We start from the raw sequence: 110,143 nt of genomic DNA, 5'->3' as shown, positions 1-110,143 counted from the left end.
GCCACGTTGACCAATGTATGGTTCTGGACCGGCATTGCGCTCGTGCTGGCATTCTTCCTCGCGTCACGAGCCATCGAGAAGTCGAGCGCCGGCGAGACGATCCTGCTGGCCATGGATCGCATTACCGACCCTCTCTGGATGCGCCTCGACGACTTCGTGCGCGTCGTCATTGCCGCCTTCTTCGTGGCGATCTTCGCCGTCGGCGGCGTCTACCTGACGCCAGATCTTAAAACGCCCGCTGAATGGGTGTCCTGGACCCAGCTCCTGATCGCCGGGTTGATCTTCTCTCGCAAGACGCAGCCACTTGCGGCTCTCGGCATCATCGCCTTGTGGCTACTCGCGCTGCGCGACTATGATGTCTTCCATTTGCTGGACTACCTCGCGCTTGGAGTCGGCGTCGCCGCCTATCTGGTATTGGAGGCTTCATCCAATCCGGAATGGCGCAACCATCGCTTCGAGGCGCTGCGCTGGGGCGTTGCCATCGCGCTGATGTGGTCGAGCCTCGAAAAGTTTGCCTATCCGGACTGGTTCTACCCGCTCGTGCAGGAAAAGCCCTTCTTGACCTTCGGCATGCCGCGCGACGTATTTATCCCGATGGCGGGCGTCGCCGAATTCACGATGGGATTTGGCTTGATCTGGACGCCGCTTATCCGCCGGCTGTCTGCCATCGCTCTTTTCATCATCTTCAACGCAGCCGTCTATCCGTTCGGGCGAACCGACCTGATCGGACACGCGCTCATCATGGCGGTCGTCGTTGCCATTGCTGCCGATCATAGTCGTGAGGTTCATTTCCTGCCCGCACTCAAGCGAAGGCTTGCCGGCGTCCCGGCCGGACTTGCGGCGGCGCTAGTCATTTTCACAACGGGTTACTGGGGACTGCACATTGCGATTTATGGCATCGAAGGAGACATCGGAACGCTGGCTGGAGAGCGGCTGACCCATACGCCGAACCCCGAACATCCGCATGGCATGCACGGCGCTGCGGCGATAGGGTTGACGGCTCCGGATGCCTACCGCGCCGCCATGGACCGCATGCACGGCCCGATGATGCGAGGCATCACCAATGCTGATCCCGATACTCGCCTTTGTGCTCGGCATGATCCCTCACCATCAAGGCGCAGTCGACATGGCCGAGATCGTCCTGAAATTTGGCAAGGATCCTCGAAACCAGCACTTTGCTCGCGAGATCATCGACACCCAAAGGCGGGAGATCGGCGAGATGCGCGCATGGCTCAGTCAGAAGAACATTCCGCAACCGTGAGGAACGGCGATGAGCGCGACGGACTTGATTGCCGCCTACAAGGTTTGGTGCTTGCCGCTGGCGACAATCGCCTGAGGAACAGCGGGGCCTCATGCTTTTTCTGCCTGCGCACGAAGCGCTGGTTGCAGGCAGCCTCGCCCGAAATCTGCGTGTCCACCAGCAAATTGATACTGTTACAGCTGAGAGAAATCGTTTCGTTCCGGACCGCAATGAGGTGGATTTGGCGGGCCCTTACACGGTCGGCGTCACCCCAAGCCGACCGAGGCCAGGTAGCTTGAGCGCCGGGCGCCGGATGTCGATGCCGAGAACGGCGCCGAAGAAATTGATCTCCAGACCTTCGACCCAGCCGAGCGAGAAGCCGATGTATCCGGCAAGCGAGGCGTAGATGCCCGTGCCGGATGCCGTGACGCCGAACCATTTGCCGGTGTACGGGAAGTCCTTGCCGATCGCGGTCGGCGGCAGGACGGCCCGGAGCTCGGGGACGGAATCGAGTGCGGCCTGCACGAAGGTGTTCGAATTGGGCCCAGGCCAGACGCTGTAATCTCCATAGGATCGAAACCTGTAGTTTTCGACCACATGCCTGATCTTCGGGATCAGCGCCTCCGCACGCTCGCCATCGACGGCCACGACGATTTCAGGCACAGCGCCGAACCATCGCCCGTCCGGAGCGAAGCCGTTGGTGCGGATCGGCTCGCCCCAGGCCGTGTAGTCGTACCTTGTGTACGTCGGCGCATCTTTCTCTTTGACGACGATCCAGGTGTGAATCGCGAAGATGCCGCGCCATCTCACCGTTCTTGCTCCGAACACCCGTATGACGGCCTCACGGTGATCGGCCGCGGCGGTCAATAGACCCGCGCTGGAGCGGTCGGCCGTTTGCCAGTTCTGGCCATCGCCCAGCCAAAAATATCTCGCCGCCGATGCGGCAAGCGGTGCGAAGACGAGGAACAGAAAGATGAGCAACGGCTTTTTCAAGGGAGCGGTGACGGCGGGGATCTTCGACAAGCATATAGTTCGCATCGATGTCGACGCCATAGCCGCCGCCCCGGTCGTCGGACGGGCCTGTCACCTCGGTCGGACGGGCACGAGATCGATCGAGTTGTTCCGCAACCGTCATCGGATGGAGCTTGCGCATGGACATGAAGGAAGCCGCGGCAATGACCGAAGCCTCCGGGCTGACGGACGATCAGGGCGGCATAGAGCGGACTTCAGGCCCGCGGCCGGGTTCCGGAGAGCAAGGAGGAGCTTTTGCTCCGCAGGCCCGCACGCCGTCGCCAGAGCCGGCGAAGCGATGGGCTGATCAGTTGCGCGAGGTGACGGTGAGGGCGCCGTTACGGTCCTTGCTCGTCGCTTTCCTGGCCGGAGCATGGATCGCTCGCCGCCGCTAGGAACTGTGACAAGGAAGCAAGCGGCTTCAGGCGCTGGCATAGGAAAGGGTGGAAGATGAGGGTTCTGGTTTTGACGGCGACTGTCCTTCTGGGCACCATCTCGTTTTCCATGGCGCAAAGCTCAGGAGGCGGTTCAGGCGGTGCTTCATCCGCTGGAGGGGCGGGCGCAACCGGGTCGGGCGGCACGGCTGGCTCGACGCTCTCGAACGGAACGACGCTGAGCGGAACCGGCGGTTCGCCGGGGCCCAACACGCTTAATGCAAAGGGCCAGGGAACGACGGGCCAGAGACTCGGCGTGACCCCGCCCGGTCAGGAGGGCGGCGGATCTCGACCGACTTACAACACGCCAGCCGCCGACGCCGCCATCCAGCAGCTTGGAAACACCAACACGGGTATCCTTAAGAAGTAGCGGTGATCAAGGCGGTCCGGAATCCCCCGCACAAAGGCGGTTGGTATTCATCGTTCAGCGACGCCAATGAGTGCGGTCGAGCTTATCGGCAGCACCGGACGACCATCGGCTCTGGCCCGCACCTCGGCAATCACCGCCGCCTTTTCGATGTCGTCCAGGCTGGTCCAGTCGGGCGACATGCCGAAGAGCGTGTCAGGCGCATCGAGCGCCGCGACGTCGAGCAGAAAATCGTGGGTCACCACGTCGATCCGGGGATTGCGATAGCCGCCAGTGACGAGCGCCTGGGCGAAATCGTCCGGATCGCTCAGGGCCTGAACGGCTTCAGGCGTTGCCATGCCCGGCCGATCAGGGAACAGCTTTTGCCGCACTTCGCCCAACAGGAGGAAGGTCGCCGCGCCCCGTTTCCGCCAGGTCGCGACCACGCCATGCCCCCCGGGTCGTGTCACCCGTCGCATCTCGGCCAAACCCTTGCGCCAATCGGGGAACATGATGACACCGAAGATCGAAAAGACGGCATCGAAATGCGCGTCGGGCAGATCGAGTGCCTGTCCGTCCATGACCCGCGCCTCCTGAGGTATCGGACGTGCGACAGTTTGAGCATCCAGACCACTGGGACAGCGCAGCCAGGCATTATCGAGAGACCGCGCACCCTTTCACCGCCCTGTTTGCGGAGGCGGCGTTGGCGCGCGTAACCCTGCCCCCTCAGAGTCATGCATGCGAAAGATCAGCCGATGCGAAACGACAGCCGCCTTTCCCGAATGCTGCATGTGCTGCTCCACATGGCGCGACATGACGGCCCCATGACGTCGGAGGCGATCGGCGCGATGCTGGGGACCAATCCGGTCGTCGTTCGCCGCACATTGGCGGGGCTGCGCGATGCGGGCTATGTCCGGTCGGACAAAGGGCATGGCGGCGGCTGGGTCATCGCGTGCGACCTCGAGCGCGTGTCGCTTCTCGATGTCTATCGTGCGGTCGGTGGTCCCCGGCTATTTGCGATCGGGAACGAGCATTCCAACCCGGACTGCGCAGTCGAGCAACTCGTCAACGCAGCGGTGGACGATGTCCTTCGCGATGCCGAAGCATTGCTGGTCGAGAGGCTGGGCGCGGTGAGCCTCGCAGACCTGAGCAAAGGTCTCGACGCGCGCTGCGCAGGCGATCCCAAGTGGCAGCTCGAACGGGTTGGCCGCTAAAGCTCTCTTCTTGTCGCAATTCCGGCTGCTCCGGCCAATGCCGAGAAGTGAAGCATCTTCTTGCCATGGGGCATTCAACGAGGCGCGCCGTTCGTCCGCAGGGATCGAACGAAATCGATCACTGCCAGCACCACGACGCAGACAACGATGACGATGAGCGGAATGGCCTTGATCCAGACCAGCAGGATTCCAAGAAATGCGATCATGAGCGCGAGGCCGATGAGTCCGGTGATCAGATTGGTCATCGCACTTTCCTTTTCTCGGCGCCGGGAGCGGAGTTCGATCCGGCGCTCGGGGCGTTGCGCCGACCGCTACCACGCGTGCGCCCGATGGTCTTGATCAGCCAGTGCGCCGTGCGCAAGAGGCGGGCGTCGTTGCCGCGGCGGCCGACGAGCTGGACGCCCAGCGGAAGGCCCGTTTCCGAGCGCATCAATGGCAGGCTGATGGCGGGTACGCCGAGATAGGTCCAGAGCGAGCAGAAAGCCGGGTTGCCGGTCGTTTCGATTCCGGGTGCCGCGCCCGGCGCTGCGGGCGTCAGGATGGCGTCGTATTCATCGAAAAGGTGGTCCAGGGCCTGGTTGAGCGGCGCAATTCCGGCCAGAGCGTTGCAATAATCCATCGCAAGATGCGCGCGGCCGCGCGCGATCGCCTCACGCAGGCGCGTGCTCAGCCTGTCGCCGCCGCGCTGGTCATCGCGCCGCAGATTGTGGGCCATATCAACTTCCATGATGATGCGGTGCATGTCGACGGCCCCGTCGAAGCTCGGCCCAAGCTCGACCTCGCTGCACGCTTCGCCCAAAGCGTCGACGAGCTCGGCAAAGGCTTCACGCATCTCCGGCTCGGCCTGATCCCAGACCGGAGAGCGCACGAAGGCAAATCGCGGCGGCAACGGCGGCTCGCTCGCCGCGATCGCAGAGAATGGCGGGCGCGCAACTGGCCGGGTGTCCGGATCCTCCGGGTCGAAGTCGACCATGACCTCCGCCAGCAGGGCCGCGTCCTCGACGCTGCGCCCGAACACGCCGACATGGTCGAGCGTGCGCGACAGCTGGAGCGCGCCGCTGCGTGGAATGAGGCCATGCGTGGGCTTGAAGCCGACCACGCCGCAGAAGGCGGCAGGACGGATCACCGAACCGTTGGTCTGCGAGCCGATGGCACCCGGCACCATCAGCGCCGCGACGGCCGCGGCGGAGCCCGAGGACGATCCGCCGGGGGTGTGATTTGGGTTGTGCGGATTTCGGGTCTTGCCTGGATTGTAGTACGCGTACTCGGTGGTCACCGTCTTGCCGAGGATCACCGCGCCTGCGGCCCGCAGACGCGCCACGGCCGCCGCATCGCGCCGCGGCGTGCGTCCGGCCCACAGCTCCGATCCGAATTCCGTCGGCATGTCGCCGGTGTCGAAGATATCCTTGATGCCCACGGGCACGCCATGCAGCGGGCCTGTGGCCTTGCCGTGCTTGCGATGATCGTCGGCCGCCTCGGCCTGCCGCATCGCGTGGTCGCGATCGAGAAACGCCCACGCCTGGATATCGCGATCGACCTCATCGATGCGCCTGAGGCAGTCGCCGACGAGCTCCACCGAGCTGAGCCGGCCGTCGCGGATGCCGGCCGCAGCCTCCGCGAGACCGAGCGCGTTGAGACTCATGCGCAGCCTCTCGTCGGTTTGCCGGGTCCGCTCATCGCGCCCCATAGAGATAGCTCGGCAGCCACAATGCGATCCCCGGGAAGATGTAGACCAGTGCCATGGTGAGGAAGACCAGGCCGACGAACGGAAGCGCGCCGGAGAAGATGTCGGTCAGCTTCACCTCAGGCGGCGCCACGCCCTTCAGATAGAAGGCCGCCATCGCGACCGGCGGCGTGTTGAAGGCCGTCTGCGTGTTCAGTGCCACCAGAATGCCGAAGAAGATCGGATCGATGCCGTACTGGGGAAGCAGCGGCAGGAAGATCGGCACGAAGATGATGATGATCTCGGTCCATTCCAGCGGCCAGCCGAGCAGAAAGATGATGAGCTGGGTCAGCAGCAGGAACTGGATCGGCGAAAGGTTCATCGACGTGAAGAACTGCTCCACCACCGATTGTCCGCCAAGTACGGCAAATACCGCCGAAAACGTCCAGGAGCCGATGAACAGGTAGCAGACCATCGCCGTGGCGCGCACGGTCAGATACACGGATTCGCGTATCATCTCGTAATTCAGCGAACGATAGGCGGCCGCCAGCACGATGCTCATGAGGGCTCCAATCGCGGCCGCCTCGGATGGCGTCGCCAGGCCGAACAGGATCGCGCCGAGCACCGAAACGATCAGCAACGCAAGCGGCAGGAACGACGTGGCGAGCGCCCAGATGACCTTCGAGGTCGGCACGTCGGTCTGCTCGCGCGGCAGCTTCGGCGCGAGCGCGGGATTGATGATCGCGCGCGTCATGGCATAGAGGACATACAAGCCGGCCAGCATGAACCCGGGAAAGAACGCGGCCGCGTAAAGCTTGACCGCCGAGACGCCGGCGGTCGCGGCATAGACGATCAGGAGAATGCTCGGCGGAATCAGGATGCCGAGGCAGCCACCGGCGCAGACGACGCCCGCCGACAGCTTGGCGTCATAGCCGGCTCGCAGCATCGCCGGCAATGCCAGCAGCCCCATCAGCGTGACGACGGCGCCGACGATGCCGGTGGCGGTGGCGAACATCGCGCATGTGATGAGGGTGGCCACGGCAAGCGCGCCCGGCACGTTCTTCATCGACAGCTGCAGCGAGTAGAACAGGCGGTCGAGGATGTTTGCGCGCTCGATCAAATAACCCATGAACAGGAATAGCGGAACCGCCACCAGCACGTCGCTGGATGTGACCTCGAACGTCTTCTGCACCAGAAGCGTGAAGATGCGGTTCTGGAAGAAGTCCTGACCGGGGGTGTAGTAGGCATAGTAGCCGAAGGAGACGCCCATCGCCATCAGCGTGAAGGCGATCGGGAAGCCGAGCATGATGATGAAGATGAAGAGGCCCAGCATCAGCATGCCGAGTTGAGGATCGGTCATGCGCCTGGTCCCTTTTCGCTCTGCGGCTCAGCCGCGTGCTGCTGATGTTCGCGGATGACGAGGCTCTCGGTCTCCTCCACGTCGTGCAGGCGTTGCGGCCATCGGCCGGTGCGGATGCACAGCACGCAGCGGATGATTTCGGCGACCCCTTGCAGGAACAGAAGGAAACCGGTGAGCGGGATCAGCGCCTTCAGTGGAAACACCGGCACGCCGGCCGGACTGAAGATGCTGACTTCGCGGAAGCGCACCGACATCTGGGCGTAGTTCCAGCCCGAATACATCAAGGCCGCGATCGCCGGCAGGAAGAACAGGATATAGAGGACGAGGTCCATCGTCGCCTGGGTGCGCGGCGACCAGAGGCGGTAGACCACGTCGGCGCGAACATGGCCGTTTCGCGAGAGCGTGTACGCGCCGGCCATCAGGAACATCGCCCCATAGGTGATGTAGCTGATGTCGAAAGCCCAGGTGGTCGGCGCACGCAGCACGTAGCGCACGAATACCTCGTAGCTGACACCCAGGGTGAGGACGAGGATCAGCCAGGCGAACGCCTTGCCCACCCACGTGCTGAGCTCATCGATGAAGAACAGGAATTTCGTCATGCGAGCTGAACTCGCTGCGAGCAGTCCATCCGGATGTCCCCCTCCAAATCGTGGGCGGCGCTTCAATTGCGCCGCCCTCGCGATAAGACCTGACGCGATCCCCCGCGACAGCCGTCAGACCTTGAGCACGCCCGGGAAGTGATGCTCGAAGGCGCCGCGGTAATCCGTCGCGTTGTTCATGTTGTAGTAAACCACGCGGCGCACCCATTCCTTCTGCGAATCCATCACCTTCTTCATGAACGGGTCCGAGCCGAGCTGGGCGATCAGACCGTCCCAGGCCTTGATCTGCGCGTCGAACACCGACTTCGGTGTCCGCTGGACGTTGACCTTGTCCTTGTTGATCAGCTCCTGGAGGTCCTTCGAATAATAATCCATGGCCTTCCATTCGTTGGCGGAGGACACGGCTTCGGCGGCGTATTGCAGGATCGCCTGCTGTTCCTTCGGCAGCGCGTTGAATTTCGTCCGGTTGAACATGATCTCGAAATATTCCGTCGCCTGATGATGGCTGCCCATCATGTAGTTCTTGGCGACGTCCTGCGCGCCGAAGCGGCGGTCCGAGGTCGGATTGTTGAACTCGAACCCGTCGATCACGCCGCGCTCCATCGCGGGCACGATCTCGCCGCCGGGCAGCTGCGCGACGGATGCACCCATCGCCTGGAAGAGATCGGCGGCCAGACCCACCGTGCGATATTTCAAGCCCTTGAGATCGGCGTCGCTAGTGATCGGCTTCTTGAACCAGCCGAGCGGCTGGGTCGGCATCGGCATCGCGAAGAAGCTCTTGATGTTGACGTTCATGATCTTGGTCTGGAGCTCCTCGAACAGCTCCTTGCCGCCGCCGTTGTGGATCCAGCCGAGGCCTTCGTTGGCGTTGAAGCCGAACACCGGGCCGGTGCCGAACAGCGAGGCGGCCTTGTGCTTGCCGTACCAGTAGACCGTCACCGTGTGTGCCGCGTCGATCTGGCCGCCATGAACGCCGTCGAACACCTGGAACGGATGCACGACCGAGCCGCCGACCAGATAGTCGATGCGCAGCCGGCCTCCGGCCATCTCGTTGACGCGCTTCACATAATCTTCGGCCATCTCGTTGAAGACATCGGCCTTGCCCCACGAGCCCTGCATCTTCAGGGTCGCTGTCTGCGCCCGGCTGATTTGCGGCATGGCGATGGTGGCAGCGCCGGCCGCGCCGGCGGTCAGCAGGAATTTCCGACGAGTTGTTCTGGTCTTTTCAGACTTTGCAGTCATTGACGTCCTCCCTGGCGGCCTGGTTTTTCGAACGCGCTTCAGTGCGCTTGCCGTTGTCAACCGCTGGAGGTATGCCGCATTCCAGCGACTTTGATCACAGTTTGGACGCATTGCCGGCATCCGACAAGCCCTGGTGTCGCATTATTGGTCTTAGACGTTCGACTCCAGGCAGTCCGACATTCACGCGCCTGTCGCGGCGCAGCATAGGATTGGATCATCCGGGCTTCATTTCCAATCCCGTTCGTTGTGAACTCGACTGTGGCGGCGGAAGCGGATCTGGTCATCCAGCCCGGCCGTCGCCATCAACAAGAGCACAGAGGGGGATCATCATGCCTGCATTGTCACGCCGCGATTTCCTGGCACTCTCGACGTCGGCGGCAGCCGTCGGCCTCGCCGCGCCCGCGCGCGGGGCGATGGGGCCGAACGACAAGTACGATCTGGTGATCCGGGGCGGCGAGGTGCTCGATCCCAGCCAGTCGCTGCGCGCCAGGCGCGATATCGGCATCCGCTGGGGCACGATCGAGGCGGTCCAGGAGACGATCCCGGCCGAGCGCGCGCAAAAGAGCATCGACGCCGCGGGCAAGCTGGTGATGCCCGGCCTGATCGATCTGCATTGTCACGTCTATCCCTACGGCTCGGCCATCGGCATTCCCGCCGACGAGCTGGTGCAGTTCCAGGGCACGACGACCGTCGTGTCGGCGGGCGATGCCGGCGTTAACAATCTGGCGGCGTTGCGCCGCTTCATCGTGGCCCAGACGCGGGCGCGGATGTACGCCTTCGTCCACATCGCCAATAACGGCCTGTCGGCGTTCCCGGTCGCCGAGCTCCACAACATCGACACCGCGCAGACCGAAGCCTGCGCCATGGCACTGGCCGAGAATTCGGACTTCCTGCTCGGGGTCAAGGTACGCATGTCGGAAAACGTCATCTTCAAGCACGGGCTCGAGCCGCTCAAGCGCGGCATCCAGGCGTGCGAGATGTGCGGATGGCCGGCGAAGATGATGGTGCATATCGGCGGGGTCGAATCCAAGGAGCTGATGTCTGAGATCCTCGACCTGATGCGCCCCGGCGACGTGCTGACGCATGCCTATTCGGGCGCCCCGAACATGTCGAGCGTCTTCACGAATATCGTTCAGGACGGCAAGCTGCTGCCTGCGGCTCTCGCGGCCAAGCAGCGCGGCGTCATGTTCGACGTCGGGCATGGCGGCGGCAGCTTCGATTTCACCGTGGCGGACGTGGCGATCCCCGGCGGATGCGCTCCTGATACCATCTCTTCCGACATCCACGTCTTCTCCGGCAATTCGCCGGGCATACCCTTCCTGCCCAACGTGATGAGCAAGTTCATGACGCTCGGTTTCACGCTGGAGCAGGTGGTCGCAATGGCAACGACCGCGCCGGCCAAAATCATCAACCGTGCGCCGAAGATCGGCACGCTTCAGGTCGGTGCGCCCGCCGACGTCGCGATCATGGAGCTGGTCGAGGGACCCGTCAGCTTCGTTGATACGCGCAACAACAAAAGGGAAGGGAAAGCCCACCTCAAGCCGGTCCAGACCGTCATCAACGGCGTGCCGTTCGGGCGGCCCTATCAGGCTCCTTTCTCAGTGAGATAGAGAGCCGATCTCAAGCCTTTTTGAGATTTCGGCGAAAAGTTCTTACAGGCCGGGCGTGACCCCGAAGCGGCCGAGGCCGGGCAGCTTGAGCGCCGGGCGTCGGACGTCGCCTGTGCCGGACGCAATTGGCCCGACCCATTTGTCCGTAGGCCCCAAAGCCGAACGGTCATGGGCCGAATGGGCCGGATCCCGGCCTGTCCCGGGCTTCCCCTTGCAGCCCGCATGCCGTATGACGCTGCAACGCAAAAATCCCCCAAAAATGACCTCATGATCCGCCTCGACAACGTCAGCAAGCAAGCCGGCCACCAGATCCTGTTCATCGAAGCCTCCGCGGCCCTCAACAAGGGGGAGAAGATCGGTCTCGTCGGGCCGAACGGCGCCGGAAAGAGCACGCTGTTCCGGATGATCGCCGGTGAGGAACTGCCCGACGAGGGTCAGGTCTCGATCGATCGCGGCATCACCATCGGCTATTTCAACCAGGACGTTGGCGAGATGAGTGGCCGCAGCGCGGTGGCCGAGGTGATGGATGGCGCCGGTCCCGTCAGCGAGGTCGCTGCCGAATTGCGCGAGCTCGAGGCCGCCATGGCCGACCCCGACAAGGCCGACCAGATGGACGAGATCATCGCCCGCTACGGCGAGGTGCAGCACCGGTTCGAGGAGCTCGACGGCTATGCGCTCGACGGCCGCGCGCGCGAGGCGCTCTCCGGCCTCGGCTTCAGCCAGGAGATGATGGACGGCGACGTCGGCAAGCTCTCCGGCGGCTGGAAGATGCGCGTGGCGCTGGCGCGTATTCTTTTGATGCGGCCCGACGTGATGCTGCTCGACGAGCCGAGCAACCATCTCGATCTCGAAAGCCTGATCTGGCTGGAAAAATTCCTGCACGATTACGAAGGCACGTTGCTGATGACCTCGCACGACCGCGAGTTCATCAACCGCGTGATCTCCAAGGTGATCGAGATCGATTCCGGCTCGCTCACCACCTACACCGGCGATTACGAATTCTACGAGCAGCAGCGGGCGCAGAACGAGAAGCAGCAGCAGGCGCAGTTCGAGCGCCAGCAGGCCATGCTCGCCAAGGAGATCAAGTTCATCGAGCGCTTCAAGGCGCGCGCATCGCATGCGGCGCAGGTGCAGAGCCGGGTCAAGAAGCTCGACAAGATCGAGCGCGTCGAGCCGCCGCGGCGCCGGCAGAGCGTGGCGTTCGACTTCCTGCCGGCGCCGCGCTCGGGCGAGGACGTCGTCGCACTCAAGAACGTGCACAAGGGCTATGGCTCAAAGCGCATCTATGACGGGCTGGATTTCATGATCCGCCGTCGGGAGCGCTGGTGCGTGATGGGCGTCAACGGCGCCGGCAAATCGACGCTGCTCAAGCTGGTTGCCGGTGCGAGCGAGCCGGACGAGGGCACCGTGGCGCTCGGAGGCAGCGTCAAGATGGGCTATTTCGCCCAGCACGCAATGGATCTGCTCGACGGCGAGCGCACCGTGTTCCAGTCGCTGGAGGACGCGTTTCCGACCGCGGGCCAGGGCTCCTTGCGCGCGCTCGCCGGCTGCTTCGGCTTCTCCGGCGACGACGTCGAGAAGCGCTGCCGCGTGCTCTCGGGCGGCGAGAAGGCGCGCCTCGTGATGGCCAAGATGCTGTTCGACCCGCCGAACTTCCTGGTGCTGGACGAGCCCACCAACCATCTCGACCTCGCCACCAAGGAAATGCTGATCAATGCGCTGTCGGATTTCGAGGGCACCATGCTGTTCGTCTCGCACGACCGGCATTTCTTGGCGACGCTGTCGAACCGCGTGCTGGAGCTGACGCCTGATGGCATCCACCAATATGGCGGCGGCTACACCGAATATGTCGCGCGCACCGGACAGGAGGCGCCGGGGCTGCGGAGCTAATCTCTGCTGTTGCCGGTGAGCCTGGCGATCGCCTCGATCTCGTTGGTCCAGATGCCGCCGGAATAGCTTTGCGGCAGCCGCGCAAGCAATTCCGGCGTATCGATGCCGGTGGAGAACTCGCCGCCGCTGTAGGGGCCGAGCGCGAACACAGCGCTGTTGACGGCGTTCATGCGCGCGAGAAAGCGATCGGGCCAGCCCCATAGCCAGGGGGCGACGTTGATTGGCACCAGCACCATCGCGTTGCGGCAGGCCGCTGGGACGAGACCGGTCCAGCCGTATCCGATATAGCGTGCCAGGCAGCTTTTGATAGACTTCCGCGAGATCGTGCGGACATCCGGGGCGAGGCGACGGATCACGTCGATGGGCTCGTCGCCGCCATAGACCATGATGGTGCTACGCCGCCCGGCCGACAACGTGGTCAGCACGCCGGCAAGTTTCTCGCCTTCGTCCGGGTCCCGGCTCTTCACGTTGATGAGCAACTGCTTGTCGGGGAAGGCGGCGAACACCTCCGACAAGGTCGGCATCATGCCGACACCTTTGCCGCGGAACGGGAAGGTCTTGCCGGCGTCGGCGGTGTAGCCGTAGCCGATATCGAGCGTCTTCAGCTTTGCCATGCTCTGCGCGCGGGTGACGCCGACGCCGTCGGTCCGGCAGTCGAGCGTCCAGTCATGGAAGACGGCGAACTCGCCGTCACTGGTCGGGTGCACGTCGAGCTCGACGACGTCGGCACCGGCCGCGAAGCTCGCGCGCATCGAGCGCAGCGTGTTTTCGAGATAGTCGTGCGCCGGCGGCAGCATCCGCGCGGCGGTGCAGGTGTCGTTCTTCAGCTCGCGCTCGTCAAATCGTTGCGCCATGCCGCGATGGGCGAGCAGCACGGGCTTGCCGTCCCGATGTGGCGCCAGATGGCTTGTGTTGTTGACGTAGATTGCAGCTGCGACGGCGATCACGATCGCCGCGGTCACTCTCAGTTTCCTGCCCACCGGACATTCCTCATTCCGCGATCATCTTCTCCGGGGTTTGAGGTTGATTTGCGGCACGGGGCGCATGGGAGGCTCCCGGGTTCGGCGCCTTGAATGCCCTGATTCCGTTCGCTACGCTTTCGTCAAAAAGGGAGCGAACACCCATGAAGCCAGTCCGGATCGGCGACATCACCATCGATGCGGTGATCGAGCGGGAGGGGCCGTGGCGCCGGCCGCAGGATTTCTTCCCGGCCTATGACGAAGACGTGTTCAAGCGCCATCTGCCGACAATGGAGCCGGAGGTGTTCGACGCCGCGCGCGGCATGATGGTGATCACCTATCAGACCTTCGTGGTCCGCACGCCGCGTTACACCATCCTTGTCGACACCTGCACCGGCGAGGGCAAGGGCCATCCGCCGCCGTTCGATTTTCCCGGCAAGGCGCGCTGGCGCAACGAATTGTTCGCGCTCGGCATCGGCTTCGAGCAGATCGATTACGTGTTCTGCACGCATCTGCACATCGACCATACCGGCTGGAACACGACCTTGCGCGACGGACGCTGGGTGCCGACGTTTCCCAACGCGAAATATGTCTTCCACAAGGGCGAGTATGCGGCCTGGGAGGCCGAGCATGCCAAGGGCAACAATCCGCCCGGCACCGTCTTTCGCGACAATTGCCTGCCTATCGTCGAGGCCGGGCAGGCGCTGCTGGTCGACGACGACTACGCGCTCGACGATACCGTGACGCTGACCCCGACGCCGGGGCATTCGCCTTGTCATTGCTGCGTGAACATTTCTTCGAACGGCCAGCGCGCCGTGGTCGCGGGCGACCTCATGCATCACCAGATCCAGTGCCGCGAGCCGGGCTGGTCGGCGAAGCCGGATTGGGATGCGAAGCAGTCGGCGATGTCGCGACTAAAGTTCTTCGCCTCTGTTGCCGACACGGACACGCTGATCCTGCCGATCCATTTTCCGGCGCCGACGGCCGGGCTGATCAAGCCGTTCGGCGCCGCTTTCGATTACCGTTTCAAGCGCAAGTAGCCTCTAATAGGCGTAGAACATCCGCTGAATGTCCTTGGTGTCGGTCGTCTTGGTCAACGCCAGCATCAGCAAGATGCGCGCCTTCTGGGGATTGAGCGTATCCGAGACGACGAAGTCGTGCTCATCGTCCTTGGCCTCGCCATTGCGCGCGACGATGCCGTTGCCGACACGGCTGCTGCGAACGATCAGCACGCCTTTCTTGCGGGCATCGTCGAGCGCCGGCTCGACCGCCGGGCGGGCCAGGCTGCCGTCGCCTACGCCGGCATGCACGATTCCCTTGGCGCCGGCGGCGACAAAGGCGTCGATCGCGACCCGGTTCATGTTGGCGTAGCCGTAGACGATGTCGACCTGCGGCAGGACATCGAGCTTGGACACGTCGAATTCGGAATCCGCCGTGTGCCGGCGGGTCGTTTGGCGATAAAAATACGGCTTGTTGCCCTGCATGTAGCCGAGAAAGCCGAGCTCAGGCGTGCGAAAGGTGTCTGCCGTGGACGTGTTGTTCTTGGTGACGTCGCGCGCGGCGTTGATCTGATCGTTGAGGGCGACGAGCACGCCCTTGCCGACGGCTTCTTCACTGCCTGCGAGGATCACCGCATTGAAGAGGTTGATCGGGCCGTCCGCGCTGATCGCGGTCGATGGACGCATCGCACCGACGACGACCACAGGCTTCTTGCTCTTGACGACCAGATTCAGGAAATAGCTGGTTTCCTCGATCGTATCGGTCCCGTGCGTGATCACGATCCCGTCCACGTCGTCCTGCGCGAGGAGCGTATTGACGCGCTTGGCGAGCTTCAGCCAATAATCATTGTTCATATTCTCGCTGGCGATCTGGAAGACCTGCTCGCCCTTGACGTTGGCCACGGTTTTCAACTCGGGGACGGCGTTCAAGAGGGTCTCGATGCCCACCGTGGCCGCGGTATACCCGATGACGGTGGTGCTGCTCGCCCCGCTGCCGGCGATCGTGCCGCCGGTTGCGAGAACCATGACGTTGGGCAGGCCGGGGCCTCTCGCGTTGGCAACGTCAACGATCATAAGCAGCGTAAAGAGCACGCTCATTATCGCCACCAAGTGATCACGCACGCGGAACTGCAACATCTCGTCCATCCTTTGCTGGAAGCCTCGTTGATGCGCCCCGGTTCGCTCAGCGCCGCATCATCTGTCAGCCGCTGCGTTCTGTCTAGGGTCGCGGCGCGTTTGCTTTACGCGCTCGGCGCGTGTCGGAAACTGGCGGCGGGGAGGCACAAAAAGCAAATGGCCGGGACATTCTCGCGCGAAGACGCGCTTCTGCCCGGCCATGACGGCATTTCGCTTGTGATGGCTTTGCTGAAGAAGCCGGGAACGGACTGCGTTTACGCGCTGGTCTCGCACTTCTTCATGAAGCTGCTCTTGGCGGCGCCGGCGAGCGGCTTGCCGTCGGCGCTGACGGCCTTGGGCGCGCAGGCGTCTTCCTTGCACTTCTTCAGGAACGAGGTCTTGGCAGCGCCGGCGAGCGGCTTGCCGTCCTTGCCGACGGCCTTGCTCTCGCAGGTTTCTTGCGCAAGGGCCGAGCCCGCTGCGAAGGTGGCAACGATCGCAGCGAGGAAAATCCGTTTCATCATGGGGGTCTCCTGAACCAGAAATGGCCGGGAGATTGGAGCCGGGAATCGTGGCGCAATCAAGCAGGATGAGCACTGGGCCGCCCGGTCGCCCGCTGATTTTTGCGCGCCAGCTCGGAGGATGTCGCCTCTGTTGCAGTGCTCGCTGACCGCATCGGGCGATCCTGCTAGCGTCGGTCCCTTGAGAATGGAGAGGAAGCATCGTGATGGACGCCGCGATCCCGCACGACCAGGCAGCCGATCGGCATTCCCACCTGGTTCGACCCCAAGACATGGATTGGCAGAAGACGCGCTTTCCGGGCTGCGAGGCCAAGACGCTACTGTTCGATCGCCGTACGGGGCTGATGACCGCCTTGATGCGTTTTGCGCCAGGATCGGTGCTGCCCGATCACGAGCATGTCGGCATCGAGCAGAGCTGGGTCATCGAAGGCGCGCTCGTCGACAAGGAGGGTCCGGCCAAGGGCATTGCCTGCAAGGCCGGCGAATTCATCTGGCGCGAGGCGGGCAGCCGGCACGCCGCCTGGTGCCCGGACGGCGCGTTGATCCTGGCGATCTTCCAGGTGCCGAACAAGTTTTTCGAGGCCGACGGCCGCGTGGTCGATGCCGCTGGCCAGGATTGGGACGAGACCTGGGGGCACACAGCGGCGCAGCGGGCGCAGAGCGCCTGATCGCCTTCACGCGCCGCGCATCAGCAGCGCCTTGAAGTCGGCCCGCGCGCGCTGCGCTTCGGCGCGTGCGACGTCGGAGGCGTCGCCCATGCCGAAATAGCCATGGATCAGGCCGGGACCCTCATGGTGCTTGACGCGGACGCCGGCGGCCTCCAGCGCCCGCGCATAGGCGGCGCCTTCGTCGCGCAGGGGATCAAACCAGGCGGTGGTTACGACCGCGGGCGCGACGCCGGCCAAGGAGGCAGCCCGCAGCGGCGAGACGCGCCAGTCGCCGGCGTGCGCGGGATCGGCGAGATAATGGCCGCAGAACCATTCCATCGTCGCCCGCGTGAGGAAGTAGCCCTCGGCGTTCTCGCTGCGCGAGGGATAGCGCGCGTTCTCGCGCGCATCGGCATAAGCGCCGACGACGTCGGTGACCGGATAGACCAGCAGTTGCGCGGCGAGCTTGATGCCGGCCTCTCGACAGGCGATCGCGCTCGTCGCTGCGAGATTGCCGCCGGCGCTGTCGCCGGCAACACCGAAGCGCTTTGCGTCACCGCCAAATTCCGCGACGCGGCCAAACACGTCGCTGACCGCGGCGAAAGCATCCTCGAAGGCGCCGGGAAAGCGCGTCTCGGGTGGGCGGCGATAGTCGACGGAGACGACGACCGCGCCGGTCTCGATCGCAAGGTTGCGCGCCTGCCGGTCGTGGGTTTCGAGATCGCCCGCAACCCAGCCGCCGCCGTGGAAGAACACCACCGTCGGTGCCGGCGCGGCGCCGACCCGATAGACCCGTGCGGGAAGCAGACTGGCGCCGCCTTTCACCCTGATATCCTCGACGCTATCGACCGGCGGCGGCGGAATGGCGGCACGCGAGGCAGCCAGTGCGCGCAAGGAATCGCGGGCGCTCTGTGGCGTCATGACCGTGGGATCGCGCATAGGCATGAGCGGAATGATCTGGGCGATGACGGGATCGAGCGGTGCGGCCATGGGCTTTCCTCACAGGGTTCTTGGTCTTGCTTGGTCATTAGCATAGGTTTTGCGGGCAGCATCGGCAACCGGCGTGCGTCGCAAGGCCGGACGACGGGCAGGGAGGTTCACGAGGTGGAATTCGAGACGCTGGTCCAGTCGCGCCGCAGCGTGCGTGGCTTCAAGAACGAGCCGGTGCCGCGCGCGGTGATCGAGGCGATCATCGAGAGCGCCAAGCGCGCGCCCTCGTCGATGAACACCCAGCCCTGGCATGTCCATGTGCTCACGGGTCATCCGCTGGAGGAGGTGCGTCGCCGCAACATGTCGGAGATGGCCGGCGGCGCCAAGGTCAAGCGCGACATCGTCAGCCATGGCGAATACCAGGGCGTGCATCGCACCCGGCAGGTCGACATCGCCAAGAAGCTGTTCGGCGCGATGGGAATCGCGCGCGACGACAAGCCGATGCGGCAGGACTGGGTGCTGCGCGGCTTCCGCCAGTTCGACGCGCCGGTCTCGCTGGTGCTGACCTATGACCGCGTGCTCGATCCCGGCGCGGTCTGCCACTTCGATCTCGGCGCGCTCTGCTACGGCATCGTGCTCGCGGCGTGGGACCGCGGGCTCGGCTCGGTCATCAACGGGCAGGGCATCATGCGCTCCGACATCGTGCGCGAGGTCGCCGAGATTCCGGAAGACGAGGTCATCATGACCTGTGTCGCGATGGGCTATCCCGACGACGGCTTTGCCGCGAACGCCGTGCGCTCGGACCGCGAGCACAACCACCAGTTCGTGCGTTACGTGGGTTTTGCCGATTAGCACGAGCAAGAGGAGATTATTCTCTAGCGAAAATATTTGGTGCGGTGTCGCGAGTGGCCTCTTGCAATCTCGAAGTCGCGGGAGGAACAATATGCGGACTGAGAGGTTTGTTGCTGGCGCGAGGGAATTGATATGCGGCGGCTGGCTAGCCTGGTTCGGCGGTTCTTCGGTCCGCGACTGCGGCCTAAGATCGATGATGATCCAAGTCTTCCTTTCACACCCGAAGAGTTCGGCCGGCTGATTCGCAGCGGCCGGCACGAGGACATGAAGCTGCTGGCCGACGGGCTGGCCTGCCGCTCCATCCCGCGCCGCGCCAGCCATCGTGCGACGCATTAGGCTGCGCTCGAGACGGGTCACAGCGCTCACCGCGTGAGCGCGACCTGCTTGAACGCGCGGACCAGCGCCTTCTCCAGCTTGCCCGTCATCTCGCACAGAACGTCGTAGGCCTCCGCGCGCGGCATGGTCGGCTTGTAGTGCCGGTGCTCGATCAGGGCTGCGAAGATGTCCGAGATCGTTAGAATCCTGACGATATCGCCAATGCTCTCGGCGCAGAGCGCATCGGGATAGCCGCTCCCGTCGAGGTACTCGTGATGATGGCGGACGGCATCGAGAATCTCCGGCGAGATCCCGTCATGGTCCTTGAGAAACGTATGGCCGGCGGCGGGATGCGTTTCGATCAGCGCGCGCTCGGCGGCATCGAGGCGGCCCGGCTTGTCGAGGATGGCGAGTGGAATCTGCGCCTTGCCGATGTCATGGAACATGGCCGCCGAGTAGAGACGTTCCAGGTCGGCCCTGCCGACGCCGAGGCTCAGTCCGAAGTCGATGGCGACACCGGTCACCAGCAGGCAATGCTGATAGGTTCCTTCGTGGTGCCGCCGCACCGTCATGAGCCACTCCGTCAGGCCATGCCGGGTGATGCGATCGGCGATCTGGCGACCGGCTTCCTTGGTGGCGTTTACGTCGAGCGGCTGGCCCAGGGTGACGGAGGTGAACATGGATGCGATCGCGGTCGCGGCGGTCTCGACGGCAGTGTCGGCCTGCGCGCTCGCGCGCGACGCAGCCGAGAGCGGATCAGGCGGATCAGACAGCGCCGCCAGCAGCTTCGCCCGGTTGATCGCGCCCGGCAGGACCAGGGTCGCTCCAAGCGCATAGGCCTGCGAAACGGAGACATGCGAGGTGTGCTCCAGCAGGAAAATCCGTTTCTTCGCTTTTGCGAGCTTGCCCGCCCGTTTCTTGATCGCCGCGATGTTGTCGACATCGCGAAGCTCGGCGCGAATGACGATGGCGGACGGCACCTCTGACAGCTTGGCCTCAGCGTCCAGCCGCTCGCCCGCGACGGCAAAGCGTTGCTCGAGGATCGAGCACACACCGGCCAGCTTGTCGGACGTGTCGGCCAGCACATGCACGAACGGGCGCGGCGCTCCACTGACTGCGATGCCGCCAAGGCTGGTGGGTTTGAGTGTGGTTTGCGCGTTCTGCACGGATATGCCCCGGAATAGCGCGGGCTCCAATCGATGGGTCGAATTCTCGGTCTATTTGGCCTGATCGGAGCTCTGTGCTGCGGCAGCCGGCGTAATCGCCTGCTTCTTCTTGCTTTGTGCGGTGACGAAGTGGATGCCAGCGGTGGTGCCGTCGATCCAGACCAGCTCGCAGCGTCGGTAGGCCAGGCCCGTCGACGACAGCAGCATGAAGAATTCCTTGGCCTGGAGCACGTCCAGCGTGCCCTCGACCTCGACCTTCGCGCCCGTCTGCGAGACGTCGAGCAGGACGCAGCTGCGCCGCCAGGTGCCGTCGGATCCCATGAGATTGACCGGCTGCCTGTGGTCCATTTTCACGCGAAAGGCTTTGCGACCGTCGAACTTCATCGGCTAACCCCCATCTTTTTTGCGTCGCGATGTCCCCGACCGTACTCCTTGGCGTTTGCGGCAATTTCGCCCCACCGCACCGTCCACTGGCTGGTCGACAGAAGCAGCGTCTCGAAAATGTGCTGCGCGCGTGCGCGCTCGGCGAAAGAAAGCCGCGTGCCGCAGCGGTTGCTCAGGATGGCGAGCGTGGTCTGCCAGTTCAGCCGCGAGGCGCGGCAGGCCATGACGAGACCCTCGCAATCCTGGTCGGTCATGACATGCTCGACGATCTCGATGGGAGCGCCTGAAAGCACCGACAGCGCGGAGATGAGGTTGGCGGTCTCGCCGCGGATGGCGAAGCGGTTCACCGTGGAATCGTTCAGCTTGCCGATGCGGCTGAGTGCAACGATCTCCGGCCGTGCGCTTGCATAGGCGGCCGCGGAGGGTAGCTTGGTGACGATGGGTGCGGCCGTTGCGGCTTGAAGCGAGACGGTGGCGTTCGGTCCGATGCCGGATTTCGGCGCTGGCGAGGCCGACAGCAACTTCCGCATGACTGTGTCGGGCGTGTCGGGCCTGAGCGCCAGTGCCTTGGTGAGTTCGTCATCCGCCAGGCACTTCTCAACCAGCGCAACGTAAGCGGCCTCGGAGAACCTTGCCTCCCTGTTGCCGATCAGCGCAAGACAAACGCTGGGGCTGCCACCCGTGATCAGCGTCTCCATCACCGGTGGATCGATCGGCGCGCGGCCGGCAATGGCACATTGCTGCCTTATGCCGCCCGCAGCTGCGATCGATGTGAGATCGGCCGTGGACAGTGACTGCGATCGGAGCAAGACAGGGCAGGCGACTTCCGGATCGTGGTGCGAGGCGAGCCGTCGCACGGTGTTCGGCGGAGCCACTTGGAGCTGTGCGAGCACCGCGCTGACATCGATCAGCGTGCTGGGCTCAACCCGCTCGATCAGTCGCAGCAGGATGCCGTCGACCACATCGGCGAGCAATTCCTGGGAGCGGCCGCGGCTGCTTGTGAGCAGTTGCAAGAGGCCGTAGAGGATGCGAGCGCACCGGTCCAGCGGACACGTTGCAACCGCGTTCTCCAGATCCACCAGACTATCAGCAGGCGAATTTGCCGTCATGGCAGGAGCCTGAAATTAAATAAATTGAACGATCAAACGACGGTCATTCCGCCGCAAAGGTGTTAATTTGAATTTTAATTGTCGAAGGCTGGGGTATTTCGGCACCGCCGGCCCTGTGGGAAACGCTATCGAAATTCGGCGAGGCAGGGTTGTCCCGGATTGTTCTTTCAACCGGCTCCTCTCCATTTAATCAGGACACGACAGAATCGATTCTAGCGAAATAATCGAGGGAGGAAGCGAACCGGCATTCCGCGGCCGGACGCACATCCAGAGCGGCGCGGCATTCTCTTATTTCCATGAACAGCATTGACGATGTGCCGAGCTCGGCACTCAAAACATTTCGTTTTTCAGATGTTGACGAATTTCGAAGCGCCATACGCGGGCTGAATTTCGAATTCACCCCTTTTGTGCGGAAGATTTCGGCTGAGCAGACGATCCTCGCCTTACCCGGCTGCGACGTGAATTTTACGCGCGCATTTCCGAGGGTGGTTGACGCACAACTCGTGGAGAATTGCACTGCGATCGGCTTCACGATGGACGATCTCAACGTGCCAATTCGCTTCAACGGCTCGCAACGTGCGCGGCCCGTTGTGGTCATTGGCAACGGCGGGGCGGCCTACACCACCGTCGAGGAGGTGCAGCGGCAAATCGCCTCGGTGGTTTTCCGCCCGGAGGTGAGGGATCGTGGCTGGCCGTCGACGCTCTCGAGCTTCAAGATTTTTGAAGTCACCACGGCCGGCTTGCAGCGGTTGCGCGGCGTGGTTCGCGAGGTGCTGGCCGAGGCGTCCGGGCCAATTCCGGCCGCGGAGCTTTTGCTGAAGGGAGCGGCGATGAAGGAGTCCCTGCTCGGAGCCGTCGACGAGGCCTTTGCAGCGATCGTTTCGGCCCGCTGGACGCTCGGACCCAACGACGGACGGAATTTCAGGACATTCCAGGACATCCGCGCGCTGCTGTCTGACGACCTGTCGGAGCCGATTTACAGCGATGAGATCGCGCGCAGGCTCGGGCTGTCCGTTCGCACCATGCACGACGTCGTGCGCCGCTATCGCGGCATGAGCCTGCACCGCTATTTGCGTCTGCATCGGCTGTGGCTGGTGCGTCGGCGCCTTCTTGCCGGGGCCGATAGCGTCAAGGCGGTCGCGCTGGCGTATGGCTTCTGGCATCTCAGCGATTTCTCAAGAAGTTACCGTGACCAGTTCGGCGAGACGCCGTCGCAAACACTGGACCGTGGTCGCGGAAAGTAGTGCGACAAATCGGGTAGGGCTGGACGCCGGTTTCGTGCTACCGTTCGGCCATGAGCAATCGCATTCTCGTTCTCTACGGTTCTTACCGTTCCGACCGCATGGGCATCCGCCTTGCGAATTTCGTCATCAACCGGCTGCGCGGCCGCGGCGAGGACGTCGAATTCATCGACGCCAAGGCGATCGGGCTGCCGATGCTGGACCGCATGTACAAGGAATATCCCAAGGGCTCGGCGCCGGAGGCGCTGGAGAAGCTGGCCGGGCAGATCCGCGGGGCCGACGGATTCGTCTTCGTCACCGGCGAGTACAATTGGGCCATGCAGCCCGGGCTGAAGAACCTCACCGACCATTTCCTGGAGGAATGGTTCTGGCGCCCGGCCGCGATCGTGAGCTATTCGGCCGGCCGGCTGTCCGGCGCGCGCGCGGCGACCGCTTGGCACGGCACGCTCTCGGAGATGGGCATGGTGGTGGTGTCGAGCACCATCGGTGTCGGCCCGATCGCGCAGACGCTGTCGGAAGTCGGCGAGCCGATCGGCGATGGCGGCAAGGCCCTGGAGCGCTCGTTTCCGCGCTTCGCCGACGATCTGACGTGGTGGATCGAGGCGGCGAAAGCGCAGCGCGCGCGCAAGGCGCCACCTTACTAGGCCGCCCGGACTTCGCCGAGGAAGCGCTCGAACTGGCCGGCGAGATCGCGCGACTGGGTCGAGAGCTGCTCGGCCGCGCCCAGCACCTCTCTGGCCGCGGCGCCGGTGTCGTCGGCGGCGCACTGCACGCCGGAGATGTTGCTGTTGACCTCCTGGGTGCCGCGGGCGGCCTCCTGAACGCTGCGGGCGATCTCCTTGGTCGCCGAGCCCTGCTCCTCGATCGCCGCCGCGATCGCGGTGCCGATCTGGTCGATCTCGGCGATGACGTCGGCGACGTTGCGGATCGCCGCCACCGTCTCGTCGCTCGCGGTCTGGATCGCGGTGATCTGCTCGGAGATCTCCGTCGTGGCCTTGGCGGTCTGGCCGGCCAGCGACTTCACTTCGGAGGCGACCACGGCAAAGCCGCGGCCGGCCTCGCCGGCACGGGCGGCTTCGATGGTCGCATTTAGCGCAAGCAGGTTGGTCTGCTCGGCGATGCTCTGGATCAGCGTCACGACGTCGCCGATCTTCTGCGCGCCCTCGGCGAGCGTGCGCGCGGTGTCGCCGGTGCGGCGGGCATAGTCGACGGCACGTGCCGCGATCTCGGTGCTCTGGGCGACCTGACGCCCGATCTCCGCGATCGAGGAGGTCAGCTCTTCAGTGGCGCTCGCGACCGTCTGCACGTTGGTCGAGGTCTGTTCGGAGGCGGCGGCGACCACGGCGGCCTGGCTGTTGGTCTGCGCCGCCGTCGAGGTCATCGACTGCGCGGTGCTTTCCATTGCAGCAGAGGCCCGCGACAGGCCGCCGACCAGCTCGGTCACCTTGGCCTCGAAGGCGCGGGTGAGATCGTCGAGCGCCTGGGCGCGGCGCATCTTGCCGTCGTTCTCGGCCTGCTTCTCGGCCGCGAGCCGATCGGCGCGGATCATGTTGTCCTTGAACACCTGAACGGCCGCGGCCATCGCGCCGATCTCGTCGGAGCGCTCGGCGCCCCGAATGGTCTCCGCAACCTCGCCGTCGGCGAGCCGCGACATGCGCGTCGTCAGGCCGACGATCGGCGCGCAGACGCGGCGGCGAACCGTCACGATGAGGCCGGCGCTGGCGATCAGCACGGCGACAAGGCCGACGAGCGCGATCGTGAAGCTGGTGTGCGCGGCCGACGAAGCGCCGGCGAGAATCTGCTCGGCGTTGTCGTAGAAGGCGTCGCGGACGCCGATGATGGTGCCGAGGCCGCGCTGCGTGGCGGCGTAATAGGTATCCATGTCGTGTTCGTATTTGCCGGTGATCGCGCCGTCCTTCACCAGCTTGAGCTCGCGGCCGAACTCCTCGACATAGATCGCGTTGAACTTCTCCAGGGCCTCCGCGACGTTCGCCGGCGTTGTTGGATTGCCGCGCAATTCCTGCAGCGACATCACGATCTGATCGTTGCGGCCCTGCGAGCGGGCAATGTCGGCCTTCTCGGCGTCGGTCGCCGGCTTCTTTCCGCCGAGGAGATTCTTGTGCAGGCTGGAGTTGAAGCCGCCGACGTCGCGCAGCGTCATCGCGACATTGGCGTAGCTGGCCTGCCGGTAGGCGTCACCGTTCAGGATCGCCATGCGGCGGACCTGCTCGTTGAGCAGCGCAGTCACGCCGCCGTTGAGCACGGCATTGTCGGCGACGATCTTCTTGGCGGCGTCCTTGCGCGCATCGGCGGGACCCGCCAGCGCCTTGTCGATGGCCTCGCGCAAGCCAGTGAACTTCGCGTTGATGCCGTCGATGTTGCTGCCGATCGTGGTGCCGTCGTCGAACGGGCCGGGCAGCTCCTTGCGCAGTGCATTCATCTTGTCGCGGGCGCGGTCGGTCTGCTTGCGCAGCTTGTCCTGCTCGGCCAGCAGCGCAGGGTCGATGGCCGCAGGTCCATAGAGGATGTTGGTGGAAAAGCCGCGCTCCGGATTAAGATAGCGCGGGATGTCGCTGACCGCGCGGACGATCGCGAGGCGGCCTTGCGCCTCGCTGATCAGTTCCATGGTCTGATATTTCGTCACGGCGACGTAGACGGCGAGGCCGCCGCCGACGGTCGAGAGCGAGACGATGGCGCTGGTCAGGAGCGTACCGATTTTCATGATCTGTCCGGCAAATAACGGAGAATTATTTCGCCCGGACGATAGGGCGGCCATGTTAATCAGCGGTTTACGCTCTTTTGCCGTCTCAGCTGTAGGTCGCGCTGACCGATCCCAGCGGGCCAAAATCGGCAACGTAGGTTTCGCCAGCCTTGGGCCGGAGCATACCGGTCAGCGTTCCCGTGCTGATCGTCTGGCCGGCCTTGAGTCCGATGCCGGTCCGCGACAGCTCGTTGGCAAGCCAGGCCAGCGGCACCAGCGGATGGTCAATCGCCTCTGCAGCGGAGCCGCGGCGTCTCTCGATGCCGTTGCAATTGAGGACGACATCCTGAGTGGCGACGTCGCGGCTGCGCCAGTCGGCGATGGGCTCTCCGAGCACGATCGTTCCTGATCCAGAGCCGTCGGCCATAATCGCTGGCATCGGCGGAAACGCCGCGTCGTGAATGAAGCGGCACTCGGCGAGCTCGATGCCGGGATGCAACGAGGCGACGGCGTCGCCGACCTCGTCCACCGTATAGGGCTTCGCGCGCGGCGGCAGATCGGCGCCGAGAAGCGCCTGGAACTCGACTTCGGGGATAGGGCTGCATTGTCTGGCATGCTCGACGCTGGCGGGCGAGCTCTTGATCAGGGGCGCGAACACCCGCCCATAGATCGGCGAGGAGATGCGAAGCTGACGCTGGAGCCCGGACTTCATGCCCGCGATCTTCCAGCCGACGACATCCCAGCCGAGTTCTTCTTCAACCATCTGCGCGACTTGGTACGCCGTGTCCGCATCCGGTGGGACCAGCCGTTCGTCGAGGCCGCTCTGTTGCCGGCCCTCGCGACGCAAATCGGCGAGCTGACGGGCGAGTTCGCGTTGTCGGGACAAGTCCATGCGCGTCTCCAATCTATTTTTTTGTGCAGGCGAGGGCGGTTGCGAGGACGATCTCCAGTTCCTCCTGAACCTGATCGAGCGCGTCGGCGCTGCGGCTGGCGCGGCACATCGCGACCGTGCCTTCGATCGAGGCGACGACGAGGGTTGCAAGCCGCTCGGCGCGCTCGGCAGCCAGTCCTTCGCGCAACAAGGCTGCTTGCATGATCCGCCGCCAATCGGCGAACACGCCGTCGGCGAGGTCGAGCAGGTGCTGCTGCGCGGCCGCGTCGTCCTTGTCACTGGGCTCACCGACATAGCGATCGACCGCCACGGCGAGCACGGGGCAGCCGGCCTCGAAGCCAGTTGCCTCCAACTGACGGCGCCATGATGCGACAAAAGCCTTGAGGCCGCCGATCACGCCGCGTTCGTTCATGGCTTTCTCCAGAGGAATGGATACCTGCCGTCCGGCGAAGGTCACGGCTTCGGCGATCAATTGCGGCTTACCGTCGGGGAAGTGGTGGCTGATCGAGCCGCGCGGCGTCGCTGTGTGGCGGACGACGTCGCGCATGCTGGTGGCGTTGACGCCGCGGCGGCTCATCAGGTCGGCGGCGCCGGCGATCATCCTGTCGCGTGTGGTGGCAGTCATCGGGAATCCTGCAATTGGCCATCTCCATCTAGACTATGACACTTGACATAAGCAAGCCGCGCTGAAATATGACGAGTGTCATATTCGTGGAGAGATGCCAATTTGACCATCATCACCGTCACCGCACCGGCCGGACGGCTCGGCCTGCCGCAGCGTCGGCAGCTTGCGGAAAGCCTGACCGACGCCGTGCTCGAGCCGGAGGTCGGCCAGAAGGCGCCGGCGGCCCGAATGGGGTTCCAGGTGCATTTCCACGACCTGCCGCCCGACAGCATGGCGATCGGCGGCCGGTTGCTGTGCGATCAGGACAAGCCGCGCGACATCATCACCGTCAACATCGCCGTCATGAACGCGGCCTGGCCGGCGGAGGTGCGCGCCGAGGTGATCCGCAACGTGCTGGCGCGACTTGCGGAGGCCTGCAGCATGCCGGCGCCGTCGCCGACCTGGTGGGTCAATTTCGAGATCATCGATGAGGGAAGCTGGGGATCGCGCGGCGGGGTGCTCTCGATCCTTCAGCTGTTGGATTCCGGCGTGTTCACGCCGGCCCGGATCGAGGCGATCCGCGCGGCGCTTCAGCAGCCGGCCTGACTTGCTGCCAACACCACAATCGGGAGACGAGCACATGAGCGAAGGTCAGATCCGCACCGAGGTGCACGGCCACGTCCTCAAGATCATCATCGCCAACGCCGCGAAGAAGAACGCGTTCACGCCTGCGATGATGGAGCAATTGTCCGATGCACTCACCGAACTGCACGACAACGATGCCTATCGCGTCGGCGTGGTCTGCGCCGAGGGCGGGGATTTCACTGCAGGTCTCGATATGCCCAAATTCTTCGGTCCCACCGCGGAGAAGCGCAACACCAAGGACGGCAATGTCGACCCGTTCGGGCTCAACAAGCGCTGCCGCAAGCCGATCGTGACGGCCGTGCAGGGTATCGTCTACACCATCGGCATCGAGTTGATGCTCGCCGGTGACATCGTGGTTGCAGCCGATGACTCACGCTTCTGCCAGATGGAGGCGAGGCGCGGCATCGCACCGCTGGGCGGCGCGCATTTCCGCTTCTTGTCGCGGGCCGGCTGGGGCGATGCGATGTATCATCTGTTCCTCTGCGACGAGTTTTCGGCGCAGCGCGCGCATGCGATCGGTCTCGTCCAGGAGGTCGTGCCTGCAGGCGAGCAGATCGAGCGGGCGATGACGCTCGCCGCCATGATCGCGCGCAATGCGCCACTCGGCATTCAGGTGACCAAGGAAGCGGCGGCGAACTATGTCAAAGCTGGCGAAGCGGCCGCGATTGCCTACATCCCGAAAATTCGCGATCGCGTGCTCGGCAGTGCCGACGCCAAGGAAGGCATCCAATCCTTCATCGAGCGTCGAGCGGCCGTCTTCCAGGGGCGCTGATCGGCGCCGACTAGCGCGGCGCCTGATCGAGCTTTGCGAGAATCTCCAGCGTGGCGCCGTCGCGTTCGCCTGCGAAATATCGGGCGAGCGCCTGATCGAAGACGGGCTCGTCGGAGACCGCGCCGAACAGCGTCATCGACGAGCGGAATTTGGCGTCATCCGGCGCGCCGAGGATCGCGTTGATAGTCCGGCCATCGACCGCGAGCACCAGCCTGGTGCATTCGATCAGGCGACCGCCGAGGATGGGGTGGGCGAGATAAGCCTCGGCCTCCGCGCGGGAGCCGATGGCATAGCGCTGCGACATGGCGCTGAACCCGAGACCTGCGACCTGGGGGAAGATGAACCACATCCAGTGAGTCTGCTTCCGGCCCCTAGCCAGCTCGCCCAAGATGTCGCCGTAGACCGGGTCTTGGGCCCGGACAAAGCGATCGAGATCGAACGGATCGGTCATTGGATACCTTAGGGGATACCTTTGGAGGGCCTTGGCGGCCCCGATTATGCCTAACTTTTGGCTCCCAATGTGGTAGCTGGTATAGAGTCTCTCCGGGTGGGGGTGGGTAAGCCCCCGGGGGTCGATTTGGGGATCTGATGGTTTCCGACGCAGCACACGCCGAGAGGCTGTTGTCGCGCCGCCGTGTCGGGCGGGCTGAAACGATTCTGCTGTCCGTGGCCGCGATGGCGCTGGCGCTCGGCGCCGCCGCGTGGGTCGCCGATATCAGCGATTCGACCCCGCTGGTCTCCGCGGCGTTGCCGCCGGCCAATGCCCCCTCATTCGAGGACCGTTTCGCCTCGGCCTCGGCCGGCCCGTCGCCGCGCGAGCTTGGTTTGCGGGTGCTGGAGCGCTCCGCGGTGAATGCGGCCCAGCTCAAGCTGCGGGATGCCAAGGCGATGCTGGCCCAGAAGCTCCAAGGCGACGACTGGCGCTCGATCCTGACCGAGGACGACCGGTACATGACCGAGGAGGCGAGGCGCTCGCAGCGCGCCGACGCCATCCCCATGCCGCGCGCGCGTCCGGTCCAGGCGGACTTCTCCGCTCAGATCGCCTCCAGCCAGGCCTATGCGGACACCAATCTCAGGGTCGACAACCGCAATTTCTTCGAAAAATTCACCGACAAGATCAAGCTGGCCTCGCTGACGCCCGGCGACGGCCTGCTCGGCAGGGGGCCGGACCTCGCCGCTCTCGGCTACGATTCGCGCACCGCGGTCTACGACATCTCGGCCAAGGCGGTTTACCTGCCGAGCGGCGTGGCGCTGGAAGCCCATTCCGGCCTGGGCGCGCTGATGGACAATCCTGACCATGTCGATCGGCGGATGGTCGGCGCGACGCCGCCGGCGATCTACGATCTGAAGCCGCGCGAGAAGCCGTTCCACGGCGTCCGTGCGCTGCGCATGACCCCGGTCGAAGGCACCAGCGCGCTCGGCCGCGTCGGGCTGCTCACGCACAATTACCTGCTCGGGCCGCGCGGCGATTCCAACGGCTGCGTCTCGATCAAGGACTATGATCGGTTCATCAAGGCCTACGACAATGGCGAGTTCAACCGCCTCGTCGTGGTGCCGAGCCTGCGCGGAGCGACGACCGCCTCGCAGCGCGCGAGCACCGATTCCTGATATTCGCCTGCGACGGCGGGGCTGCCGTTTCCCCTTCTTTAAGCCGTCCTCGTCCAGAAGCAGCCCATGAGTGATCCATCCAGTTCCGAGACCCCGCTGCGTACGACGTTCAAGATCAAGCTGAACGGCGACACGTTGGCGATCGCGACCGTCGGCCAGGCCTATCAATTCCTGACCAACTTCAAGTCGGTCGAGTGGATGGAATTTCGCTCGCTGCATGAGGACGCCGTCGCGGCCCTGGAAGGCGCCGCCGGTAACGCCATGCTGGCAGTGCAGGCAACCAACGCCGTGCGCGCGCTGTTCGTCAGCGCGAAGCTGCTCTGAGAGAATCTCTCCCTCTGGCCTGATCCGTCGTCCTCGAACCCACTGCAAGGCGGGTGCGACGAAGGCTTGCGCGTCCCGCGCCAGGGAGAGGGAATATGAAATTGGCAGAATTCATTGCAGGCATCGACGTTGGCGCGGAGCAACCAACCGAAGCCGCGCTCACCGCCTTCGAGACGTCCATCGGCTGTCGCTTGCCGGACGACTATCGCCGCTTCCTGCTGGCCTGCGCCGGCGGCTATCATCAGGGGGGCGCCGACTTCAACTGGCCGCATGGGGACTGGGCGGGTTCGGTGCAGGAGGTGCTGGGATTGCGGACCGAGGAGTGCTCGCTGGTGCAGACGCGCCAGACGCCGCAATGGCCGACCGTCGATGAGCTGCTGTGGATCATGAGCGATCACGGCGGCAACCCGATCTGCATGACGATCGACAAGGCCCATTTCGGCAAGATCTGGTTCATGGACCACGAGATGGCCGAATACGAAAAGCCCTGGACACTGGCGCAGGCGATGTCCGATCAATGGGGCTATGTCCTGCCGCTAGCACCGACGTTCAGCGATTTCATCGCCGGCCTGTACGAGGAAGCAGCGGCCGCCTGAGGCGAGGCCGGGCCGAGCGGGCGGGTCCGCCGCGACATGCTGGGTCCAGCTGGTCCACGGTATCCGGTGCAAGCCCGACCTGTCTTTTCCGTCGCTTGAACTCCGCTCCCGGAACGGGCAAACGGTTCGACAAGAAACCGTGGCCCAAGCCATCCATTCGACGCTGAGTTCAAGGGAGACCCATCATGAAACGCCGTACATTCCTCCAAGGTGGTGCGGTCGCCGGCGCGACCACGCTGGTTGCGGCCCCTGCGATCGCGCAGAGCATGCCCGAGATTAAATGGCGCCTGACGTCGAGCTTCCCGAAATCGCTCGATACCATCTTCGGCACGGCGCAGACCTTTGCGAAATACGTTGCCGAGGCCACCGACAACAAATTCCAGATCCAGACTTTTGCGGCCGGCGAGATCGTTCCCGGCCTGCAGGCGCTCGATGCGGTCAGCACGGCATCGGTCGAGATGGCGCAGACCCCGCTCTATTTCTACATCGGCAAGGAGCCGGCGCTGGCCTATGCCACCGGCGCGCCGTTCGGCATGAACCATCGCCACCAGGAATCGTGGTGGCATTTCGGCGGCGGCGCAGACCTCACCAACGAGGCGCTCAAACCGTTCAAGGCGCACGCCATCCTCTGCGGCAATTCCGGCACCCAGATGGGCGGCTGGTTCCGCAAGGAGATCAAGACCGTCGACGACCTCAAGGGTCTCAAATTCCGCATCGCAGGCATGGGCGGCCACGTGCTGGCAAAGCTCGGCGTCGTGCCGCAGCAGATCGCCGGTGGCGACGTCTATCCAGCCCTCGAGAAGGGCACGATCGATGCCGCCGAGTTCGTCGGTCCCTATGACGACGAGAAGCTCGGTTTCCAGAAAGTCGCCAAGTACTATTACTTCCCCGGCTGGTGGGAAGGCGGCGCCATGCTGCACATGATCGTCAACGACGAGAAATGGGCTTCGCTGCCCAAGCAATATCAGGCGATCGTCAACCAGGCGGGCGCGGCGGCCGGCGCCTGGATGCTGGAAAAATACGACAGCGTGAATCCGGCGGCGCTCAAGCGCCTGATCGCAGGCGGCGCGGAGCTGAAGGCGTTCCCGCAACCGGTGCTGGAGGCCTGCTACAACGCGACCCAGGAGCACCTGAACGAGCTCGCTGCCAAGAGCGACCTGTTCAAGCGGACCAAGGAGAGCCACGACGCGTATATGAAGGAGGTGCTGTTCTATACGCAGATCGCGGAGAATTTCTACGACAACTATCTGCTCAGCAAGACGCGCAGCAAGACCTGAGCGGAAGAGACGAGGGGGCGGTGTTTACGCCGCGCCCAGCTTCGTAGCCCGGATGAAGCGCAGCGCAATCCGGGAGAGTGCCGGGTGAGGCGCGAGACCCGGATTGCGCCAACGGGCGGCGCGTCGCGCCGACCGTTGGCTCCATCCAGGGTACAGGACTTTGCATCCGCTCACGTAACCGCACGGAGGCATTAACCAGCCATTAACCATATCGGCCGCATCGTTAACCATTCAATAACAGGGAACGAGTCGGCCGCCATGGAGGCTGCAGCAAAGGTCCAACGTCAGATGGTGCGCCTGCGCGGGCGCTCCTATGTGGCTTTCGTGTTCACGCCGACGGTTCCGGTGCAGGACTGGCTGCACGAGATCGACGCCACGATTGCGCGCTCGCCCGGCTTTTTCGCCGGCCGGCCGGTGGTGATCGACCTGTCCTCGGTCGATCTCAGCCAGGCCGGCATCGGCCATCTGCTCACCAGCCTGCAGGACCGCAACATCCGCGTGCTCGGCATTGAGGGTGTGGAGGAGGGAAGGCTGACGCCGATGATGCCGCCGCTGCTGTCGGGCGGACGCAGCTGCGTGGTCGAGCCGAGCGCGTCGAAGAAGGCCGAAGCGAAGGTCGAGACCAAGCCGACGTCGCTGCTGCTCGAATCCCCGGTGCGCTCGGGCCAGACCGTGATCTTCCCAGAAGGCGACGTCACCATTCTCGGCTCGGTCGGCTCGGGCGCCGAGATCGTCGCCGGCGGCTCCATCCACGTCTACGGCGCGCTGCGCGGCCGCGCTATGGCGGGCGTCAACGGTCACACCAGCGCGCGCATCTATTGCCAGAAGATCGAGGCCGAACTGCTTGCAATCGACGGGTTTTATCAAACCGCCGAGGACATCGACGAGGCCCTGCGCGGCAAGCCGGCGCAGGCCTGGCTGCAGGGGAATACCATGCGAATTACAGCACTGAACTGACCAGCAAAGGAGACATTTCAAATGAGTAAGGTACTGGTCGTGACATCAGGGAAGGGCGGGGTCGGCAAGACCACGACCACCGCCGCGCTGGGAGCGGCGCTCGCGCAGCGCGGCGACAAGGTCGTCGTCGTCGATTTCGACGTCGGCCTGCGCAACCTCGACCTCGTGATGGGCGCCGAACGCCGCGTCGTGTTCGATCTCATCAACGTGGTGCAGGGCGTCGCCAAACTCCCGCAGGCGCTGATCAAGGACAAGCGGCTGGAGAATTTGTGGCTGCTGCCGGCGTCCCAAACCCGCGACAAGGACGCGCTGACGGAGGAGGGCGTCGGCAAGGTCATCGCCGAGTTGCGCAGCCGGTTCGACTGGGTGATCTGCGACAGCCCCGCCGGCATCGAACGCGGTGCCTCCATGGCCATGCGCTTTGCCGACGAGGCCGTGATCGTCACCAATCCGGAAGTCTCCTCGGTGCGCGATTCCGACCGCATCATCGGCATGCTCGATTCCAAGACGGTGCGGGCCGAGAAGGGTGAACGCGTCGAGAAGCACATCCTGATCACCCGCTACGATCCCTCGCGCGCCGCGCGCGGCGAGATGCTGACCATCGATGACATCCTGGAGATCCTTGCCACGCCCTTGCTCGGCATCATCCCCGAGAGCCAGGACGTGTTGAAGGCCTCCAACGTCGGCACGCCTGTGACTCTGTCGAATGCCGATGGAGCGCCGGCACGAGCCTATATGGACGCCGCCAAGCGCCTCTGCGGCGAGAACGTGACGATGCACGTTCCTGCCGAGCGCAGAGGATTTATGGACCGCCTGCTGCGACGGAGGGCTGCATGAGCATGGGTCTGCTTCGACTTCTCCGCGGCAAGAAGGCCACAGCGCCGGTCGCACGCGAACGGCTGCAGATCCTGCTTGCCCATGAGCGTGGAATACGCGGCCAGCCCGATCTGCTCGGTGTGCTGCGTGAGGAAATTCTCGCTGTCGTGTCCAAGCATGTGACGCTGGACCCGACCAAGGTCATCGTCCGGCTCGAACGCGGCGACGAGGTCTCGACCCTCGAGGTCGACATCGAGGTGCCCAACGACTTCGAGCGCAAGAAGGTGGCGGTCGCGTAGAGCGCAGCTTCACGTTTTGGGGTGGGTGAAAAGGCGGTCCGCCGGGCATGGCGGGCCGCCTTTGTCTTTGCCGCTCACATCGACGTCTTGGACCTGACATCGACGGAACGCGCCCCACGCCTCGATCGTTGTGAGCGACCCCCGGCGGCGTTGCGCCGTCTTTGGTCACACGGGAGAGCGCCCATGATGTCCGAGGTCCAGGTCCATACACTTGCCCGGCAAATGCTCGAACAGCACGGCTTTGCTGCGATCGCGAAGGCCGCTGAGCAGGCCCAGGCCTGCGAGGGCCGCGGCGAAGTCGACGAGGCCAGGGAATGGCGTCACATTGTGGACGCCATGAAGATCATGCGCGGCCCGCATCACAGCTGACATTCGAACGCGCGAGTTTCAACGCTCCCCGCGATCGGCGCCTTGCTGCGGCGTGCGATTCTGTGTCTGGGGCTGCCCGCGCTCGCCGGCTTCCTTGCAGGGCAGCGGTTCCCACGAGCCGTCCGGCGCCTGCTGATAGGCACTGCAGGATGGCGAGGTGGACTTTTCCCCGCCCTTCTGGGCGTCGGAGTTTCTCGCCAATGCGGGCGCAGTCAGCACCGCGGCGGCTGCGATCGCGCCGGCGAAAACGAAATGGATACTCCGCATGAGGACCTCCTGTTCGAATCCGAAAAGAGGCCGCATGCTTTCGAGGATTGTGACGATTTTGGGCCGCGGCGGAGATTCCGTCGCGGCGTGCTTAACGCGGTGAAGCCGGCGCGCTAGCCACCCTTGCTGCGGATCAGGCCGGCGAGATTGGTCTTCTGGGCTTCGCACCAGCCGGACATGCCGAGGCGGCGCTGGTCCAGGTCGGTCGCCTTGGTCGCGATCGCGACCTCCGCCATCAGGTCATCGTCCTGCTTCTCGCCCATCTTGCCGCCGGTGTGCATCCAGGCGATCGCTTTGCGCACCTTCTCGGTGGTGCCGTCGGGTAGCTGCATCTGCTGCGCCCTCTGCACGAGGTCCTGATAGGCGAGATCGGTGTTGGGACACTCGACCTTGGCGGCGAAGGCCTGCAAGACCATCGTCACATAGGTCGATCGCGGCGGCGCATCGCCAGCGAGGGCCGGGGCGGCCAACAGCAACAGGCCCGTCATCAGAAAACCGGTTCGCATCCTTGGGACCTCCTCCATTTTCTCGAGAGGCTAGCGTCCGCCGCGCTGCTCGGCAATGGGATCGGGACACAATTGTCGCCGCTCGGCCGAGTAGGCTAACCTGCGCTCCCCAGCATCGGAGCGCGACATGAGCCTGTTCAGCACGCCGTTCGATCCCACCCGCGACACCGCGCTCGTCACCGGCGCGGGCAACGGCATCGGCCGCGCGATCGCGCTCGGCCTGGTCGGCGAGGGCATCCGTACCGTGTTCGCGGATGTCAGCGCGGAGCGGGTGCGCGCCGCGATCGGCGCGAGCGAGAGGCCAGATCTCGCCGTGCCCTGGGTCGGCAATCTTGCCAGCCTCGAGGCCTGCGATGAGCTGCTGACATCAGCACATTCCGCGCTGGGCGAGGTCACGCATTTCGTCCACAGCGCCTCGCCGCCGCGGCGCGAGGCGGATCACTTGCTCGCAGTCGATCGCAACATCTGGCAGGAGATGCATGCCGTCAATCTCGATGCCGGCTTTCACCTGGCGCGCGGGCTCGCCAAAGGTCTGATCGCGGCGAAGCGGCCGGGCTCGTTCCTGTTTCTGACCTCGCTACATGCGGGCACGCCGCGCAACCTGGCGCATTACTCGACGGCAAAGGCCGCCATGGCGATGCTGGTGAAGGAGCTGGCCAAGACGCTCGGACGCTACGACATCCGCGTCAACGCTCTAGTTCCCGGCGCGATCGCAGCCGGCGGGTTCGTCGCCGATCCCGCGCTGGCGCGGCACATTCCGCTCGGACGCCTCGGTGAGGCCGGGGATCTCGCACCGATGGCGCTCACGGTGCTGTCGAACAAGCTGTCCGCTTACGTCACCGGCGCGGCCTTCGTCGTCGACGGCGGATTGTCGCTGACGAACTGGTTCGAAGCACCAGTGCTGGATTAGCCTAGCGCTGCCAGGCCGGCACCGGATCGAGCGGCGTGCGATAGAGCTCGTTGTGATCGCGATCGGTGACGCGCACCGCGCAACCCTTCTGCTGCAGCTCCGGCTTCACCTGCGACAGCTCGCAGGCCAATTGATCAGCGCGATCGGAGGCAACCTCGATGTCCTCGAGGATGATTCCACCCTGGTTCTTGAACTCTTCACCAACCACGAGATCGAAATAATAGTAGGGCATCCGAATTCCCCGGTGTGACGATCTGAGCTTCAGTGCAAGTCTCAACACATGTCGGATGGTACCACTGAGTCGACCTCTATCGAATGAACAGAGCGCGCAATCTCTGGGCTTATGGCGCAGAAATGATGTGCAGCGTGCGGGCTCGTTAAGAATTTATTAAATATGCCTGCGCGATCATTAAGGCATGGAATTGCAGCAGAACCGGGCTCCGGGAACCGGCAGCTGCAAGAGAAGGCCGCCGGCATAGATCCCGACGGCCTTTTCTCTTGAGCGAGACGTCGCTCACCGTAATCGCCCGGAGTTAACGCTTCACATCGACTCGGACAGCGTGCGCGGGACGTCGGCGTTATTCTAACGCAGCGGCATCGGCGGACGAACGATAGGTCCGTCGTCATCGGCAACGGCTTGCGTCGTCGTGGTCGGCGCAGCCGGCGGCGCGGCGGCGGCCTGCGTTGACGGCGGCGGAGGTGCGAGCGGTGCGGGCGAAGAAGCCGGCATGTAGGTCCGCGTTACAGGCGGCTTGGGCTTGCGAACCGGCGGCGCCGCGGGCTGCGACGGGACCGCGGCTGCGCGTGCGCGCGGATCAACCGGCGGCCGCGCTTCGGTGACCGGCTTCGCTGCGGGTGGCCTCGCCATCTCGCGCGCCATCTGCTCCTGTCCGGCCTTCAACTCGGCGATGTTGGCCTTGAGCTGCTCGATCTGCTGCGCCATGGCGGCGAGATCGCGTGTCATCGATTGCACCGACTGCGCCGCGTCGACGGGCTGTGGTGCCGCGGGCGCAGCCGCAGCAAGCTGAGCTGCGGGCGGCGCAGCAGCTTGATCCACCGTTTGGTTGGGCGCGGCTTCCGCTGCGGTCGGCGCAGCCTGGGCGGCGGCGACCGGCGCGCTTTGCTGCGGTGTCGCAGACAGCAACGAGGTCGTCGGCAGCAGCGAGGTCAGCGCCGGGGTCCATTCGGCCAGCAACTGCTTTGCTGTGTCGCCGTGCTTCTCCCAGGCGATGCTGGCGGCCACGCTGGCGCCGGCGAGCAGGAACGTGACGAACGCCCCGCGCAGCCACTTGCCGACGGAGGACCGCTTCTTCATCACGGGACCATCGCTGGACGTGACGCGGACAGCGGTGTCGATCGACGGTGCCGCAGTGGATTTTCCGTAGACGACGTTGATGCTGGGCTCGGGCGCGCGCGCCGGCTCCAGAGTGAACTTCGGCGCGACCTTGGGCTGCGGGGCAAACTTGGGTTCCGGGGCAAACCTGGGCTCCGGACGCGGCGCGATCTCCGGCGCCAGCTCAGGCGACACGCTGGCGGGGCGCGAGGCCCGCACGATCTCGGGCGAGATCTGGACCGCGTCGTGAGGATCGTTGTCCTTGACCGTGTCTTTCACGATCTCATCGACGATTTGCTTGGCGTTCAGCGTCGCGAGCATCGCAGCTCCTTTGAAGCCCAGTGTTCGAGGTTAAGGCATCCGCATTGGCGCGGGGCTGATCCGAGGTGAGCCCATCCCCGGTCCCCATGCCGCACGAGTCCAGCCGGGTTTGACCAAAGCAAGGCGAGGGGATGGAGATGATGCGACACTCTTCCGCCCTTTGTGGTGGATGGAACCCGATTTGCCGAACACGCGCATGTGTTCCTCCACCGCCTTGTTTTCAGCACGATTTTGGCAATATCTGGCGACGCTGGGAGCGTTGTTATTCCGCTATCGGGGGGCCGGCGGTGCCAAGATCTCTACTCGTTTTGTTCGTCGCAGCCCTGCTGCCGCTGGGTGGCTGCATGCAGACGACACTTTCGCCATCGACGGATGCGAGCATGACGCCGCGCGACCGTCAGTTGCTCGCGCACGCGCCTTACGCCAAGGCGAACGTGCCAGAGCAATATCTGCGTCACATCGTCGATTACCACCGCAAGGAGCAGCCGGGCACGATCCTGGTCGATACCGACGCGCGCTACCTCTATTACGTGCTGCCCGAGGGCAAGGCGATCCGCTACGGCGTTGCGGTCGGCGAGGAAGCCATGGCGTTCTCCGGCGTGGCGCGAGTCGGCCGTTTGGCGGAATGGCCGGACTGGGTCCCGACCGCGGATATTCAGGCGCGACTCGGTCCCTATCCCGCGCGCGTTCCCGGCGGTCCCGCCAATCCGCTGGGCGCGCGGGGCATCTATCTCTATGTCGGCAACAAGGACACGCTCTATCGCATCCACGGCACCAACCAGCCCGAATATATCGGGCAGGCGATCTCGTCCGGCTGCATCCGGATGCGCAATGAGGACGTCATCGATCTCTACGACCGGGTGAAACTCAATTCGATGGTCGTGGTGTTGCCGCCGGGGCAGGGCGCGCAGGCCGCGGCGGGCGGGCGCTGGCGCGGCTGAGGTCTGCGCCGGTCAGTTCGAGTTTTGGTGCGTTGTCACGCTCTAGTTCTCAGGCCGGGCGACCCGCCATTGCAGCGTCGTGGCATTGCCGTTGACGTCGCCCGGTGCTTTGTCGGCGGGCGACGTGTAGAGCGGGCGATAACGGTAGGCCCACATCTTGCTGCCGTCGTTGCGGCTGATCACGGTGAAGTCGCCGACGGCCCTGGCGTCGGCCGTTGCGGCGAGCGGCACCCAGCTCTCGATGCATTTGCCGTTGCAGTTCGACGTCTTTCCCGTGGTGTCGCGCTCATAATAGTAGAGCGTCATGCCGTTGAGATCGACGAGCTTGGGGCCCTGTTTGGTCAGGATCACCTTCGCGGGAGCCGTTGGCGCCTCGACCTTCGGCGGAGGAGGGTCGCCGCCGCCATGGCCCCCTGCGACCGCCTGAACGGTCGAGAGTGCGACGGCCGCGGCCGCAACCAGGAACCTGAACATCCGAAAACTCCGCCCCGCAAAGTTAATCGCGCGTTAAGCGCCCCAATGCGGCCGACGTTAGCAGCCGAAGGTTAGTTCCTGGTTTCGTGCGCTGCGACAATTACGGACATGGTCCGCGATCAGAGCTGCGTATCGCGCAGCGGCGCGCGGCTGAGCTCGTTGCCGGCGGCGATCGCCTTGCGCAGCAGCCGCATCAGCTCCTCACCCTCTTTCGCGCTGAGGCCGCGCAGCATGATGCGCTGCGCGGATTCGACGGCCGGGGTGATCTTGCGCAGCGTGCGGCGGCCCTCGTCGGTGATTTCGAGCTCACGCGCGCGGCGGTCGCGGCTGGAGGGGCGCCGCTCCGCGAGGCCCTTCTGGACGAGGCGATCGATCACGCCGGTGATGGTGGTGCGATCGTAGGCGATCAATCCGGCGAGCGTCACCTGATCGAGCCCTGGATTGGCCTTGATGGTCGCAAGCGCCGCGTATTGCACCGGCGTGAGATCGAAGCCGGCATCCCCGACCTCGGCCAGGAACACCGCGACCGAGATCTGCTGGAAGCGGCGTGCCAGATGTCCGGGCATGTCGTTGTTGTCTTTCACCGAAATCTCCTCCGGGGCAGAGCGGTGCGGATCATTTGACAAGTATACTGATAGTCAGCATACTGAGCAATAACCAAACAGAATTTGGCGGGAGAGGTGCTCATGCAGTTCCATCTCAATGGATTTCAGCCGGGCGACCCTGAAATCGCCGATCCTGCCGCGCGCGTTCAGGCATCGGGAGCGGCGGGCGCCGTGCCTGGCGAGGTCGATGTCCTCATCGTCGGCTGCGGGCCGGCCGGCCTGACGCTCGCCGCCCAGCTCGCGCAATTCCCCGACATCAGGACCTGCATCGTCGAGCAGAAGCCGGACCGCCTGCTGGTCGGTCAGGCCGACGGCATCGCCTGCCGCACCATGGAGATGTTCCACGCCTATGGCTTCAGCGAGCGTGTGCTGAAGGAGGCCTGTTGGGTCAACGAGACCACGTTCTGGAAGCCGGATGAAGCGGCGCCGGAGAAGATCGTCCGCAGTGGCCGGGTGCAGGACGTCGAGGACGGGCTGTCGGAATTCCCGCACCTCATCCTGAACCAGGCGCGCGTCCATGATTGCTTTCTCGACGTCATGCGCAAGTCGCCGGCGAAGCTTGCGCCGTATTACAGCCGACGCGTGCTTGATGTGAATGTCGATCCGGCCGCCGGTGCCGACGATCCTGCCGTGACCGTGCGCCTCGAACGCGTCGATGCCGCGAACGAGGGCAAGGTCGAGACGATCAAGGCCCGCTACGTCGTCGGCTGCGACGGCGCCCGCAGCACGGTGCGCAAGTCGATCGGGCGCGAGCTGCACGGTGATTCCGCCAACCACGCCTGGGGCGTGATGGACGTGCTGGCCGTGACCGATTTTCCGGACATCCGCTTCAAGTCGCTGATCCAGTCGGCCAAGGACGGCAGCCTGCTGATCATTCCGCGCGAAGGCGGCTACATGGTCCGCATCTATGTCGAGCTCGCCAAGCTCGATGTCGGCGAACGCGTCGCCAATCGCAACATCACCGCCGATGACGTGATTGCGAAAGCGCAGCGGGTCCTGAAGCCGCATCGGCTTGAGGTGAAGGAGATCGCCTGGTGGTCGGTCTACGAGATCGGCCAGCGCCTCACCGACAAGTTCGACGACGTGCCGGAGGGCGAGATCGAGACGCGCCTGCCGCGCATCTTCATCGCCGGCGATGCCTGCCACACCCACAGCCCGAAGGCCGGGCAGGGCATGAACGTTTCGATGCAGGATGCCTTCAATCTCGGCTGGAAGCTCGCCGCCGTGCTGCGGAGGCAATGTGCGCAAAGCCTGTTGCATTCCTATTCGGCCGAGCGCCGGGCAGTCGCGAAGGAACTGATCGATTTCGATCGCGAATGGGCTGATATCCTCGCCTCCGCCGCCAAGGCCGGCGGCGCCGATGCCGCCAAAACGCAGGACTATTTCGTCCGGCACGGACGTTTTACCGCGGGCACGGCAACGCATTACAAGCCGTCGATGCTCACCGGCGCGGCCACGCATCAGCACCTTGCGCAGGGCTTCATTATCGGCACGCGCTTCCATTCCGCGCCGGTGATCCGGCTGGCGGACGCCAAGCCGGTGCATCTCGGCCATGCCGCACGGGCTGATGGCCGCTTCCGCATCTACGCGTTCTCGCCCGCTGAGAACCCCGCAGCATCGGGCTCGGCCATTCGTGCCTTGTGCAATTTCCTCGCGGAGTCCCGGAAGTCACCTATCCGTCGATATACGCCTGTTGGAGCTGACATCGACAGCGTGATCGATCTGCGCGCGGTGTTTCAGCAGGACCATCGCGAGCTCGCCATCGAGGCAATGCCGCCGATGTTGCTCCCGAGCAAAGGCCGTTACGGCTTGTACGACTACGAGAAGATGTTCTGCCCCGATCTCAAGAGCGGCCAGGACGTCTTCACGATGCGCGGCATCGATCGGGCGGCCGGCTGCATGGTCGTGGTGCGGCCCGACCAGTATGTCGCGACCGTGCTGCCGCTCGACGATTTTGCCGGGCTCGCATCGTTCTTCGATGCCTTCATGCTGCCGGCGAGCTGACGCCGAAAGCGCCGCGTGGGCCGTGCCGCCCGCGATGCCGCATGCGGCGCAGCCGAGCTAGCACTGGCTGCAACGAAAGCCCGGCCCTCGTGCCGGGCTTACCGCTTGCCGGTTCCGTGCGCGTACAATTTAAGAAAGTTCTTCGCGGGCAGATTTCATCGATCGTAATATGTCTATCCAAAGCTGTAAGCATCCACTCGGGGCAGCGGGGCACCGGAGGATGACGATGAGACAGAACCAAGCGGAGACGCGCCGTCAGCAAAATGTCGCGAAGCGGTCGATGACCAAGGAGGCCAAGCAGCTGGCCGGCCTGATTGCCGGACTGCGCGAATCCCTCGAGGAGATCCACAAGGAGCGGGCGGGCACCAAGCTGTCGGGCGCAGAAATGGGACTACTCGATGAGCGTCGCAACAATCTGCTGCTCACCATCGCAGCCCTCAATGACCGTCTTTCGGCGGTGCAGGGCCTCATCAATCTCGGCCGCCCGCACATTATCCGCGTGCACTAGCGCCGATCCGAGGCAACGAGATCGCTCTGTTGCGACGGCACGGGGCCGGCCACAGGCCTCGTGGATGGCACGAAATTGCCACGCTCCCGGCGAATTGCCGCCAAAGCCCGCTGCCACGAGAAGGCCGGGTGCAGGGCGACGCAAGGGGATGCGAATTGGCCTACAAGATGGTCGCAGAACGCGACAACGAAAAGTACAGTTTCGCCCGCGAGAGCCGATTGCTCATCGTAGCGAAGGCGAAAGTGTGGGCGAGCGAGGGGTGGCGGGTGGTCGTCACCGACCAGGATGGCAAGGCCTACGCGCCGTCCGAGCTCGATCAGCTGTCCGCAGCGTGATGGTGGAGCGCGGCCTGGACCTTCAGAGCCGGTGCCGCGCGCATCAACGCACGGTGGTCTCCGAGAACAGGTTGATGATCACCACCCCTGATACGATCAACGCGATGCCGACGAAGGCTGCGGCGTCCAGGATCTGACGGAACAGCACGAAGGAGACGGTGGCGGTCAGGATGATGCCGACCCCGCCCCAGATCGCATAGGCGATGCTCAACGGAATCACCCGGATCGCCACCGAGAGCGCGTAGAACGAGGCGACGTAGAACAGCACCATCGCCAGCGTCGGCCAGGGACGGGTGAACTGCGCGGACTGCTGCAGGAACGCCGACGCGGTGACCTCGAACACGATGGCGAGGGCGAGAGCCGCATAGGCGTTGAAGGCGGAGGTCATGAGCCTCTCGGCGTGAGGAAGATACCGCGCGGGTCGCGAATATCACGTGCGAATGACGAACCTGCGACATTGCCGACGGTGTCCGGTGACTTCCGCTCCAGTCGACGCGAAGCCGCCGCGCGACGGGCGTGCGGCGGCTCGAGATGTCCCGATCCTTCGATGCGATCTTAATTGATCCGGACCGAGAGTTCGACATCTTCGGCAAAGGGCGTGGACATGTAGCCGCTGCCGGGTGCGCGCACCCGCGCCAGATAGTCAGGGCTATCGTCGGCGTTGTCAGCGACGATAATCGCCCCCGGCCGGAGACGGCCTTCGACCAGATCGAGGATCCCGGGGTAGAGCGCCTTGGCACCGTCGAGCAACACTAGATCGATCGTTTCGGGCAGATCGGTGCTGAGCGTCTTCAGCGCGTCGCCTTCGCGGATGTCGACGAGATCGATCAAGCCGCCGGCCGAGAGGTTGTCTCTCGCCCGGGCTACCTTGGACGGTTCGAACTCGCTGGTGATGAGGCGCCCCCCACCGTTGTCGCGCAGGCCCGCGGCAAGGTGCAGTGTCGAGATGCCGAACGAGGTGCCGAACTCGACGATGGACCGGGCGTGGGAGCTGCGCGCCAGCATGTAGAGCAGCGCTCCGGTCGCGCGCGAGACCGCGAGCGGTGCGTCCTTCAGGCGTCCATAGAGATCGCGATATTCGGTCATGCTCCGCATCATCCGCTCCCGCTCTGCGTCGGACAGGTCTGCGACTGCGGCTTCCGTTGCTTCGCTTGCTGCCTCGGCTTCGCTGAACAGGCGATCCAGTAGCGGCGCAAGCGAAGCGATGGTCGGGGTGGTCATTCGAAGTCTCCAGAGTTGGCGAAAGAAGCGCGTGCTTGCGCGTCGTTTGAAATACGACTAATTCGTCGCATTTCCTATTCGCATTGCCGGAGCGAGCCATGGCCGACCGTCGAAGCCGTTCAATTTCCTCGCGAAAACAGCCGCAACAAGCCCGCTCGACGGAGCTGGTGGCGGCCATTCTGGATGCGGCTGTTCAGGTTTTGGCGAAGGAGGGCGCGCAACGTTTCACCACGGCGCGGGTGGCTGAGCGGGCCGGGGTGAGCGTCGGGTCGCTCTATCAATATTTTCCAAACAAGGCCGCAATCCTGTTTCGTCTCCAGAGCGACGAGTGGCGGCATACGAGCGAGCTGCTGCGCGATATCCTCGCCGATCGCGCCAAGCCGCCACCGGCGCGGTTGCGCGCGCTGGTCCATGCCTTCATCCGCTCCGAGTGCGAGGAGGCTGCGATCCGCACGGCCCTCAACGACGCCGCGCCACTCTATCGTGACGCACCCGAAGCGCGCGAGGTCCGGGCGGCCAGCAAGGGCATCGTCGATGCCTTCATGCGCGAGGCGCTGCCCAAAACTTCCAATGCGACGCGGGGTCTCGCCGGCGAGCTGATCACGACCACGCTCAGCGAGGTCGGCAAGCGATTTTCGGAGACGCCGCGCAGTCATGCCGAGATTGCGCATCATGCCGACGGGCTTGCCGACATGTTCTGCGCCTATCTCGGGGAATTGGGCCGACGCTGAAGCGAGATCCGGGCGACACTTGCATCGCTCCACGTTTGTCCGTACGGACCTCTTTCATGCTCGTCATCTCCATCCAGAGCCAGGTGGTCCACGGCCATGTCGGCAACAGCGCGGCCGCCTATGCCATGCAGGCGGAGGGCGTGAACGTCGCTGCGGTGCCGACGACGCTGCTGTCCAACCATCCGCGCTATCCGAGCCTGCGCGGGCGGGTGCTGGAGACCGAGCTCGTCGCCGATCTCCTCAAGGGCGTGGAGGAGCGCGGCCTGGTCGACGAGGCCGCGGTGCTCGTTACCGGCTATCTCGGCTCGCCCGGCAATGCCGCCGTGATCGCCGACTTCGTCGAACGGGCGCGCACGCGGAATGGAAAGCTCGTCTATCTCTGCGATCCCGTGATCGGTGACGACGGCCGCGTCTATGTCGCGGACGGCATCCTGGACGTGCTCCGCCACCGGCTGCTCCCGGCGGCGAACCTGACGACGCCGAACCAGTTCGAACTCGAGCTGCTCTCTGGCGCCGCAATTGCCGACGCCGAGAGCCTCAGCGCGGCCTGCGCGGTGCTGGCTGGGGCAGGCACCGACGTCGTCGCCACCGGCTGCACCCTCGCTGACACGGCGGCGGGGCAGGTGGAGACGATCCTGTGCACTGATTGGCGATTGTCGCGCTTTGCGACGCCGCGCCTGCCGATCCGTCCCTACGGCACCGGCGATCTCCTTACCGGGCTGATCGCGGCGCATCTGGCCAAGGGCGAAGCAATGGAGTTAGCGGTAGGGCGCGCGGTCGACACGGTCTTTGCCGTGCTGGTACGCACGCAGGACGCCGGCTCGGCCGAGATGCGGCTGGTGCCGCTGCCGACGGCAGAGCGCAAGCCGTAAACCGTCAGGTCGCGCGCTTGCCGGCCGATTGCGCCGACTTCTGCGGCTTGGCCGCCGAGCCCTTGTGCTCGCGCGCGACGTCAGCCTTCGGCGGCTTGGCGCTCGCGAGGCCTTGTGTCTTCTTCGGCTTGGCGCCGGCAACGCGGTCGGAGGTGCCGCGCTTCGAGATATATTCCTGGCCGTCGATCGGGCCGACATGGGGCGGATCGCGGCCGAGATAGGGGCGGCCGATGCCGTACGCCTTGCCGTTGGCATCGACCCACTTCCACAGGATTTCGGTCGAGACCCAGCGCTGCGCCCGGTTGCTGCCTTGCGTGCTGACGATGTCGGCCGCCATGCCGTGACCGTACCCGCCGCGCGTGCTGCCGCCGTGATAGGAGCGGTTGGAGGCGGCCTTCAGGCCGCTCGCGATCGACTGGCGATAGTCGTCGCGGAACGCGCTGGTGATGCCCGGCGAGAGACCGGCCGCTTCGGCCGCGAGCATCATGCGGAACAGCTTCTGCTTGAAGCTCTTGTCCATGCCGCCGATAACGTAGTCCATCATCGACATGCCGGCGCGCTCGGCCGCATGCGGATCCTTCCAGGTGAAGTCCTGATCGACCAGCTTGGTGAAGCTGCGCATCACCGTGACGGTCTTGCCCTTGCGCTTGATGGTGACGGCGCGCCGCTCCTGCACCTTCATCGTGTCTTCCTTGGCGGTGCGCTGATAGAGCGCCCAGAGGTAGCGGTCGATGCAGGCTTCCATGACGAAGCATTCGTCGAGCACAGCGATGTTGTCGGCAGGCGGTGACGCCTTGCGCGCAGGCGCAACGGGGTCGCTCGCGCTCGCCGCGGCCGACAATGTGTCCGTCGTCACGATCTCGGTGGGATCGGCGGATGCGAGCTTGACGGGCTCGGGCGCAGGGGCGGGAGCAACCTCGCTGACGACGGGCTCAGGCAAGATCGGCGGCGCGGGCACGACTTCCGCCGGCAGAATCAGCGCAGGGTCGGCCGAGGCAAGCTTGATGGTGGAGGCGGGCTCTTCCGGCGTTGCCTCTGCCGGTGCGGCAGGGTCGGGCAGCGCAGTGACGGTGGCCGCGATGTCGGCGGCCAAGGCGACGCGGTCCTCAAGGGTCGCAGCGCGCGGCACGTCGGCGAGGTCGATGCGGCCGAGATCCTTGGCGTGCGAGATCGCAGCTACATTGGCGCCGCTATTCTCGATGAGCGCAGGCGCATAGGCGGAGAGAGACAATGCCAGCCAGCCGGCGACAACCGCCGAGGGACACGATAACGCCACCAGAAGAGACCGCCGATCGTTCATGATCCCTGCCTCCAAACGGTCTGCTCGAACAATCCTGCCCGAACAGTGATGATGCAAACAGTCTGACGAAACAGTCGCACGGAAAGGCACGCAGCACGTCGATTGTTCGGGCCACGGTGTGGCGGCGCAATGGCGCAAATCGGGGAGTGCGGGCTTTTCGGGGCAACTGTGGCCGAAGTGCAACGCCCGGTTCCATTTGACGCTGCCGCAACTTTGTTGCGGCTGGTGCGTTGGAGGCGCCATGACGCATCCCTCGCTTCGTCCCATGGACGCCTTCGACCCCACCGAGCCCGCCATCCTGCACGATCGTCTCTCCGACACGATCATCACCTGGACCGCCGACCAGGCCGAGGACTACCGCCGCGCCAGCCGGCCTGGCGCGGATGGAACCGTGGCCTGGAAGACCTATCTCTTCGATGGCTGGGGCAACGTGCTCGGCGGCTGAGCACTTCCTCTGGAGGCGCCGCGTCGCAGCGGGCGCGATTCGCCCAAATCCCTGGACGCTTTAGGCATAACGTCATGCACCGCATGCGATGTTGCAATGCGGCGGTGTATGTCGCGTTGCAGCAAAATGCGCCTAAATAGGCTCCGACTCTCAAACTTCGGAGCATCACCAATGAACAAGAAGACCTTGTCGATCGCCGCCTTCCTGACGATCGCGGGCGGTACCGCGGCTTTCGCCGCCGAGCTGCCGACCTATGAGGCCAACGGTTTCCCGGTTTCCCCGCTGCAGGTGCGCGTGCTCGGTGCCGCACATGTCGAGCAGCGGGTCGCAACGCCAAGCGCAATCGCCTCGGTCCACCAGGCGAAGGTGCTCAGCCCGCGCAAGGTGAAGACCGCGGACGTGATCACTGGCGCGGGCCGCTAAGCTCGCCGCGCGCGCAGGCTTGACGGCGAGCGGCCGTAGAGTTCGGCGAAGGCGGCGTTGAACCTGCGCAGGCTGCCGAACCCGGCCTGGAATGCGATAGCGGTCATGCTGTCATCGCCGGCATCGAGCAGGCGCTTGGCGCGCTGGACGCGCAGTGTCTTGGCGAGCTGCTGCGGCGTAGCGCCGACATGGCGCTCGAACAGGCGCGCCAGGTGACGCGACGAGATGCCGAGCCGCGTCGCGAGATCGACCACCGAGCCTTCATCCAGCGCGCCGTCATCGATGAGCCTCATGGCCCGGGCCACCGTGGAGCGTGTGCCGTTCCAGGCCGGGCAGAAAGGAGCGGTCTCGGGACGGCAGCGCAGGCAGGGCCGGAAGCCGGCGGCCTCGGCAGCCGCAGCCGTCGGATAATAGACCACATTGCGCGCCAGCGGCTGCTTGGCCGGACAGACCGGCCGGCAATAGATGCCCGTGGTCTTCACCGCCGTGAAGAAGCGGCCGTCATAGCGGGGATCGCGGCGCAGGCGCGCGGCGTTGCAGACATCAAAGCTCAACATGATCGCATGGTAGCGCATGAGGTCGGCGGCGGAAGGGCAGCCGGATGACCGAGTCCGATTGCGGCGAGCCGCGGCGCGCACCGCGGCCTAGAAGGCGGTTCTCATCGCAACACGGCCGGAGACCCCATCGTGACCAGCCCGAGAGACGTCGTACTGAACGCCTGGAACACCTTTTCGTCACGCGATCCCGAGCGCATCGCGGCACTCTTCACCGAAGACGCCGAATGGATCGCGCCGAAGGGCAATGCCACCGCCATCGCGCTCGACCACACCGATCACATGAAGGGGCCGCACCAGATCGCGCGCTTCATCGCGCAGGAGATGCACCGATTGTTTTCGAACATCGATATCGCGTTCCGCGGCGTGTATGTCGACGGCGATGTCGTGATCGTGGAGGAGCGGATGCGCGCCACGCTGCCCGGCGGCAAGCCGTACGAGAACGAGTATTGCTTCGTGTTCGAGGTGGTGGGCGACCGGGTCAGGCAAGTGCGGGAATACATGGATACGCGCAAGGGATGGTGGATGGTCTTCAATGAGGGGCTGTAACACGCGCAAGTCGGCATCGCCCTCGCGTGACAGCCCTGCAGCCGCGTGGGTTGAGCGGCTCAGCGAGCCGACATATCGAGTGATCCATGGATCAGCGGACGAGCGGCGCCGACGCTCAGAAGAAGGATGCCGCGCCGGCACTGCTCGGCGTGGTCTGCGGGCTTGCCGCGGCGCTGTTCTGGGCGCTCGGCTTTGCCGCCACGCGGCATGGCCTCAAGGCCGGCTTCACGCCGGTCGATCTGCTGGTGCATCGCTATGTCTGGTCGGGGATCGCCTTCCTGCCCCTGGTGTTGCGCGCCGGACTCTCCGATCTCTGCGGCATCGGCTGGGGCAGGGGGCTGGTGCTGATGGTGCTCGGCGGTCCCGTGATGTCCCTGATCTCGTACATCGGCTTCCTGTTCGTCCCGCTCGGCCATGGCAGCGTGATCCAGCCCTCTTGCGCCACGCTCGGCGGCCTCCTGCTCGCGGCGGTCGTGCTGAAGGAGCGGATCTCCGCCTCGCGCCTGACCGGCGCGCTCGTCATCGTCGGAGGCCTCGGCGTGATCGGCGCGGAATCGATCGGCCACATCGGTGCTGACGGCATTCAGGGCGATCTCATCTTCGTGCTCGCCGGATTCATGTTCGCCGGGTTCGGCGCGATGCTGCGCCGATGGCGCGTCTCGGCCGTGCCGGCTGCGCTCGTGATCAACGTGCTGTCGCTGCTGCTGGTGCCGGTCTACGTCGCCACGGTCGGCCTCGCCCACATTGCATCAATCGGCATGACCGAGAACGCCATCCAGGCGCTGGCGCAGGGCGTGCTTGCCGGCCCCGCCGCGCTCTATCTCTACGCCGTCTCCGTCCAGCGTCTCGGCGTCGCCCGCGCCGCGGTGTTTCCGGCCTGCGTGCCCGCACTGACGCTGCTCACCGGCTGGCTGCTGCTCGGCGAGCCGCCGACGATGCTGCAGATGGCAGGCCTCGTGACGGTGCTGTGCGGGTTTTATCTGGCGCAGCGGCAAAGCTAGCGGGCCTCACGCCTTCTTCACGAACTCCGACTTCAGATTCATCGCGCCGATGCCGTCGATCTTGCAGGCGATGTTGTGGCCATCGCTGGCGTCCTGCAGGCGGATGTTGCGTACCTTGGTGCCGCCCTTGACGACCGAGGACGAGCCCTTGATCTTGAGATCCTTGATCACGATGACGCTGTCGCCGTCGGCGAGCAAATTGCCGTTGGCATCGCGCACGCCCGCATCCTGCGCCGTATCCGCGGCCGCCTCCGCCGCGCCGCTCCATTCATGGCCGCATTCCGGGCAGACCCAGAGATCGCGGTCCTGATAGGCGTGCTCGGAATTGCAGGTCGGGCATTTCATCGTGTCGGTCATGACGGTCTTGTCTCGCGCGTTCGTTCGCGGCGCGACCGTAGAGGCGGGAACCGGGAAAGCAAGGAAAAGCTGGCAGGTGCTCGCGGCCGATTCTGAGCCTGAGGGGCAATCGAGGGCCTACTCAAGCAAGTGTTGTGAAAACAACCCCATGCACAGTAGCCATCCGTATGGAATTGCTCGGGGTTTTTCCTGACTTCGGCAATTTCGAACAAAATTTGACCCGTCGGGCAAAACAATGGCATGATGCCATGGTGGCGCTCGTTCGTTGACGGGGTGATTCATCGGGTACGTCCGGTGCGGCACCATCCAGGATTACGCAGGCGCTCCATCCGGGCTAGACTCGCTTCGCAACTTGCGACGAGTTCCCTCATGAGCTTCCTCCTCAACATCGACGTTCCCGACGTGGCGAAAGCCACGACGTTCTACACCGAAGCCTTTGGCCTCTCGGTCGGCCGCCGCTTCGGCGCCGACTTCGTCGAGCTCAACGGCTGGCCCGCGCCGGTGTATCTCTTGACCAAGCAGGCCGGCACGATCGGCGCCGGCGGCGACCGCCGCCGCTATGAGCGGCACTGGACGCCGATGCATATCGACGTCGTCGTCGACGATGTCGACGTCGCTGTCGCGCGTGCGCTCGCTGCCGGGGCGATCCTGGAAGTGCCGGCGAGCGATGCGCCCTATGGCCGGATCGCGATGCTGGCCGATCCGTTCGGGCACGGTTTTTGTCTATTGGCGTTCAGCGCGCAAGGCTATGACGCGTTGCTTGAAGATTCGTAGCCTGGATGGAGCGCAAGCGTAGTCCAGTGCCGAGCGTGCCGCACGACCCCGGATTGTGCTTTGCTCGATCCGGGCTACGCTCGCGCGCGGAAAGCTGCGCCGACATCGGAGCGATATGGCAAAGAAGCTGAAGACCTACCAGACCTCGCTCGGCTTCTACGATCAGGCGATCGCCGCGCCCTCGATGAAGGCGGCGCTTGCTGCCTGGGGCGCCAGCTCCAATCTGTTCCATCAGGGCGTCGCCAGGGAGACCGACGATCCCGATGTCGTCGCCGCGACCATGGCGAAGCCGGGCGTGGTGCTGAGGCGGCCGGTCGGCTCGGACGGCCCGTTCACCGAGAGCGCGGAGCTGCCCACCGATCTCGGCGGGGGCGAGGCCAAGCCCAAGCGCAAGGCCAAGAGCAAGGCCGAGAGCAAGCCGACGTCAAAGAAGCGTCCCGCCAAGACAGCCCGGCATGCATCCCGCGAAATCGATGATGCAGCCGCCCGCAAGGCCGCAGTAGCTTTCGAGAAGGAGGAGCGACGCCGCGAGGCAGCGCGTGCCAAGGAGGAGGCCGCCCGCGCCAAAGAGCGTGCCCGCCGCGACAAGGCAGTTGCCGCGGCGGAAGCAGCGCTCGACAAGGCAACACGCGAGCACGAAGCGAAGGCGGGGGCGATCGAAGCCGAGCGGGCCGCGCTCGAGGCGCGCGCCGAAGCGGAGCAGGAGCGCTGGGATAAGCAGAGGCACAAGCTGGATCAGGCCCTGCGCCGCGCGCGCGAGTGAGAGGCAGGTGCCGACATCCGGGAGTTCTGTTGCTCATCCAGACCACTCCTGCGTCATACTCGCCGTCATTGCGAGGAGCCCTTGCGACGAAGCAATCCAGACTGCCGCCGGGTGACAGTCTGGATTGCTTCGCTCCGCTCGCAATGACGGCGGAGGCAGCGGCGCAAAAATCTGGCAGCGCCCATCTTCCAGATCTCGCGCGAAATTTGCTTGCCTCGCCTGGCATCCTTTTGCACTCTTGAAGCGAAGGAGACTAACGCATGACCAAGATGACTGTCGCCTGCGCGCTCGGAACGGCCCTGGTGCTGAGCGGCCTTGCAACCTCGGACGCCGAAGCCCGGACGCGGAGAGCCGTCGTCGTTCGCGCGCCGCAGGAGCGGCTCATCATCACGGCGCCCGTGCTGAGGCCGACGCCGTGGGATTACAACATCGTGCCACGCTATCGTTACCGCCCCGAGCACGACCGGGTCGATCCCTACGGCCCGCCCTTGGTGCCGTCCTACGTGCGCTATGAGGGATGGCGCTGGCCGTATTGGTGGTGAAGGCACCGACCGACGCGAAACTGATCGGCGCGTGAGGGTGGGTGAGCTGAGCAGATGCACGACGTGCATCTGCTCGTCACGATCACTATTCTCTATCCGCGTGAAAACGGGTGGGGTGCGCCTGCCCGTGCTCCTACGGCCGCTCGGGTCCTTGCCTCAGATAACCAGGGGTTGTACGCTGCACTGCAGAAAAATGCAGTGCAAATGGATCGGCTGGAATGAGTGTGGTTGAGAGCGTGGCGTCCGAGCAGCTTTCGGAGCCGAAGATGCCGCCGGGCGTGCTGACCGAAGGTCCGCTGGTCGACGCCAAGTTTCGCGATTCCTACATCTCCTTCGCGATCATGGTCGGCGGCTCGATCGCCGCGCTGGTCTGGGCGTTCTGGCAGGGCATCGGCTGGGTGGAGGTTTCGGTCTTCGCCGGCACGTTCATCATGTCCACAATCGGCATCGGCTTCATGCATCGCTATTTCGTGCACCGCAGCTTTCGCTGCGGTCCGGTGATGCGGACGATCTTCGCCGCGCTCGCGACCATGGCGGTGCAGGGCTCGATCCTGAAATGGGTGAGCAACCACCGGCGGCACCATCTGCACTCCGACCGGCCCGGCGACGTGCACAGCCCTTACTATGACGGCTCCGGCAACGCCTACACCAGCTTCGCCAAGGGCATGACGCATGCGCAAGGCGGCTGGGTGTGGGACCGCGAGACCACCGATGCCAGCTACTACGCCAAGGACATCTTGGCCGACCCGATCGCGATGTTCTTCACCAGGACGCGCTGGTACTGGTACGCGCTGTCGGCGCTGATCATTCCCGGCGCCATCGGCTATGCCTTCGGCGGCGTGCGCACGATGATCGGCTGCATCCTGTTCTCAGGCCTGTTCCGCAGCTACCTCATGACCATGGCGACCTCGCTGGTGAACTCGGTTTGCCACAGCGACGGCCGCTGGGGCTACCGCCGCTTCGAGACCCATGACGGCACCACCAACGAGCTGGTGACCACGCTGCTGACGTTCGGCGAGGGGCTGCACAACAACCATCACCGCTTTCCGCGGGATGCGTATCTCTCGCACGCCTGGTACGAGGTGGACATCAACGGGCTGATCATCCTGGGGCTGGGGAAGCTCGGGCTGGTGCACGATATTTTCGCGGCGGGCGATGCCGGCCGCCATCGTGCTGCGGATGCAGGGCGGGGCGAGCCCGCGCCCGCCGCCGTCGGGAATGCCTTCGACGCCGACGACCGTCGCTCCCCCGGAACGTAATCGTGCCCGCCATGGCCCGGCGCCGATGCGGCGGGGAGTGCACTTCGAACAGGTACGCGGACAAATTGAAGTTTGTTGGCTCGTTATCTCTGCGTGCAGTGTTGACGATTGGGCAAAAGTGGCAAAGTGGAGACTGTCAAGAATACATAGAGGTAGAACGGCACTTATCCCCGTAATAAACCAAATGCTGCTTGGGGTTCTAGGCGCGTATTGGGAGGACAGTCATGGCAAGTGTCGAACAATTGCACAGACGCGACGGAGTGAACTTGGTCCAACTCGAAGCGGACATCACTTCGATCCGGTCGGGAAGCTCCATTACTTCAGTTAATCTGCCTGATTACGTCGAGCACACCGCGGGGGTGTCCCGGGTCGGTGCGCTCAGTGCAGAAGCGGTCATTCGCGACTATGAGTCCGCTGCAAAAGAGATCGAGGCCATGGGCACCGAGTTGATCGACGCCGCGCAAAAATGCGAGGCGCTGACGGCCCAGGTTCATGATGCGATCGCCTTCATGCGAGAAACGGCGGCAGGCTATCGTGAAGAGGGACGCAAGATCTTCAAGCGTATCGAAGAATGCGCGCTGTTCACCGAAGACGTTCGCAAGACCTGCGAACAGGTCAAACGCAGAATGGCTGAAGTCTCGGTCGGCCCTTCCGATGAGGAGCTTGCGCCGCAAGAGCCCGAGCTGACGGGGATCGCGGCCAAGGTGACGATGAGCGAGATACGCTGAGGGGAGCGTAGGTGCGTAGGGCGGGTTAGCTGCGCGACTGCGCAAGGCGCAGCTCGCGCAGCGTAACCCACCACGTCTGTCTCCGCGGAAATCAAAGAGGCGGGTTACGCCAGCGGACTGCGCTTCGCGCCGCCGCAGGCTAACCCACCTTACGCACTTCAAATCCAATCGCGCCTTCGCGAAACGGGCTCACCAATCCGGATCGCCGTAATAATAAGGGTCGGCCATATAGCGCGGCGGCATCCAGGGGCCTCGCGGCGGTGGCCTCGGCCGTCGTGGCGCGGCGTCTGGTACGTGCGCCCGGGCACGCGCAGCCGTGTCGTTGCTCACCACGCTGCGCACGACGGGCTTGGCGGCTGCAGAGGCGGATGGCGCCGATGACGCGCTCAGTTGCGTTTGCAGCGCCTGGACCTGCGCGGCGAGGCGCGCATTGTCCGCCGCATCCTTCTCCTGCGCGGCCTTGAGCTGTTGAATAGTGTCGGCCTGGTCGCGCAGGGTCTGCTCGCTGCGGCTCTTCAGCTGCTCGAGCTTGCCGTTGATATTCGCAAGCTCGCTCGTGATGGCCTTGAGCGATTGCGCGAGCTCGGACGATGCCGGCTCGGCCGCCGTGGCGCCGGGCTTCGGGGCGCTTTCCGCGTCCTTAGGCCCCGGCGGTGCAGGCACCGGGCTCGGCTCATCCGCGGCCGCCAGCAGCACCGTCGCCGGCTGCTCCGGACTTTCCGCGGCGGTCGCTTGCGGGGGTGCGCTCGCGGGTGGAGCCCATCGCGCTATGATGGACTTGCCGATCGATGTCGCCTCGTCGCCATATTGCGATGCGACGGCGGCACCGAGCAGGGCGATCGCCATCACGAGAATAGCCAGAGCGCGCATCATGGCCCGGTCTCCCCTCAGGCCCTGATCGCGAGGCTTGGTGTTTAGAACCCTGGCATCCGGCGTCGGCGCCTTGTTTGCGGAGGCGGCGGCTGTCGTCGAGGCGGCGCTTGCGTGCGAGGTCCGCGGGGCTTCGCTGCTCCGTTCCATTCCGGAAACAAGGCGGTCCAGCCGCGCGAGGTCTTCCTCTGCGCTCTTGATCCGGTCGTAAGCCCGCGCCAGCCCACCGTCGGCGCGCGCCTCGTCCGGCTTGGCGGAATCAGGTTTGGCCGCATCAGGCTTGTCGGTATCGGGTTTGGGGTCGTTCGTCTCAGGCACCGATGCGCTCTCCATCCCGTCGGGCGTCAATGGGAGGCAGTCCGATCTTTGGGAAGGATAGGTCTCGCCGCTATCAGACACAACGCGTGTGCAAAGGAAAAATTATGGCGGGCTCGGCACACCATGCGCGACACGGCGCTGTCGTGCGATCGCTTGGAATCTTCTGGTGCTGAAGCAGCCGGGGGCAGCTTCCCAGTATTCCTACGACGTGCACCGATCCTGATCGAAAAACGTTCATCGCGTTGCGGCGGCGACAGGGACCAGTCGAGCAGCGCCGGTCTCACCATGAGCGTTCGCTGACGGGAACGGGCGCTAGTCCATTCCGTTTCCTTCGAGGGGGCTTGTTCGAGGAGGACAACATGAAAGCAATGATCATCGCGCTTTCGGCTGCTGTTGTCATGGCTACAGCCCCGGCCGTATTTGCTCAGGGTGTATCGAGCAAGACGCCAGGTCATGAGATGCAGCAAATGGGTTCCCAGAAGGGCGAGCCGGGCGCTTCCAGCTACGCTCCGGGACATAAGAAGAAGCAGCAGGCGAAGTCCTCGAAGAGAACCAGCCCCGGCGCGTCGAGCTACGCTCCAGGACGAACTACAGGACAAACCACAGGTCAAACCACGGGCGCGAGCGGCGGGTCGACCACCGGCACCAAGTCCGGGTACTGAACTCCCGGCGGTCCTCAGGCGCGTAGGGTGAGTTAGCTCCGCGACGGCGCAAAGCGCAGGTCGGGTAGCGCAACCCACCTCTTTGATCTCGGCGGCGGAGGGGTGGTGGGTTACGCCGGCGGACCGCGCTTCGCGCAACCGCCAGCTAACCCACCCTACATCCCGCGGCGCCGCAATGTGCACCCGTCGTCAGTGACGTATCGTGCGGATTTCGAGCGTGGTCTGGGTGAGCCTGGCCACGAACCCCTCAAGATGCATGACCCTTTCTCTGGTCAATTGTTCATGCAGCTCGGCGATCTTCTGGGATTCGGCGACAAACGAGTCGCACGCCTGTTTCGCGTACGCCATCTGAAGCTCAAAGGCCTCGACGGGTGAACGCGCCGTCGCGAGCTTTCCCAGGAAATTCCAGGCTTGCTCAAGCGAGGTCCTGATATAGTCGCTATAGGCGTCGGCAATCGCCTGCGTGGTGGCCTGGAAGGGTTCGACCGGTGCGACGGGCGGGCTTGCAGCTAGCTCCATCCCGGAAGCCTCGTCCGGCAAGGCCGCAGCCGAAGGTATCTCCGCACTGATCTGTCGGCCAGGCTCTTGCTCGGTCTCGTGCTCGGTCTCTTGCCTGGTCTCCGCCGGGGCATCCGGCAATTGATGCGCTGCACTTGCGCGTTGCTCGCCGGCCCCGGTCCGATGTCCGGCCTTCTTCTTGCCGCCGCGCCGTCCGGATTTTCCCTTTGGCTTGTTGTCCACCGCACTCAACATTGCAAATGGCTCCCGAATATCGATGAAGCCGCGAGCCTCCGTCGCGTTTGCGCTGAAATCGCGATTGTGGGCTGTCGCTTGCGTGGCGGCCATGTGGTGAGATTTTGCCGCTGCATCGTCGAGGCATACGGGCAAGACGTCGCCGATCCGGATAGCTGCAGGGTGGCCGCCTGTCCCGGGTATCGCTGCGGCGCGATGGCATCGGGTGCGGCAACTCGGTTAACACATTGGTCATTTCTTTGCGGGCATTTTCACGACCTCATTCAGCGAGGAGGTACCATGTCCGACATCACCATTCCCGGCGGCAAGATCCGTTCCTTCGTCGAGCGGATCGAGAACCTCGACAGCGAAATGCAGGAGTTGAGCGAACAGAAGAAGGAAGTCTTCGCAGAAGCCAAGGGCGAGGGTTTTGACGTCAAGATCCTCAAGGAGATCATCAAGCTGCGCAAGGAAGACAAGAACGAGCGCGACGAGCGCGAAAGCCTGCTCGACCTCTACATGCGCGCAATGGAGACGGCCTCGCCGGAGCAGGCGAAGGCGGCGTGAGGGGATTGGGTGATCTGTGAGGAGAGGTGGCCGCGATCGCTGGGATTGCGGCCATCATGCGGTGGCAGCACCGCAAGGTGAAGCGCAACTCATTCCGGGGCGCGCGAAGCGCGAGCCCGGAATCCATTCCACAACGCGTCGTGCCGCCTGATGGATTCCGGGCTCGCGCCCAAGCGGGCGCGCCCCGGAATGACGGCGTCCGCCATCAATAGCGGCCGCCGCTGCCCTTTTGCTGCGTGATCCAGTCCGACAATGATTTGGGCTTCGATTTCACAACCCGGCCCGCAGATGCCTTCGGATTGGCGCGGGTGCCCGTCGTCGAACGGGTGCGCGGCGCCTGCGTTGCGTTGACGCTCTTCGAGGCAGCCATCGATGCCTCCGCTGCCTCCTTCTCGAGGCGTAACTGTTTCAGCCGCGCCATCTTGATGCGCTCCGCCTCGACCTCGGGTCGCTCGGCGAGCCGCGGCTTGTGCTCCGCAAGCTCGGCCGTAACAAGGACGCCGAGAATGGTCGTCTCGCCGAGCGCCTTGCAGGCCTCTAACCGATGCAGTCCCTCGACCAGAACGAGGCGGTCTCCGTCGCGCCAGACGGAAATGGGGGCCTGTTGTCCGATTTCCAGAATGCTTTCCGCGATCTCTGAGACGGTCTCGGGGTTGATCGCCTTCTTCTGCTTCGTGGGAACGAAGATCTTCTCGATCGGGAAGCTTTCCGGTTTGGGCATAAGTAGACTCCGCTTCTACCGGGACCATCGGAACCCATGCCGGTGGTGTCCAGAGTTTAGGAGGGATGGGGGCGACCGCAAAGGCAATTTCTGCGGCGGGTATTGATGAGCATCGAAGCCGGAACTAGCCCTACGATGACGAAGCCGCTGAGGGCAAGACGAAGCGAATGATCTAGTGCACTGTCACCGTAAATCTAGCTAAACTCCGGACATCACGATTGATGAGTGGTGACCTGCCACTGAGTAATTCCTCCAGAAGGAGTTAGAGTCCGACCTGACGAAGGACGGACAAATGAAGCGAGCAAGGTTTACGGAAGAGCAGATTATCGCGGTGCTGAAGGAGCATGAGGCCGGGGCGAAGACGGCCGATTTGGCTCGCAAGCATGGGATATCCGAAGCGACGATCTACAATTGGAAGGCCAAATTCGGCGGCATGGACGTTTCCGAGGCGAAGCGGCTGAGGGCCCTGGAGGAGGAGAACGCGAAGCTGAAGAAGCTTCTGGCCGAGCAGATGCTTGATACGGCCGCCCTTCGCGAGCTCCTTTCAAAAAAATGGTAGGGCCCGCCGCCAAGCGCGCTGCGGTCGCGCATCTGCAGGCCGTCATGAGCCTGTCGGAACGGCGGGCCTGTTCGATCGTGGGCGCGGATCGGAAGATGATCCGCTATCGCTCCAGCCGTCCTCCGGAAGCGGCTCTCCGTGGCAGGCTGCGCGACCTCGCCAACCAGCGGCGACGTTTTGGCTACCGCCGGCTGTTCGTCCTGCTGCGGCGGGAGGGCGAGCCGTCGGGGATCAATCGGATCTACCGGCTTTATCGCGAGGAAGGGCTCACCGTCCGCAAGCGGCGCGCTCGCCGCAAGGCCGTGGGGACCCGAGCTCCGATCCTGGTGGAGGCGAGGCCCAACGCACGCTGGTCGCTGGACTTTGTTCACGACCAGTTCGCCAATGGTCGACGCTTCCGCATCCTCAACATCGTCGACGACGTCACCAGGGAATGCCTGGGCGCCATTCCGGAGACGTCGATCTCGGGGCGGCGCGTAGCCCGCGAACTGACGACAATCGTCGAGCGACGCGGCAAGCCAGGAATGATCGTGTCCGACCATGGCACCGAGTTCACCTGCAACGCCATGCTCGCCTGGTGCAAGGACGCAGCCATCGATTGGCACTTCATCGCACCGGGAAAGCCGATGCAGAATGGCTTCGTCGAGAGTTTCAACGGCCGGATGCGCGATGAGCTGCTCAATGAGACCCTATTCTTCCATCTCGACGACGCCCGCGCCAAGATCGTTGCCTGGATCGCTGACTACAATCTCCAGCGTCCCCACTCGTCGCTGAAATACCTGACCCCCGCGGCCTATGCCGCCCACCTCACCGCAACGGACGATCGGCCGCGCAACCCCGACCAGCTCCGCCGATCGTCCGTTGCTCCACCCGCGCCGTTTGGCGTACAAAACCCCGAGACTCTAACTCCCGCTGGATGAAAATTCAGTGGCAGGTCAAGCGGGGTTAAATCCGTGTCGCTCAGGCGGTGATATTGTCATGCCAGGCCAAGTTTCCTCGACCAAAGACTTGAACTGATCAAAGTTCGATCTGTTCTGGTACCAGATGTTGCGAAAAAGTCGGTTGGATCGCCGCGTGGACTTCCAACGGCGAAGGTAGTCAGGTTCGACCGGGCTTTCCTCTTCTTCAAGCGGACCGAGAGTCGGGAATATGGAGATTGTGAGCGGATAGTTCCGCTTGTACGAGGAAGTATTCTGAATTTGACGCCCCAAATTATCGGCCACAAGAACGCAGCGCGAGTTTTCAAAGAACAAGAGTTGTAGCTTGTTGCCGTTCTCGATTTGGAACGTGACGGAAGTCTCGTGCTCAGAGTGGTAGTCCGTATGAATATTCTCAAGAGAGATAGGGAGTTGGGACTGAGGAATTTCATATCCCGAGATCGTGTCGCGCCCGATCGTTAATGGTGTAGGATTTCTGCGCATTGCGAACGCTTGCGCCGTACCGAGTATACGAAATGCATCTAAGATGCTTGATTTACCCGCATTGTTGGGGCCGACCAAAATATTGGTTCGCTTCAAGTGGACAGTGTAATCCCGGAGCGACTTGAAGTTGCGAAACTTGACACTGGTAAACATTGCGCGCTTCTTTAACTCGCTATCTTTCGATATTCCCAGTTGTTAGAAGAACAGTGTTTCAGTGCAGCTTCTGTTTTATTCGGTGGGATTGAGTTGCGCCACGGCTTGCCCGATTGAATCCGGAAGTGGCTTCTGCTGCCGTAGCGGAGAGATCTTATTGAATCTTATCTGAGCTGCCTGCGCGCGACTTTGCATCACTCGGCCAATAAATCACAACACGTAACCTACGCCTTACGCATGCCCGGGATCGGCCGGGCATGCGCTCACTTTGTTAGTGCTCGATCACGAACACCCCGTCGTGCTGCCACACGTATCGCACTTCATGCAGGTCCCATTCCGCACCAGCGTGAAGTTGCCGCACTCGCTGCACATCTCGCCCTCGTAGCCCTTGGCCTTCGCCTCCGCGCGGCGCTCGGCCTTGGTGGGGGCGGCGGTCGCGGCGGTGCCGGCCTTGCTCCATTGCAGCTGCTCGAGCTTCTCCGTCGGCGAGAGGTCGTGCTGGACTTCCTGCTTCAGGGCGACGGCGCCTTCGATGGCGTCGCCAACACGGGCCGAGGCGCCGTGGGCCAGGGCCGTGACCTTGCTGCCGCCTGAGGGCGCGCTGTCGTTGCCCTGGCTGATGGCGGTGCTGCCGCCGCGCATCACGACGAGGTTGTCCGTGCGCGAGCGGGTGAGGCCGCGCGAGACCAGTTTTGTCGCGTGGTGGCCGCCGTCCTCCTCGGGCTCCTTGCCTTCCTCGACGCCCTTGCCGAGCGCGTCAAAACCCGTCTCGTTGGGATCGACGTGGGCGAGGTCGAAGCGGGACAGATAGCTCACCGCGAGCTCGCGGAAGACGTAGTCCAGGATCGAGGTCGCGTACTTGATGCTGTCGTTGCCCTGCACGGGGCCCGCCGGCTCGAAGCGGGTGAAGGTGAAGGCGTCGACATATTCGTCCAGCGGCACGCCGTATTGCAGGCCGAGCGACACCGCGATGGCGAAGTTGTTGATGAAGGAGCGCAGCGCCGCGCCTTCCTTGTGCATGTCGATGAAGATCTCGCCGAGACGGCCGTCATCGTATTCGCCGGTGCGCAAGTACACCTTGTGGCCGCCGACGACCGCCTTCTGGGTGTAGCCCTTGCGTCGGTCCGGCATCTTCTCGCGCTCGCGCATCACAACGATGCGCTCGACCAGCTTCTCGACGACCTTTTCGGCCACATGCGTGGCGCGCGCCGCCATGGGTTTTTCGTGCAGCAGCTCGACCGCATCGTCCTCGTCCTCATCGTCGCTGATGAGCTGCGAGTTGAGCGGCTGCGAGAGTTTTGAGCCGTCGCGATAGAGCGCGTTGGCTTTCAATGCGAGCTTCCACGACAGCATGTAGGCGGACTTGCAGTCCTCCACCGTGGCGTCGTTCGGCATGTTGATGGTCTTGGAGATCGCACCCGAGATGAAGGGCTGCGCCGCCGCCATCATGCGGATGTGGCTCTCGACCGACAGATAGCGCTTGCCGATCTTGCCGCAGGGATTGGCGCAGTCGAACACCGGATAATGCTCGGCCTTGAGGTGCGGGGCACCTTCCACCGTCATCGCGCCGCAGATGTGGACGTTGGCCGCCTCGATCTCGCGCTTGGTGAAGCCAACAGCCTGGAGCAGGTCGAAGCCGGGGGCTGCGATCGCTTCCGCGCCGATGCCGAGCTGGTCGCGGATGAAGTCCTCGCCAAAGGTCCACTTGTTGAAGGCGAACTTGATGTCGAACGCGGTTGGCAGCGCCTTCTCGACCTTGGCGATGGCTTCATCGGTGAAGCCTTTTGCCTTCAGGGTCGAGGCGTTGATGCCGGGCGCGTTGGAGAGCGAGCCGTGGCCGACGGCGTAGGCCTCGATCTCCGCGATCTCGCTCTCGCGATAGCCGAGCGCCCGCAGCGCGGCCGGCACCGCACGGTTGATGATCTTGAAGTAGCCGCCGCCAGCGAGCTTCTTGAACTTGACCAGCGCGAAGTCCGGCTCGATGCCGGTGGTGTCGCAATCCATGACGAGGCCGATCGTGCCGGTCGGCGCGATCACCGTGGTCTGGGCGTTGCGATAGCCGTGCTTCTCGCCGAGCTCGAGCGCCGCATCCCAGGCCGCCTGGGCATGGCTGACGAGGTCTCCTTGCGGGCAGGAGACGAGGTCGAGCGGCACCGGGTTGACGCTGAGCGCCTCATAGCCGTTGGACTGGCCGTGGGCGGCGCGGCGGTGGTTGCGGATCACGCGCAGCATGTGCGCGGCGTTCTTCTTGTAGCCGGGGAAGGTGCCGAGCTCGGCAGCCATTTCCGCGGAGGTCTTGTAGGTGATGCCGGTCATGATCGCGGTCAGCGCGCCGGCGATCGCACGGCCCTCCTTGCTGTCATAGGGCAGGCCCATGGTCATCAGGAGGCCGCCGATATTGGCGTAGCCGAGGCCGAGCGTGCGGAACTCGTAGGAGAGCTCGGCGATCGCCTTCGACGGGAACTGCGCCATCATGACGGAAATTTCCAGCACGATGGTCCAGAGCCGGCAGAGATGCTCATAGCCTTCGACGTCGAAGCGCTTGGTCTCGGTGTTGTAGAACGTCAGCAGGTTCGCCGAGGCGAGGTTGCACGCCGTGTCGTCCAGGAACATGTATTCCGAGCACGGATTGGACGCGCGGATGTCGCCGGACGCCTTGCAGGTGTGCCAGTCGTTCATCGTGGTGTTGAAGTGCAGGCCCGGATCGGCCGAGGCCCAGGCGGCGTAGCCGATCTTTTCCCAGAGGTCGCGCGCCTTCAGCGTTTTCGTCGCCTTCTTCGAGGTGCGGGCGTTGAGATTCCAGTCGCCGTCGGTCTCGACCGCGCGCAGGAAGTCGTCCTTGAGCGAGACCGAGTTGTTGGAGTTCTGCCCCGAAACGGTGAGATAGGCTTCGCTGTCCCAGTCGGTGTCGTAGGTGTCGAACTGGATGTCCTTGTAGCCCTGCTTGGCAAACTGGATGACGCGCTTGATGTAATTGTCGGGAACGAGGCTGCGGCGGGCGAGCTTGATTTCCCGGCGCAGGGCAGGGTTCTTCTCGGGGTCGAAGCAATCGTCGCCCGAGCCTTCGCAATTCACGCAGGCCTTCAGCACCGCCTTGAGATGCTTCTGGTTGATCTTGGAGCCCGTGACGAGGGCGGCGACCTTCTGCTCCTCCTTCACCTTCCAGTCGATATAGGTCTCGATGTCGGGGTGATCGACGTCGACGACGACCATCTTGGCGGCGCGGCGCGTGGTGCCGCCGCTCTTGATCGCGCCGGCGGCGCGGTCGCCGATCTTGAGGAAGCTCATCAGGCCCGAGGAGCGGCCGCCGCCGGACAGCTTTTCGCCTTCGCCGCGCAGGCGCGAGAAGTTGGAGCCGGTGCCGGAGCCGTATTTGAACAGGCGCGCCTCGCGGACCCAGAGGTCCATGATGCCGCCCTCGTTGACGAGGTCGTCGCCGACGCCCTGGATGAAGCAGGCATGCGGCTGCGGGTGCTCGTAGGCCGATTTGGACTTGGTCAGCTTAGCCGTGAAGGGATCGACGTAATAATGGCCCTGGCCGGGGCCGTCGATGCCATAGGCCCAGTGCAGGCCGGTGTTGAACCATTGCGGCGAGTTCGGCGCGACCATCTGCATGGCGAGCATGTAGCGGAGCTCGTCATAGAAGGCCTGGGCGTCGTCGTCGGTCGAGAAGTACTTGCCCTTCCAGCCCCAATAGGTCCAGCAGCCGGCGAGGCGGTCGAACACCTGCTTGGCCGAGAGCTCGCTGACATAGCGCTCCTTCTCGGGCAGCGCGGCGAGGGCATCAGTGTCGGGCACGGAGCGCCACAGGAAGGAGGGGACGGATTCCTCCTCGACCTTCTTCAGGCGCGCGGCAACGCCGGCTTTGCGGAAATATTTCTGGGCCAGCACGTCGGAGGCGACCTGCGACCACTCGCTCGGCACCTCGACGTTATCAAGCTTGAACACGACCGAGCCGTCGGGATTGCGAATCTCCGACGTGGTCAGGCGGAATTCGATTCCTGCATAAGGTGACTGTCCCGAAGTGGTGTGGCGCCGCTCAATCCGCATGGTCTTGCCCCGTCCTTTTCTTTGACCGGTCCCGCCCCTCGTTGTGGGCGTGCCGGGTCGTCATTGCATTCGCGGCGCCTTCAGCCGTTCGGCCTCGGGGCTCCGCAGTTCAGCCGGTGGATCCGGCCCTGTTTTTTCCCGGCGCGAGCTCGATGCGTCGCATCGATCATCCCGCCGGCATGTCCACACCCATCCGCCCCCAAGGGGATGTGCGCGACATGCGTTCAACGCCCCACAACGTCACTTCGTCATCGATGCCATCCGAGCCTGTTGCCGGCCCGTTCTGGCGCCCCGAAGAGCCTGCATTCCGAGGGCAGACAAGCCCTCATCCGCAGCCTTTGGCCGGCTGGCGGAGCTGAAATTTGCGAGACCCTTTGGGGGAGTGCCGGCGGGACGCAAACTCACTCGCGCCGAACGGACCGAAAGCTAGGACTCTCCGTTGCGCCCGTCAAGAACTAGTGCGAGTTCCTGAATCAAATACTAAATATGGTGGATTGTGGGGGATAACAGGGGTCTTCGCCGCGCCTGTCGTGGACCCAAGTATCAGTGAGTCCTCAGGGATTCCCAACTGAAAAAATTTGCATGCCGTGATGACGCGGGGCCTTCATCCCGCTGTTCACAGGGCAGGTATATTTTTGAGCAATGGGATTGCGCCAGCAGGACTCACGTAGCCCTACGGACGGTGAGGGCAGGCATGCCCGCCAGAGCGGTGGTGGGACCTGCGAATCCGGGCCAAGGTGGTCCCAGATTTTGCCGGACTACCTGACATGCTTGATTCGACGCCGGGCGTGCGGTCGCGCATCGCCCCGGCCGGCCTGATGTTCCTTGCGATCACGTCGATCGGCTGGGGATTCAACTGGCCCGTGACGAAGTTCCTGCTGGCCGAGCTTCCGCCTTTGACGCTGCGCGGGGTCACCGGCGTGCTCGGCGCGCTGCTGCTGGCGCTGCTTGCGGTGATCCGGCGGCAAAGCCTGCACGTAGAGGGTGTGATCTGGCCGCGCCTGCTCACCGCAGCCGCGCTCAACGTCACCGGCTGGATGGTGCTGATGGGGCTGGCGCTGCTCTGGCTGCCGGCGAGCGAGGCGGCGCTGATCGCCTATACGATGCCGGTCTGGGCCTCGATCATCGCCTGGCCGGTGCTTGGGGAGCGGCCGACGGTCTTGCGCACGCTTGGGCTGGTGCTGGCTTTCGCAGGGCTTGCCTCGATCATGGGGGGCAACGGCCTTGCCGCCAGCACGGAAAAGCTGCCGGGCATCATCATGGTACTCGTCGGTGCGTTCGGCTTTGCCCTCGGCACGGTGCTCTCGAAGAAGTACCCGATTCACCTGCCGCCGCTCACGGCGGCAGCCTGGCAGATCGGGATCGGCTGCCTGCCGATCTCGATCATTGGCCTCCTGATCGAGACCACGCATTTGTCGCATGTGACGCCGCTTGGCTGGTGGCTGCTGGTCTATTCGGTCGTCGGGCAGTTCTGCATCGCCTATGTCAGCTGGTTCGCAGCGCTGGCGCGCCTGCCGGCCTCGGTCGCCGCGATCGGCACCATGGCGGTGCCGGTGATCGGCGTCGTGGCCTCGGCGGTCGCGCTTGGCGAGCCGCTCGGGCCAGGGCAGATCGCGGGGCTGGTGTTTACGCTGGCCGCGGTGGTGCTGGCGACACGGGGGTAAGCCGTCGGGACGCCGGGGTATCAGTGGTCCTGGGCCTCTTTCTCTCGCATTCGTCGTGCCGAGCCCGGCGGTTTCGACGGAAGGTCAGCAGGTGCGACGGCAAAGACCTCGAGAGCCCGGTCGTAGCCTTTGATGGTTCGCTGTCCGAGCGATGCCATCGGCACGCTATCCCTGACCCTTCCAGCGATCGTGGGATCAGCCAGGATCTGGGCGTCCTTTGCGAGACTGCAGAGCCGCGACGCCAGATTCACCACGGCTCCCATTGCCGTGTAGTCCAGCCGACCGTTATAACCAACGGTTCCTACCGTTGCCGGTCCCATGGCAACGCCCACACCAAAGCCGATCGCGTGGCCGGCGTCACACCATTTGCCGGCAAGGGACTGCACCGTCATTTGCAGGTCGATCGCGAGCCGGACGGCTTGAGTTGCCGGCTGTTCGCATGCGACCGGGGCATTGACCAGGAGCATGACTCCGTCGCCATCAAAGCCGATGAGCGTTGCCTCGTGACGAGTCGTCACGGCGCCGACGGCCTCGTAGTATTCTCGCATGACGGCCATGATGACATCGGGTTCATTGCGCGTGGAGAACGCCGTGAAGCCGCGCAAGTCGCCAAAAATGACAGCCACTTCACGTCGCTGCCCTTCGAGCAGTTCGTGAGAATGTTCGACCAACTCGGCGACCTGTGACGGCAGGAACTGCTTCAGCCGTTCGATCCGCGCAGATTTCTGCTGCGAGATCGCCAGTTCAGAAGCCATTTCATTGAAGCGCAACGCCAGCTGCTGCAACTCGTCACCGCTGAAGATTTTGATACGATGCTCGAATTGTCCGGTTCTGATCCGCTCCACGCCCTCTTCCAGTTGCTTGATCGGACCGGACATTCTGTGCGCGCGCCAATAGGCGAGCGCCAGCGCGATAAGAACACCGAAGGCAATGAGGATCGACGATCGCCACAACGCCGCGCGAATTGATGCAAAGGCTTCCGAGGTCGGCAGCATCGCGATCACCGTCCATCCCACATCGGCGGCCTGAACGGATAGCGCCACCACCGGGTTGCCTTGGTCCCCGGTTATCACCGCCGCTCCGTTCGCCGCGCCGACGAGATGCTTGATCCGGCCGAAACTGCCCGAGCTGGCGCGACCGCGCAGAACCAGACTGATATCGGGATGTGCGATCAGATGACCGGAGTTATCGACAACAATGGCGTAGCCGGTCTCGCCAATTCTGATGGCTGCGATGACATCCCAGATCAGCTTCAGATTGACCTCGGCGATCGCAACCCCCGCTTCCGGCAGGCTCCCGGCAACCGCGATCCTCATGTAGGGCTCTGAATCTCGCTGGTACTGAACCGGTCCGTACCAGACTTTGTTGGCGCGAGCGCCCAGAACAGCGGGATCTGCAGACATATCAATGCCGCGTCCGGTCCTGTTCAGATGCAGCCTGGAGACAAAGACCCGTTCGGTGCCGGTCTCATCCAAGAGCGAAACCGAAACGATAGCAGGCACCTGCTGGAGGAGACGCAAGGCATCGATCTTATGTTGCGCATCGCCTCCGGCAGCCCAGGGAAGCTGCACCATCCAACCCAGCTGATCTCGGATGCCTTCGCTGAACGCCTCGATCCTGTCGGACGCCGAGCGAGCATCGGCCTGCAGCACCGCGCTGATCTGGCGGCGCTGGTCTCGGTAGCCGAAAGAAGCCTCGACGGCCGCGCCGAGTATCAGAGGCACGACCGCAGCGACAAACAACGTCGCGAAGTACTTGCAGAACAGCGAGCGACGCGGGGGCATCGTACACGAAGAGGGCTGCGCAGCACCGTCCGTCATAACTACGCTCAGGAGATCACCTTGCTGGCGCGAAACAGGATCGACGACACATCCAGATCGATGCCCAGAAGCCTGGCTGTCTTCATATTGACTGCCAGTTCAAACTTCTCGGGACGTATCACCGGAAGATCTGACGGATCTTCACCGCGCAGGATACGATCGGCGTAATTGGCAAGCCGAAAATAGGTCGTGCGCTGGTTTGCGCCGTAGCTCAAGAGACCTCCAGCGTCACAATATTCGGACCAGCCAAACATCGAGGGCAGCCGGTGCGCGATTGCAAGCTCCGCAATCTTCGCACGATGCACCAGCGTCACAGCATCGGGAAAGACGAGGAGAGCATCCGCGTCCACCTTGCCGGCAGCCATCAACCCGTTCTCGATTTCGCGAGCGCCGGAGAACGGAACGTAGGCTGCCTCAATGCCGAGATTTCGGCACGACTCCAAGGTCGCACGCCATTCCAGCGGCTCTCCCGGATGATCCGTGTTCGAGAAGACCGCCAGTTTTCGCAGCTTTGGATAGATGTCCTTGAGCAGCTCAACGCGCTTTCCTGCCAGCTCGAGTGACAGGAATGTGCTGCCGGTGAAATTGGTGCCGGGGTGAGAAAGGCTCTTCACCACACCCAAAGCGACGGGGTCGCCGCTCAATGCAAACAGCACGGGGATGTCGGTGACGGCAGTCATGGCGCGTGTCGCCGGACCGCCCGAGACCACGAGGTCGATATCCGCTCGCTGCAACTCGGAGACGATCTTGCGCAGTGCCTGCGGATTTCCAGGAGCATAATGCGTCTCGAAGGTTACGTTCCTGCCCTCGACGTATCCCAGCGCGCGCATTCCCTCGCGAAAGCCGTCCAGGAAGGGATCCGGTTCGGACTCAGTCGAGACCCAGAAGATACGATGCAGCTTGGTTCCGCCCTGCGCCCGTGCGATCGCAGGCCAGGCCAGTCCTCCACCAATCAATAAGATGAACTCTCGTCTCTTCATGCGAGCACCTGTCGAAACTGGGCCGGCAGTTCCGGCCGCAGACCAAGATCCGAGCCGTGCATCTGGTGACTGCGCTTGGTATCGCGCTCCGCAAGCGGACTCTCGCGACACCGACTCCAACATTTGTCGCCGAGAGCATGCTCAGAGACTGGGTTGGTGAGACGCTTTGTCCTTGAGATGCGCTTGATTTTTGCTTGAGACCGGCCCGGTTAAGACCAAAACGGCCTTACGCGTTGCATCGCGCGGTGTCCGAACACCTCCAGCGCGGATCCGAGCTAGCTATGGCGTCTCAAGAGGACAGTTGGAACTCACATCCTGAGCCAGTGCCCACGACCTCATAGATTGGGTGACTGCAGCGCCTTCGGCAACTCACGGGCTAGTGCGTGTACTCATACGGGCTAGGGGGTGTACTCATAAAGGCAATGTTCGCTCCTGAGGACGAGCGGAGATATTCTGATCTGCCAGAGCATTACTGCTTGTGACCCAGAGCCGTCATGGGACCGATGCGCTCAATACCGCCTGACGGATCCTCATCATTGCGAGATGAACCAATCTGCACCCTGGGGTTTGGACCCGCAACGGAACGTAGGGCGCTAAATCGTCGGGCGCGCTGGCGATTGCCCAAGTGCCAGAAGCGCTGCGGCCAGCGCCGCCGCGGCCTTTTCGGGCCGGGCTTTCTCATAGATTGCGAACTCAAGGTCAGGAAGGCGCGGCAGCCCCTCTTGCGATCCCAGAATGCGCAAACCTGCAATGACCGCGCTCGCGGGAAGCGGCGTGATGGCGAGACCAGCGAGCGCCGCCGCGCGCACACCTGTCAGGCTGGGGCTGGTATAGATGATCTCCCACGTCAGTTCGCTGTCATTTAGCGCGGCGAGCGCTGCCTCACGCGATACTGACCGCTCGCGATAGAGCGCCAGCGGCAGCACCGCGCCCGGAACCAGATCAAACGCGTCGGCGGCGGCCCAGACCATGGGTTCGCGCCAGACCAGGCGCCCACGCGACGTACCGAGCGGACGCTTAGCGAACACGACGTCGAGTCGTCCCTTGTTCAACTGCTCGATCAATTCCGCACTAACGCCGATCTGCACCTCGAGCTTCACGCTCGCGTGCAACATGGCGAAGCGTCCCAGCGCCGATGGCAGCGAGCCGCCGGCGACTTCCTCGACCACTCCAAGACGCACGGCTCCTGACAAACGCGGCGCTGACAGTCGATGGCGGGCCGCCTCCTCGAGTTGCAACAGACGACGGGCGTCACCCAGCAGCATCTCTCCATCGTCGGTCAGCGCGACGCTGCGGGTCGTGCGCCGGAACAGCGGACGTTTGGTTTCAAGCTCCAATCGCTTGACCTGCTGGCTGATGGTCGACTGCGTCAGATTGAGCCGTTCGGCGGCGCGGTGGAAGCCGCCGCAATCCGCGACGGCAACAAAGGAACGCAAAAGCTCGAATTCCAGCATGTCAATTGATCCAAATTCATAATCAGTAACATTACAAAATATCGTTTCTATAATCAATGCTGGTCACCTAACTTCTGCATCGAAGACAGCGTCGAGCGAAGGAGGTTCATCATGCACGCCACATCACGACGGGGAGCGGATCGCTCCGTGAGGCTAGCTCGGGCCGCCACGATCTGCTCTGAAAAGCTCTGCCCTGCCGAGCGCGCGACCGAGTTGCTCGAAGCGATCATCGAGCCGGGCGACCGCGTTGCCATCGAGGGCGACAATCAGAAGCAGGCCGATTTTCTTGCCGCCGCCCTGACGAGCGTGAATCCGGCGCAGATTCACGATCTGCACATGGTGCAGTCGGTGCTGGCGCTGCCCGATCATCTCGCCGTGTTCGAGCGCGGTGTCGCCAATCGGCTCGATTTTGCCTTCGCAGGTCCGCAGAGCCGCAAGCTCGCCGAACTGGTCGGCATCGGCACGGTGAAGATCGGCGCAATCCATACCTATCTCGAGCTCTATGCTCGGATGTTGGTGGACCTGACGCCGCACGTGGCGCTGATCGTCGCCGACAAGGCCGACCGCAACGGCAATCTCTACACCGGTCCCAACACCGAAGACACGCCGACCATCGCCGAAGCCGCGGCCTTTCGCGGCGGCATTGTCGTGGCGCAAGTCAACGAGATCGTTGACCGGTTGCCGCGAGTAGACGTCCCCGGCGACTGGGTCGATTTCGTCATACCGAGCCCAAAGCCTTACGCGATCGAGCCTCTGTTCACGCGCGACCCCGCCAAGGTAAGGGACGAGAACGTGCTGATGGCGATGATGGCGATTGCTGCGGTCTATGAGCCATTTGAGGTCCGGCGGCTCAACCACGGCATCGGTTACGCCACCGCGGCGATCGAGCTGATCCTCCCGACATTTGCCGCCCGGCGTGGCCTGAAGGGCAAGATCGCGAGCCAATTCGTGCTCAACCCGCACCCGACCCTGATCCCGGCGATCGAAGCCGGCTTCGTCGACGGCGTCTATTGCTTCGGCTCCGAGCTCGGTATGGAGCGCTACGTCGCAAAGCACGCCGATATATTCCCGATCGGCGCCGACGGCAGCCTGCGGTCGAACCGGGCACTGGCGCAGGTCGCCGGACAATATGCCTGCGACATGTTTGTTGGCGCCACGCTGCAAATCGACGCGCGAGGCAACAGTTCGACGGCCACGAAAGACCGGATCGCAGGCTTCGGCGGCGCGCCGAACATGGGTGCGGATGCACGCGGTCGTCGCCACGACAGCCCCACCTGGCTTCGCGCCGGTCAGGAAGCAGGCGATCCCTTACGCGGGCGCAAGCTTGTGGTGCAGATGGTGCAGACCCATCAGCCAAACGGCACGCCCAGTTTTGTCGAGCGTCTGGACGCGTTCGATCTGGCCGCCTCCGCCGGCTTCGCATTGCCGCCGGTGATGATCTATGGCGACGACGTGAGTCATGTCATCACCGAGAAGGCCGTTGCGAACCTGTTGCGCTGCCGATCACCGCAAGATCGCGAGGCGGCATTGCGCGCGATCGCCGGCGACACCGAATTTGGCAAGCGCCAATCGCCTGACACAACCGAGAGCCTCCGCCGTCGCGGCATCGTGATGTTTCCGGAAGACCTTGGCATCGACGTCGGCACGGCGACGCGCGATCTGCTCGCCGCCAAGACGATCGATGACCTCGTGGCCGCCTCGAGCGGACTCTACATGCCACCGGCCAAGTTCCGCCGCGCCGTCACCGCCCAAGCTTGAGGAGGAACAGTCATGTCCGCAATCCGCCGAACTTTCAACGATCCATCCAGCACGACAATGCCGCCCCTCGATCGCGCGAAGCAGCTCGCAGCATCGCTGCTCTCCGAGCGCAGCCAGGCCTCAGGAGCGCTGGTCGCGCGGCAATTGCGCGAGCTGCTTGGCGCACTCCACGACAACGATCGCCGCTGCTTTCAGCGCTATCTCGCCACGGAATTTCATCCTCACGGCCCCGCTTTGCGCGCGGCGGCGCAGCGCTACCTCGCCGAAGGCACCGCAGAAGCCGCGGCCGCACTCGCGCGTGCTGCCGAGCCGCCGCGCCAGGAAGTGCTGCGGCGAATCAACATGGCACCCGGCGGGATCAGCGCGCTGATCGCAATGCGCAGCGAAATTGCTTCATACATGCGCACTGACCCCGAACTGAAGTTGCTCGACGCGGACCTCAAGCATTTGTTCGCCTCATGGTTCAACCGCGGCTTCATCGAGTTGCGGCGCATCGACTGGCAGACACCGGCCGCGGTGCTGGAAAAGCTGATCGCCTACGAAGCCGTGCACGAAATCAAGGGCTGGGACGACCTGCGCCGGCGCCTTGCACCCGATCGGCGCTGCTTTGGCTTCTTTCATCCCGCACTTCCAGGCGAGCCACTGATTTTCGTCGAGGTTGCTTTGGTGGAAGGACTGGCCACGGCCGTGCAGCCGTTGTTGTCGCAGGACGACGGTGAAGCCATCGCGCGGCAGCGCGCCGCCCGCGCCGACACCGCGATCTTCTATTCGATCTCCAATTGTCAGGACGGACTGCGCGGCGTGGCGTTCGGCAATTTCCTGATCAAGCAGGTCGTTGAAGAGCTGCAGTCGGAGTTTCCGCAGCTGAAGCGTTTTTCCACCCTATCTCCGGTACCGGGATTTCGGCAATGGCTCGCTAATCGGCTTGCAAATGCAAGTGATCCCGATGCGGCGCTGTTATCGCAACTGGAGCGCGATAGCTGGTGGAATGACCCGGCGCATAGCGAGAAGCTGCGCGTGCCCTTGCTGCGGCTCTGCGCTAGCTATCTGACACGGAAGCCCTCGATACGCATCGACCCCGTGGCGCGTTTTCACCTCGGCAACGGCGCACGGCTCGAGCGCATCAATTGGCTCGGCAATACCGCTCTGCGTGCGATTCAAGAATCCTTCGGGATCATGGTCAACTATCTTTATGACCACAACAGCATTGAGACCAATCACGAAGCATTTGTACGCGACGGCACCATCGTCCGTTCGCCTGACGTCGATGCTCTACTGCACATCACCGACTGAGCCGCGATCAAGTTCGTTCGCCGACGGCTCCAGCTTGTCGGAAGTCATTCCGCGCTTACAGGCGGTAGGGTTGAACGTCACCTCCGTGCAAAACCCGTTGACCACACTTCCTGAGGCGGTGGCTGCGGGCGAGCGCGTGCTTGCGCGGCCGCTGGCCTAACGGTTCTGGCCGGTCATTCCTTTTCCGGCATGATCGTCACCAAAGCTGGCGTTCATCCGAACGTCTCGCGCTGGTCTATGTAGCGGCGCGCGGCGGACGCTGGCGAAGACTACACCACGCTCGCTAAGACCTATCCGACTCCACCGGCATCGGCTGGAATCGTGTTTGACGGCGACGAGGGAGGCCTTTCCGAAGAGGCCTTCCTGCGGGATTTCGCGGGTGACCTGCCGAAGGCAAAAGGGAAGGCGCTCTATGCGGTGCAGGAGCCGTTCCAGAGAGCGCTACTCGCCGGCAAGCTGAGAGACAGGCGCAGCAGTCATGGCAGGCTATACTCATCACTATGTAAAGCAGAATGTCTCGCTATTGCAGGGACGATCCGTTGCTGCGAAGGTCGGCTATAGGCCCTTCTCGGACGTCCTGTTATGTCCGCTACTGCGCCGCTGTTGGGGGATAAGCAGACATCGCGGATTTAAGAGTTCACGCGCTAGCTCGGCGCCATCCCGCCGCCGGTCAGCGCCTTCCGGATCATCTCCGCGAGCTGGTTGCGCCGGTAGGGCTTGGTCAGCAGCAGCACGCCGTCGTCGAGCTTGCCGTGATGGACGATGGCGTTGTCGGTGTAGCCGGAGGTGTAGAGCACCTTCACGCCCGGCCGGCGCCTTGCCACCTCTTCGGCGAGTTCGCGGCCGCTCATGCCGCCGGGGATGACGACGTCGGTGAAGAGCAGGTCGAAGCTCTGGCCGGCCTCGATCAGGTCCAGCGCCGCCTTGCCGTCGGGCGCGGCGACCGTCTTGTAGCCGAGGCTCTGCAGCTGCGCGGTGACGAAGTTGCGGACCAGCGGATCGTCCTCGACCACGAAAATAGTCTCGGCGCCGCCTTCGGCCGTCGGCGTGACGCCGGCTGCGACGTCCGCGGCGCCTTCGCCCGGCGGCAGATAGAGCTTGATCGTGGTGCCGTGGCCTTCCTCGCTGTAGATCTTGATGTGGCCGCCGGATTGCTTGACGAAGCCGTAGACCATGGAGAGGCCAAGGCCGGATCCCTTGCCGACCTCCTTGGTGGTGAAGAAGGGCTCGAACGCCATCTGCTGCACGTCAGGGGGCATGCCGGTGCCGGTGTCGCTGACCGCGAGCATGATGTAGGGGCCCGCTGCCACGTCGGCATTGGCCAGCGCATAGGCCTCGTCGAGCACGACGCGGTGGGTCTCCAGCAGCAGCTTGCCGCCGCCCGGCATGGCGTCGCGGGCGTTGATCGCCATGTTGAGCACGGCGTTGGTGAGCCTGGACGGATCGATATGCGTCGTCATCGGCCCCTGTTCCAGCACGGTCTCGATCTGGATCTGCTCGCCGAGGGTGGGGCGCAGAAGCTTTGCGATGTCCGAGATCGCGGCGTTGATGTCGACATTGCGCGGCTCGAGCGGCTGCCGGCGCGCGAACGCCAAGAGGTGCTGGATCAGCTCGGCGCAGCGTTCGGCGGCATCGTCGATCAGCCGGGCCGTGCGCTGCAGCTCGGGCTGGTCCTTCAGGTTCTCCACCAGCGTCTCGGTGTTGCCGGAGATGACCGTGAGCATGTTGTTGAAGTCGTGCGCGACGCCTCCGGTCAGCTTGCCGATCGCATCCAGCTTCTGCGACTGGTGCAACTGCCGCTCGGTCTCGCGCGAGGTCGTCGCATCGTGATAGACCAGCACCGCGCCGGAGATGTTGCCTTGCCCGTCCCGCATCGGCCGGCCGCTGACCATGAGATGGCGCGGCGGGTTGCCGCTGTGCGGGCGGACGATCATCTCCAGCTCTTCGAACTGCTCGCCGCGCAGCACGCGCGTCGATGGCAGCTCGTCGGCCGGAAGCGGCGTGATGCCGTCGCCGTGGAACACGTCGGACAGCGCGCGCAGATTGCCGACGTTCATGCCGGTGCGATGCAGCAGCATGCGCTCGGCGGCTGGATTGGACAGCAGCACGGTGCCCTCGGCGTCGATGACCAGCACCGCCTCCGCCATGCTGCGAAACGTGCTCTGGAGCACGTTGACCGACAGGCGCAGCTCGTCATGTGCGGCGACGAGATGCTCAGTGCGCTCGGCCACCGCCGCCTCGAGCGCCGTCTTGGCGGCTTGAGTCTGCTCGAGCGAGCTCTGGAGCTCACCCGTCGTGCGGCGGCTTTCGCGCATCACCAACGCGACCAGGAGCAGGATCAGCACGGCGCCGGCGACGTCGATGCCGAGCAGCACGACGCCGGTGCGGCGCGAATCCTGGGAGCGGGCGGCGAGCAGGCGTTCTTCCTCCGCGCTCAGGCGGTCGAGATTGCGCATCACCGTGTCCATGAGGCCGCGGCCCTCGGCCTTGCTGTTGAGCGCGGCAATGCCGGCCTGGTCGTCGGCGGCCCGCAGGCGCATCGCGGTGGCGGCGATCTCGATCCGGCGCAGCGCCAGCGGCTCGGTGCCCTCAAGCAGGGCGACCTGATCGGGGGTGTCGCGCACGTCGCGCTTGAGCTCGGCGAGGGCCGGCGCGATCTTGGCGTGCACCGCCTGGAACTCGTCGCTGAAGCCCTGGCTGCGATAGAGTTCGTAGCCGCGCGCGGCGCTCTCGGCCCGGCGCAGCAGCACGCGCAGATCGGAGATCTTCTTTTGCACCTGGACGGTGTGGTTCACCGACGCCGCGTCGGACCGCGACTTGACGTCGAGGGCGATCGACGCCGCGGTGATGATCAGGAGGATGGCAAGTCCAGCACCGAGAATGACGCGCTGCGTTGGGATCAAGGGGCTTCTTTCTGGTCCTTCGGCGGCGCGCTCGCGTCCGCGCCGGCGAGGCATTCCCGGATCGTGGTCAGCAACGCTTCCGGCGTGAACGGCTTGCGCAGGCAGCGCGTTGCGCCGAGTTCCAGCGCCATGCGGAGAAAATCGGGAGAGGGCGAGGCGGACGAGGCGAAGGCATAGCCCGACATCGCGATCAGCGGCGTGGCAGGGGCGCGCTCGTGAAAGATGCGGATGGATTCGAAGCCGCGCATATGCGGCATGAAGATGTCGACCAGCATGACGTCGAAGGCTTGCGATTCCAGCGCAGCCAGTCCTGTTTCGCCGCCGTCGGTCAGCGTGACGTCGAAGCCCTGACGTTGGAGGAGGACCTCGATGGTCGCGCCGACCATCGGATCGTCATCAACCACGAGAATACGCGGCATGACACTTCCCAGAAGATCGAAGTCCCCACTGTGGTTTGTGATATCCGCGAATCGTGGGTCCGGTCAATTTGCGATTGGATCGCGCAAGGTATGCACGGTTTGGTGCATAAAGGTCCATTTGCATCGATTTGTATTTATCCGCGAGGTAATGGAGCCGAAACGAGCGAGGAAGGCGCCGATTGCAAAAAAGGCGCCGCATCGCTGCGGCGCCTTTCGCCTCTAGTCTTCGCGATCTGCTTACGGGCAAGGATGCCGCCGGCCGTCGTAGCCGAGATAGGTGCCCGAGGCCGGGTCGTAAGATTTGAAGCGCCGCGCGCAATAAGCGGCGTCGCCGCCGCCATCCTGCACCACGGCAACCGACGGCTCGTCATAGTAGCCGTAGTAGTAGGGATCATCGTAATAGCCGTAGCCGCTGCCGTAATAGGCGTAGGAGCCGAGGCCGCCGATCGCGGCGCCAGCCGCAAAGCCCGGCCAGAAGCCGCCGTGGCGATGATGATGGTGGTGGCGACCGTGCCAGTGACGACCGCTCCAGTTGCCGCTGCCGCCCTGCCAGTTGCCGCTGCCGCCCTGCCAGTTGCCTGCGACTGCAGCGCTACGGGTCCCACTGAAGCTCGGCGAGATAGCGGCACGGTCTGCCGCGCCCCCGACGAAACTGCCACCGCCCGGACGAACCGCGCCACCGGCTGCGAAATTGCCACCGCCCGGGCGCATCGCGGCTCCGCCCCCGAAACCGCCGCCACCGCCCTGGAACGCGGCGCCGCCGCCGCCCATGCGGGCGCCGCCACCGAAGCCGCCGCCTCCGCCGCCGACTGCGGCACCTCCGCCGCCGATCGCGGCACCTCCGCCACCGACCGCGGCGCCACCGCCCGCTCCGACCGCGGCGGCACGACTCTGCTGCGCAATGCTCGGGCTCGCCAAGGGAAGAACCAACGCCACCGTCGCAGCGGCACTCAATAATTTCAGATTGTTCATGGTAAACTCCTTTCCCGGAAAGCAACCCTGCCAAAGCGCGTGGGTTCCTGGGATCACGCCGGTTTGCGCGCGCATGGAGCCTCAGGTCCCGCCGCTGTATCGGGCATGAATGAATCGCGTCCGCTTTGCGGCAGGGGTGTGCGCGGCAGGCGGACTTGCCGGGGGCGCCGACGCGCCTGCCGAACTGGACATTTCGCCCCCCGGATGGCATCAGGACCCCACGAAGCAGGGCCCTTGCCGCATGAAACAATTCTTTCTCAAGTTCTTCACCTGGTGGAATGGCCAGACCTTTGGCACCCAGCTCTGGACCAAGCGGTATGGCGAGCTGGTCGGCGAGGACGAGCAGGGCAACCGTTACTACCGCACGCAGGGCGGGGCGATCGATCCAACGCTCGGCTTCGAGCGGCGCTGGGTGATCTATAACGGCTACGCGGAAGCGAGCCGGATTCCGCCGTCCTGGCATGGCTGGATCCACCACGTCGTCGACAAGCCGCCGACCGAGATTGATTACCAGCCGCGCGAGTGGGAAAAGCCGCACCAGCCGAATCTCACCGGCACAGCGAAGGCCTATCGGCCCTCCGGCTCGACGCTCGCCAGCGGCAGGCGTCCCAAGGCGACCGGCGACTATCAGCCCTGGACGCCCGGCTAAGCCCCTTTCGGCCGACTCACGAACCACCATCGTCCAAAGCGGATGCACTTGCATCCGCGCCGCGCCGCTGTGGACAACGGGAACAGCGGGGATGCCGCCTTGCGCAGGTGTTGCCGCGAGGCGGGCGATGCGGCTCAATGATCCCATCTTACGGAGATGGGAGACCATCGCGTTCGGTTCGGGCAACAGTTCGCGACTGTCCCGAGATGCAGCGGCCGCCGAGGAAGGACTCGATCGGGAGATAGGCCCCCGGTCTGGAAGCTCCGACATCGCCCGATGTGAATGTGCAGCCACCGTGAGACAGGAAAGGCCGCTCGGGAAACCGAGCGGCCTTTTTCTTTGGGAGAGGTCCAGGAAGGGTCACGTGCCCGGACGCAGCGCAGCGCTTCTTTAGCGATGTGCTGCAGAGCCGGGGGCCCATGCTGCAACGGACCCCGCAGCTTCCTGGGTCCCGGCTCTGCGCAGCAGCGTTGCACGCTGCAGCGCGTCCGGGACACGAGGGTCGCAGCTAGTTCACCCGCACGGCCGCGCGCTTCACCGCCTCGAGCCGCCGCGCCTGGTTTTGCGCGCCGCGCTCCCTCAGCAGCGCCAGCACTTCAGCCGGCGCGGTGTCGGGCGATCCCGCATTGAACGGCGGGGCTGGATTATATTCCATCTGCAGCTGGATCGCTTCGGCCGTGGTGCGATCGACCAGGATCGAGACCAGCGTCAACGCGAAATCGATGCCTGCGGTGACGCCGCCACCGGTGATGCGGTTGCGATCGACGCAGACGCGGGTCTTGGTCGGCGTCGCGCCGAACTGCGCGAGCATCTCCATTGCGCTCCAATGGGTGGCGGCGCGGTAGCCCTTCAAGAGGCCCGCGGCGCCAAGGGCCAGTGATCCCGTGCACACCGAGGTGACGTACTTGGCGCCTGCCGCCTGCTTGCGCAGGAATTCGAGCACGTCCTCGTCGTTGAGAAGGTCGTTGGTGCCCTGGCCGCCCGGCACGCAGATGACATCGAGCTGGGGGCAATCCGCAAAGGTCGTGGTCGGCGTCAGCGTCAGCACGGAATCGCTCGGCACCGGCTCGATCCGCTTCCAGATCAAGTGCAGCTTTGCGTCCGGCACCATGGCGAACACCTGCAAGGGGCCGGTGAAGTCGAGCTGGGTGACGCGCGGAAATACCAGGATTCCGATCTGGAGCGGTGACGTCATGGGAGCCTCCGATAATGCGCTTGACGCCGGCAGAATGGCATGGTGCCTTTCTGTCAGAAATGGCATAATTCCCTCGCTTTCGGACATGCCTACTCTAGGACATACCAGGCCTGGCCAATGATCGGCATCCTGATCTTTCCGAACTTCCAGCTGCTCGATGCGGCAGGCCCGATCTCGGCATTCGAGATCGCAGCGCGCTACGTCGGCAAGGCGCCAGCCATCCGCGTTCTCGCTGCCAAGCCGGGGCTGGTGCGCAGCTCTTCGGGCGTCGAGATGATGGCGCGTGACTTCAAGACGGCGAACGCGATCACGACGCTCGTCGTGGCCGGCGGCATGGGCGTCGCGGGGGCCGCGCGCTGCGAGATCACGCGGGCTTTCGTGCAGCGGCTGGCAAGGCGCGGCGTTCGGGTTGCGAGCGTCTGCTCGGGTGCCTTCGTGCTGGCCGAGGCGGGGCTTCTCGATGGCCGCCGCGCCACCACCCATTGGGGACGGACGCGCGATTTCATCGCGCGTTTTCCCAAGGTGAAGTTGGAGCCGGACCAGATTTTTACCCGCGACGGTAATGTGTGGACATCCGCAGGTATCACCGCAGGGATCGACCTCGCGCTCGCGCTGGTCACCGAGGACCACGGTGAGGAGATCGCGCAGGCGACCGCGCGCCAGCTCGTGCTGTACCATCGCCGCAGCGGCGGCCAGTCGCAATTCTCGTCGCTGCTGGAGCTGAAGGCGCCGAACGGTCGCTTCGGTGCACTGCTATCCTGGGCGCGCGAAAATCTCGACGCGCCGCTGACGGTGGAGGAGCTCGCCGATCGCGCCGGCATGAGCGCACGGCATTTTGCCCGCGCCTTTGCCGCTGAGACCGGCACGACGCCGTCCAAGGCGATCGAGCGGCTCAGGCTCGAAGTCGCGCGCGAGCGCGTGCAGTCCTCGCGCGAGGCGATCGAGCGCGTGGCGGAGGTGACCGGCTTCCGCGACCCCGAGCGCATGCGGCGTGCCTTCATCCGCGCTTATGGCCAGCCGCCGCAGGCGCTGCGGCGCGCGGCGCGGGCGGGGTAGGGGCACCCGGCACAGACCTCCCTTCCAGGACCTCCGGCCGCTTCGGCGCGAACGTCAGCTCTGCGGTCAGCCGAATTCCTTGCCGACCTCTCGTCCGACGGAGGCAATCACCTCATTCTGGCCGCTGAAATCGACAGAGGCGCCCGTGAGATAAACTGCCACGATGAGCGCCGAACGCTGAGGTGGCCATGCGATCGCGACGTCGTTGTTGGTGCCGTGGCCGCCCGTTCCGGTCTTGTCGCCCACGCGCCAGCCCTGCGGCAAGCCGGCGCGCAATCGGCTGTCACCTGTCTTGTTCGCGATCATCCATTTGGAAAGCTGCTCCCGGGCTGCCGGCGGGAGCGCGTTGCCGAGCACCAGACGCCTGTAGTTCTCAGCCATCGCGTTTGGACTCGTCGTGTCGCGAACATCGCCGGGCGCAGCTTCGTTCAACTCGGTCTCGACGCGGTCCAATCGGGTCACGTCGTCACCGAGGCTGCGCGCGAAGGCGGTCAAGCCGGCGGTGCCTCCTATGTTCCTGAGAAGCAGGTTCCCCGCCGTATTGTCGCTCCTCGTAATGGCAGCCTCGCAGAGTTCGCGCAGCGACATGCCTTCCGGTCCGACATGCTCACGGGTGATCGGCGAATTCTCGACGATATCGGATTGTTCGATGCGGACGCGGCGATCGAGGCCGTCCAGCTTGTCTCCCAGACTCTTCAATATTGCTGCGGACGCAAGCACCTTGAAGGTGCTGCACATCGGAAATCGTTCGTCTCCCCTATGATGAATCGACGCGCCGGTTTGCGTGTCGAGCACGGTGACGCCGAGCCGGCCGCCGCTTTTGCTTTCAAGTTGTCTGATGGCCTCCAACAGTCGTGTTGTTTCGAGTGTCGCAGCGCTCGAAGCGTTCGAGAGGAAGAAATGTCCTGCGAGCACAAGTGTGGATGATCCGAACTGACGTCGCGTTAGCATCGTGAATTCCCATTGAACGTGCGCTTTTTTGCTGCGTGCTCCCGCGATTGACAAACGATGCTTCGTAAGGCCAACCATAAGTAAAACTTGGATCAGACGTGGCCCGCCGACCTCCCAGCGTTTCCAATCTTCCGCTGAACGCACTTCGTGCTTTCGAGGCGGCAGCGCGCCACCTCAGCTTCACCAAGGCCGGCCTGGAACTCCGTGTGTCGCAGGCCGCAGTGAGCCAGCAAGTGCGAACTCTGGAGCGAAGCCTACGTGTGGAGCTGTTCAGGCGGCTCACGCGCGGGCTTGCCCTGACGGAGGAAGGCGAGGCGCTGTTGCCTGCCATTTCCGATGCTTTCGGTCGCATCAACCAGGTGCTGGATCGTTTCGAAAATGGCCGCATGCGGGAGACGCTGATGATCGGCGTCGTCGGAACGTTCGCAGCAGGCTGGCTCGTTCCTCGCATCAAGACTTTCACCTCGAGCCACCCGCAGGTCGATATCAGGATCTTTGCGAACAACAATCGTGTCGATCTCGGCGCCGAGGGTTTGGACTTCGCCATTCGATTTGGCGACGGCGCCTGGCACGGTACCAACGCAGAGCGCTTGGTCGATGCTCCCTTCACTCCGATGTGCACGCCAGCGATGGCGAAGCGTCTGAAAGACCCGATCGATCTCCATCAAGAAGTGCTGCTGCGGTCCTACCGATCCGGCGAGTGGACACAGTGGTTCGAGGCAGCGAAATGCAGCCAGCCGCGCGTGACGGGTCCGATGTTCGATTCATCGATTTCCTTGGCGCATGCTGCGGCTCGCGGAGGCGGGGTCGCACTTTTGCCGGTCATCTTGTTCTCGGAGGAGGTCGCCCGGAAACGCCTGGCCTGTCCCTACAACACGCGCGTCCATCTTGGGTCGTACTGGCTCACGTCCCTCAAATCAAAGCGGCACACGCACGCGATGCAGGCATTCCGGCAGTGGATATTGGCCGAATGCCAGAGGATGGGAATCAAGTGAAACTTGCGCAGTCCGCCTTGCTCAAGCGGACTGCGGCGATGTTCACTTATCCGGCTTCTCGCGCACGATGACGCCAGTTTTGGGATCGGCGTGGAATTCCATCTTCTGGCCGTTCTTGACTCCCTCGCCCTCCCACTGGCCATCGTCGGCTTCAAGCTTGGTGACCTGTGAATAGCCGGACTCCATGAGCTTGGCTTTCACTTGTTCCATCGGCATCCAGTCAGGTCCGGGTTGATCGGCCCTCGCTGCCGAGCCCATGGCAAGCGAGCCGAGAACCAAAATCATGGCGAACTTCATCGCTAACCTCCTTGCGGTTAGAGGCTTCAACCGGGGTCTTGAACGGATGTTCCTCCCCTGCGTCGGTGCGACGCGAACGAGGGTGCGTCAGTCTTGGTTGCCTCGTCGGGCGCATTTGCGCGCACTCTCAGTCGCCGCGCGATCGGCATCAGCATGTACGGCGCAAGGTGAATCGGAAACTGCGTCAGCGCGAAATAGAGCCAGGTGGTGGGCGGCAATGCGCCGGCGGTTGCCGCCAGCATCAGGCCGAGATTGCGCTGTGACACCATCAGGCCGATGGCGAAGGCGCGCTCGGTGCCGGCGCGGCGAAAAATCAATGTCGTGACCGCGAGCAGGGTGAAATAGACCGCGAAGGCGAGCAGTGCGACAGTGATCGCAAACAGCGGATCAGCGACGAAATCGTGCGCCACGTCGCCCATGACGGCGGATGCGAAGACCAGCAGGATGAGGATGTTGAAGCCGTCGATCGGCTGCTTGTGGCGCTGGATCGCCTCGGTGCCGAACAGGCGGCGGATGACGGTCGCGGCCAGCAGCGATGCGGCGAGGATTCCGAGCAGCTTCAGGCCGAGCGCGAGCGGCGAGATGCTGAGCATGCCGCCGAGAAAGAGGCTCGCGAACAGCGAGGCGGTGAAGGGCACGAGCGCGGTCGCGGTGACCAGGGTGACCAGCGGCAGCGTGGCGTCGAGGCCGATCAGCGCGGCGAGCGCGGGCGCTGCCATCATCGGCGAAGCCATGCCCTGGAGCATCAGCGCGAGGAAGAGACCGGGTGAGCTTTTGTCGAGCCCGCTTCCCTGGGCGAGGAGGGCGACGATCAGCGGCACACCGATCGTGGTCCAGGCCGTGGCGGCCGCGACCAGCGCCGGCCGGCGCAGATGTCCGTACAGCGCGACGAGATCGACGCGCATGAAGGAGATGCAGAGCAGAAGGAAGATCGCCTCGGTGACGTAAGGGCGCAGCAGCGCGCCGAGCGGCGGCACCGCGACCGCGATGAAGGCAATCGCCGCCACCGCGCGCGTGCCCTGGCCACCGAGCCATGCGAGGGCACGCAGGGGGAGGGCGAGGGCGGCTTCGAGGAGGGAGGGCATTTCTGTCGGGATTGTCGGTTCGGGGGCATACCCGCATTCGGCCCCGGGGAGGGGGCTCACGACTATCCCATCCGGGAGCCGGCCTGGCCAGACCGGGCCGGGAAGGGCAGGGATGCCGCCCTTCCCCCGCCGTATTCGGCGTGTTAACCGGAAGGCCTGCGAGCGGCGGTATCCCCTGTAGAATGTCCAACGAGCCCGATTCGCTGTTGAAGCCGCGCGAAATGTTCAAAACCTTTTCCCTGACCGGTCTTGCGGCGCTTTTGGCCGCCACCGCACTGACGGCTGCGACGCCGGCAAGTGCGCAGATCGGCACGATCTTCTCCGATCCGCCGCCGCTGCGGCCGCCCGGCAGCATTCCGCGCGGCCAGCCCCAGCCGCAGCAGATGCCCGAGGACGACGAAGAGGTGCCGGAGCTGCCGCCGCAGGGCCGGGTGCTGCCGTCGCGCCCGATGCCGCCGCCTCCGGGCCGGCAGGGCAACGTGATGCCCGGGCCGGTCGAGACCCAGCCCCTAGCACCGCCGCCGGGCTCGACCCTCGCGCCGCCGAACCAGCCGCCCTCGGCCGCGATCAATCCGCCGGGTCCGCAAGGCGCTCCCGGAGCGCCCGGTCAGCGGCAGCCCCAGCAGAAGGGCGGCGTGCCGCAGACGCCGGCCAGCCTCCAGCCGGGCGACGAGGTCGTAACGGAGCCGCCGGCCCAGAAGATCGTGAACAAGAAGGCGACCTTCTCCGGCCTCGACAAGATCACCGGGCGCATCATCAATTTCGACGAGGAGATCGGCGAGACCGTCCAGTTCGGTGCGCTCCGCGTCAAGACCAACGCCTGCTACACGCGTCCGGCGACTGAAGCGGCCAACACCGACGCCTTCGTCGAGGTCGACGAGATCACCTTGCAGGGCGAGGTGAAGCGGATCTTCTCGGGCTGGATGTACGCGGCGAGCCCCGGCCTGCACGGCGTCGAGCATCCGATCTACGACATCTGGCTGACCGACTGCAAAGAGCCGCAGCAGACTGTGGCGACGGCGGCACCGGATCCGGCCGCGGCCAAGCCGCCGCCACCGCCGCCCGCGCAGAAGAAGGCCGCGCCCAAGCAGGTGCAGCAGCGCCCGCCGCAGCCGCTGCCGCCGATCCAGCAGCAGCAACCGGCGCCGCCACCGCCGCCACCACCGGAGCAGCGCCCAGGCCTGTTCGGCATCCCCGGATTTGGCCGCTAACCTGATGGAGTTGGGTTCGGCGGGCTCTTCACCTCTCCCCGACGGGGAGAGGTCGGATTGCTATGGCGCGCATTGCGCGCCTGAGCAATCCGGGTGAGGGGCTGAGGCACTCCGTGAGACTTGAACCCCTCACCCGGACCGCATCTACGATGCGCTCCGACCTCTCCCTTCGGGAGAGGTGAACGACTCCTGACCGCCAGTCCGGTCGCTGGTTATTGCCGCGAGGCGATGATTTCGAGGGCGCTTGCGCCCCGGATCGCTTCGCCGGCGGAGAGCTTCAGGAAATCGCCGGGCTCGCCGGCCAGCGCCCTGTCGAGCAGCGCGGTGTAGCGTCGCCGCGAGATCTCGACGGCGCCGAAGCTCTTCAGGTGCTCGGTGACATATTGGGTGTCGAGCAGCTCGAAGCCGCCGTGAATGAGCCGCGCGACCAGATGCACCAGCGCGACCTTCGAGGCATCGCGCACGGTGTGGAACATGCTCTCGCCGAAGAAGGCCCGCCCCAGACTGACGCCGTAGAGACCGCCGACGAGCTCGTCGCCCTGCCAGGCTTCGACGCTGTGGCAATGGCCGAGCTCGAACAGCCCGCCATAGAGGTCGCGGATGCGCTTGTTGATCCAGGTGTCCTCGCGGCCCACTTGCGGCGCCGCGCAGCCGGCGATGGTCGCCTTGAACGCGGTGTTGACGGTGACGCGAAACTGATCCGAGCGCACCGTGCGCGCAAGGCGCGAGGCGACGCGGAAGCCGTCGAGCGGGATGACACCGCGCAGCTCCGGCTCGACCCAGAACAGGGTCGGATCGTCGGCGCTTTCCGCCATCGGAAAGATGCCGCAGGCATAAGCGCGCAGCAGCACGGCCGGCGTGATTTCAGACGGGGCGGAGTCGCGCGAAGTCATGGCTTGCCATCATAGCAGGATCGCAATGCAGTTGCGATGGGTGCGCCGGACCGCTCAGCTCGCGGCAGCGGTGCTGGTTTTGCCGACGCTTGCGAGCATGCGGCCGAACTTCAGCACGACCCGGGTTCCGGAATGCGCGGGATCGCGCTCGACCGTGGCGTCGAGCTTGGTGGCCATGGCCGCGACGATGCGCTGGCCCATGCCGGTGGAGCGCGGATCGGCCTTGGCGTTGTCGCCGACGCCGTCGTCGGTGATCGAGAGCAGGAGGTCGTCGCCTTGCGAGATCAGCTCGACATGGATCGGGCCGGCGCCGTCAGGATAGGCGTATTTCACCGCGTTCATCACCAGCTCGTTGACGATGATGCCGACGGCGACCGCACGGTCCGGATCGATCTCGATCGGCTCGGCCTTCAAAGTCAGGCGCGACATGCGGTTGCCCTCGGCCGACCGCCTGAGATCCTCGAGCAGCGAGTCCAGATATTGATTGAGGACCACGCTCTTGAGGTCCTGCGAGGTGTAGAGGCGGCGGTGCACCTGCGCCACCGCGGCGACGCGACCCATCGCGTTGGTCAGCGCCGCCTTGACCTCGTCCTGCGCGGCGGAGCTTGCCTGCAGGTGCAGCAGCGAGGCGATGATCTGAAGCGAGTTGCCGACGCGGTGGTTGACCTCGCGCAGCAGGAGCTCGCGTTCGGCGGCGAGCGCCGCGTAGCGGTCGCGCGAGGCGTGGATCTCGGCCTCGGCTTCCTCGCGCGCCCGTTGCAGCTCGGCCTGGCGTAGCGCGCCTTCGGCCGCGACGTGGAGGAGCGGGATGAAGTCGCCCTGGACGTCCTTGACCAGATAGTCGGCCGCTCCCGCCTTGAGCGCCGTCACCGCGATGCTGGAATCCTGCGAGGCGGTCACGAACACGACGGGCGGCGCGTCCGGGATCGCCATGATCTGCTCAAGCGTCTCGAGCCCGTCGAGGCCCGGCATGTACTGATCGAGCGCGACGACGTCGATGCCGCCTTCGGTGCTGTTCTGGGCGGCGGCACGGCGGATGCGCGCGAGCCCTTCCTCGCCGCTCGCGGCATGGACGACCCGGAAGCCGCGCCGCGTCAGGCCGCGATCGACCAGGCGCGCCAGCGCCCCGTCGTCGTCAATGTAGAGCAGTGTCGGCGTGCGCTGGTTCATGTGGCGGCGGGCGGGACCTGGATGACCGAGAAGAACAGACCGAGCTGCCGGATGGCGTTGGCGAAATTCTCGTAGTTGACGGGCTTGGTGATGTAGACGTTGCAGCCGAGCTCGTAGCAGCGCTTGATCTCCTGGGAATCGTCGGTGGTGGTCAGCACCACCACGGGCGAGGCCTTCAGGTATTTGTTCTCCTTGATCTGCTTCAGGATGTCGATCCCGGTCATGTCGGGGAGGTTGAGGTCGAGCAAGATCAGGAGCGCGTTGCCCTTCTGCACGAGCCCGGAGCCGTCGGCGCCGAACAGGTGCCGCATGGCGTCGGTCCCGGTGGTGAAGGAGACGATCTCGTTGTTGACGCCCGAGCGGCGGATGTTGCGCTCGATCAGACGGGCATGGCCCTCGTCGTCCTCGACCATGATGATGGTGACAGGCTGGGTCATCGATCTCTGTTCCGGTTGCTCACGTTCCAGGCGATCGGCAGCGTGATCGTGAAGGTGCTGCCCGTGTTGAGTTCCGATGATACCGACATGGTGCCGCCGAGGCGACGCACAAGTGCACGCACATGGGCAAGACCAATGCCCTGGCCGGGCTTGTCCTGGGTTCCCGCGCGGCGGAACAGGTCGAATATCCGCTGGTGGTCCTTGGGATCGATGCCGCGGCCGTTGTCGCTGACCTCGAAGATAGCGTAGCCGAGCTTGGTCCGCCCGCGGATTCTGATCTCGCCGGGCACGCCGGGCTTGAGATATTTGATGGCATTGTCGATCAAATTGGAGAAGATCTGCTCGAGGGCGAGACGGTCGCTCACGAGGTCCGGCAGGGGCTCGACGTGAATCTCGGCCTGCGCCTCGGCGGCCTGGTGCGCCAGCGTCGTCACGATGGCCTCGATCAGCTCGCGGGTGTCGACCTTCACCGGCTGGAATTCGCGCCGGCCCTCGCGGGTGAGATTGAGGATGGCCGAGATCAGCCGGTCCATCTTGGCGATCGACGATTTGATGAAGCCGAGCGCTTCGGAGAAATCCTCCTGGAGCTGCTTGTCGCCGCCCTCCAGCGCGATCTCACCCGGCGCGGCGGGCGCGAGCGGCGCTCCTTCCGCGGGGGCGTGCGCGAGGCTGCCGATGCGGCGGAAGATGTCGCCGCCGAGCTCATCGAGCTCGCTGGTGAAGCCCATGATGTTGACGAGTGGCGAGCGCAGATCATGGCTGACGATATAGGCAAAGCGCTGGATTTCGTCGTTGGCCTCGCGCAGGTCCGCCGTGCGTTCGTCGACGACGGTCTCGAGGTTGGCGTAGGCCTCGCGCAGGCGCGCTTCGGCTTCGTCGCGCACGCGTGCCGAACGCCGCACCAGCCAGATCGAGATCAGCGCCAGCACCACAACGAGGCCGGAGCCGATTCCGGTCATCGAGGCGGCCAGGGTCTGGCTGCGGTCGGAGTTGGTCGTGCGGAGGCGGAACAGCCGCTCCTCCTCGCGCATCATCGTGTTGGCGACGCTGGCGATCCTCGCCGTGGCGTCCTGGGCTGCCAGCTCACGCACCAGTGCCGTGGCCTTGTCCGCCTGGCCTTGCCGAATGAAGGCCATTTCCTGCGCGAACTGGCTGAGCCGGGTTTCAATCGCCGTGCTCAGCTTCTCGACATTCTCGCGTTGCCCCGGATTGTCGACGCTCTGGCGGGTGAGCTTGTCGAGGGCCGGGATGATGGCGGCCACGGCCTTTTCATGGTCAGTCCTGAAGTTGTCTTCCCCGGTCAACAGGTAGCCACGGGCGCCGCTCTCTGCACGTCGGATCTCCAGCAGCAGGGCATTGATCTGGTTCTCCACCTCGATGGTGTGAACCACCCATTTGCTATCCTCCCGCGCCTTGTTGACGAGGTAGACGGAACCGGCGCTGATCACGGTCAGCACCAAAAGGCCCGCCGCGAACAGCAGGATCTGCCAGAATGCGCGCCGTCGCTGGCCTTCAGCCGTCACGACGGTTCACCTGTCTGCAGGCAATGGAGTTCAAAACGCCCCCTTGGAACTGCCCCAACCATCCAGAACGCGATTGGAGGCAAGGGGTTCCATGAGAGCATGTGATTATCGCGGCGCTGGTTCCGCCTTGCCGGCCAGGTACTGCTCCAGCCAGTGGATGTGGTAGTCGCCGTTGATGATGTCGGCTTCGCGCACCAGCGCGCGGAACAGCGGCAGCGTGGTCTCGATGCCTTCGACCACCATCTCGTCCAAGGCGCGGCGCAGCCGCATCAGGCATTCGGCGCGGGTCTTGCCGTGCACGATCAGCTTGCCAACGAGGGAGTCGTAATAGGGTGGGATCGTGTAGCCCTGGTAGACGGCGGAATCGATCCGCACCCCGAGGCCGCCGGGCGGATGATATTGCAGGATCCGGCCGGGCGAGGGGCGGAAGGTCTGCGGATTCTCGGCGTTGATGCGGCACTCGATCGCATGGCCGATGACCTGGACTTCGTCCTGCCTGGCCGGCAGGTCGCCGCCGGCGGCGATGCGGATCTGCTCCAGCACGAGGTCGATGTCGGTGATGCTCTCGGTGACGGGATGTTCCACCTGGATGCGGGTGTTCATCTCGATGAAGTAGAACTCGCCGTCCTCGAACAGGAATTCGATGGTGCCGACGCCGAGATATTTCATCTCGCGCATCGCTTTCGCGCAGGTCTCGCCGATCTTAGCGCGCGCGGCGGCAGCGAGCACGGGCGAGGGGCCTTCCTCCCAGACCTTCTGGTGGCGCCGCTGCAGCGAGCAGTCGCGTTCGCCGAGATGGATCGCGCCGCCGCGGCCATCGCCGAGGATCTGAATCTCGATGTGGCGCGGCTTCTGCAGGTATTTTTCCAGATAGACGGAAGCATCGCCAAAGGCGGATTTGGCCTCGTTGGCCGCCGTCGACAGCGCCAGCTGCAGGTCGGCCTCGCTGTGCGCGACCTTCATGCCGCGGCCGCCGCCGCCCGCCGCCGCCTTCACCAGCACGGGGAAGCCGATTTTCCTCGCGATCGCCATCGCATCGTCGTCGGGACCGACGGCGCCGTCCGAGCCGGGCACCACGGGGATGCCGAGGCGCTTGGCGGTCTTCTTGGCCTCGATCTTGTCGCCCATCAGGCGGATGTGCTCGGCCTTCGGACCGATGAAGTGCAGATTGTGCTCGGCGAGGATTTCCGCAAAGCGCGCGTTCTCGGAGAGGAAGCCGTAACCGGGATGCACGGCATCGGCGCCGGTGATCTCGCAGGCCGCGAGCAGGGCGGGCACGTTGAGATAGCTGTCCTTGGACGCCGGCGGCCCGATGCAGACGCTCTCGTCCGACAGCCGCACATGCATGGCATCGGCGTCGGCGGTGGAGTGCACGGCGACGGTGGCGATCCCGAGCTCCTTGCAGGCCCTGAGGATGCGAAGGGCGATCTCGCCGCGGTTGGCTATGAGGATCTTGTCGAACATGTTGTCCTGCAGCGAATGGCGAGTGGCGAATGGCGAGTAGGGAAGGCTGACGCCATTCGCTATTCGCTATTCCCCATTCGCGTCACTCAATGATCACCAGCGGCTCGCCGTACTCGACCGGCTGGCCATCCTCGACCAGGATCTGCGTCACCGTGCCGGCGCGCGGCGAGGGGATCTGGTTCATCGTCTTCATGGCTTCGATGATCAGCAGGGTCTGGCCGACCGAGACCTTGGCGCCGACGTCGATGAACGGCTTTGCGCCCGGCTCCGGCGCCCAATAGGCCGTGCCGACCATCGGCGAGGTCACGGCGCCGGGATGCTTCGACAGATCGGCCGCGGCAGGGACCGCGGGGCTTGCTGCCAGCGGCAGGGCGGCCGGAGGAGCCGTCACCTGCATCGGCATGGTCGCGGCAACGCTGATGTTGCGGGCGACGCGCAGGCGCAGACCCGCTCGCTCGATCTCGATCTCGGTGAGGCTGGTCTCATCGAGCAGAAGTGCCAGCTCGCGGACGAGCGCGGAATCCTCGCTGGAAAACTTTGCGGCTGCTTTGTCGTCTGGCTGGCGCGCCATGTTGTTTGATCCGAATGTTCTGTTGGAAGGGAGCGTCAGGCGTTGGGCTTGATGCCGAGCTTGGCGGCAAGGCCCTGGATGGCGAGGCGGTAGCCCTCGATGCCGAAACCGCAGAGCGAGGCGAAAGCCGCGCGCGCAGTGTAGGAATGGTGACGAAAACTCTCACGGGCGTGGATGTTGGTCACGTGCACCTCGACCGTCGGAATCTGCACCGCGAGCAGCGCATCGTGCAGTGCGATCGAGGTGTGGGAATAGCCGCCGGCATTGATGATGATGCCCTTCATCTTGCGCCGATGCGCCTCGTGGATGAAATCGATCAGCTCGCCTTCGCGGTTGGATTGCCGGCAGTCCGCCTTCAGGCCGAACGTCGCGGCCGTGTCCCGGCACAGCGCCTCGACGTCGGCCAGCGTCGCATGGCCATACTTGTCGGGCTCGCGGGTCCCCAGCATGTTGAGGTTCGGCCCGTTCAGGACGAGGATCGTGTCGGTTGCAGGTTCGGCCATTCCAATCCCGGAAAGAGGTGTTTCGGCGTGGCGGGGGTTATAGGTAACAAAGCGCGTGAGGGGAAGCCTTGAAGGGCCTCAGGGGCGGGGTCAGCCACCTCATCCAGTGCGCAAAAACCTGTGCGGAAACTACGGAATTTGCTTGTTAACCAGGCTGAAGCATGGCTGCCGGGTGCATGCAAAGGGGCGGGCATCGCTGCCCGCCCCCAAGAGCTTGCCGGTGTCCGGCCTTAGACGTTCAGGACGGCCACGATCTCATAGGTGTCCGGATCGATGATCACGATCTCTTCCCGGACCAGGACGTACTTGTAGCTCCGCCATTCCGGATAGATCGACACGACCCGCGACGGCAGGGCGTGAAGGGTGATGCCCTCCCGCGGAATGCGGGTGCCGACCGAGATCGAGAAGTTCACGTTCGTCACCGGGGCGACGCGCTGCTCGCGGATCACCGAGGTGATCTGGGTCCGCTGCTCGGTCGAGAGCTTGGCAGCGGCGCCCGCCTGGCCAACCGTGGTCGAGCTCTGGCCCTGGACGTTCTGGGTCGAACTGGTGCCAGTCTGGCCCTGCGCGTTCTGGTTCGTGCTCGTGCCGGTCTGGCCTTGGACATTCTGGTTGGTGCTCGTGCCGGTGCCCTTCTGGGTCTCGGTGGTCGAGGTGCCGCTCTTGCTGCCCTCGGCCTTCATGTCCTTCTGGTCCTTAGCTCCGGACTTGCTGGTGTCCTGGCTCATGCTCTTGGACTTGTCCTGCTGGGACTTGTCCATCTGACCCTGCGCGCGGTCGTCGGTGCGCTGGCCCTTGGTGGTGCCAGACTTGTCCTCGGCCGCGTTCTTGTTCATCGCGCCGCCCGAGGGGCGCTCGTCCTTCATCGCGCCGGACTTGTCTTCGGACTTCATCGCGCCGGAGCCGCCGGCCTGGCCAACGGTCCCCTTGTCATGGCTCATCGAGCCACCGCGCTCAGCAGCGCCGCCGGAAGGTTGCGAATGCTGCATCTGCGCGCCACCGGCGGCGCCGCCGCTGTCGCGGCCCATATTGCCCTGCGCGTTCGCGAGGCCAGTGCCCGCGACGAGCGCGACTGCGGCAACCGAAATCATAAAGCGGTTCAACATCGAAATTCTCCTCACGTGTTCATTCGCGTCATTGCCCGCGCCGACAACGAAAGGGGATTTGAGTTGTTCCGGAACTTCGACTGTTCCGCGGCTTTTGTTTGTTGAACGCCAGATGAATGACTTTGCACGAAGGCGCCAACGTTCAGCGCAAGAAAAAGGGCCGGCATGTCTGCCGGCCTTTTTGTGTTCTCGCTATCGTAAAACTGTGATCAGCAAGTCGCCTTGCCGCAACGGGCAATGCCGATCTTCTCCTTCAGGCTTTCAACACCGACGGCACCGATCACGATCTGCTTGCCGATCACGTAGCTCGGCGTACCGTTCATGCCCATCGCTTCGGCGAGCTTGAAATTCTCCTCGAGGGTGGCGCGCACCTCGGGGCTGGCGATGTCCTTCTCGATGCGAGCCGTGTCGAGACCGGCTTCCTTGGCGGCTTGCATCGCGCGGGCCTTGTCGGCGGCGCCGCGGCCGCTGAGCAGCTTCTGATGGAAGTCGAGATATTTCTTGCCGGAGGGATCCTGCATGCGCACGGCGACCCCGACCTGCGCCGCTTCCACCGAGCCCTGGCTCAGCACCGGAAATTCCTTCAGCACCACCTTCAGCTTCGGATCGCCCTTCATGATGGTCAGCATGTCGTCCATAGCACGCTTGCAATAGCCGCAATTGTAGTCGAAGAACTCGACGAAGGTGACGTCGCCGTCCCTGTTGCCGAGCACGACCTGGCGCGGCGAGTTGAAGATCGCCTCGGCGTTCTGCGCGATGCTGGCCTGGTGCTTCTGCGTTTCGGCCGCGGCCTGGCGCTTGCTGAGCTCGGCCATGGCCTCCTCGAGCACCTCGGGATGGCTGACGAGATAGTTCTTGATGATCTTCTCGATCTCGGTGCGCTGGCTGTCGGAGAAACTGTCGGCCGAGGCGGGCACGGCTGCGCCGAACATGGCGAGCGCGAACAGGGCAGGAGCGAGCAGGCGCAGCGAAGGCATAGTCAAATCCTCTTATCCAAAGCAGGTTTCGAGAACGTCCCGGCGGATTCAGGCCCGGTGTCGTGACGTCGTGGTCGGGCGTCGTTCGAGTTTGCGTCAGTTGCGCGGCGGCTTCGCCGCCACGATGTCGTCGGCCTTGACCCATCCGGGGGTGCCGACGGCGAAACGTGTTTTCGCGCGCGTGGCAAGCTCGCGGGCGGTTTTGTTGTCGCCGCGCAAATATGCGGCCTGGGCCGAGGCGAGATCTGCCTCCGCATAATCTCCCTTCCGGCCATAGGCCATCGCGAGCTGGGTATACCCGAGCGCCGCCTCGGGCTCCCGGGCCACCGCGGCGCGGAGAATCCGAACGGCATCGTCGGTGTAGGCCTTATTATCGGTTCCGACCAGAGCCTGCCCAAGTAACATCTCGATGAGGGGGGCGTTGTTCGAGAGGGCGACGGCCTTGCGCAAGGGAGCGATCGCTTCGGCCGCCTTGCCGCTTTCCAGGAGCGCCTGGCCGCGCACCTCGTAGAAATACGGGTTGTTCGGCTGCACCTGGATCAGCGCGTCGATCTGGGCGAGCGCGCTGCGCAGATCACCGTGCAGATAGGTGCTGATGGCGCGGGCATAGCGCGCCGGCAGGCTGTCGTTGGTCTGGGGATAGCGGCGGTACACCGTCTCCGGCCGCTCCATGAAGGCGGAGATCTTGGCGCGGACCATGTCGTGCCGAAGCTGGAGCGCGGGATCGTCCTTCTTGTTCCAGTAGGGGCTGGAGCTTGCGAACTCCTGTAGCGCGGCGACGCGCTCGGCCGGCATCGGATGCGACTGCAGGTAGGGATCGGCACCGCGCGCGGCGAACAGGCTCTCGCTGGTGAAGCGCTTGAACGTCTCGTACATGCCCTTGGGCGATTGCTGGGTCGCAGCCAGGAACTTCACGCCGGCGCGGTCGGCATTCTCCTCCTGCTGGCGCTGGTAGGACAGCAGCGTGCGGCGGATCACCTCCTGCGGAGCGGCGATGGCGGCCGCGCCAGCATTGGCGAGCCCGTTGTTGCCTACGCTGCTGCGCTGCGTGCTGCCGGCCGCAATCGCGCCGGCGCCGAGCAGCATCGCGATGATCATCTGGGTCTGGGCGGCGGCGAGCTGCTCTCGCAGCTTGGACAGATGGCCGCCCGCCAGATGTCCGGTCTCGTGCGCGAGCACGCCGATGATCTGGTTCGGCGTCTCCGATTGCAGGATCGCGCCCCAATTGACGAAGATGCGGCGGCCATCCGCGACGAAGGCGTTGAACGAGCCGTCGTTGATGATCACCATCTGGATGTTGTGCTTCTCCAGACCCGCAACGCGCAGGATCGGACGCGTGTATTCGCGCAGCAGCTGCTCGGTCTCGGTGTCGCGCAGGACCGGCGGCCCCTTGGCCTGAGCGCGCGCGGCCGAGAACGGCGTCAGCGCGATCGCCGTGGCCGTGACGAGGGCGGTGAGGGCGGAGGCCTTCTTGCGCAATGCGATCTGGAGCGACATCAAGCGGTCTTGGTCAAAAGGGGCTCGGTCAAGTGATCTTGGTCAAGCAGTTCAGTGATTGGTTTTGGTGATTGGCGGCGGACCGGATACGCGATATGCCCTTGTGAACGGTGCCCTTATGAGCCGTACAATGCGGCCAGTCTGGGGCACAAGCGCCCCGTTTACGGACCGGACGGACCGGTTCGCCAGCCAATAGCAGAAATCGATGCGCGACGCGACATTGAGGAACCGGTTGGGGCAGTGGCTCGAGCCCTCCCGCCGCAGCGATGTTCCCCCGTTCATGGTGATGGACGTCATGGCCGCGGCGGCCCGAATCGAGGCGGCCGGCGGTCATGTGATCCATATGGAGGTCGGCCAGCCCGCGGCCGGCGCCCCCAGGACCGCGATCGCGGCCGCCCATGCGGCGCTCGAGGCCGGACGGATCGACTATACGTCCGCGCTCGGCATCCCCGGTCTGCGCGCGCGCGTCGCGCGCCATTATCGCGACACCTATGGCTGCGATGTCAGCCCCGAGCGGATCGTGGTGACGACGGGCTCGTCGGGCGGCTTCATCTTGGCCTTTCTGTCGATGTTCGAACCTGGCGATCGCGTCGCCGTGACGGTGCCGGGCTATCCGCCGTATCGACATATTCTGACCGCGCTCGGCTGCGAGCCGGTGCTGATCGAGACCACGAACGAAACGCGTCACGCGCTGACCGGCGAGGCCCTGCTCGCAGCGCATCGCAAGGCGCCGCTGAAGGGTGTTCTGGTCGGCAGCCCCGCCAATCCGACGGGCACGATGATGTCCCGTGAAGCGCTCGCCGGCCTGATCGCGGCGGCGGAAGATGCCGGCATCCGCTTCATCTCCGATGAGATCTATCACGGGCTCGATTACGCGTTGCCGGCCGTGACAGCGGCCGCGCTGTCCGAGCACGCGCTCGTGATCAATTCGTTCTCGAAGTATTTTTGCATGACCGGCTGGCGCGTCGGCTGGATGGTGGTGCCTGAAATCCTGGTGCGGCCGATCGAGCGGCTGCAGCAGAACCTCTCGATCTCGGTGCCCGCGCTGTCGCAGATCGCAGCGGAGGCCGCCTTCGACGGCGCGGCCGAGATGGAGGCGATCAAGCACGGCTATCAGGAAAACCGGCGTGTCCTGATCGATGGCTTGCCCAAGGCCGGACTGACGAGATTCCTGCCGGCTGACGGCGCCTTCTATCTCTATGCCGACGTCTCGGACTTCACCTCGGACAGTTTTGAATTCGCAAAGCAGATGCTGGAGCAGGCGCGCGTGGCGACAACGCCCGGCCTCGACTTTGATCCTGTCCATGGCCGTTCATTCATCCGCTTTTCCTATGCACGCTCGCTCGATGAGATGCGGGAGGCAGTTGACCGGATCGCTCACTGGCTTAAATAGCCGCCAGTTTCGACAGCCCTCCGGAGTTCGACGTGCCTGACCGTTCCACCCCGTCCGCGGCAACGCCACATTCCTCTCTCGCCGCATTGATGTGGCCGACGCAACCGGGCGAAGCCGTCGGCACGCTGCGTGCCGTCGTGCTGATTGCGCTCGGCACCGCGCTGATGGCGCTGTCGGCCAAGGTAAATTTGCCGCTGCCCTACGTGCCAATGACGCTGCAGACGTTGGTGGTGCTGATGATCGGTGCCGCCTATGGCTGGCGCCTTGGCAGCGCAACCATGATCGCTTACCTCGCCGAGGGCGCGCTCGGACTTCCGGTGTTTGCAGGCCCTGTGGGTGGGATCGCGCCGCTCGTCGGGCCGACCGCAGGCTATCTGTTCGGTTTCGTTGTGGCAGCTTTCGTGACCGGTTGGCTCGCCGAGCGCGGCTGGGATCGCAGCGTCGTGCTGCTGTTTGCAGCGATGGCCGCCGGCCATGTGGTCATTCTTGCCGCCGGCTTCGGCTGGTTGGCCTTTGGCCTCGGTCTCGGCGCAGCGAAAGCCTGGCAGGTCGGCATCGTGCCGTTCATTGCGGGTTCGCTGGTCAAGAATGCGCTCGGCGCGGCGTTGATGCCGGCCGCGCGCCGCATCGTCGATCGCCGCGGTTAAACCTGCCACAATTTGCAGCTCCAATTAACGGGCCGGCCAAGTTGATCTTGGCTGGCCCAGCGCTTTGAGGGGAAGTGAAACGATGACGACGACAACAATAGCGGAGGCGCCGGTCGCGCCGCCCGCCGCCAAGCCGTGGTACAAAGTCCTCTACATCCAGGTGCTGATCGCCATCGTGCTCGGCGCCATCGTCGGATGGCTGTGGCCGTCCGTCGCCACCAACGATTGGATCAAGGCGCTCGGCGACGGCTTCATCAAGCTGATCAAGATGGTGATCGCCCCGATCATCTTCTGCACCGTGGTCTCCGGCATCGCCCACATCCAGGACGCCAAGAAGGTCGGACGCATCGGCGTCAAGGCGCTGGTCTATTTCGAGGTCGTCTCGACCTTCGCGCTGGTGCTCGGCCTCGTCGTCGGCAATCTCGTCAAGCCGGGGTCCGGCTTCGGTGGCGGAGCGGCAAACGAAGCGGCGGTGGCCAATTACGCCAAGCAGGCCGCTGGACAAAAGTCCGTCGACTTCGTGCTGCACATCATTCCGGACACCGTGGTCGGCGCCTTCGCGCAAGGCGAGATCCTTCAGGTGCTGCTGTTCGCGGTGCTGTTCGGCTTTGCCTTGATGAGCCTCGGTGAGCGCGGCCACACCATCCGCAGCTTCATCGACGATGCCGCGCACGCGGTGTTCGGCGTCATCTCGATCGTGATGCGCGCGGCGCCGATCGGCGCGTTCGGTGCGATGGCCTACACGATCGGCAAGTTCGGCACCGGCGCGATCCTCAATCTGCTCGGCCTGATCGCGACGTTCTACGTCACGGCTGCGCTGTTCGTGTTCGTCGTGCTCGGCCTCATCGCGCGCATGGCCGGGTTCTCGATCTTCAAGTTCCTCGCCTACATCAAGGACGAGCTGCTGATCGTGCTCGGCACCTCATCCTCGGAAAGCGCGCTGCCGTCCTTGATGGAGAAGCTGGAGCGGCTCGGCTGCTCCAAGTCGGTGGTCGGCCTCGTCGTGCCCACGGGCTATTCGTTCAACCTCGACGGCACCAACATCTACATGACGCTGGCGACGCTGTTCATCGCGCAGGCGCTCGGCGTCGAACTCTCCTTCGCCCAGCAGATGACCATCCTGGTCGTGGCGATGCTGACCTCGAAGGGCGCCTCCGGCATCACCGGCGCCGGCTTCATCACACTGGCGGCGACGCTCGCGGTGGTCGATCCGCGCCTCGTGCCGGGTATGGCGATCGTGCTCGGCATCGACAAGTTCATGAGCGAGTGCCGGGCGCTGACCAATCTATGCGGCAATGGCGTCGCCTGCGTGATCGTCGCCTGGTGGGAAGGCGAGCTCGACCGCGACAAGCTCAACGCCAATCTCGCCAAGGAGATCGATCCGACCGACATGGAGACGGCGATCACCACGGACTGATCGGGCTCTGGCAGCGCGAGCTGCGCTATCAGACTTGAAGCAATAGGGCTGATCGAACTGCTCGATCAGCCCTTCTTCTGTGGGCTAAAACCGCTCGGGCCGGTATGGCGTCAGATCGACCGCAGGCGTTTCGCCGCTCATCATCTCCGCGAGCAGGCGTCCGGTCGCAGGGCCCAGCGTGAAGCCCTGATGGCCATGGCCGAAATTCATCCAGAGGCCGGGGTGGCGCGGGGCGGGGCCGAGCACCGGCAGCATGTCGGGCGTGCAGGGCCGCGTGCCGAACCACGGATCCGGCTCGACCCGTTTGCCGAGGTCGATCAGCTCGCGCGCCGAGGCTTCGGCGCTGGCGAGCTGCACTGGTGTTGCGAGTGCGTCCGCGCCGGTCAATTCGGCGCCGGTGGTGATGCGGATGCCCTTGGCCATCGGCCCCATGGCGTAGCCACGGGCCTTGTCGACCAGCGGCAGGTCGAGCGAAGCGCCGCCGCTGTAATGCATGTGGTAGCCGCGCTTGCGCACCAGCGGGATGCGATAGCCGAATTTGTACAATAAATCAGGCGACCACGGCCCGAGCGTCACGACGGCGTGGGCAGCGTCGATGCGGCCCTGGTCGGTGTCCACCGACCAGCCGGTCGCGGTCTGTCGCAGCGACTGCGCATCACCGAGCACGATCCTGCCGCCGAGGCGCACGAACAAGTCGGCATAGGCCGTGACCAGCGCGCCGGGGTCGGACACGGTCCAGGTGTCGAGCCAATGGATCGCTCCCGGGAGATCGTCTCGCAGGATCGGCTCGGCCCTGGCAAGCTCGCTGCCCGACAGCACGCGGTAGTTCACGCCGAATTCGCGCTGATCTTCCTCGGCAGCCTTGACCGAGAGATCCAGTGAAGCGGCATCGCGAAACAGCGCTCGGTAGCCGGCGCGGCGGATGAGATTGTCGGCATGCGCCTCGCGGATCAGGATGTCGTGCTCGGCGGTTGCGTAGGCGATCAGCCGTGCCCACGCCTCGATCGCCTCGCGATGCCGCTTCGGCGCCGAATGCCACCAGTAACGGAGCAGGGGCTCGATGTGGAGATGCAGCGAGGAGAGGCTGTAGCGCACGTCGTTGGTGCGGCCGGTCGCGATCTTCAAGAGCGAAGCGAGGTCGCGCGGCATCGGATAGGGGCGTACCGCCTCGGCCTGGATCATTCCGGCATTGCCGTAGCTGGTCTCGCGGCCCGGCTCCCTGCGATCGACCAGCGTCACCGACCAGCCGCGCCGCTGCAGATGCAGCGCGGCGCCCACGCCCACCATGCCGCCGCCGAGAATGATCGCGCTTTGCATCGCAGCTGACCTCATCAAATCAAAACCGCCCGGTTGGGCCGGGCGGTTTCAATTCTATTTGTCCCTTTACTCGCCGCCGCCGAAACGGCGTGACCACCAGCCGGCACGACGTGGGGCGGCCGGGGTTTCGCTTGCCGCCTCCGGCGCGGGCTCAGGTGCCGGCGCGGGTGCAGCAACCGGCTCGGTCGCCTCCGCCGCCGGCGTTGCGGGCTCCGCCTGGCTGTTCGCCAGGAAGCTCACCTTTTCGCGCACGGTGGAGCGGCGCCGCGCGGCCCTGTCGCCGGCTGGCTCTTCGTCCGGCGTTGCGGTCGTCGCGGCGGGAGCGGGCTCCGGCTGGGCCGGCGCCTCGGTCCGGATCTCGGCGTGCGGCTCAGGCTCCGCAACTTGCGGCTCGCCGGTCGGCTCGGCCTGCGCGATCGAAGGCGAAGCCTGGCTGCCGAGGCCGTCGAAATCGGCCACTGCACCGGCAGCTTCCGGCGGCGCGTTGGTGCCGAGCTCGTCGCTGATGGAGCCGGCAAGACCTTCCTCGCTGCCACCGCGACGGCGGCGGCCGCCGCGGCGACCACGCCGGCGCCGGCGATCACCGCTGCCCTGCTGTTCGCCACGGGCGGCCTGTTCCTCGCCTTCCTCACCGTCCTGCTCGGCCTCGGTCTCCTCCTCGCTTTCGCCGGCGATCATCGCGGGCTCAGGCACGGTCGGCGCCGTATCCTCGCGCAACTCTCCTTCGCGCTGGCCGCCGCGGCCGCGCCGGCGTCGCCGGCGCTTGCGGCGCTGGCCGTCCTGCTCCGAGGCTGCCTCGCCGCCAGCCTGCTCGTCGGCAAGGCCTTCGGTCTCGTCGGTTTCGATCTCGGATTCCGTCTCCAGGTCGAAGACGTCCTCGTCGTCATAGGCCTCTTCGGCCGGTGGCGGCGGGCTCGCAGCGGCTTGCGCAACGAGCAGCGCCTTGGCGGCTTCGAGCGTATGCACCTGCTCGCCGCGGTCGATCACATAGGCCTGCGGGCCGCTGACGCTCGCGTCGGCGATCACCGACAGCGTGACCTTGAAACCGTTCTCGAGATCGCGCAGATGGCCGCGCTTGTGGTTCAGCACATAGAGCGCGACGTCGGTGCGGGTGCGGACCACGAGATTGTGGGTGGCGCCCTTCATCAGGATCTCTTCGAGGCCGCGCAGGAGCTGCAGCGCCACCGAGGACACCGAGCGGACGTGGCCGGTGCCGCCGCAATGCGGGCACGGATCGGTCGAGGATTCCAGCACGCTGGCGCGGATGCGCTGGCGCGACATCTCGAGCAGCCCGAAATGCGAGATGCGGCCGACCTGGATGCGCGCGCGATCCTGCCTGAGGCAATCGGACAGCTTGCGCTCGACCGCGCGGTTGTTGCGCTTCTCGTCCATGTCGATGAAATCGATGACGATCAGGCCGGCGAGGTCGCGTAGGCGCAGCTGGCGGGCGACCTCTTCGGCCGCTTCCATGTTGGTCTTGAGCGCGGTGTCCTCGATATGGTGCTCGCGCGTCGATCGTCCCGAGTTGACGTCGATCGAGACCAGCGCCTCGGTCTGGTTGATGACGATGTAGCCGCCGGAGCGCAGCTGCACGGTCGGCGAGAACATCGCATCGAGCTGGCTCTCGACGCCCATGCGCGAGAACAGCGGCTGGCCGTCGCGATATTGCTTCACCGCGCCGACATTGGCGGGCATCAGCATCTTCATGAAGTCGCGGGCCTCGCGGTGGCCGGCTTCGCCGGCGACCAGAATCTCGTCGATCTCCTTGTTGTAGAGGTCGCGCAGCGAGCGCTTGATCAGCGAGCCTTCCTCGTAGACGAGGGTCGGGGCCTGCGATTTCAGCGTGAGGTCGCGCACCGTCTCCCACATCCGGATCAGATATTCGAAGTCGCGCTTGATCTCGGGCTTGGTGCGGGCGGCGCCCGCGGTGCGCAGGATGATGCCCATGCCCTCGGGCACGTCGAGGTCCTGCACCACTTCCTTCAGGCGCGAGCGATCCTGCGCGCTGGTGATCTTGCGGCTGATCCCGCCGCCGCGTGCGGTGTTCGGCATCAGGACGGCGTAGCGGCCGGCGAGCGAGAGATAGGTCGTCAGCGCCGCGCCCTTGTTGCCGCGCTCTTCCTTGACGACCTGCACCAGCATCACCTGGCGGCGCTTGATGACTTCCTGGATCTTGTACTGGCGGCGCGGGCGGAAGGTGCGCTCCGGCACTTCCTCCAGCACGTCGTCGCCGCCGACGGATTCGACGACTTCCTCTTCGGCATCCTCGCCGTCCTCGTCCTCGTCGTCCTCCTCGGCTGCTTCCCCGGCGTCCGCTTGCGGGGCTTCCGTGCTTTCGCCGGCGGCGTAGACGGCATCGGCCGGTTCGGCGGCCGATGTCACGGCTTCCGCCAGAGGCTCCGCCTGCGCTTCCGCGGCATGAGCCTCGGGAGCGGAAGTCTCGAAGGTTGGAGCCGGCTGCGGCTCGGCAACGGTCTCGACCGCGGGCTCGGCGCCGACCGCCGCGACAGGCGCGGGCGTCTCGTCGGCGTGTTCATGATCGTGATGATCGCGTTCGTCCTCGCGGCCGTGGGCATCATCGTGAGCGTGATGGTGCTCGTCATCGCGGGCATGACGATGTTCGTCATGATCATGGTCGCCATGATCGTGGTCGCCATGATCGTGGCCCTCGTGCTCGCCGTGATGCTCGCTATCGGCGTGCAGATGCTCGCCCTCGGCATGCTCCGGCAGCGCGGCGCCGTCGACCGGCTGGGCGGCGGGATCGGCGCCGGCTTCGAGACCTTCGACGATGTCGCTGCGCACGCGCTCGCCATGACCGCGGCGGCGGGCGTTGCGGTGCCGCGAGCGGCGACGGCCGTGCGAGCGGTTCTCGCTTTCTTCCTCGGCCTCGCGATGGGCCTGTTCCTCGGCCTCGATCAGCGCCTGCCGGTCGGCGACCGGGATCTGGTAGTAGTCGGGATGGATTTCGCTGAAGGCGAGAAAGCCGTGGCGATTGCCGCCATATTCGACGAAAGCGGCCTGGAGCGAGGGTTCGACCCTTGTGACCTTGGCGAGGTAGATATTCCCGCGCAATTGCTTGCGTTGCGCGGTCTCGAAATCAAACTCTTCGACGCGATTGCCGCGGACCACGACGACCCGGGTCTCCTCCGGGTGGGTGGCATCGATCAACATCTTGTTGGGCATGTCTTAACTCTTGGCGGCGGCGGACGCGATAAGCCGTGGGCGCGTATCGCGCCGGCGGGTGACGCGACGGTCCACCTGATTCGGGGCTGAGGGGAAGGCCGAAACGCCGTCTCTCGCGCCTTGCCGAACCGGAAGCTTCAGGACCATTGCGACGCACGGGATTGTCACTCCGCAGCGTCGCGAATGCTCCTTCAGATTTCGTCGGCACAGTCTGGCGCATCAAGCGTCGGCCCGTATGAAACACTGGGCGGCGAGGCCGCCCTTCAATCAGTTGCTGCTGGCCAGGCACGGCGCGCGCGCGCTCGCCTTGGGGATCACGAACCGCCCCCTTGGGATCAAGGGACCGGGTAATGGGTTACGCCGCTGTCAGAACCGTCCCGGCAACATGAGTGGTAGCCCGAGACCGTCCGCCGCCGGGGCTTGACCCGCTCCACCTCGCTGCCGCGCACCGCGCTGGTCATAGAGGGAAGCGGAAAACGCTGGAATTCTCAAACCTTGAGAGTTCCGGCGCTGCACCGGGAGGCTGAATGCGACACAACCGGAAATATCGGCCGTCAGCATTCCGTACATACGAGGAATGAGCCATCCGTGCAAGGGAGCGTCGCACGGCGGTCACAGTCGCCGAGTTTCGCGTTTCCGTCATTAAGGATCGATTAACCCTGTGGTTCTATTGCGTTAAGAGAGCTGCTCGGAGGCACGGAATCGGTGGCGAGCCGCACAAATCGACGGGTTTTGCTAGGGGGCATGTTGCTGTGCATCGCGGCATTGCCGTGTGCTGATTCCTCGCGCCTAATCGCCGCCGAGAGCCGGTTGCAACCCGCTGCCGTTGCGGCGAATTTTCCGGTCGCCTCGGCCGCCCGCCTGGCCGGCGACGGCAAGCAGACCCGCTTCATCCTCGACCTCGACCAGACCGTCACCTTCCGCGCCGTCACGCTGGCCGACCCCTACCGCGTGGTGGTGGACGTGCCGCAGGTCAATTTTCAGCTGCCCGCGGGGACCGGAAGTGGGGGGCGGGGGCTGGTCAAGGCCTTCCGCTACGGGCTCGTCATGCCCGGCGGCTCGCGAATCGTGTTCGACCTGTCCGGACCGGCGAAGATCGCCAAATCCTACGTGCTGGAGGCGGCCAACGGCCAACCGGCCCGGCTCGTGCTCGAGCTGGAGGAGGTCGACCGCACCGCCTTCGTGTCGTCACGTGGCCCCGAAAACCGTCCCGAGCTGCGGCCCGCGATCGCTGAAGCGCCGCCTGCCACGGTTCCCAGCGCCGCGGCCCCGGATGGCGCGCAGCAGAAGGGTGATACTCGACCGGTGGTGGTGATCGATCCCGGCCACGGCGGCATCGACAACGGGACGCAGTCGAGCGGCGAGAGCGAGAAAAACCTGGTGCTGGCCTTTGGCCTGGCGCTCCGCGACAAGCTGGAAAAAGCCGGCAAGTACCGCGTGGTCATGACGCGGGACGACGACACCTTCGTTCCGCTCAATGACCGCACCAAGATCGCCCGCAATCTCAAGGCGGCCTTGTTCGTCTCGATCCACGCCGATGCGCTGCCGCGGGCGGAAGGGGATGCGCAGGGCGCGACCATCTATACGCTCTCCGACAAGGCGTCCGACGCCGAGGCCCAACGGCTGGCGGATGCGGAGAACCGCGCCGATGCGATCGCCGGCTTCAATCTCGCGGAAGAGCCGACCGACGTCGCCGACATCCTGATCGACCTCACACAGCGGGAAACCCGCACCTTTTCAAACCGTTTTGCTCGCCATTTGATGAGCGAAATGAAGCAGACCGTGCGGATGCACAAGCATCCCCTGAAATCCGCCGGCTTCCGGGTCCTGAAGGCGCCCGACGTGCCATCGGTGCTGGTCGAGATCGGCTACGTCTCCAACAAGGCAGATCTCGAGCACCTGGTCTCCGAGGGCTGGCGCTCCCGCGCCGTGGGCTCGATGGCCCAGGCGATCGACGGATTTTTGACCAAGCGGATGGCCACGGCCGGGACGTCGAACTGAGCCGGTTTGTTCGTCCCGGCCCAAAGGCCCTAGTTTGGCCACAGCGGACGCTTTATAGAAACCGGTAGAGGGTTCCGGAATCGGCGAGAACCTGTTCGGCAAGCGTCTTAAGTCCGGCCTCGATGTGATTGCGTAAGCCGGTGAATTCGCGACGTGAGATTGGTGCCGTTTTGCGTGCCAAAGGGCTGATACTGGGCTGATCCAGAGTTTGAACGGATAAACAGATAATGCGCTTGCTGGTGCGGTTCATGGGCTTCCTGTTCGCCGCGGGAACAGTGGTGTTCCTTGTTGGCGTCGGGGCCGTGGCAGGCCTGATCTGGCATTTCTCCAAAGACTTGCCGGACTACTCTCAGCTTCAGGATTACGAGCCGCCGGTGATGACGCGTGTGCACGCGGTCGACGGTTCGCTGGTCGGCGAATACGCCAAGGAGCGGCGGCTGTATCTGCCGATCCAGGCGGTGCCGAAGCTCGTGATCAACGCCTTTCTCGCGGCCGAGGACAAGAATTTCTACGAACATGGCGGCATCGACTACACCGGCATGGCGCGCGCAGGCCTGCTCTATCTGCAGAACTACGGCTCGAACCGCCGTCCGCAGGGTGCGTCCACGATCACGCAGCAGGTCGCCAAGAACTTCCTGCTCACCAACGAGGTCTCCTTCTCCCGCAAGATCAAGGAAGCCTTGCTGGCGATGCGCATCGAGAAGACCTATTCGAAGGACAAGATCCTCGAACTGTATCTCAACGAGATCTATCTCGGCCTCGGCGCCTACGGCATCGCGGCGGCCTCGCTGGTCTATTTCGACAAGTCGGTGAACGAGCTGACAGTGGCGGAAGCGTCCTATCTGGCGGCGCTGCCGAAGATGCCGGCGACGCTGCATCCGGTCCGCAACCGCGACCGCGCCATCGAGCGCCGCAATTACGTGATCGATCGTCTCCTGGAAAACGGCTGGATCAAGCAGGCCGACGCCGACAAGTCGCGCAAGGAGCCGCTCGCCGTCACCAGCCGTTCCAACGGCGCCCACACCTTTGCCGGCGAATATTTCGCCGAGGAAGTCCGCCGCGACATTTTCGAGCGCTACGGCGAGAAGAAGCTCTACGAGGGCGGCCTGTCGGTTCGCACCACGCTCGATCCGAAGATCCAGGTCATGGCGCGCAAGGCCATGGTCGCCGGCCTCGTGAACTACGACGAGCAGCAGGGCTATCGCGGCGCCATCAGCAAGCTCGACATTTCGGGCGACTGGGGCGTGAAGCTCGCCGAGATCAAGTCGCTGTCCGACATCTCGCCTTGGCGCATGGCGGTGGTGCTGGAGACCAGCGATCAGTCGGCACGGATCGGCTTTCAGCCTGGCCGCGAGCTCGGCGGCGCGGTGAGCAAGCAGCGCGAGACCGGCATCGTCACGGTCGACGGCGTGCGCTGGGCGCGGGCGCTGCAGGGTGGCACGAGAGGCAAGACGCCGACAGCGGTGTCGCAGGTGCTCCAGCCCGGCGACGTCATCTATGCCGATCCCCTCTACAAGGACGGTCACCCCGTCGAAGGCCAGTACCGGCTTCGCCAGATTCCGGAAGTCTCCGGCGCGATGGTGGCGATGGATCCCTGGACCGGCCGCGTGCTCGCGATGGTCGGCGGTTTCTCGTTCGACCAGAGCCAGTTCAATCGCGCCACGCAGGCCTACCGGCAGCCCGGTTCGTCGTTCAAGCCGATCGTCTATTCGGCCGCGCTCGACAACGGCTACACGCCCTCGACCGTCGTGCTCGACGCGCCGATCGAGATCGACCAGGGGCAGGGCGCCGGCGTGTGGCGGCCTGAAAACTTCTCCTCCGGCAAGTTCCAGGGACCGGTGACGCTGCGCAATGCGCTGCGGCAGTCGCTCAACACCGTGACGGTGCGGCTCGCGCAGGACATCGGCATGCCCTTGATCGGCGAATATTCCCGCCGCTTCGGGGTCTATGACGAACTGCCGAACTATCTTTCCTACGCGCTCGGCGCCGGCGAGACGACGGCGATGCGCATGGTCACGGCGTACTCGATGCTCGCCAATGGCGGCCGCCGCGTGAAGCCGACGCTGATCGACCGTATCCAGGACCGTTACGGCCGCACCATCTTCAAGCACGACCAGCGCGAATGCCGCGGCTGCGACGCGCCGGGCGGCTGGAAGAACCAGCCCGAGCCGCAGCTGATCGACCGCCGCGAGCAGGTGCTGGATTCCATGACCGCCTATCAGATCACGGAGCTGATGGAGGGTGTGGTGCAGTCCGGTACGGCCACGGTGATCAAGGAGGTCGGCAAGCCCGTCGCCGGCAAGACTGGCACCACCAACGAGGCGAAGGATGCCTGGTTCGTCGGCTTCTCGCCGGACATCGCAGTCGCAGTCTACATGGGCTACGACAAGCCGCGCCCGCTCGGTAAGGGCAATGCCGCGACCGGCGGCCATCTCGCCGCTCCGATCGTGCGCGACTTCCTCAAGCTCGCGCTCGCCGACAAGCCTGCGGTCCCGTTCAAGGTGCCCGCCGGCATCAAGCTCGTCCGCGTCGTCGCCAAGACCGGCATGCGTGCCGGCCCGGGCGAGACCGGCGGAACCATCCTCGAAGCCTTCAAGCCGGGCACGGCGCCGCCGGACAATTATTCGGTCATCGGCGTTGCCGACGCCGACGGGCGCGGCATGCCGGTGCAGCAGCAGCAGCCGGATTCCGGCTTCCTCTTCCGGCCGGGCACTGGCGGGTTGTGGTAGGCCGCGGATAAGACCGACGATCACGGTTCGGGCAGTTGCGCTTTGCGGCTGCCGCCGCTACATCCCCTCTCGAACTGCACGCGGGATTCCGCAAGACAGAGAACAACATGCGCGCCGAAATCGAACGGTTGGTAGAAGAGATCAAGCAGTCGGTCGGGCTGCTGAGGAGGCATCTTTGACGTCGAGAAATCGACGGCGCGCCTCGCTGAGCTGAACAAGCTCGCAGAAGATCCCAACCTCTGGAACGATCCCCAGAAAGCCCAGAAGCTGATGCAGGAGCGCACCTCGCTGGAGGATGCGCTCAGCGGAATCGGCAAGGTCGAGCAGGAGCTCGAAGACGACATCGGCATGATCGAGCTCGGCGAGGCCGAGGGCGATGACGGCGTCGTCGCCGAAGCCGAAGCTGCGCTGAAGAACCTGAAGAAAGAAGTGGCGCGGCGTGAGCTGGAGGCGCTGCTGTCGGGCGAAGCCGACCGTTTCGATTCCTATCTCGAAGTCCATGCCGGCGCCGGCGGCACCGAAAGCCAGGACTGGGCGCAGATGCTCCTGCGCATGTACACGCGCTGGGCCGAAACCCACGGCTTCAAGGTCGAGTACCTCGAAGAATCCGAAGGCGAAGAGGCCGGCATCAAGTCGGCGACCATCCAGGTCTCCGGGCACAACGCCTATGGCTGGCTGAAGACTGAAGCCGGCGTGCACCGCCTGGTGCGCATCTCACCATTCGATTCCAACGCGCGGCGGCACACCTCGTTCTCGAGCGTGCAGGTATTCCCCGTCATCGACGACAGCATCAAGATCGACATCAAGGAATCCGACGTCCGCGTCGACACGATGCGATCGGGCGGTGCCGGCGGCCAGCACGTCAACAAGACCGAATCCGCGGTGCGCCTGACGCATATCCCGACCGGCGTCGCCGTGGTCTGCCAGGCCGGCCGCTCGCAGCACAAGAACCGGGCGCAAGCCTGGGACATGCTGCGCGCGCGTCTTTACGAGATCGAGCTGAAGAAGCGCGAGGAGAAGGCCGCCGCCGACCAGGCCGCCAAGACCGACATCGGCTGGGGCCACCAGATCCGCTCCTACGTGCTGCAGCCCTATCAGATGGTGAAGGATCTGCGCACGGGCGTGCAGACCTCCGATACATCGGGCGTGCTCAACGGCGAGCTCGACGAGTTCATGGCCGCGACGCTGGCGCAGCGCGCGTTCGGCACAACGGCCGGCGACGTCGAGGACGTGGACTAGCCATGTCCCGCGTCGCCTTCATCGGGCTTGGGCGGATGGGCCATGGCATGGCCGGCCGCTATCTCGATGCCGGCTTCACCGTGACGGTGTGGAATCGCAACAACACAAAGGCCGCGGACCTGATCGCGCGCGGCGCGATCTGGGCGACCTCGCCGGAAGATGCCGCGATCGATGCCGACGCGGTCGTGACCATGGTCGCCGACGACGAGGCCTCGCGCGCGGTCTGGCTCGGGCCTGACGGCGCCGCCAAGACGGCGAAGGCCGGCACCATCGCGATCGAATGCTCCACCGTCTCCTATGACCACGCCCGTGAGATGGGCCGCGAGCTCAATGCGCGCGGGCTGATCTACATCGACTGCCCCGTGACGGGATTGCCGGACGCGGCGGCGGCCGGGAAGTTGACGCTCTTGGTTGGCGCCGACGCGGCCGATCTCGAGCGCGCGCGGCCCTATCTGACGCCGATCGGCTCGACCATCCGCCATTTCGGCGCGGTCGGCTCCGGCACGGTCTACAAGCTGATCAACAATCTCATGGGTGCGATCCAGATCGCCGGCCTCGCCGAGGGCCTTGCGATTGCCGAGCAGGCCGGGCTTGACATGAACCTGGTGCTGGAATCGATCCAGGCAGGCGTCGCGGCAAGCCCGCAGGTCGCGCGTCACTCCAAGCGCATGGTCGCCCGGGATTTTTCCGGAGCGACCTTCACCGCAGCGCTGCGGCACAAGGATGCCGCCTATGCCGTGAAGCTCGCCGAGAGCCTGCTCGCGGGCAAGCCGCTAGTCGCGCGCGCCGCAGTCGAGGCCTACGCGCAGGCGAAAGCGGCGATGCCGGATGAGGACGAAGGCAGGATGATCGAGCTGGTGTCGCGGCCAAAGACGCCTGCCTCATAATTTC

111 protein-coding genes and 1 pseudogene are annotated in these 110,143 nt (G+C 64.6%); 55 read left to right on the top strand and 57 right to left on the bottom strand.

All coding sequences use genetic code 11. The annotated features are described in order from the left end of the window. Nucleotides 1-423: 423 nt before the first annotated feature. Nucleotides 424-789 (bottom strand): hypothetical protein, encoded by a 366-nt coding sequence (locus ABIA45_RS10725; RefSeq protein ID WP_404651984.1) that lies wholly within the window; start codon nt 787-789, stop codon nt 424-426. 274 nt (nt 790-1,063) lie between these two features. Here ABIA45_RS10725 and ABIA45_RS10720 point away from each other — a divergent pair, with 274 nt between their 5' ends. Then, nucleotides 1,064-1,261 carry a DUF305 domain-containing protein gene (locus tag ABIA45_RS10720; RefSeq protein WP_404651983.1) on the top strand — a complete coding sequence of 66 codons (198 nt, stop codon included), beginning with the start codon at nt 1,064-1,066 and terminating at the stop codon, nt 1,259-1,261. Nucleotides 1,262-1,492: 231 nt separating this feature from the next. On the opposite strand, the gene ABIA45_RS10715 is transcribed toward ABIA45_RS10720, so the two are convergent. Beyond that, on the bottom strand, nt 1,493-2,221 hold the full coding sequence (locus tag ABIA45_RS10715; protein WP_404655651.1) for a DUF3750 domain-containing protein: 729 nt from the start codon (nt 2,219-2,221) through the stop codon (nt 1,493-1,495). Between the two features lie 170 nt (nt 2,222-2,391). Here ABIA45_RS10715 and ABIA45_RS10710 point away from each other — a divergent pair, with 170 nt between their 5' ends. After that, on the top strand, nt 2,392-2,646 hold the full coding sequence (locus ABIA45_RS10710; RefSeq protein WP_157284648.1) for a hypothetical protein: 255 nt from the start codon (nt 2,392-2,394) through the stop codon (nt 2,644-2,646). Between the two features lie 456 nt (nt 2,647-3,102). Here the strand turns inward: ABIA45_RS10710 and ABIA45_RS10705 are convergent, their stop codons facing one another. Next, nucleotides 3,103-3,633: a class I SAM-dependent methyltransferase gene (locus tag ABIA45_RS10705; RefSeq protein ID WP_404655650.1), complete on the bottom strand. Its 531-nt coding sequence runs from the start codon at nt 3,631-3,633 to the stop codon at nt 3,103-3,105. Nucleotides 3,634-3,786: 153 nt separating this feature from the next. Between ABIA45_RS10705 and ABIA45_RS10700 the strand changes: the two genes are divergently transcribed. Further along, nucleotides 3,787-4,245 (top strand): Rrf2 family transcriptional regulator, encoded by a 459-nt coding sequence (locus ABIA45_RS10700; RefSeq protein ID WP_404651981.1) that lies wholly within the window; start codon nt 3,787-3,789, stop codon nt 4,243-4,245. Nucleotides 4,246-4,319: 74 nt separating this feature from the next. On the opposite strand, the gene ABIA45_RS10695 is transcribed toward ABIA45_RS10700, so the two are convergent. The 5 genes from ABIA45_RS10695 to ABIA45_RS10675 all read right to left on the bottom strand — a co-directional run bounded on the left by ABIA45_RS10695 (nt 4,320) and on the right by ABIA45_RS10675 (nt 9,109). Continuing rightward, entirely contained in the window at nt 4,320-4,490 is a 171-nt protein-coding gene (locus ABIA45_RS10695; protein WP_271546878.1) for a hypothetical protein, read from the bottom strand. Then, nucleotides 4,487-5,887 (bottom strand): amidase, encoded by a 1,401-nt coding sequence (locus ABIA45_RS10690; RefSeq protein ID WP_404651979.1) that lies wholly within the window; start codon nt 5,885-5,887, stop codon nt 4,487-4,489. The genes ABIA45_RS10695 and ABIA45_RS10690 overlap by 4 nt, the downstream gene beginning before the upstream one ends. A gap of 31 nt (nt 5,888-5,918) precedes the next feature. Beyond that, the gene (locus ABIA45_RS10685; RefSeq protein WP_271546874.1) at nt 5,919-7,268 is read right to left on the bottom strand and encodes a TRAP transporter large permease subunit; all 1,350 of its coding nucleotides are present in this window, start codon (nt 7,266-7,268) and stop codon (nt 5,919-5,921) included. Then, nucleotides 7,265-7,867, bottom strand: coding sequence for a TRAP transporter small permease subunit (locus ABIA45_RS10680; RefSeq protein WP_025035930.1), 603 nt, complete (start codon nt 7,865-7,867; stop codon nt 7,265-7,267). Before ABIA45_RS10680 ends, ABIA45_RS10685 begins: the two co-directional genes overlap by 4 nt. 114 nt (nt 7,868-7,981) lie before the next feature. After that, nucleotides 7,982-9,109, bottom strand: coding sequence for a TRAP transporter substrate-binding protein (locus ABIA45_RS10675; protein WP_157284654.1), 1,128 nt, complete (start codon nt 9,107-9,109; stop codon nt 7,982-7,984). Between the two features lie 329 nt (nt 9,110-9,438). Here ABIA45_RS10675 and ABIA45_RS10670 point away from each other — a divergent pair, with 329 nt between their 5' ends. Both ABIA45_RS10670 and ABIA45_RS10665 read left to right on the top strand, forming a co-directional pair. Next, nucleotides 9,439-10,719, top strand: a complete 1,281-nt coding sequence (locus tag ABIA45_RS10670) for an amidohydrolase/deacetylase family metallohydrolase (RefSeq protein ID WP_271546870.1) — start codon at nt 9,439-9,441, stop codon at nt 10,717-10,719. Nucleotides 10,720-10,986: 267 nt separating this feature from the next. Beyond that, nucleotides 10,987-12,609: an ABC-F family ATP-binding cassette domain-containing protein gene (locus tag ABIA45_RS10665; RefSeq protein WP_271546868.1), complete on the top strand. Its 1,623-nt coding sequence runs from the start codon at nt 10,987-10,989 to the stop codon at nt 12,607-12,609. On the opposite strand, the gene ABIA45_RS10660 is transcribed toward ABIA45_RS10665, so the two are convergent. Further along, on the bottom strand, nt 12,606-13,589 hold the full coding sequence (locus tag ABIA45_RS10660) for a glycerophosphodiester phosphodiesterase family protein (RefSeq protein WP_271546866.1): 984 nt from the start codon (nt 13,587-13,589) through the stop codon (nt 12,606-12,608). The genes ABIA45_RS10665 and ABIA45_RS10660 overlap by 4 nt on opposite strands. 143 nt (nt 13,590-13,732) lie before the next feature. Here ABIA45_RS10660 and ABIA45_RS10655 point away from each other — a divergent pair, with 143 nt between their 5' ends. After that, nucleotides 13,733-14,608, top strand: coding sequence for an MBL fold metallo-hydrolase (locus ABIA45_RS10655; RefSeq protein ID WP_404651977.1), 876 nt, complete (start codon nt 13,733-13,735; stop codon nt 14,606-14,608). 3 nt (nt 14,609-14,611) lie between these two features. Here the strand turns inward: ABIA45_RS10655 and ABIA45_RS10650 are convergent, their stop codons facing one another. Together ABIA45_RS10650 and ABIA45_RS10645 are read right to left on the bottom strand one after the other, a co-directional pair. Next, the gene (locus ABIA45_RS10650) at nt 14,612-15,664 is read right to left on the bottom strand and encodes a type II asparaginase (protein WP_404651975.1); all 1,053 of its coding nucleotides are present in this window, start codon (nt 15,662-15,664) and stop codon (nt 14,612-14,614) included. Nucleotides 15,665-15,957: 293 nt separating this feature from the next. Continuing rightward, nucleotides 15,958-16,206 (bottom strand): hypothetical protein, encoded by a 249-nt coding sequence (locus tag ABIA45_RS10645; RefSeq protein WP_157284659.1) that lies wholly within the window; start codon nt 16,204-16,206, stop codon nt 15,958-15,960. A 203-nt stretch (nt 16,207-16,409) separates the two neighbouring features. On the opposite strand from ABIA45_RS10645, the gene ABIA45_RS10640 reads away from it, so the two are divergent. Further along, nucleotides 16,410-16,871, top strand: a complete 462-nt coding sequence (locus tag ABIA45_RS10640) for a cupin domain-containing protein (protein WP_036000328.1) — start codon at nt 16,410-16,412, stop codon at nt 16,869-16,871. 6 nt (nt 16,872-16,877) lie between these two features. Here ABIA45_RS10640 and ABIA45_RS10635 read toward each other — a convergent pair whose 3' ends face one another. Continuing rightward, a complete protein-coding gene (locus ABIA45_RS10635; RefSeq protein WP_157284660.1) occupies nt 16,878-17,840 on the bottom strand; it encodes an alpha/beta hydrolase in 963 nt (320 codons plus the stop codon). A gap of 114 nt (nt 17,841-17,954) precedes the next feature. Between ABIA45_RS10635 and ABIA45_RS10630 the strand changes: the two genes are divergently transcribed. Together ABIA45_RS10630 and ABIA45_RS10625 are read left to right on the top strand one after the other, a co-directional pair. After that, complete coding sequence (locus ABIA45_RS10630) at nt 17,955-18,632, top strand: nitroreductase (protein ID WP_225114113.1); 678 nt, start codon at nt 17,955-17,957, stop codon at nt 18,630-18,632. Nucleotides 18,633-18,764: 132 nt separating this feature from the next. Next, on the top strand, nt 18,765-18,968 hold the full coding sequence (locus tag ABIA45_RS10625) for a hypothetical protein (RefSeq protein ID WP_036000317.1): 204 nt from the start codon (nt 18,765-18,767) through the stop codon (nt 18,966-18,968). 26 nt (nt 18,969-18,994) lie between these two features. Here ABIA45_RS10625 and ABIA45_RS10620 read toward each other — a convergent pair whose 3' ends face one another. The 3 genes from ABIA45_RS10620 to ABIA45_RS10610 are packed head-to-tail and all read right to left on the bottom strand — an operon-like array spanning nt 18,995 to nt 21,606. Beyond that, nucleotides 18,995-20,113, bottom strand: coding sequence for an HD-GYP domain-containing protein (locus tag ABIA45_RS10620; RefSeq protein WP_404651972.1), 1,119 nt, complete (start codon nt 20,111-20,113; stop codon nt 18,995-18,997). Nucleotides 20,114-20,164: 51 nt separating this feature from the next. After that, nucleotides 20,165-20,497 (bottom strand): PilZ domain-containing protein, encoded by a 333-nt coding sequence (locus ABIA45_RS10615; protein ID WP_036033812.1) that lies wholly within the window; start codon nt 20,495-20,497, stop codon nt 20,165-20,167. Beyond that, the gene (locus ABIA45_RS10610; protein ID WP_404651970.1) at nt 20,494-21,606 is read right to left on the bottom strand and encodes a DUF2336 domain-containing protein; all 1,113 of its coding nucleotides are present in this window, start codon (nt 21,604-21,606) and stop codon (nt 20,494-20,496) included. Before ABIA45_RS10610 ends, ABIA45_RS10615 begins: the two co-directional genes overlap by 4 nt. Nucleotides 21,607-21,902: 296 nt before the next feature. Between ABIA45_RS10610 and ABIA45_RS10605 the strand changes: the two genes are divergently transcribed. Beyond that, nucleotides 21,903-22,850, top strand: a complete 948-nt coding sequence (locus ABIA45_RS10605) for a helix-turn-helix domain-containing protein (protein WP_404651969.1) — start codon at nt 21,903-21,905, stop codon at nt 22,848-22,850. A 50-nt stretch (nt 22,851-22,900) separates the two neighbouring features. Continuing rightward, nucleotides 22,901-23,491, top strand: coding sequence for an NADPH-dependent FMN reductase (locus tag ABIA45_RS10600; protein WP_404651968.1), 591 nt, complete (start codon nt 22,901-22,903; stop codon nt 23,489-23,491). On the opposite strand, the gene ABIA45_RS10595 is transcribed toward ABIA45_RS10600, so the two are convergent. The 3 genes from ABIA45_RS10595 to ABIA45_RS10585 form a co-directional block, all read right to left on the bottom strand. Next, nucleotides 23,488-25,569, bottom strand: coding sequence for a methyl-accepting chemotaxis protein (locus tag ABIA45_RS10595; protein WP_404651967.1), 2,082 nt, complete (start codon nt 25,567-25,569; stop codon nt 23,488-23,490). The two genes, ABIA45_RS10600 and ABIA45_RS10595, sit on opposite strands and share 4 nt — an antisense overlap. Nucleotides 25,570-25,654: 85 nt before the next feature. Next, nucleotides 25,655-26,452, bottom strand: coding sequence for a 2-keto-4-pentenoate hydratase (locus tag ABIA45_RS10590; RefSeq protein ID WP_404651965.1), 798 nt, complete (start codon nt 26,450-26,452; stop codon nt 25,655-25,657). Between the two features lies 1 nt (nt 26,453). After that, on the bottom strand, nt 26,454-27,041 hold the full coding sequence (locus ABIA45_RS10585) for a TetR/AcrR family transcriptional regulator (RefSeq protein WP_225155977.1): 588 nt from the start codon (nt 27,039-27,041) through the stop codon (nt 26,454-26,456). Between the two features lie 126 nt (nt 27,042-27,167). Between ABIA45_RS10585 and ABIA45_RS10580 the strand changes: the two genes are divergently transcribed. Together ABIA45_RS10580 and ABIA45_RS10575 are read left to right on the top strand one after the other, a co-directional pair. Continuing rightward, nucleotides 27,168-27,650 (top strand): tautomerase enzyme, encoded by a 483-nt coding sequence (locus ABIA45_RS10580; protein WP_271546843.1) that lies wholly within the window; start codon nt 27,168-27,170, stop codon nt 27,648-27,650. Nucleotides 27,651-27,684: 34 nt separating this feature from the next. Beyond that, nucleotides 27,685-28,461 carry a crotonase/enoyl-CoA hydratase family protein gene (locus ABIA45_RS10575; RefSeq protein WP_271546841.1) on the top strand — a complete coding sequence of 259 codons (777 nt, stop codon included), beginning with the start codon at nt 27,685-27,687 and terminating at the stop codon, nt 28,459-28,461. Between the two features lie 10 nt (nt 28,462-28,471). On the opposite strand, the gene ABIA45_RS10570 is transcribed toward ABIA45_RS10575, so the two are convergent. Next, complete coding sequence (locus tag ABIA45_RS10570; protein ID WP_275499253.1) at nt 28,472-28,912, bottom strand: DUF1810 domain-containing protein; 441 nt, start codon at nt 28,910-28,912, stop codon at nt 28,472-28,474. 206 nt (nt 28,913-29,118) lie between these two features. Here ABIA45_RS10570 and ABIA45_RS10565 point away from each other — a divergent pair, with 206 nt between their 5' ends. From ABIA45_RS10565 to ABIA45_RS10530, 8 genes are all read left to right on the top strand, one after another. Then, entirely contained in the window at nt 29,119-30,069 is a 951-nt protein-coding gene (locus tag ABIA45_RS10565) for a DUF2778 domain-containing protein (RefSeq protein ID WP_157287478.1), read from the top strand. Between the two features lie 66 nt (nt 30,070-30,135). Continuing rightward, a complete protein-coding gene (locus tag ABIA45_RS10560) occupies nt 30,136-30,393 on the top strand; it encodes a hypothetical protein (RefSeq protein WP_024338019.1) in 258 nt (85 codons plus the stop codon). Between the two features lie 95 nt (nt 30,394-30,488). Next, nucleotides 30,489-30,989 (top strand): SMI1/KNR4 family protein, encoded by a 501-nt coding sequence (locus tag ABIA45_RS10555; RefSeq protein WP_271546839.1) that lies wholly within the window; start codon nt 30,489-30,491, stop codon nt 30,987-30,989. 185 nt (nt 30,990-31,174) lie between these two features. Beyond that, entirely contained in the window at nt 31,175-32,266 is a 1,092-nt protein-coding gene (locus ABIA45_RS10550; RefSeq protein ID WP_157287464.1) for a TRAP transporter substrate-binding protein, read from the top strand. 258 nt (nt 32,267-32,524) lie between these two features. Further along, nucleotides 32,525-33,223, top strand: coding sequence for a septum site-determining protein MinC (gene minC / locus ABIA45_RS10545; protein WP_275499248.1), 699 nt, complete (start codon nt 32,525-32,527; stop codon nt 33,221-33,223). 21 nt (nt 33,224-33,244) lie between these two features. After that, nucleotides 33,245-34,060 carry a septum site-determining protein MinD gene (gene minD, locus ABIA45_RS10540; protein ID WP_036022837.1) on the top strand — a complete coding sequence of 272 codons (816 nt, stop codon included), beginning with the start codon at nt 33,245-33,247 and terminating at the stop codon, nt 34,058-34,060. Beyond that, entirely contained in the window at nt 34,057-34,338 is a 282-nt protein-coding gene (gene minE, locus ABIA45_RS10535) for a cell division topological specificity factor MinE (protein ID WP_157287460.1), read from the top strand. The genes minD and minE overlap by 4 nt, the downstream gene beginning before the upstream one ends. Before the next feature lie 183 nt (nt 34,339-34,521). Further along, a complete protein-coding gene (locus tag ABIA45_RS10530; RefSeq protein WP_271546830.1) occupies nt 34,522-34,707 on the top strand; it encodes a hypothetical protein in 186 nt (61 codons plus the stop codon). Nucleotides 34,708-34,725: 18 nt separating this feature from the next. On the opposite strand, the gene ABIA45_RS10525 is transcribed toward ABIA45_RS10530, so the two are convergent. Together ABIA45_RS10525 and ABIA45_RS10520 are read right to left on the bottom strand one after the other, a co-directional pair. Then, nucleotides 34,726-34,974 (bottom strand): hypothetical protein, encoded by a 249-nt coding sequence (locus ABIA45_RS10525; RefSeq protein WP_404541438.1) that lies wholly within the window; start codon nt 34,972-34,974, stop codon nt 34,726-34,728. Nucleotides 34,975-35,087: 113 nt separating this feature from the next. Next, a complete protein-coding gene (locus ABIA45_RS10520) occupies nt 35,088-35,480 on the bottom strand; it encodes a hypothetical protein (RefSeq protein ID WP_271546826.1) in 393 nt (130 codons plus the stop codon). A 127-nt stretch (nt 35,481-35,607) separates the two neighbouring features. Here ABIA45_RS10520 and ABIA45_RS10515 point away from each other — a divergent pair, with 127 nt between their 5' ends. Next, complete coding sequence (locus ABIA45_RS10515) at nt 35,608-36,390, top strand: SDR family NAD(P)-dependent oxidoreductase (protein WP_271546824.1); 783 nt, start codon at nt 35,608-35,610, stop codon at nt 36,388-36,390. 1 nt (nt 36,391) lies between these two features. Here the strand turns inward: ABIA45_RS10515 and ABIA45_RS10510 are convergent, their stop codons facing one another. Both ABIA45_RS10510 and ABIA45_RS10505 read right to left on the bottom strand, forming a co-directional pair. Then, entirely contained in the window at nt 36,392-36,622 is a 231-nt protein-coding gene (locus tag ABIA45_RS10510; protein ID WP_025035960.1) for a DUF6894 family protein, read from the bottom strand. A gap of 351 nt (nt 36,623-36,973) precedes the next feature. Continuing rightward, nucleotides 36,974-38,044 (bottom strand): hypothetical protein, encoded by a 1,071-nt coding sequence (locus tag ABIA45_RS10505; protein WP_404651958.1) that lies wholly within the window; start codon nt 38,042-38,044, stop codon nt 36,974-36,976. Between the two features lie 344 nt (nt 38,045-38,388). Here ABIA45_RS10505 and ABIA45_RS10500 point away from each other — a divergent pair, with 344 nt between their 5' ends. Continuing rightward, nucleotides 38,389-38,985 carry a L,D-transpeptidase gene (locus ABIA45_RS10500; protein ID WP_404651956.1) on the top strand — a complete coding sequence of 199 codons (597 nt, stop codon included), beginning with the start codon at nt 38,389-38,391 and terminating at the stop codon, nt 38,983-38,985. Nucleotides 38,986-39,027: 42 nt separating this feature from the next. Here the strand turns inward: ABIA45_RS10500 and ABIA45_RS10495 are convergent, their stop codons facing one another. Together ABIA45_RS10495 and ABIA45_RS10490 are read right to left on the bottom strand one after the other, a co-directional pair. After that, nucleotides 39,028-39,459 (bottom strand): hypothetical protein, encoded by a 432-nt coding sequence (locus tag ABIA45_RS10495; RefSeq protein ID WP_404651954.1) that lies wholly within the window; start codon nt 39,457-39,459, stop codon nt 39,028-39,030. Nucleotides 39,460-39,578: 119 nt separating this feature from the next. Continuing rightward, nucleotides 39,579-40,043, bottom strand: coding sequence for a MarR family winged helix-turn-helix transcriptional regulator (locus tag ABIA45_RS10490; RefSeq protein WP_271546818.1), 465 nt, complete (start codon nt 40,041-40,043; stop codon nt 39,579-39,581). 102 nt (nt 40,044-40,145) lie between these two features. Here ABIA45_RS10490 and ABIA45_RS10485 point away from each other — a divergent pair, with 102 nt between their 5' ends. The 3 genes from ABIA45_RS10485 (at nt 40,146) to ABIA45_RS10475 (ending at nt 42,911) form a co-directional block, all read left to right on the top strand. Then, a complete protein-coding gene (locus tag ABIA45_RS10485; protein ID WP_404651952.1) occupies nt 40,146-42,068 on the top strand; it encodes an FAD-binding monooxygenase in 1,923 nt (640 codons plus the stop codon). Nucleotides 42,069-42,294: 226 nt separating this feature from the next. Then, nucleotides 42,295-42,576, top strand: coding sequence for a hypothetical protein (locus tag ABIA45_RS10480; protein ID WP_036000293.1), 282 nt, complete (start codon nt 42,295-42,297; stop codon nt 42,574-42,576). Nucleotides 42,577-42,704: 128 nt separating this feature from the next. After that, the gene (locus ABIA45_RS10475; RefSeq protein WP_036000235.1) at nt 42,705-42,911 is read left to right on the top strand and encodes a hypothetical protein; all 207 of its coding nucleotides are present in this window, start codon (nt 42,705-42,707) and stop codon (nt 42,909-42,911) included. Nucleotides 42,912-42,954: 43 nt separating this feature from the next. Here the strand turns inward: ABIA45_RS10475 and ABIA45_RS10470 are convergent, their stop codons facing one another. Continuing rightward, nucleotides 42,955-43,299: a multidrug efflux SMR transporter gene (locus tag ABIA45_RS10470; RefSeq protein ID WP_157287445.1), complete on the bottom strand. Its 345-nt coding sequence runs from the start codon at nt 43,297-43,299 to the stop codon at nt 42,955-42,957. Between the two features lie 167 nt (nt 43,300-43,466). Further along, nucleotides 43,467-44,132 (bottom strand): O-methyltransferase, encoded by a 666-nt coding sequence (locus ABIA45_RS10465; protein WP_157287444.1) that lies wholly within the window; start codon nt 44,130-44,132, stop codon nt 43,467-43,469. Between the two features lie 98 nt (nt 44,133-44,230). On the opposite strand from ABIA45_RS10465, the gene ABIA45_RS10460 reads away from it, so the two are divergent. Together ABIA45_RS10460 and pdxY are read left to right on the top strand one after the other, a co-directional pair. Beyond that, complete coding sequence (locus ABIA45_RS10460; RefSeq protein ID WP_157287443.1) at nt 44,231-44,863, top strand: TetR family transcriptional regulator; 633 nt, start codon at nt 44,231-44,233, stop codon at nt 44,861-44,863. A 56-nt stretch (nt 44,864-44,919) separates the two neighbouring features. Then, on the top strand, nt 44,920-45,735 hold the full coding sequence (gene pdxY, locus ABIA45_RS10455) for a pyridoxal kinase (protein WP_157287442.1): 816 nt from the start codon (nt 44,920-44,922) through the stop codon (nt 45,733-45,735). Between the two features lie 4 nt (nt 45,736-45,739). Here the strand turns inward: pdxY and ABIA45_RS10450 are convergent, their stop codons facing one another. Beyond that, the gene (locus tag ABIA45_RS10450; protein WP_404651949.1) at nt 45,740-47,035 is read right to left on the bottom strand and encodes a hypothetical protein; all 1,296 of its coding nucleotides are present in this window, start codon (nt 47,033-47,035) and stop codon (nt 45,740-45,742) included. Between the two features lie 241 nt (nt 47,036-47,276). Between ABIA45_RS10450 and ABIA45_RS10445 the strand changes: the two genes are divergently transcribed. Both ABIA45_RS10445 and ABIA45_RS10440 read left to right on the top strand, forming a co-directional pair. Further along, nucleotides 47,277-47,480, top strand: coding sequence for a hypothetical protein (locus tag ABIA45_RS10445; RefSeq protein ID WP_025035973.1), 204 nt, complete (start codon nt 47,277-47,279; stop codon nt 47,478-47,480). 171 nt (nt 47,481-47,651) lie between these two features. Next, on the top strand, nt 47,652-47,903 hold the full coding sequence (locus ABIA45_RS10440) for a hypothetical protein (RefSeq protein ID WP_275499232.1): 252 nt from the start codon (nt 47,652-47,654) through the stop codon (nt 47,901-47,903). Here ABIA45_RS10440 and ABIA45_RS10435 read toward each other — a convergent pair. Further along, nucleotides 47,900-48,460, bottom strand: coding sequence for a bifunctional transcriptional activator/DNA repair enzyme AdaA (locus ABIA45_RS10435; protein WP_074447944.1), 561 nt, complete (start codon nt 48,458-48,460; stop codon nt 47,900-47,902). The genes ABIA45_RS10440 and ABIA45_RS10435 overlap by 4 nt on opposite strands. Before the next feature lie 129 nt (nt 48,461-48,589). Between ABIA45_RS10435 and ABIA45_RS10430 the strand changes: the two genes are divergently transcribed. Both ABIA45_RS10430 and ABIA45_RS10425 read left to right on the top strand, forming a co-directional pair. After that, complete coding sequence (locus tag ABIA45_RS10430; protein ID WP_404651946.1) at nt 48,590-49,006, top strand: nuclear transport factor 2 family protein; 417 nt, start codon at nt 48,590-48,592, stop codon at nt 49,004-49,006. Between the two features lie 86 nt (nt 49,007-49,092). Then, nucleotides 49,093-50,007, top strand: coding sequence for a DMT family transporter (locus ABIA45_RS10425; RefSeq protein ID WP_404651944.1), 915 nt, complete (start codon nt 49,093-49,095; stop codon nt 50,005-50,007). Between the two features lie 6 nt (nt 50,008-50,013). Here the strand turns inward: ABIA45_RS10425 and ABIA45_RS10420 are convergent, their stop codons facing one another. Then, the gene (locus ABIA45_RS10420) at nt 50,014-50,364 is read right to left on the bottom strand and encodes a zinc ribbon domain-containing protein YjdM (protein ID WP_275509674.1); all 351 of its coding nucleotides are present in this window, start codon (nt 50,362-50,364) and stop codon (nt 50,014-50,016) included. Nucleotides 50,365-50,733: 369 nt separating this feature from the next. On the opposite strand from ABIA45_RS10420, the gene ABIA45_RS10415 reads away from it, so the two are divergent. The 5 genes from ABIA45_RS10415 to ABIA45_RS10395 all read left to right on the top strand — a co-directional run bounded on the left by ABIA45_RS10415 (nt 50,734) and on the right by ABIA45_RS10395 (nt 54,430). Beyond that, on the top strand, nt 50,734-51,138 hold the full coding sequence (locus ABIA45_RS10415; RefSeq protein WP_404651942.1) for a VOC family protein: 405 nt from the start codon (nt 50,734-50,736) through the stop codon (nt 51,136-51,138). 115 nt (nt 51,139-51,253) lie between these two features. Continuing rightward, nucleotides 51,254-51,901: a cell envelope biogenesis protein TolA gene (locus ABIA45_RS10410; RefSeq protein WP_404651941.1), complete on the top strand. Its 648-nt coding sequence runs from the start codon at nt 51,254-51,256 to the stop codon at nt 51,899-51,901. A 260-nt stretch (nt 51,902-52,161) separates the two neighbouring features. Beyond that, nucleotides 52,162-52,443, top strand: coding sequence for a hypothetical protein (locus ABIA45_RS10405; RefSeq protein ID WP_404651939.1), 282 nt, complete (start codon nt 52,162-52,164; stop codon nt 52,441-52,443). Between the two features lie 218 nt (nt 52,444-52,661). Then, on the top strand, nt 52,662-53,702 hold the full coding sequence (locus ABIA45_RS10400; protein WP_128261898.1) for an acyl-CoA desaturase: 1,041 nt from the start codon (nt 52,662-52,664) through the stop codon (nt 53,700-53,702). 224 nt (nt 53,703-53,926) lie between these two features. Then, nucleotides 53,927-54,430, top strand: a complete 504-nt coding sequence (locus ABIA45_RS10395; protein ID WP_036033716.1) for a hypothetical protein — start codon at nt 53,927-53,929, stop codon at nt 54,428-54,430. A 189-nt stretch (nt 54,431-54,619) separates the two neighbouring features. Here the strand turns inward: ABIA45_RS10395 and ABIA45_RS10390 are convergent, their stop codons facing one another. Further along, nucleotides 54,620-55,633, bottom strand: coding sequence for a hypothetical protein (locus tag ABIA45_RS10390; RefSeq protein WP_404655649.1), 1,014 nt, complete (start codon nt 55,631-55,633; stop codon nt 54,620-54,622). 344 nt (nt 55,634-55,977) lie between these two features. Between ABIA45_RS10390 and ABIA45_RS10385 the strand changes: the two genes are divergently transcribed. After that, nucleotides 55,978-56,280: a hypothetical protein gene (locus tag ABIA45_RS10385; RefSeq protein WP_271546788.1), complete on the top strand. Its 303-nt coding sequence runs from the start codon at nt 55,978-55,980 to the stop codon at nt 56,278-56,280. A 189-nt stretch (nt 56,281-56,469) separates the two neighbouring features. Here the strand turns inward: ABIA45_RS10385 and ABIA45_RS10380 are convergent, their stop codons facing one another. Then, complete coding sequence (locus tag ABIA45_RS10380; RefSeq protein WP_271546786.1) at nt 56,470-57,126, bottom strand: phasin family protein; 657 nt, start codon at nt 57,124-57,126, stop codon at nt 56,470-56,472. A 186-nt stretch (nt 57,127-57,312) separates the two neighbouring features. Between ABIA45_RS10380 and ABIA45_RS10375 the strand changes: the two genes are divergently transcribed. Then, entirely contained in the window at nt 57,313-57,579 is a 267-nt protein-coding gene (locus ABIA45_RS10375) for a DUF2312 domain-containing protein (protein ID WP_025575662.1), read from the top strand. A 205-nt stretch (nt 57,580-57,784) separates the two neighbouring features. Here ABIA45_RS10375 and ABIA45_RS10370 read toward each other — a convergent pair whose 3' ends face one another. Further along, nucleotides 57,785-58,300: a ParB N-terminal domain-containing protein gene (locus ABIA45_RS10370; RefSeq protein ID WP_404651936.1), complete on the bottom strand. Its 516-nt coding sequence runs from the start codon at nt 58,298-58,300 to the stop codon at nt 57,785-57,787. A gap of 292 nt (nt 58,301-58,592) precedes the next feature. Here ABIA45_RS10370 and ABIA45_RS10365 point away from each other — a divergent pair. Next, nucleotides 58,593-59,779, top strand: a protein-coding gene (locus tag ABIA45_RS10365) for an IS3 family transposase (protein WP_404651318.1) whose coding sequence is annotated in 2 segments (ribosomal slippage) — nt 58,593-58,845 and nt 58,845-59,779 — 1,188 coding nt in all. Because the reading frame shifts where the segments join, the coding sequence is not laid out codon by codon here. A 15-nt stretch (nt 59,780-59,794) separates the two neighbouring features. Here the strand turns inward: ABIA45_RS10365 and ABIA45_RS10360 are convergent. Together ABIA45_RS10360 and ABIA45_RS10355 are read right to left on the bottom strand one after the other, a co-directional pair. Further along, nucleotides 59,795-60,433: an AAA family ATPase gene (locus tag ABIA45_RS10360; RefSeq protein WP_404651935.1), complete on the bottom strand. Its 639-nt coding sequence runs from the start codon at nt 60,431-60,433 to the stop codon at nt 59,795-59,797. A gap of 282 nt (nt 60,434-60,715) precedes the next feature. Further along, entirely contained in the window at nt 60,716-64,483 is a 3,768-nt protein-coding gene (locus ABIA45_RS10355; RefSeq protein WP_404651934.1) for a vitamin B12-dependent ribonucleotide reductase, read from the bottom strand. A gap of 767 nt (nt 64,484-65,250) precedes the next feature. On the opposite strand from ABIA45_RS10355, the gene ABIA45_RS10350 reads away from it, so the two are divergent. Beyond that, nucleotides 65,251-66,147 carry a DMT family transporter gene (locus ABIA45_RS10350; protein ID WP_404651932.1) on the top strand — a complete coding sequence of 299 codons (897 nt, stop codon included), beginning with the start codon at nt 65,251-65,253 and terminating at the stop codon, nt 66,145-66,147. Between the two features lie 20 nt (nt 66,148-66,167). Here ABIA45_RS10350 and ABIA45_RS10345 read toward each other — a convergent pair whose 3' ends face one another. From ABIA45_RS10345 to ABIA45_RS10335, 3 genes are all read right to left on the bottom strand, one after another. Continuing rightward, nucleotides 66,168-67,967, bottom strand: a complete 1,800-nt coding sequence (locus tag ABIA45_RS10345; protein WP_404651931.1) for an adenylate/guanylate cyclase domain-containing protein — start codon at nt 67,965-67,967, stop codon at nt 66,168-66,170. A gap of 8 nt (nt 67,968-67,975) precedes the next feature. Beyond that, nucleotides 67,976-68,947, bottom strand: a complete 972-nt coding sequence (locus tag ABIA45_RS10340) for an ABC transporter substrate-binding protein (protein WP_404651930.1) — start codon at nt 68,945-68,947, stop codon at nt 67,976-67,978. A gap of 593 nt (nt 68,948-69,540) precedes the next feature. Next, complete coding sequence (locus ABIA45_RS10335; protein ID WP_036000125.1) at nt 69,541-70,401, bottom strand: LysR substrate-binding domain-containing protein; 861 nt, start codon at nt 70,399-70,401, stop codon at nt 69,541-69,543. 111 nt (nt 70,402-70,512) lie between these two features. On the opposite strand from ABIA45_RS10335, the gene mdcA reads away from it, so the two are divergent. The 3 genes and pseudogenes from mdcA to ABIA45_RS10320 form a co-directional block, all read left to right on the top strand. After that, nucleotides 70,513-72,159 carry a malonate decarboxylase subunit alpha gene (gene mdcA, locus ABIA45_RS10330; RefSeq protein ID WP_404651928.1) on the top strand — a complete coding sequence of 549 codons (1,647 nt, stop codon included), beginning with the start codon at nt 70,513-70,515 and terminating at the stop codon, nt 72,157-72,159. Between the two features lie 12 nt (nt 72,160-72,171). Further along, a complete protein-coding gene (locus ABIA45_RS10325; protein ID WP_404651927.1) occupies nt 72,172-73,452 on the top strand; it encodes a malonyl-CoA decarboxylase domain-containing protein in 1,281 nt (426 codons plus the stop codon). Further along, a pseudogene (locus ABIA45_RS10320) lies at nt 73,352-73,908 on the top strand (alpha/beta hydrolase); the annotation flags it as partial. The gene ABIA45_RS10325 and the pseudogene ABIA45_RS10320, both read left to right, overlap by 101 nt. A 188-nt stretch (nt 73,909-74,096) precedes the next feature. On the opposite strand, the gene ABIA45_RS10315 reads toward ABIA45_RS10320, so the two are convergent. The 3 genes from ABIA45_RS10315 to ABIA45_RS10305 all read right to left on the bottom strand — a co-directional run bounded on the left by ABIA45_RS10315 (nt 74,097) and on the right by ABIA45_RS10305 (nt 77,746). Further along, nucleotides 74,097-76,355: a CHASE3 domain-containing protein gene (locus tag ABIA45_RS10315; protein ID WP_404651925.1), complete on the bottom strand. Its 2,259-nt coding sequence runs from the start codon at nt 76,353-76,355 to the stop codon at nt 74,097-74,099. Further along, nucleotides 76,352-76,774, bottom strand: coding sequence for a response regulator (locus ABIA45_RS10310; protein ID WP_157287617.1), 423 nt, complete (start codon nt 76,772-76,774; stop codon nt 76,352-76,354). Before ABIA45_RS10310 ends, ABIA45_RS10315 begins: the two co-directional genes overlap by 4 nt. 237 nt (nt 76,775-77,011) lie before the next feature. Continuing rightward, nucleotides 77,012-77,746: a BA14K family protein gene (locus tag ABIA45_RS10305; RefSeq protein ID WP_404651924.1), complete on the bottom strand. Its 735-nt coding sequence runs from the start codon at nt 77,744-77,746 to the stop codon at nt 77,012-77,014. 241 nt (nt 77,747-77,987) lie between these two features. Between ABIA45_RS10305 and ABIA45_RS10300 the strand changes: the two genes are divergently transcribed. Beyond that, nucleotides 77,988-78,395: an NADH:ubiquinone oxidoreductase subunit NDUFA12 gene (locus ABIA45_RS10300; protein WP_157288059.1), complete on the top strand. Its 408-nt coding sequence runs from the start codon at nt 77,988-77,990 to the stop codon at nt 78,393-78,395. A gap of 508 nt (nt 78,396-78,903) precedes the next feature. On the opposite strand, the gene ABIA45_RS10295 is transcribed toward ABIA45_RS10300, so the two are convergent. Beyond that, entirely contained in the window at nt 78,904-79,590 is a 687-nt protein-coding gene (locus tag ABIA45_RS10295; RefSeq protein WP_404651922.1) for a DJ-1/PfpI family protein, read from the bottom strand. Nucleotides 79,591-79,707: 117 nt separating this feature from the next. Between ABIA45_RS10295 and ABIA45_RS10290 the strand changes: the two genes are divergently transcribed. Continuing rightward, nucleotides 79,708-80,646: a GlxA family transcriptional regulator gene (locus ABIA45_RS10290; RefSeq protein ID WP_271546755.1), complete on the top strand. Its 939-nt coding sequence runs from the start codon at nt 79,708-79,710 to the stop codon at nt 80,644-80,646. A gap of 66 nt (nt 80,647-80,712) precedes the next feature. On the opposite strand, the gene bla is transcribed toward ABIA45_RS10290, so the two are convergent. Beyond that, on the bottom strand, nt 80,713-81,495 hold the full coding sequence (gene bla, locus ABIA45_RS10285; protein ID WP_271546753.1) for a class A beta-lactamase: 783 nt from the start codon (nt 81,493-81,495) through the stop codon (nt 80,713-80,715). Nucleotides 81,496-81,695: 200 nt separating this feature from the next. On the opposite strand from bla, the gene ABIA45_RS10280 reads away from it, so the two are divergent. Continuing rightward, the gene (locus ABIA45_RS10280) at nt 81,696-82,592 is read left to right on the top strand and encodes a LysR family transcriptional regulator (RefSeq protein ID WP_271546751.1); all 897 of its coding nucleotides are present in this window, start codon (nt 81,696-81,698) and stop codon (nt 82,590-82,592) included. A 42-nt stretch (nt 82,593-82,634) separates the two neighbouring features. On the opposite strand, the gene ABIA45_RS10275 is transcribed toward ABIA45_RS10280, so the two are convergent. Then, nucleotides 82,635-82,889 carry a PepSY domain-containing protein gene (locus tag ABIA45_RS10275; protein WP_057029054.1) on the bottom strand — a complete coding sequence of 85 codons (255 nt, stop codon included), beginning with the start codon at nt 82,887-82,889 and terminating at the stop codon, nt 82,635-82,637. A gap of 26 nt (nt 82,890-82,915) precedes the next feature. Next, complete coding sequence (locus ABIA45_RS10270) at nt 82,916-83,974, bottom strand: Na+-dependent transporter (RefSeq protein ID WP_271546748.1); 1,059 nt, start codon at nt 83,972-83,974, stop codon at nt 82,916-82,918. A 182-nt stretch (nt 83,975-84,156) separates the two neighbouring features. Between ABIA45_RS10270 and ABIA45_RS10265 the strand changes: the two genes are divergently transcribed. After that, entirely contained in the window at nt 84,157-85,185 is a 1,029-nt protein-coding gene (locus tag ABIA45_RS10265; protein WP_271546746.1) for a DUF2155 domain-containing protein, read from the top strand. A gap of 212 nt (nt 85,186-85,397) precedes the next feature. Here the strand turns inward: ABIA45_RS10265 and aat are convergent, their stop codons facing one another. The 10 genes from aat to ABIA45_RS10215 all read right to left on the bottom strand — a co-directional run bounded on the left by aat (nt 85,398) and on the right by ABIA45_RS10215 (nt 95,326). Then, on the bottom strand, nt 85,398-86,078 hold the full coding sequence (gene aat, locus ABIA45_RS10260; protein WP_404651919.1) for a leucyl/phenylalanyl-tRNA--protein transferase: 681 nt from the start codon (nt 86,076-86,078) through the stop codon (nt 85,398-85,400). A gap of 54 nt (nt 86,079-86,132) precedes the next feature. Next, nucleotides 86,133-87,248 (bottom strand): sensor histidine kinase, encoded by a 1,116-nt coding sequence (locus tag ABIA45_RS10255; protein WP_271546743.1) that lies wholly within the window; start codon nt 87,246-87,248, stop codon nt 86,133-86,135. Continuing rightward, nucleotides 87,245-87,685 (bottom strand): response regulator, encoded by a 441-nt coding sequence (locus tag ABIA45_RS10250; protein ID WP_036000093.1) that lies wholly within the window; start codon nt 87,683-87,685, stop codon nt 87,245-87,247. The genes ABIA45_RS10255 and ABIA45_RS10250 overlap by 4 nt, the downstream gene beginning before the upstream one ends. After that, nucleotides 87,682-89,208, bottom strand: a complete 1,527-nt coding sequence (locus ABIA45_RS10245; RefSeq protein ID WP_404541365.1) for a CHASE3 domain-containing protein — start codon at nt 89,206-89,208, stop codon at nt 87,682-87,684. The genes ABIA45_RS10250 and ABIA45_RS10245 overlap by 4 nt, the downstream gene beginning before the upstream one ends. Before the next feature lie 105 nt (nt 89,209-89,313). Continuing rightward, the gene (gene accC / locus ABIA45_RS10240) at nt 89,314-90,672 is read right to left on the bottom strand and encodes an acetyl-CoA carboxylase biotin carboxylase subunit (protein ID WP_157285924.1); all 1,359 of its coding nucleotides are present in this window, start codon (nt 90,670-90,672) and stop codon (nt 89,314-89,316) included. Between the two features lie 82 nt (nt 90,673-90,754). Beyond that, nucleotides 90,755-91,243: an acetyl-CoA carboxylase biotin carboxyl carrier protein gene (gene accB / locus ABIA45_RS10235; protein WP_157285923.1), complete on the bottom strand. Its 489-nt coding sequence runs from the start codon at nt 91,241-91,243 to the stop codon at nt 90,755-90,757. Nucleotides 91,244-91,278: 35 nt separating this feature from the next. Continuing rightward, a complete protein-coding gene (gene aroQ / locus ABIA45_RS10230) occupies nt 91,279-91,746 on the bottom strand; it encodes a type II 3-dehydroquinate dehydratase (RefSeq protein ID WP_157285922.1) in 468 nt (155 codons plus the stop codon). A 230-nt stretch (nt 91,747-91,976) separates the two neighbouring features. Further along, nucleotides 91,977-92,852 carry a DUF1236 domain-containing protein gene (locus ABIA45_RS10225; protein WP_404651916.1) on the bottom strand — a complete coding sequence of 292 codons (876 nt, stop codon included), beginning with the start codon at nt 92,850-92,852 and terminating at the stop codon, nt 91,977-91,979. A 209-nt stretch (nt 92,853-93,061) separates the two neighbouring features. Next, a complete protein-coding gene (locus tag ABIA45_RS10220; RefSeq protein ID WP_036022886.1) occupies nt 93,062-93,829 on the bottom strand; it encodes a DsbA family protein in 768 nt (255 codons plus the stop codon). 96 nt (nt 93,830-93,925) lie between these two features. Next, the gene (locus tag ABIA45_RS10215) at nt 93,926-95,326 is read right to left on the bottom strand and encodes a M48 family metalloprotease (RefSeq protein ID WP_036022887.1); all 1,401 of its coding nucleotides are present in this window, start codon (nt 95,324-95,326) and stop codon (nt 93,926-93,928) included. A gap of 205 nt (nt 95,327-95,531) precedes the next feature. On the opposite strand from ABIA45_RS10215, the gene ABIA45_RS10210 reads away from it, so the two are divergent. The 3 genes from ABIA45_RS10210 to ABIA45_RS10200 all read left to right on the top strand — a co-directional run bounded on the left by ABIA45_RS10210 (nt 95,532) and on the right by ABIA45_RS10200 (nt 98,783). Further along, nucleotides 95,532-96,719 (top strand): pyridoxal phosphate-dependent aminotransferase, encoded by a 1,188-nt coding sequence (locus ABIA45_RS10210; protein WP_404651914.1) that lies wholly within the window; start codon nt 95,532-95,534, stop codon nt 96,717-96,719. Between the two features lie 89 nt (nt 96,720-96,808). After that, nucleotides 96,809-97,366, top strand: a complete 558-nt coding sequence (locus ABIA45_RS10205; RefSeq protein ID WP_157285938.1) for a biotin transporter BioY — start codon at nt 96,809-96,811, stop codon at nt 97,364-97,366. An 82-nt stretch (nt 97,367-97,448) separates the two neighbouring features. Next, nucleotides 97,449-98,783, top strand: a complete 1,335-nt coding sequence (locus ABIA45_RS10200; protein ID WP_157285915.1) for a dicarboxylate/amino acid:cation symporter — start codon at nt 97,449-97,451, stop codon at nt 98,781-98,783. An 84-nt stretch (nt 98,784-98,867) separates the two neighbouring features. On the opposite strand, the gene ABIA45_RS10195 is transcribed toward ABIA45_RS10200, so the two are convergent. Then, entirely contained in the window at nt 98,868-100,100 is a 1,233-nt protein-coding gene (locus ABIA45_RS10195; RefSeq protein WP_404651913.1) for an NAD(P)/FAD-dependent oxidoreductase, read from the bottom strand. A gap of 66 nt (nt 100,101-100,166) precedes the next feature. Next, nucleotides 100,167-103,283, bottom strand: a complete 3,117-nt coding sequence (locus ABIA45_RS10190; protein WP_404651911.1) for an Rne/Rng family ribonuclease — start codon at nt 103,281-103,283, stop codon at nt 100,167-100,169. A 705-nt stretch (nt 103,284-103,988) separates the two neighbouring features. Between ABIA45_RS10190 and ABIA45_RS10185 the strand changes: the two genes are divergently transcribed. From ABIA45_RS10185 to ABIA45_RS10170, 4 genes are all read left to right on the top strand, one after another. Further along, nucleotides 103,989-105,284, top strand: a complete 1,296-nt coding sequence (locus ABIA45_RS10185; protein ID WP_404651909.1) for an N-acetylmuramoyl-L-alanine amidase — start codon at nt 103,989-103,991, stop codon at nt 105,282-105,284. Nucleotides 105,285-105,511: 227 nt separating this feature from the next. After that, nucleotides 105,512-108,013, top strand: coding sequence for a penicillin-binding protein 1A (locus tag ABIA45_RS10180; RefSeq protein ID WP_157285912.1), 2,502 nt, complete (start codon nt 105,512-105,514; stop codon nt 108,011-108,013). Nucleotides 108,014-108,120: 107 nt separating this feature from the next. Next, a protein-coding gene (gene prfB / locus ABIA45_RS10175) for a peptide chain release factor 2 (protein ID WP_100213427.1) occupies nt 108,121-109,252 on the top strand; the annotation gives its coding sequence in 2 pieces (ribosomal slippage) (nt 108,121-108,189 and nt 108,191-109,252; 1,131 coding nt in all). Next, nucleotides 109,153-110,139, top strand: a complete 987-nt coding sequence (locus tag ABIA45_RS10170; RefSeq protein WP_404655647.1) for an NAD(P)-dependent oxidoreductase — start codon at nt 109,153-109,155, stop codon at nt 110,137-110,139. The genes prfB and ABIA45_RS10170 overlap by 100 nt, the downstream gene beginning before the upstream one ends. Nucleotides 110,140-110,143: the final 4 nt, after the last annotated feature.

It is taken from the genome of Bradyrhizobium sp. USDA 336 (assembly GCF_044908355.1).
GTDB classification, from domain to species: Bacteria; Pseudomonadota; Alphaproteobacteria; order Rhizobiales; family Xanthobacteraceae; genus Bradyrhizobium; species Bradyrhizobium yuanmingense.
This window is presented reverse-complemented; position numbering and strand designations above follow the sequence as displayed.

Excerpts from the sequence above, each read along its gene's own strand:
- ABIA45_RS10725 (WP_404651984.1), bottom strand. The coding sequence starts at position 789 with ATGAACCTCACGACTATGATCGGCAGCAATGGCAACGACGACCGCCAT.
- ABIA45_RS10720 (WP_404651983.1), top strand. The coding sequence starts at position 1,064 with ATGCTGATCCCGATACTCGCCTTTGTGCTCGGCATGATCCCTCACCAT.
- ABIA45_RS10710 (WP_157284648.1), top strand. The coding sequence starts at position 2,392 with ATGGACATGAAGGAAGCCGCGGCAATGACCGAAGCCTCCGGGCTGACG.
- ABIA45_RS10700 (WP_404651981.1), top strand. The coding sequence starts at position 3,787 with ATGCGAAACGACAGCCGCCTTTCCCGAATGCTGCATGTGCTGCTCCAC.
- ABIA45_RS10695 (WP_271546878.1), bottom strand. The coding sequence starts at position 4,490 with ATGACCAATCTGATCACCGGACTCATCGGCCTCGCGCTCATGATCGCA.
- ABIA45_RS10690 (WP_404651979.1), bottom strand. The coding sequence starts at position 5,887 with ATGAGTCTCAACGCGCTCGGTCTCGCGGAGGCTGCGGCCGGCATCCGC.
- ABIA45_RS10685 (WP_271546874.1), bottom strand. The coding sequence starts at position 7,268 with ATGACCGATCCTCAACTCGGCATGCTGATGCTGGGCCTCTTCATCTTC.
- ABIA45_RS10680 (WP_025035930.1), bottom strand. The coding sequence starts at position 7,867 with ATGACGAAATTCCTGTTCTTCATCGATGAGCTCAGCACGTGGGTGGGC.
- ABIA45_RS10675 (WP_157284654.1), bottom strand. The coding sequence starts at position 9,109 with ATGACTGCAAAGTCTGAAAAGACCAGAACAACTCGTCGGAAATTCCTG.
- ABIA45_RS10670 (WP_271546870.1), top strand. The coding sequence starts at position 9,439 with ATGCCTGCATTGTCACGCCGCGATTTCCTGGCACTCTCGACGTCGGCG.
- ABIA45_RS10665 (WP_271546868.1), top strand. The coding sequence starts at position 10,987 with ATGATCCGCCTCGACAACGTCAGCAAGCAAGCCGGCCACCAGATCCTG.
- ABIA45_RS10655 (WP_404651977.1), top strand. The coding sequence starts at position 13,733 with ATGAAGCCAGTCCGGATCGGCGACATCACCATCGATGCGGTGATCGAG.
- ABIA45_RS10650 (WP_404651975.1), bottom strand. The coding sequence starts at position 15,664 with ATGAGCGTGCTCTTTACGCTGCTTATGATCGTTGACGTTGCCAACGCG.
- ABIA45_RS10645 (WP_157284659.1), bottom strand. The coding sequence starts at position 16,206 with ATGATGAAACGGATTTTCCTCGCTGCGATCGTTGCCACCTTCGCAGCG.
- ABIA45_RS10640 (WP_036000328.1), top strand. The coding sequence starts at position 16,410 with ATGGACGCCGCGATCCCGCACGACCAGGCAGCCGATCGGCATTCCCAC.
- ABIA45_RS10635 (WP_157284660.1), bottom strand. The coding sequence starts at position 17,840 with ATGGCCGCACCGCTCGATCCCGTCATCGCCCAGATCATTCCGCTCATG.
- ABIA45_RS10625 (WP_036000317.1), top strand. The coding sequence starts at position 18,765 with ATGCGGCGGCTGGCTAGCCTGGTTCGGCGGTTCTTCGGTCCGCGACTG.
- ABIA45_RS10615 (WP_036033812.1), bottom strand. The coding sequence starts at position 20,497 with ATGAAGTTCGACGGTCGCAAAGCCTTTCGCGTGAAAATGGACCACAGG.
- ABIA45_RS10610 (WP_404651970.1), bottom strand. The coding sequence starts at position 21,606 with ATGACGGCAAATTCGCCTGCTGATAGTCTGGTGGATCTGGAGAACGCG.
- ABIA45_RS10605 (WP_404651969.1), top strand. The coding sequence starts at position 21,903 with ATGAACAGCATTGACGATGTGCCGAGCTCGGCACTCAAAACATTTCGT.
- ABIA45_RS10600 (WP_404651968.1), top strand. The coding sequence starts at position 22,901 with ATGAGCAATCGCATTCTCGTTCTCTACGGTTCTTACCGTTCCGACCGC.
- ABIA45_RS10595 (WP_404651967.1), bottom strand. The coding sequence starts at position 25,569 with ATGAAAATCGGTACGCTCCTGACCAGCGCCATCGTCTCGCTCTCGACC.
- ABIA45_RS10585 (WP_225155977.1), bottom strand. The coding sequence starts at position 27,041 with ATGATCGCCGGCGCCGCCGACCTGATGAGCCGCCGCGGCGTCAACGCC.
- ABIA45_RS10575 (WP_271546841.1), top strand. The coding sequence starts at position 27,685 with ATGAGCGAAGGTCAGATCCGCACCGAGGTGCACGGCCACGTCCTCAAG.
- ABIA45_RS10570 (WP_275499253.1), bottom strand. The coding sequence starts at position 28,912 with ATGACCGATCCGTTCGATCTCGATCGCTTTGTCCGGGCCCAAGACCCG.
- ABIA45_RS10560 (WP_024338019.1), top strand. The coding sequence starts at position 30,136 with ATGAGTGATCCATCCAGTTCCGAGACCCCGCTGCGTACGACGTTCAAG.
- ABIA45_RS10555 (WP_271546839.1), top strand. The coding sequence starts at position 30,489 with ATGAAATTGGCAGAATTCATTGCAGGCATCGACGTTGGCGCGGAGCAA.
- ABIA45_RS10550 (WP_157287464.1), top strand. The coding sequence starts at position 31,175 with ATGAAACGCCGTACATTCCTCCAAGGTGGTGCGGTCGCCGGCGCGACC.
- minC (WP_275499248.1), top strand. The coding sequence starts at position 32,525 with ATGGAGGCTGCAGCAAAGGTCCAACGTCAGATGGTGCGCCTGCGCGGG.
- minD (WP_036022837.1), top strand. The coding sequence starts at position 33,245 with ATGAGTAAGGTACTGGTCGTGACATCAGGGAAGGGCGGGGTCGGCAAG.
- minE (WP_157287460.1), top strand. The coding sequence starts at position 34,057 with ATGAGCATGGGTCTGCTTCGACTTCTCCGCGGCAAGAAGGCCACAGCG.
- ABIA45_RS10530 (WP_271546830.1), top strand. The coding sequence starts at position 34,522 with ATGATGTCCGAGGTCCAGGTCCATACACTTGCCCGGCAAATGCTCGAA.
- ABIA45_RS10525 (WP_404541438.1), bottom strand. The coding sequence starts at position 34,974 with ATGCGGAGTATCCATTTCGTTTTCGCCGGCGCGATCGCAGCCGCCGCG.
- ABIA45_RS10520 (WP_271546826.1), bottom strand. The coding sequence starts at position 35,480 with ATGCGAACCGGTTTTCTGATGACGGGCCTGTTGCTGTTGGCCGCCCCG.
- ABIA45_RS10515 (WP_271546824.1), top strand. The coding sequence starts at position 35,608 with ATGAGCCTGTTCAGCACGCCGTTCGATCCCACCCGCGACACCGCGCTC.
- ABIA45_RS10510 (WP_025035960.1), bottom strand. The coding sequence starts at position 36,622 with ATGCCCTACTATTATTTCGATCTCGTGGTTGGTGAAGAGTTCAAGAAC.
- ABIA45_RS10505 (WP_404651958.1), bottom strand. The coding sequence starts at position 38,044 with ATGCTCGCGACGCTGAACGCCAAGCAAATCGTCGATGAGATCGTGAAA.
- ABIA45_RS10500 (WP_404651956.1), top strand. The coding sequence starts at position 38,389 with ATGCAGACGACACTTTCGCCATCGACGGATGCGAGCATGACGCCGCGC.
- ABIA45_RS10495 (WP_404651954.1), bottom strand. The coding sequence starts at position 39,459 with ATGTTCAGGTTCCTGGTTGCGGCCGCGGCCGTCGCACTCTCGACCGTT.
- ABIA45_RS10485 (WP_404651952.1), top strand. The coding sequence starts at position 40,146 with ATGCAGTTCCATCTCAATGGATTTCAGCCGGGCGACCCTGAAATCGCC.
- ABIA45_RS10480 (WP_036000293.1), top strand. The coding sequence starts at position 42,295 with ATGAGACAGAACCAAGCGGAGACGCGCCGTCAGCAAAATGTCGCGAAG.
- ABIA45_RS10470 (WP_157287445.1), bottom strand. The coding sequence starts at position 43,299 with ATGACCTCCGCCTTCAACGCCTATGCGGCTCTCGCCCTCGCCATCGTG.
- ABIA45_RS10465 (WP_157287444.1), bottom strand. The coding sequence starts at position 44,132 with ATGACCACCCCGACCATCGCTTCGCTTGCGCCGCTACTGGATCGCCTG.
- ABIA45_RS10460 (WP_157287443.1), top strand. The coding sequence starts at position 44,231 with ATGGCCGACCGTCGAAGCCGTTCAATTTCCTCGCGAAAACAGCCGCAA.
- pdxY (WP_157287442.1), top strand. The coding sequence starts at position 44,920 with ATGCTCGTCATCTCCATCCAGAGCCAGGTGGTCCACGGCCATGTCGGC.
- ABIA45_RS10450 (WP_404651949.1), bottom strand. The coding sequence starts at position 47,035 with ATGAACGATCGGCGGTCTCTTCTGGTGGCGTTATCGTGTCCCTCGGCG.
- ABIA45_RS10445 (WP_025035973.1), top strand. The coding sequence starts at position 47,277 with ATGACGCATCCCTCGCTTCGTCCCATGGACGCCTTCGACCCCACCGAG.
- ABIA45_RS10440 (WP_275499232.1), top strand. The coding sequence starts at position 47,652 with ATGAACAAGAAGACCTTGTCGATCGCCGCCTTCCTGACGATCGCGGGC.
- ABIA45_RS10435 (WP_074447944.1), bottom strand. The coding sequence starts at position 48,460 with ATGTTGAGCTTTGATGTCTGCAACGCCGCGCGCCTGCGCCGCGATCCC.
- ABIA45_RS10425 (WP_404651944.1), top strand. The coding sequence starts at position 49,093 with ATGGATCAGCGGACGAGCGGCGCCGACGCTCAGAAGAAGGATGCCGCG.
- ABIA45_RS10420 (WP_275509674.1), bottom strand. The coding sequence starts at position 50,364 with ATGACCGACACGATGAAATGCCCGACCTGCAATTCCGAGCACGCCTAT.
- ABIA45_RS10415 (WP_404651942.1), top strand. The coding sequence starts at position 50,734 with ATGAGCTTCCTCCTCAACATCGACGTTCCCGACGTGGCGAAAGCCACG.
- ABIA45_RS10410 (WP_404651941.1), top strand. The coding sequence starts at position 51,254 with ATGGCAAAGAAGCTGAAGACCTACCAGACCTCGCTCGGCTTCTACGAT.
- ABIA45_RS10405 (WP_404651939.1), top strand. The coding sequence starts at position 52,162 with ATGACCAAGATGACTGTCGCCTGCGCGCTCGGAACGGCCCTGGTGCTG.
- ABIA45_RS10400 (WP_128261898.1), top strand. The coding sequence starts at position 52,662 with ATGAGTGTGGTTGAGAGCGTGGCGTCCGAGCAGCTTTCGGAGCCGAAG.
- ABIA45_RS10395 (WP_036033716.1), top strand. The coding sequence starts at position 53,927 with ATGGCAAGTGTCGAACAATTGCACAGACGCGACGGAGTGAACTTGGTC.
- ABIA45_RS10390 (WP_404655649.1), bottom strand. The coding sequence starts at position 55,633 with ATGGAGAGCGCATCGGTGCCTGAGACGAACGACCCCAAACCCGATACC.
- ABIA45_RS10385 (WP_271546788.1), top strand. The coding sequence starts at position 55,978 with ATGAAAGCAATGATCATCGCGCTTTCGGCTGCTGTTGTCATGGCTACA.
- ABIA45_RS10380 (WP_271546786.1), bottom strand. The coding sequence starts at position 57,126 with ATGGCCGCCACGCAAGCGACAGCCCACAATCGCGATTTCAGCGCAAAC.
- ABIA45_RS10375 (WP_025575662.1), top strand. The coding sequence starts at position 57,313 with ATGTCCGACATCACCATTCCCGGCGGCAAGATCCGTTCCTTCGTCGAG.
- ABIA45_RS10370 (WP_404651936.1), bottom strand. The coding sequence starts at position 58,300 with ATGCCCAAACCGGAAAGCTTCCCGATCGAGAAGATCTTCGTTCCCACG.
- ABIA45_RS10360 (WP_404651935.1), bottom strand. The coding sequence starts at position 60,433 with ATGTTTACCAGTGTCAAGTTTCGCAACTTCAAGTCGCTCCGGGATTAC.
- ABIA45_RS10355 (WP_404651934.1), bottom strand. The coding sequence starts at position 64,483 with ATGCGGATTGAGCGGCGCCACACCACTTCGGGACAGTCACCTTATGCA.
- ABIA45_RS10350 (WP_404651932.1), top strand. The coding sequence starts at position 65,251 with ATGCTTGATTCGACGCCGGGCGTGCGGTCGCGCATCGCCCCGGCCGGC.
- ABIA45_RS10345 (WP_404651931.1), bottom strand. The coding sequence starts at position 67,967 with ATGACGGACGGTGCTGCGCAGCCCTCTTCGTGTACGATGCCCCCGCGT.
- ABIA45_RS10340 (WP_404651930.1), bottom strand. The coding sequence starts at position 68,947 with ATGAAGAGACGAGAGTTCATCTTATTGATTGGTGGAGGACTGGCCTGG.
- ABIA45_RS10335 (WP_036000125.1), bottom strand. The coding sequence starts at position 70,401 with ATGCTGGAATTCGAGCTTTTGCGTTCCTTTGTTGCCGTCGCGGATTGC.
- mdcA (WP_404651928.1), top strand. The coding sequence starts at position 70,513 with ATGCACGCCACATCACGACGGGGAGCGGATCGCTCCGTGAGGCTAGCT.
- ABIA45_RS10325 (WP_404651927.1), top strand. The coding sequence starts at position 72,172 with ATGTCCGCAATCCGCCGAACTTTCAACGATCCATCCAGCACGACAATG.
- ABIA45_RS10310 (WP_157287617.1), bottom strand. The coding sequence starts at position 76,774 with ATGCCGCGTATTCTCGTGGTTGATGACGATCCGATGGTCGGCGCGACC.
- ABIA45_RS10305 (WP_404651924.1), bottom strand. The coding sequence starts at position 77,746 with ATGAACAATCTGAAATTATTGAGTGCCGCTGCGACGGTGGCGTTGGTT.
- ABIA45_RS10300 (WP_157288059.1), top strand. The coding sequence starts at position 77,988 with ATGAAACAATTCTTTCTCAAGTTCTTCACCTGGTGGAATGGCCAGACC.
- ABIA45_RS10295 (WP_404651922.1), bottom strand. The coding sequence starts at position 79,590 with ATGACGTCACCGCTCCAGATCGGAATCCTGGTATTTCCGCGCGTCACC.
- ABIA45_RS10290 (WP_271546755.1), top strand. The coding sequence starts at position 79,708 with ATGATCGGCATCCTGATCTTTCCGAACTTCCAGCTGCTCGATGCGGCA.
- ABIA45_RS10275 (WP_057029054.1), bottom strand. The coding sequence starts at position 82,889 with ATGAAGTTCGCCATGATTTTGGTTCTCGGCTCGCTTGCCATGGGCTCG.
- ABIA45_RS10270 (WP_271546748.1), bottom strand. The coding sequence starts at position 83,974 with ATGCCCTCCCTCCTCGAAGCCGCCCTCGCCCTCCCCCTGCGTGCCCTC.
- ABIA45_RS10265 (WP_271546746.1), top strand. The coding sequence starts at position 84,157 with ATGTCCAACGAGCCCGATTCGCTGTTGAAGCCGCGCGAAATGTTCAAA.
- aat (WP_404651919.1), bottom strand. The coding sequence starts at position 86,078 with ATGACTTCGCGCGACTCCGCCCCGTCTGAAATCACGCCGGCCGTGCTG.
- ABIA45_RS10255 (WP_271546743.1), bottom strand. The coding sequence starts at position 87,248 with ATGAACCAGCGCACGCCGACACTGCTCTACATTGACGACGACGGGGCG.
- ABIA45_RS10250 (WP_036000093.1), bottom strand. The coding sequence starts at position 87,685 with ATGACCCAGCCTGTCACCATCATCATGGTCGAGGACGACGAGGGCCAT.
- accC (WP_157285924.1), bottom strand. The coding sequence starts at position 90,672 with ATGTTCGACAAGATCCTCATAGCCAACCGCGGCGAGATCGCCCTTCGC.
- accB (WP_157285923.1), bottom strand. The coding sequence starts at position 91,243 with ATGGCGCGCCAGCCAGACGACAAAGCAGCCGCAAAGTTTTCCAGCGAG.
- aroQ (WP_157285922.1), bottom strand. The coding sequence starts at position 91,746 with ATGGCCGAACCTGCAACCGACACGATCCTCGTCCTGAACGGGCCGAAC.
- ABIA45_RS10225 (WP_404651916.1), bottom strand. The coding sequence starts at position 92,852 with ATGTTGAACCGCTTTATGATTTCGGTTGCCGCAGTCGCGCTCGTCGCG.
- ABIA45_RS10220 (WP_036022886.1), bottom strand. The coding sequence starts at position 93,829 with ATGCCTTCGCTGCGCCTGCTCGCTCCTGCCCTGTTCGCGCTCGCCATG.
- ABIA45_RS10215 (WP_036022887.1), bottom strand. The coding sequence starts at position 95,326 with ATGTCGCTCCAGATCGCATTGCGCAAGAAGGCCTCCGCCCTCACCGCC.
- ABIA45_RS10210 (WP_404651914.1), top strand. The coding sequence starts at position 95,532 with ATGCGCGACGCGACATTGAGGAACCGGTTGGGGCAGTGGCTCGAGCCC.
- ABIA45_RS10205 (WP_157285938.1), top strand. The coding sequence starts at position 96,809 with ATGTGGCCGACGCAACCGGGCGAAGCCGTCGGCACGCTGCGTGCCGTC.
- ABIA45_RS10200 (WP_157285915.1), top strand. The coding sequence starts at position 97,449 with ATGACGACGACAACAATAGCGGAGGCGCCGGTCGCGCCGCCCGCCGCC.
- ABIA45_RS10195 (WP_404651913.1), bottom strand. The coding sequence starts at position 100,100 with ATGCAAAGCGCGATCATTCTCGGCGGCGGCATGGTGGGCGTGGGCGCC.
- ABIA45_RS10190 (WP_404651911.1), bottom strand. The coding sequence starts at position 103,283 with ATGCCCAACAAGATGTTGATCGATGCCACCCACCCGGAGGAGACCCGG.
- ABIA45_RS10180 (WP_157285912.1), top strand. The coding sequence starts at position 105,512 with ATGCGCTTGCTGGTGCGGTTCATGGGCTTCCTGTTCGCCGCGGGAACA.